The organism is Clostridium sp. C8 (assembly GCF_001010885.1).
Lineage (GTDB): Bacteria > Bacillota > Clostridia > Clostridiales > Clostridiaceae > Clostridium > Clostridium sartagoforme.
In genome coordinates this window covers 1-115,343 of sequence record NZ_LBMX01000042.1, presented here as the reverse complement: position 1 = coordinate 115,343, position 115,343 = coordinate 1, and the positions used below count along the sequence as shown (strand labels likewise).

The 115,343-nt window shown below is 28.8% G+C and carries 112 protein-coding genes, 1 riboswitch and 1 other annotated feature (1 of these 114 running past the window's edge); of the genes, 4 read left to right on the top strand and 108 right to left on the bottom strand.

Annotated features, from left to right (window positions below; all coding sequences use genetic code 11):
• The 23 genes from truB to AAT22_RS06345 form a co-directional block, all read right to left on the bottom strand.
• Window positions 1-316 carry the start of a tRNA pseudouridine(55) synthase TruB gene (gene truB / locus AAT22_RS06455; RefSeq protein ID WP_047000616.1) on the bottom strand. Its footprint begins 563 nt before the window's first position, so only the first 316 of its 879 coding nucleotides appear in the window; it begins with the start codon at window positions 314-316; the stop codon falls past the left edge of the window.
• Window positions 316-1,293, bottom strand: a complete 978-nt coding sequence (locus AAT22_RS06450; RefSeq protein ID WP_047000615.1) for a bifunctional oligoribonuclease/PAP phosphatase NrnA — start codon at window positions 1,291-1,293, stop codon at window positions 316-318. The genes truB and AAT22_RS06450 overlap by 1 nt, the downstream gene beginning before the upstream one ends.
• Window positions 1,294-1,644: a 30S ribosome-binding factor RbfA gene (gene rbfA, locus AAT22_RS06445; RefSeq protein WP_016206326.1), complete on the bottom strand. Its 351-nt coding sequence runs from the start codon at window positions 1,642-1,644 to the stop codon at window positions 1,294-1,296.
• 17 nt (window positions 1,645-1,661) lie between these two features.
• Complete coding sequence (infB, locus tag AAT22_RS06440; RefSeq protein WP_016206327.1) at window positions 1,662-3,707, bottom strand: translation initiation factor IF-2; 2,046 nt, start codon at window positions 3,705-3,707, stop codon at window positions 1,662-1,664.
• 15 nt (window positions 3,708-3,722) lie between these two features.
• Window positions 3,723-4,037, bottom strand: a complete 315-nt coding sequence (locus AAT22_RS06435) for a 50S ribosomal protein L7ae-like protein (protein WP_016206328.1) — start codon at window positions 4,035-4,037, stop codon at window positions 3,723-3,725.
• Window positions 4,030-4,296, bottom strand: a complete 267-nt coding sequence (locus AAT22_RS06430) for a YlxR family protein (RefSeq protein WP_016206329.1) — start codon at window positions 4,294-4,296, stop codon at window positions 4,030-4,032. The genes AAT22_RS06435 and AAT22_RS06430 overlap by 8 nt, the downstream gene beginning before the upstream one ends.
• 13 nt (window positions 4,297-4,309) lie before the next feature.
• Complete coding sequence (nusA, locus tag AAT22_RS06425; protein ID WP_016206330.1) at window positions 4,310-5,383, bottom strand: transcription termination factor NusA; 1,074 nt, start codon at window positions 5,381-5,383, stop codon at window positions 4,310-4,312.
• A 16-nt stretch (window positions 5,384-5,399) separates the two neighbouring features.
• On the bottom strand, window positions 5,400-5,858 hold the full coding sequence (gene rimP / locus AAT22_RS06420; protein ID WP_016206331.1) for a ribosome maturation factor RimP: 459 nt from the start codon (window positions 5,856-5,858) through the stop codon (window positions 5,400-5,402).
• A gap of 261 nt (window positions 5,859-6,119) precedes the next feature.
• Window positions 6,120-10,448 carry a PolC-type DNA polymerase III gene (locus AAT22_RS06415; protein ID WP_047000614.1) on the bottom strand — a complete coding sequence of 1,443 codons (4,329 nt, stop codon included), beginning with the start codon at window positions 10,446-10,448 and terminating at the stop codon, window positions 6,120-6,122.
• A gap of 169 nt (window positions 10,449-10,617) precedes the next feature.
• Window positions 10,618-11,667 (bottom strand): flavodoxin-dependent (E)-4-hydroxy-3-methylbut-2-enyl-diphosphate synthase, encoded by a 1,050-nt coding sequence (gene ispG / locus AAT22_RS06410; RefSeq protein WP_016206332.1) that lies wholly within the window; start codon window positions 11,665-11,667, stop codon window positions 10,618-10,620.
• 13 nt (window positions 11,668-11,680) lie between these two features.
• Complete coding sequence (rseP, locus tag AAT22_RS06405) at window positions 11,681-12,700, bottom strand: RIP metalloprotease RseP (RefSeq protein ID WP_016206333.1); 1,020 nt, start codon at window positions 12,698-12,700, stop codon at window positions 11,681-11,683.
• Between the two features lie 13 nt (window positions 12,701-12,713).
• A complete protein-coding gene (gene dxr, locus AAT22_RS06400) occupies window positions 12,714-13,874 on the bottom strand; it encodes a 1-deoxy-D-xylulose-5-phosphate reductoisomerase (RefSeq protein WP_016206334.1) in 1,161 nt (386 codons plus the stop codon).
• A 24-nt stretch (window positions 13,875-13,898) separates the two neighbouring features.
• A complete protein-coding gene (locus AAT22_RS06395) occupies window positions 13,899-14,855 on the bottom strand; it encodes an AI-2E family transporter (protein WP_047000613.1) in 957 nt (318 codons plus the stop codon).
• A 163-nt stretch (window positions 14,856-15,018) separates the two neighbouring features.
• On the bottom strand, window positions 15,019-15,813 hold the full coding sequence (locus tag AAT22_RS06390) for a phosphatidate cytidylyltransferase (RefSeq protein ID WP_016206335.1): 795 nt from the start codon (window positions 15,811-15,813) through the stop codon (window positions 15,019-15,021).
• A 16-nt stretch (window positions 15,814-15,829) separates the two neighbouring features.
• A complete protein-coding gene (locus AAT22_RS06385) occupies window positions 15,830-16,591 on the bottom strand; it encodes an isoprenyl transferase (protein ID WP_047000612.1) in 762 nt (253 codons plus the stop codon).
• Window positions 16,592-16,646: 55 nt separating this feature from the next.
• Complete coding sequence (gene frr, locus AAT22_RS06380; protein WP_016206337.1) at window positions 16,647-17,204, bottom strand: ribosome recycling factor; 558 nt, start codon at window positions 17,202-17,204, stop codon at window positions 16,647-16,649.
• Between the two features lie 9 nt (window positions 17,205-17,213).
• Entirely contained in the window at window positions 17,214-17,930 is a 717-nt protein-coding gene (gene pyrH / locus AAT22_RS06375) for a UMP kinase (RefSeq protein ID WP_016206338.1), read from the bottom strand.
• A 69-nt stretch (window positions 17,931-17,999) separates the two neighbouring features.
• Window positions 18,000-18,911: a translation elongation factor Ts gene (gene tsf / locus AAT22_RS06370; protein ID WP_016206339.1), complete on the bottom strand. Its 912-nt coding sequence runs from the start codon at window positions 18,909-18,911 to the stop codon at window positions 18,000-18,002.
• Between the two features lie 83 nt (window positions 18,912-18,994).
• A complete protein-coding gene (gene rpsB / locus AAT22_RS06365) occupies window positions 18,995-19,696 on the bottom strand; it encodes a 30S ribosomal protein S2 (RefSeq protein ID WP_016206340.1) in 702 nt (233 codons plus the stop codon).
• 336 nt (window positions 19,697-20,032) lie between these two features.
• The gene (gene codY, locus AAT22_RS06360; RefSeq protein WP_016206341.1) at window positions 20,033-20,809 is read right to left on the bottom strand and encodes a GTP-sensing pleiotropic transcriptional regulator CodY; all 777 of its coding nucleotides are present in this window, start codon (window positions 20,807-20,809) and stop codon (window positions 20,033-20,035) included.
• A 191-nt stretch (window positions 20,810-21,000) separates the two neighbouring features.
• Window positions 21,001-23,097 (bottom strand): type I DNA topoisomerase, encoded by a 2,097-nt coding sequence (topA, locus tag AAT22_RS06355; RefSeq protein WP_047000611.1) that lies wholly within the window; start codon window positions 23,095-23,097, stop codon window positions 21,001-21,003.
• 46 nt (window positions 23,098-23,143) lie between these two features.
• A complete protein-coding gene (dprA, locus tag AAT22_RS06350) occupies window positions 23,144-24,181 on the bottom strand; it encodes a DNA-processing protein DprA (RefSeq protein ID WP_016206343.1) in 1,038 nt (345 codons plus the stop codon).
• A 16-nt stretch (window positions 24,182-24,197) separates the two neighbouring features.
• Window positions 24,198-25,721 (bottom strand): YifB family Mg chelatase-like AAA ATPase, encoded by a 1,524-nt coding sequence (locus AAT22_RS06345; protein WP_047000610.1) that lies wholly within the window; start codon window positions 25,719-25,721, stop codon window positions 24,198-24,200.
• A gap of 141 nt (window positions 25,722-25,862) precedes the next feature.
• On the opposite strand from AAT22_RS06345, the gene AAT22_RS06340 reads away from it, so the two are divergent.
• Window positions 25,863-26,234, top strand: a complete 372-nt coding sequence (locus tag AAT22_RS06340) for a YraN family protein (RefSeq protein WP_047000609.1) — start codon at window positions 25,863-25,865, stop codon at window positions 26,232-26,234.
• A 35-nt stretch (window positions 26,235-26,269) separates the two neighbouring features.
• Here AAT22_RS06340 and AAT22_RS06335 read toward each other — a convergent pair whose 3' ends face one another.
• From AAT22_RS06335 to pta, 19 genes are all read right to left on the bottom strand, one after another.
• The gene (locus AAT22_RS06335; protein WP_047000608.1) at window positions 26,270-27,082 is read right to left on the bottom strand and encodes a ribonuclease HII; all 813 of its coding nucleotides are present in this window, start codon (window positions 27,080-27,082) and stop codon (window positions 26,270-26,272) included.
• 4 nt (window positions 27,083-27,086) lie between these two features.
• Window positions 27,087-27,953 carry a ribosome biogenesis GTPase YlqF gene (gene ylqF / locus AAT22_RS06330; RefSeq protein WP_047000607.1) on the bottom strand — a complete coding sequence of 289 codons (867 nt, stop codon included), beginning with the start codon at window positions 27,951-27,953 and terminating at the stop codon, window positions 27,087-27,089.
• A gap of 297 nt (window positions 27,954-28,250) precedes the next feature.
• Complete coding sequence (gene rplS, locus AAT22_RS06325) at window positions 28,251-28,601, bottom strand: 50S ribosomal protein L19 (RefSeq protein WP_016206392.1); 351 nt, start codon at window positions 28,599-28,601, stop codon at window positions 28,251-28,253.
• A gap of 113 nt (window positions 28,602-28,714) precedes the next feature.
• Window positions 28,715-29,428, bottom strand: a complete 714-nt coding sequence (gene trmD / locus AAT22_RS06320) for a tRNA (guanosine(37)-N1)-methyltransferase TrmD (protein WP_016206393.1) — start codon at window positions 29,426-29,428, stop codon at window positions 28,715-28,717.
• Window positions 29,418-29,915: a ribosome maturation factor RimM gene (rimM, locus tag AAT22_RS06315; RefSeq protein WP_016206394.1), complete on the bottom strand. Its 498-nt coding sequence runs from the start codon at window positions 29,913-29,915 to the stop codon at window positions 29,418-29,420. The genes trmD and rimM overlap by 11 nt, the downstream gene beginning before the upstream one ends.
• 220 nt (window positions 29,916-30,135) lie before the next feature.
• A complete protein-coding gene (locus tag AAT22_RS06310) occupies window positions 30,136-30,375 on the bottom strand; it encodes a KH domain-containing protein (RefSeq protein ID WP_016206395.1) in 240 nt (79 codons plus the stop codon).
• 44 nt (window positions 30,376-30,419) lie between these two features.
• Window positions 30,420-30,665, bottom strand: a complete 246-nt coding sequence (rpsP, locus tag AAT22_RS06305; RefSeq protein WP_008678375.1) for a 30S ribosomal protein S16 — start codon at window positions 30,663-30,665, stop codon at window positions 30,420-30,422.
• A gap of 35 nt (window positions 30,666-30,700) precedes the next feature.
• Window positions 30,701-32,053, bottom strand: a complete 1,353-nt coding sequence (ffh, locus tag AAT22_RS06300; RefSeq protein WP_016206396.1) for a signal recognition particle protein — start codon at window positions 32,051-32,053, stop codon at window positions 30,701-30,703.
• Between the two features lie 19 nt (window positions 32,054-32,072).
• Window positions 32,073-32,402, bottom strand: coding sequence for a putative DNA-binding protein (locus AAT22_RS06295; protein WP_016206397.1), 330 nt, complete (start codon window positions 32,400-32,402; stop codon window positions 32,073-32,075).
• 212 nt (window positions 32,403-32,614) lie between these two features.
• Window positions 32,615-33,532, bottom strand: a complete 918-nt coding sequence (gene ftsY, locus AAT22_RS06290; RefSeq protein WP_040436528.1) for a signal recognition particle-docking protein FtsY — start codon at window positions 33,530-33,532, stop codon at window positions 32,615-32,617.
• Between the two features lie 16 nt (window positions 33,533-33,548).
• Window positions 33,549-37,112 carry a chromosome segregation protein SMC gene (gene smc, locus AAT22_RS06285; protein ID WP_047000606.1) on the bottom strand — a complete coding sequence of 1,188 codons (3,564 nt, stop codon included), beginning with the start codon at window positions 37,110-37,112 and terminating at the stop codon, window positions 33,549-33,551.
• A 189-nt stretch (window positions 37,113-37,301) separates the two neighbouring features.
• A complete protein-coding gene (locus AAT22_RS06280; protein WP_047000605.1) occupies window positions 37,302-38,336 on the bottom strand; it encodes a radical SAM protein in 1,035 nt (344 codons plus the stop codon).
• Window positions 38,329-39,027: a ribonuclease III gene (gene rnc / locus AAT22_RS06275; RefSeq protein WP_016206400.1), complete on the bottom strand. Its 699-nt coding sequence runs from the start codon at window positions 39,025-39,027 to the stop codon at window positions 38,329-38,331. Before rnc ends, AAT22_RS06280 begins: the two co-directional genes overlap by 8 nt.
• A gap of 131 nt (window positions 39,028-39,158) precedes the next feature.
• Window positions 39,159-39,389 (bottom strand): acyl carrier protein, encoded by a 231-nt coding sequence (acpP, locus tag AAT22_RS06270; RefSeq protein WP_016206401.1) that lies wholly within the window; start codon window positions 39,387-39,389, stop codon window positions 39,159-39,161.
• Between the two features lie 75 nt (window positions 39,390-39,464).
• Complete coding sequence (plsX, locus tag AAT22_RS06265) at window positions 39,465-40,466, bottom strand: phosphate acyltransferase PlsX (protein ID WP_016206402.1); 1,002 nt, start codon at window positions 40,464-40,466, stop codon at window positions 39,465-39,467.
• Window positions 40,467-40,522: 56 nt separating this feature from the next.
• Complete coding sequence (gene rpmF / locus AAT22_RS06260) at window positions 40,523-40,708, bottom strand: 50S ribosomal protein L32 (protein ID WP_008678357.1); 186 nt, start codon at window positions 40,706-40,708, stop codon at window positions 40,523-40,525.
• A gap of 2 nt (window positions 40,709-40,710) precedes the next feature.
• Window positions 40,711-41,220 (bottom strand): DUF177 domain-containing protein, encoded by a 510-nt coding sequence (locus AAT22_RS06255; RefSeq protein ID WP_016206403.1) that lies wholly within the window; start codon window positions 41,218-41,220, stop codon window positions 40,711-40,713.
• Between the two features lie 226 nt (window positions 41,221-41,446).
• Complete coding sequence (locus AAT22_RS06250) at window positions 41,447-42,643, bottom strand: acetate kinase (RefSeq protein WP_016206404.1); 1,197 nt, start codon at window positions 42,641-42,643, stop codon at window positions 41,447-41,449.
• A 25-nt stretch (window positions 42,644-42,668) separates the two neighbouring features.
• Complete coding sequence (gene pta, locus AAT22_RS06245; RefSeq protein ID WP_016206405.1) at window positions 42,669-43,670, bottom strand: phosphate acetyltransferase; 1,002 nt, start codon at window positions 43,668-43,670, stop codon at window positions 42,669-42,671.
• Window positions 43,671-43,893: 223 nt separating this feature from the next.
• Between pta and AAT22_RS06240 the strand changes: the two genes are divergently transcribed.
• Together AAT22_RS06240 and ylbJ are read left to right on the top strand one after the other, a co-directional pair.
• Entirely contained in the window at window positions 43,894-45,099 is a 1,206-nt protein-coding gene (locus AAT22_RS06240) for a nucleotidyltransferase (protein ID WP_084820725.1), read from the top strand.
• 47 nt (window positions 45,100-45,146) lie between these two features.
• Complete coding sequence (gene ylbJ, locus AAT22_RS06235; RefSeq protein ID WP_047000603.1) at window positions 45,147-46,337, top strand: sporulation integral membrane protein YlbJ; 1,191 nt, start codon at window positions 45,147-45,149, stop codon at window positions 46,335-46,337.
• On the opposite strand, the gene AAT22_RS06230 is transcribed toward ylbJ, so the two are convergent.
• The 6 genes from AAT22_RS06230 to AAT22_RS06205 form a co-directional block, all read right to left on the bottom strand.
• On the bottom strand, window positions 46,323-46,859 hold the full coding sequence (locus AAT22_RS06230; protein WP_016206408.1) for a hypothetical protein: 537 nt from the start codon (window positions 46,857-46,859) through the stop codon (window positions 46,323-46,325). The genes ylbJ and AAT22_RS06230 overlap by 15 nt on opposite strands.
• Before the next feature lie 25 nt (window positions 46,860-46,884).
• Window positions 46,885-47,358 (bottom strand): pantetheine-phosphate adenylyltransferase, encoded by a 474-nt coding sequence (gene coaD, locus AAT22_RS06225; RefSeq protein WP_016206409.1) that lies wholly within the window; start codon window positions 47,356-47,358, stop codon window positions 46,885-46,887.
• A gap of 17 nt (window positions 47,359-47,375) precedes the next feature.
• A complete protein-coding gene (gene rsmD, locus AAT22_RS06220) occupies window positions 47,376-47,930 on the bottom strand; it encodes a 16S rRNA (guanine(966)-N(2))-methyltransferase RsmD (protein WP_016206410.1) in 555 nt (184 codons plus the stop codon).
• A 64-nt stretch (window positions 47,931-47,994) separates the two neighbouring features.
• Window positions 47,995-50,025: an ATP-dependent DNA helicase RecG gene (recG, locus tag AAT22_RS06215; RefSeq protein ID WP_047000602.1), complete on the bottom strand. Its 2,031-nt coding sequence runs from the start codon at window positions 50,023-50,025 to the stop codon at window positions 47,995-47,997.
• Between the two features lie 86 nt (window positions 50,026-50,111).
• On the bottom strand, window positions 50,112-51,782 hold the full coding sequence (locus AAT22_RS06210) for a DAK2 domain-containing protein (RefSeq protein ID WP_047000601.1): 1,671 nt from the start codon (window positions 51,780-51,782) through the stop codon (window positions 50,112-50,114).
• An 11-nt stretch (window positions 51,783-51,793) separates the two neighbouring features.
• A complete protein-coding gene (locus tag AAT22_RS06205) occupies window positions 51,794-52,141 on the bottom strand; it encodes an Asp23/Gls24 family envelope stress response protein (RefSeq protein ID WP_016206413.1) in 348 nt (115 codons plus the stop codon).
• Window positions 52,142-52,379: 238 nt separating this feature from the next.
• Here AAT22_RS06205 and rpmB point away from each other — a divergent pair, with 238 nt between their 5' ends.
• Complete coding sequence (gene rpmB / locus AAT22_RS06200) at window positions 52,380-52,571, top strand: 50S ribosomal protein L28 (RefSeq protein ID WP_008678335.1); 192 nt, start codon at window positions 52,380-52,382, stop codon at window positions 52,569-52,571.
• A 239-nt stretch (window positions 52,572-52,810) separates the two neighbouring features.
• Here rpmB and AAT22_RS06195 read toward each other — a convergent pair whose 3' ends face one another.
• From AAT22_RS06195 to adhE, 60 genes are all read right to left on the bottom strand, one after another.
• Window positions 52,811-53,446 (bottom strand): thiamine diphosphokinase, encoded by a 636-nt coding sequence (locus AAT22_RS06195; RefSeq protein ID WP_047000600.1) that lies wholly within the window; start codon window positions 53,444-53,446, stop codon window positions 52,811-52,813.
• 1 nt (window position 53,447) lies between these two features.
• A complete protein-coding gene (rpe, locus tag AAT22_RS06190; RefSeq protein WP_016206415.1) occupies window positions 53,448-54,095 on the bottom strand; it encodes a ribulose-phosphate 3-epimerase in 648 nt (215 codons plus the stop codon).
• Window positions 54,089-54,958, bottom strand: a complete 870-nt coding sequence (gene rsgA, locus AAT22_RS06185) for a ribosome small subunit-dependent GTPase A (RefSeq protein WP_016206416.1) — start codon at window positions 54,956-54,958, stop codon at window positions 54,089-54,091. The genes rpe and rsgA overlap by 7 nt, the downstream gene beginning before the upstream one ends.
• Window positions 54,959-55,089: 131 nt before the next feature.
• Window positions 55,090-57,024: a Stk1 family PASTA domain-containing Ser/Thr kinase gene (gene pknB, locus AAT22_RS06180; RefSeq protein WP_047000599.1), complete on the bottom strand. Its 1,935-nt coding sequence runs from the start codon at window positions 57,022-57,024 to the stop codon at window positions 55,090-55,092.
• Window position 57,025: 1 nt separating this feature from the next.
• Window positions 57,026-57,745, bottom strand: a complete 720-nt coding sequence (locus AAT22_RS06175) for a Stp1/IreP family PP2C-type Ser/Thr phosphatase (protein ID WP_016206418.1) — start codon at window positions 57,743-57,745, stop codon at window positions 57,026-57,028.
• Between the two features lie 15 nt (window positions 57,746-57,760).
• Entirely contained in the window at window positions 57,761-58,792 is a 1,032-nt protein-coding gene (gene rlmN / locus AAT22_RS06170) for a 23S rRNA (adenine(2503)-C(2))-methyltransferase RlmN (protein WP_047000598.1), read from the bottom strand.
• Window positions 58,793-58,799: 7 nt separating this feature from the next.
• Window positions 58,800-60,119, bottom strand: coding sequence for a 16S rRNA (cytosine(967)-C(5))-methyltransferase RsmB (gene rsmB / locus AAT22_RS06165; RefSeq protein ID WP_047000597.1), 1,320 nt, complete (start codon window positions 60,117-60,119; stop codon window positions 58,800-58,802).
• Between the two features lie 11 nt (window positions 60,120-60,130).
• Window positions 60,131-60,829 (bottom strand): zinc metallopeptidase, encoded by a 699-nt coding sequence (locus AAT22_RS06160; protein WP_047000596.1) that lies wholly within the window; start codon window positions 60,827-60,829, stop codon window positions 60,131-60,133.
• A 46-nt stretch (window positions 60,830-60,875) separates the two neighbouring features.
• Window positions 60,876-61,802 (bottom strand): methionyl-tRNA formyltransferase, encoded by a 927-nt coding sequence (gene fmt / locus AAT22_RS06155; RefSeq protein WP_047000595.1) that lies wholly within the window; start codon window positions 61,800-61,802, stop codon window positions 60,876-60,878.
• Between the two features lie 15 nt (window positions 61,803-61,817).
• The gene (def, locus tag AAT22_RS06150) at window positions 61,818-62,261 is read right to left on the bottom strand and encodes a peptide deformylase (protein ID WP_047000594.1); all 444 of its coding nucleotides are present in this window, start codon (window positions 62,259-62,261) and stop codon (window positions 61,818-61,820) included.
• An 11-nt stretch (window positions 62,262-62,272) separates the two neighbouring features.
• Window positions 62,273-64,471, bottom strand: coding sequence for a primosomal protein N' (priA, locus tag AAT22_RS06145; RefSeq protein WP_172655006.1), 2,199 nt, complete (start codon window positions 64,469-64,471; stop codon window positions 62,273-62,275).
• A 55-nt stretch (window positions 64,472-64,526) separates the two neighbouring features.
• The gene (gene coaBC / locus AAT22_RS06140) at window positions 64,527-65,726 is read right to left on the bottom strand and encodes a bifunctional phosphopantothenoylcysteine decarboxylase/phosphopantothenate--cysteine ligase CoaBC (RefSeq protein WP_016206425.1); all 1,200 of its coding nucleotides are present in this window, start codon (window positions 65,724-65,726) and stop codon (window positions 64,527-64,529) included.
• Window positions 65,727-65,728: 2 nt separating this feature from the next.
• Window positions 65,729-65,953, bottom strand: coding sequence for a DNA-directed RNA polymerase subunit omega (rpoZ, locus tag AAT22_RS06135; protein ID WP_016206426.1), 225 nt, complete (start codon window positions 65,951-65,953; stop codon window positions 65,729-65,731).
• Window positions 65,934-66,575, bottom strand: a complete 642-nt coding sequence (gmk, locus tag AAT22_RS06130) for a guanylate kinase (protein ID WP_016206427.1) — start codon at window positions 66,573-66,575, stop codon at window positions 65,934-65,936. Before gmk ends, rpoZ begins: the two co-directional genes overlap by 20 nt.
• Window positions 66,575-66,844 carry a DUF370 domain-containing protein gene (locus tag AAT22_RS06125; RefSeq protein WP_008678315.1) on the bottom strand — a complete coding sequence of 90 codons (270 nt, stop codon included), beginning with the start codon at window positions 66,842-66,844 and terminating at the stop codon, window positions 66,575-66,577. Before AAT22_RS06125 ends, gmk begins: the two co-directional genes overlap by 1 nt.
• A 14-nt stretch (window positions 66,845-66,858) precedes the next feature.
• Window positions 66,859-67,740 (bottom strand): YicC/YloC family endoribonuclease, encoded by an 882-nt coding sequence (locus tag AAT22_RS06120; RefSeq protein WP_016206428.1) that lies wholly within the window; start codon window positions 67,738-67,740, stop codon window positions 66,859-66,861.
• Window positions 67,741-67,940: 200 nt separating this feature from the next.
• Window positions 67,941-69,308 carry an NCS2 family permease gene (locus AAT22_RS06115; protein WP_047000592.1) on the bottom strand — a complete coding sequence of 456 codons (1,368 nt, stop codon included), beginning with the start codon at window positions 69,306-69,308 and terminating at the stop codon, window positions 67,941-67,943.
• A gap of 98 nt (window positions 69,309-69,406) precedes the next feature.
• A riboswitch (purine riboswitch) is annotated at window positions 69,407-69,508 on the bottom strand.
• Window positions 69,509-69,565: 57 nt separating this feature from the next.
• The gene (locus AAT22_RS06110) at window positions 69,566-70,552 is read right to left on the bottom strand and encodes an asparaginase (RefSeq protein WP_047000591.1); all 987 of its coding nucleotides are present in this window, start codon (window positions 70,550-70,552) and stop codon (window positions 69,566-69,568) included.
• A 217-nt stretch (window positions 70,553-70,769) separates the two neighbouring features.
• Window positions 70,770-71,234: a PBECR2 nuclease fold domain-containing protein gene (locus tag AAT22_RS06105; protein ID WP_242849792.1), complete on the bottom strand. Its 465-nt coding sequence runs from the start codon at window positions 71,232-71,234 to the stop codon at window positions 70,770-70,772.
• Between the two features lie 90 nt (window positions 71,235-71,324).
• Window positions 71,325-72,803 (bottom strand): stage IV sporulation protein A, encoded by a 1,479-nt coding sequence (spoIVA, locus tag AAT22_RS06100; protein WP_016206432.1) that lies wholly within the window; start codon window positions 72,801-72,803, stop codon window positions 71,325-71,327.
• 247 nt (window positions 72,804-73,050) lie between these two features.
• The gene (locus AAT22_RS06095) at window positions 73,051-74,046 is read right to left on the bottom strand and encodes an NAD(P)H-dependent glycerol-3-phosphate dehydrogenase (RefSeq protein WP_047000590.1); all 996 of its coding nucleotides are present in this window, start codon (window positions 74,044-74,046) and stop codon (window positions 73,051-73,053) included.
• A 2-nt stretch (window positions 74,047-74,048) separates the two neighbouring features.
• Window positions 74,049-75,365 (bottom strand): ribosome biogenesis GTPase Der, encoded by a 1,317-nt coding sequence (gene der / locus AAT22_RS06090; protein WP_047000589.1) that lies wholly within the window; start codon window positions 75,363-75,365, stop codon window positions 74,049-74,051.
• Window positions 75,365-76,699 (bottom strand): DUF512 domain-containing protein, encoded by a 1,335-nt coding sequence (locus tag AAT22_RS06085; RefSeq protein ID WP_047000588.1) that lies wholly within the window; start codon window positions 76,697-76,699, stop codon window positions 75,365-75,367. Before AAT22_RS06085 ends, der begins: the two co-directional genes overlap by 1 nt.
• A gap of 244 nt (window positions 76,700-76,943) precedes the next feature.
• Window positions 76,944-77,600: a phosphate signaling complex protein PhoU gene (gene phoU, locus AAT22_RS06080; protein ID WP_016206436.1), complete on the bottom strand. Its 657-nt coding sequence runs from the start codon at window positions 77,598-77,600 to the stop codon at window positions 76,944-76,946.
• A gap of 22 nt (window positions 77,601-77,622) precedes the next feature.
• Window positions 77,623-78,372, bottom strand: coding sequence for a phosphate ABC transporter ATP-binding protein PstB (gene pstB / locus AAT22_RS06075; RefSeq protein ID WP_016206437.1), 750 nt, complete (start codon window positions 78,370-78,372; stop codon window positions 77,623-77,625).
• A 34-nt stretch (window positions 78,373-78,406) separates the two neighbouring features.
• Window positions 78,407-79,231 carry a phosphate ABC transporter permease PstA gene (pstA, locus tag AAT22_RS06070; RefSeq protein ID WP_047000587.1) on the bottom strand — a complete coding sequence of 275 codons (825 nt, stop codon included), beginning with the start codon at window positions 79,229-79,231 and terminating at the stop codon, window positions 78,407-78,409.
• 2 nt (window positions 79,232-79,233) lie between these two features.
• Complete coding sequence (pstC, locus tag AAT22_RS06065; RefSeq protein WP_016206439.1) at window positions 79,234-80,121, bottom strand: phosphate ABC transporter permease subunit PstC; 888 nt, start codon at window positions 80,119-80,121, stop codon at window positions 79,234-79,236.
• 60 nt (window positions 80,122-80,181) lie between these two features.
• A complete protein-coding gene (locus tag AAT22_RS06060) occupies window positions 80,182-81,036 on the bottom strand; it encodes a phosphate ABC transporter substrate-binding protein (protein WP_016206440.1) in 855 nt (284 codons plus the stop codon).
• A gap of 198 nt (window positions 81,037-81,234) precedes the next feature.
• Window positions 81,235-82,932 (bottom strand): sensor histidine kinase, encoded by a 1,698-nt coding sequence (locus AAT22_RS06055; RefSeq protein ID WP_047000586.1) that lies wholly within the window; start codon window positions 82,930-82,932, stop codon window positions 81,235-81,237.
• Between the two features lie 5 nt (window positions 82,933-82,937).
• Window positions 82,938-83,636: a response regulator transcription factor gene (locus AAT22_RS06050; RefSeq protein ID WP_047000585.1), complete on the bottom strand. Its 699-nt coding sequence runs from the start codon at window positions 83,634-83,636 to the stop codon at window positions 82,938-82,940.
• Between the two features lie 12 nt (window positions 83,637-83,648).
• On the bottom strand, window positions 83,649-84,386 hold the full coding sequence (gene pgeF / locus AAT22_RS06045) for a peptidoglycan editing factor PgeF (RefSeq protein ID WP_047000584.1): 738 nt from the start codon (window positions 84,384-84,386) through the stop codon (window positions 83,649-83,651).
• A 154-nt stretch (window positions 84,387-84,540) separates the two neighbouring features.
• Complete coding sequence (nrdR, locus tag AAT22_RS06040; RefSeq protein ID WP_047000583.1) at window positions 84,541-84,996, bottom strand: transcriptional regulator NrdR; 456 nt, start codon at window positions 84,994-84,996, stop codon at window positions 84,541-84,543.
• Between the two features lie 83 nt (window positions 84,997-85,079).
• Window positions 85,080-85,349 (bottom strand): YlmC/YmxH family sporulation protein, encoded by a 270-nt coding sequence (locus tag AAT22_RS06035; RefSeq protein ID WP_040436535.1) that lies wholly within the window; start codon window positions 85,347-85,349, stop codon window positions 85,080-85,082.
• Between the two features lie 144 nt (window positions 85,350-85,493).
• Entirely contained in the window at window positions 85,494-86,267 is a 774-nt protein-coding gene (gene sigG / locus AAT22_RS06030; RefSeq protein WP_047000582.1) for an RNA polymerase sporulation sigma factor SigG, read from the bottom strand.
• Between the two features lie 81 nt (window positions 86,268-86,348).
• The gene (sigE, locus tag AAT22_RS06025; protein ID WP_016206447.1) at window positions 86,349-87,056 is read right to left on the bottom strand and encodes an RNA polymerase sporulation sigma factor SigE; all 708 of its coding nucleotides are present in this window, start codon (window positions 87,054-87,056) and stop codon (window positions 86,349-86,351) included.
• A gap of 8 nt (window positions 87,057-87,064) precedes the next feature.
• Window positions 87,065-87,862, bottom strand: a complete 798-nt coding sequence (locus AAT22_RS06020; RefSeq protein ID WP_016206448.1) for a sigma-E processing peptidase SpoIIGA — start codon at window positions 87,860-87,862, stop codon at window positions 87,065-87,067.
• A 248-nt stretch (window positions 87,863-88,110) separates the two neighbouring features.
• A complete protein-coding gene (gene ftsZ / locus AAT22_RS06015; protein ID WP_016206449.1) occupies window positions 88,111-89,232 on the bottom strand; it encodes a cell division protein FtsZ in 1,122 nt (373 codons plus the stop codon).
• 651 nt (window positions 89,233-89,883) lie between these two features.
• On the bottom strand, window positions 89,884-90,939 hold the full coding sequence (locus AAT22_RS06010; RefSeq protein ID WP_016206450.1) for a type IV pilus twitching motility protein PilT: 1,056 nt from the start codon (window positions 90,937-90,939) through the stop codon (window positions 89,884-89,886).
• Window positions 90,940-91,055: 116 nt separating this feature from the next.
• Complete coding sequence (sigK, locus tag AAT22_RS06005) at window positions 91,056-91,751, bottom strand: RNA polymerase sporulation sigma factor SigK (RefSeq protein ID WP_047000581.1); 696 nt, start codon at window positions 91,749-91,751, stop codon at window positions 91,056-91,058.
• A 211-nt stretch (window positions 91,752-91,962) separates the two neighbouring features.
• Window positions 91,963-93,531 carry a penicillin-binding transpeptidase domain-containing protein gene (locus tag AAT22_RS06000; RefSeq protein WP_047000629.1) on the bottom strand — a complete coding sequence of 523 codons (1,569 nt, stop codon included), beginning with the start codon at window positions 93,529-93,531 and terminating at the stop codon, window positions 91,963-91,965.
• A 107-nt stretch (window positions 93,532-93,638) separates the two neighbouring features.
• Complete coding sequence (gene udk, locus AAT22_RS05995; RefSeq protein ID WP_016206452.1) at window positions 93,639-94,256, bottom strand: uridine kinase; 618 nt, start codon at window positions 94,254-94,256, stop codon at window positions 93,639-93,641.
• A gap of 21 nt (window positions 94,257-94,277) precedes the next feature.
• A complete protein-coding gene (locus tag AAT22_RS05990; protein WP_047000580.1) occupies window positions 94,278-95,513 on the bottom strand; it encodes a U32 family peptidase in 1,236 nt (411 codons plus the stop codon).
• Window positions 95,514-95,517: 4 nt separating this feature from the next.
• The gene (locus AAT22_RS05985) at window positions 95,518-96,162 is read right to left on the bottom strand and encodes an O-methyltransferase (protein ID WP_047000579.1); all 645 of its coding nucleotides are present in this window, start codon (window positions 96,160-96,162) and stop codon (window positions 95,518-95,520) included.
• A gap of 27 nt (window positions 96,163-96,189) precedes the next feature.
• Window positions 96,190-97,197 (bottom strand): endolytic transglycosylase MltG, encoded by a 1,008-nt coding sequence (gene mltG / locus AAT22_RS05980; RefSeq protein ID WP_047000578.1) that lies wholly within the window; start codon window positions 97,195-97,197, stop codon window positions 96,190-96,192.
• 103 nt (window positions 97,198-97,300) lie between these two features.
• The gene (gene typA, locus AAT22_RS05975) at window positions 97,301-99,127 is read right to left on the bottom strand and encodes a translational GTPase TypA (protein WP_016206455.1); all 1,827 of its coding nucleotides are present in this window, start codon (window positions 99,125-99,127) and stop codon (window positions 97,301-97,303) included.
• A 166-nt stretch (window positions 99,128-99,293) separates the two neighbouring features.
• Window positions 99,294-100,961 carry a ribonuclease J gene (locus AAT22_RS05970; protein WP_016206456.1) on the bottom strand — a complete coding sequence of 556 codons (1,668 nt, stop codon included), beginning with the start codon at window positions 100,959-100,961 and terminating at the stop codon, window positions 99,294-99,296.
• A gap of 74 nt (window positions 100,962-101,035) precedes the next feature.
• Window positions 101,036-101,500 (bottom strand): Fur family transcriptional regulator, encoded by a 465-nt coding sequence (locus AAT22_RS05965; protein WP_016206457.1) that lies wholly within the window; start codon window positions 101,498-101,500, stop codon window positions 101,036-101,038.
• Window positions 101,501-101,532: 32 nt separating this feature from the next.
• Window positions 101,533-101,808 carry a DUF1292 domain-containing protein gene (locus AAT22_RS05960; RefSeq protein ID WP_016206458.1) on the bottom strand — a complete coding sequence of 92 codons (276 nt, stop codon included), beginning with the start codon at window positions 101,806-101,808 and terminating at the stop codon, window positions 101,533-101,535.
• A gap of 79 nt (window positions 101,809-101,887) precedes the next feature.
• Window positions 101,888-102,304 (bottom strand): Holliday junction resolvase RuvX, encoded by a 417-nt coding sequence (ruvX, locus tag AAT22_RS05955; protein WP_047000577.1) that lies wholly within the window; start codon window positions 102,302-102,304, stop codon window positions 101,888-101,890.
• Between the two features lie 48 nt (window positions 102,305-102,352).
• A complete protein-coding gene (locus AAT22_RS05950) occupies window positions 102,353-102,610 on the bottom strand; it encodes an IreB family regulatory phosphoprotein (protein ID WP_008678270.1) in 258 nt (85 codons plus the stop codon).
• Between the two features lie 158 nt (window positions 102,611-102,768).
• Entirely contained in the window at window positions 102,769-105,408 is a 2,640-nt protein-coding gene (gene alaS, locus AAT22_RS05945) for an alanine--tRNA ligase (protein WP_047000576.1), read from the bottom strand.
• Window positions 105,409-105,471: 63 nt separating this feature from the next.
• Window positions 105,472-105,645 (bottom strand) — a binding site (T-box leader).
• A gap of 63 nt (window positions 105,646-105,708) precedes the next feature.
• Window positions 105,709-106,740, bottom strand: coding sequence for an AI-2E family transporter (locus AAT22_RS05940; RefSeq protein WP_047000575.1), 1,032 nt, complete (start codon window positions 106,738-106,740; stop codon window positions 105,709-105,711).
• A complete protein-coding gene (locus AAT22_RS05935; protein WP_047000574.1) occupies window positions 106,727-107,215 on the bottom strand; it encodes a PRC-barrel domain-containing protein in 489 nt (162 codons plus the stop codon). The genes AAT22_RS05940 and AAT22_RS05935 overlap by 14 nt, the downstream gene beginning before the upstream one ends.
• A gap of 86 nt (window positions 107,216-107,301) precedes the next feature.
• Window positions 107,302-108,390, bottom strand: coding sequence for a tRNA 2-thiouridine(34) synthase MnmA (gene mnmA, locus AAT22_RS05930; RefSeq protein ID WP_172655008.1), 1,089 nt, complete (start codon window positions 108,388-108,390; stop codon window positions 107,302-107,304).
• Between the two features lie 2 nt (window positions 108,391-108,392).
• Entirely contained in the window at window positions 108,393-108,824 is a 432-nt protein-coding gene (gene nifU, locus AAT22_RS05925) for a Fe-S cluster assembly scaffold protein NifU (protein ID WP_040436539.1), read from the bottom strand.
• Window positions 108,808-110,007, bottom strand: a complete 1,200-nt coding sequence (nifS, locus tag AAT22_RS05920) for a cysteine desulfurase NifS (RefSeq protein WP_016206465.1) — start codon at window positions 110,005-110,007, stop codon at window positions 108,808-108,810. The genes nifU and nifS overlap by 17 nt, the downstream gene beginning before the upstream one ends.
• Window positions 110,008-110,009: 2 nt before the next feature.
• Entirely contained in the window at window positions 110,010-110,462 is a 453-nt protein-coding gene (locus AAT22_RS05915) for an Rrf2 family transcriptional regulator (RefSeq protein WP_016206466.1), read from the bottom strand.
• Between the two features lie 101 nt (window positions 110,463-110,563).
• Window positions 110,564-111,805 carry a replication-associated recombination protein A gene (locus tag AAT22_RS05910; RefSeq protein WP_047000573.1) on the bottom strand — a complete coding sequence of 414 codons (1,242 nt, stop codon included), beginning with the start codon at window positions 111,803-111,805 and terminating at the stop codon, window positions 110,564-110,566.
• A gap of 33 nt (window positions 111,806-111,838) precedes the next feature.
• Window positions 111,839-112,321 (bottom strand): hypothetical protein, encoded by a 483-nt coding sequence (locus AAT22_RS05905; RefSeq protein ID WP_047000572.1) that lies wholly within the window; start codon window positions 112,319-112,321, stop codon window positions 111,839-111,841.
• 146 nt (window positions 112,322-112,467) lie between these two features.
• Window positions 112,468-115,092, bottom strand: coding sequence for a bifunctional acetaldehyde-CoA/alcohol dehydrogenase (gene adhE, locus AAT22_RS05900; protein ID WP_016206469.1), 2,625 nt, complete (start codon window positions 115,090-115,092; stop codon window positions 112,468-112,470).
• Window positions 115,093-115,343 lie beyond the last annotated feature (251 nt).

The following is a 115,343-nucleotide window of genomic DNA, read 5'->3' as shown; positions in this document are numbered from 1 at the left end:
AAGAATAGATAGATTTTAATATTTCTTCATTTTCTATATTAGATGAATCCTTTTCTTGTATTACATCTCCTTCTAAATCATATGTAGTAGTTTTTATTCCAAGTTTAAATTCTACTTCATATATTTTATCACTGTTCATTATATAATCAATAATCTTTGTTCCCTTACCTATACACACAGGTAGGACTCCACAGGCTTCTGGATCTAACGTGCCTGTATGTCCAACCTTTCCTGTTCCTGCTACTTTTTTAATTTTCCTAACAACATCAAAGGAAGTCATTCCAGTATTCTTAAAAATATTAATTACACCATCCATTACAATAACTCTTTCTCTATTTGTTCTAGAATTTTATCTTTAGCTTCTTCTAACTTTATTCCTTTTAAAGTTATTCCTGCCGCCTTAACGTGACCCCCGCCACCTAATCTTTCAGCTATATTCCTAACATCAAATTTATCTTTTGATCTTAAACTTACTTTAGTTCCATTTTCTACTTCTTTAATTAATACAGCTACTTCTACACCCTTTATTTGTAATCCAAAAGATATTATATCCGAAGTATCACCTATTTCTATTCCAAGTTCATTGCCATAAGAAATTGGAATTTTAATTAATGATACTTTTCTATCAAGTAGAAGCTCCATACCATTTAAGGCTTTACCTATTAATCTAATTTTTTCAAAACTTTTGTTATCAAAGAGATTTTGATGTATATACGTATTATTTACTCCGATTTTTTTTAACCTTGCTGCTATAGTATGTGTTCTAAAAGTTACATTTGAATGCCTAAAAGCTCCAGTATCTGTAACTAATGATGTATAAAGACAAGTTCCTATATTTTTTATAGAATCAGTTTCTTCATTAAAATTTAAACCTAATTCTTCTAAAAGTTCAAAAACTATTTCTGCTGTCGCAGCCGCATCTGTATCTATATAATTTAATTCACCATAATTATCATTTGAAACATGATGATCTATATTTATTATGCTTCCTTTAAAAGTATCTAGGTCGGCAGATATTCTTTCATAATTTCCACAATCTAACACTACAACTATTGAAGTATCTTCTGTTGCAGATGTTAAATTTCCAGTAGCTTCCTTTGCTCCTTTAAGAAATTGAAGGTTTTCTGATATTATATCTTTTGAAATTAAATAAGCGTCTTTTTTTAATTTCTTTAAGGCATTTAATAGTGCAAGTGCACTACCTACTGCATCACCATCAGGTGATACATGATAGGTAATGCCTATTTTTTTACTATCTAAAATTATCCTGCTTATATCTTGTAAATTATTCATTTACTTTTCTTTAACTTTTTCTATAAGTTCTTCTATTTTCATACTATAGCTTATAGAATCATCAAGTTCAAATAGTATTTGAGGGGTATTTCTCAAATTCATTCTTTGACTTACTTCTTTTCTTATATATCCACTTGCACTTTTTAATGCTGCAAAAGTCTCATTTTTCTCTTCTTCACTTTTTCCATATATACTTACAAATACTTTTGCATATCTTAGATCCTTTGTAACTTTGACTTCTGTAATTGAAACCATAGCCGTCATTCTAGGATCTTTTATTTCATCTCTTATTATAACGCTTATTTCTCTTCTAACTTCTTCGTTAATTCTTCCGCCTCTGTAATTAGCCATTTAAATCACCTCTTTAATTAAAGCTGCTTTCTTTCAATTGCTTGCATGCTAAATGACTCTATTACGTCACCTTCTTTTATATCATTAAATTTCTCAACGCTTAGACCACACTCATAGCCTGCATTTACTTCTTTAACGTCATCTTTAAATCTCTTTAATGAAGCTAAAGTTGATTCAAATATTACTATTCCATCTCTTATAACTCTAACTTCTGAGTTTCTTAATATCTTACCATCTGTAACGTAACATCCAGCAATTGTTCCTACATTTGAAATTTTATATACTACTCTTGCTTCTGCTTTACCATTTACAACTTCTTTATATTCTGGATCAAGCATTCCAATCATTGCTGATTTAACATCTTCTATTGCATCATATATTATTCTATATGTTTTAATTTCGACTCCTTCTTTATCTGCAATTATTGTTGCATTTGAATCTGGTCTTACATTAAATCCTATAAGTAGTGCATTTGATGCAGTTGCAAGTGTCACATCTGTTTCTGTTATTGCACCGACTCCACCATGAATTACTCTTACCTTAACATCTTCTGTTGAAAGTTTTTCTAAAGACTGTTTTATAGCTTGAACTGATCCTTGAACATCAGCTTTAACTATTATACCAAGTTCTTTAACTGTTCCTTCTTGAATTTGGTTATATAAATCTTCAAGAGATACTCTATTAGCTGAATGGAAGCTCTCATCTTTGATTTTTTGCTTTCTAAGTTCAGCCATATTTCTAGCTGTTTTTTCATCTTTAACAACAGTAAATCTATCTCCTGCTGCTGGTACTTCTGAAAGTCCTAAAATCTCTACTGGTATTGATGGCCCAGCTTTTTTTATACTCTTTCCTTTATCATCAAACATTGCTCTAATTCTACCGTATGTAGACCCAACTAATATTGAATCTCCAACATGTAATGTACCATTTTGAATAAGTAGTGTTGCAACAGCTCCTCTACCTTTATCAAGTTTAGCTTCTATCACTGTACCCTTAGCTTTTCTCTTTGGATCAGCTTTAAATTCTGCCATCTCTGATGTTAATAAAACCATTTCTAATAATTGCTCTAAATTTTCACCTGTTTTAGCTGATACAGGAACACAAATAGTATCTCCACCCCAGTCTTCAGCTACTAATTCATATTCTGTTAATTCTTGTTTAACTCTTTCTATATTAGCTCCTGGTCTATCTATTTTATTTATAGCTACTATAATAGGAACTCCTGCTGCCTTACAATGACTTATAGCTTCCTTAGTTTGTGGCATTATTCCATCATCTGCTGCAACAACTAAAATAACTACATCTGTAACTTGAGCACCTCTTGCCCTCATTGCTGTAAAAGCTTCATGTCCTGGTGTATCTAAAAATGTTAACTTTTCTCCATTTAGGTTTACAGTATACGCACCAATATGTTGAGTTATTCCACCCGCTTCGTGTGCAGTAACATTTGCTTTTCTTATAGCATCTAATAATGAAGTTTTACCATGGTCAACGTGTCCCATAACAGTAACAATAGGAGGTCTCTTTACTAGATTTTCTTCAATTACATCTTCTTCTTCAACTATTTCTAGCTCTTCTTTTTCTTCTTTTTTTACAACTAAACATTCATATTTTTCACATACTTTTTCAGCTGTTGCAAAATCTATTTCTTGGTTAATAGCAGCCATAACTCCTGTAAAAATAAGAGTCTTTATAACATCTGCTGTTGGTTTTCCAAGCTTTTCTGAAAGTTCTTTAACAGTTATTGTCTCTCCTATTTCAACAACTCCAGATCCACCTTCTCCAATCACGTCTTCTTCTTCTTCTGATTTTTTCTTCTTTCTCTTTTTAGCTTGATTATTAACTTCTTCTGCTAATATCTCTTCATATTCATCAACTATAGTTTTGTTATCTGAAGAATTATTTTCTCCAATTAATTCTTTAATTAATTCTGCATCTTCATCTTCTATAACGCTCATATGATTTTTTACATCAACACTAAATTCACTCATTAATAATTCTATAAGCTCTTTTGAACTTATTTGCAGTTCTTTTGCCAATTCATATACTCTGATTTTTGACAATAAAATCACCCCCGGTTAAATTTTAACTTTTTCCTCTTCGTAAAGGGTATAAAGTTTTTTTGCCATATTTTCATCTGTTACAGCTATTATCTTCACTTCTTCTCTTCCAATTGAAAAACCTAATTCTTCCTTTGAAAAATCCTCTATTAGCCTTATATTTTTTGCTATACAATGGTTTTTAAACTTTTTTCTGGTACTATCAGATGCATCGTTAGATATTATAAACAAAAAAATGTTTTTTCTATTTCTTTGTTCATCGCATTTACTATACCCTTCAACTAAATTTCCTGATCTCTTTGCTAATCCTAGAAAATTAAAAAATTTATTCATTTCCTATTTCTTCCCTTAATCTATTATATATAGCCTCATTTATAGCTATATCTAAGTTTCTTGACAACCTTTTAGTTTTAAAAGCTTTTTCTAAGCATTCTTTATCTTTGCAGATATATGCACCTCTGCCTGATTTCTTTCCAGTCAAATCAACTGAAACTTCATTTTCCGGGCTTTTTACAACCCTTATAAGTTCTTTTTTAGGTTTCATTTCCATGCATCCTGTGCACATTCTTAAAGGAATTTTCTTTACCTTCATAAAAATCCTCCCCTTACTCTAAATTTTCTTCTGCTTTTAATGCTTCTGCTTGAGATTTACTTTTAATATCTATTTTCCAGTTAGTTAATTTTGCTGCAAGCCTAACATTTTGCCCTTCTTTTCCTATAGCTAATGATAATTGATTATCATCTACCACAACTTTCGCTGATTTTGAATCTTCAAAAGCTACAACTTCTAAAACTTTGGCAGGACTTAATGAAGCTGCTATAAATTCTTCTGGATTTTTGCTCCATTTTATTATATCTATTTTTTCGCCTTTAAGCTCATTTACTATATTTTGAACTCTAACTCCTTTTGGGCCAACACATGAACCCATTGGATCTACATTTTCATCATTTGAATAAACTGCTATTTTACTTCTTGATCCAGCTTCTCTTGATATACTCTTTATTTCTACAACACCTTCGTATATTTCAGGTACTTCTAATTCAAAAAGTCTTTTCACTAATCCAGGATGAGTTCTTGAAACTAATATTTGAGCTCCTTTTGAGCCATTTTTAACTTCTACAACATATAGCTTTACTCTTTCGTTAAATTTATATTCTTCACCTGGAATTTGTTCGTTTGGTCCAATAGAAGTTTCTATTCTCCCAAGATTTACAAATACATTACCTTTGTCTTTTCTTAGTACAGTTCCGGTAATTATATCATATTCTAATTCCTTATATTCTGAATATACTATGTTTCTTTCTGCTTCTCTTATTCTTTGAGTTACTACACCTTTAGCAAGTTGAGCTGCTACTCTTCCAAAATTCTTTGGAGTAACTTCTAAATCAACTATATCATCAAGATCATATCTTACACTTACGTCCTTAGCATCTTCTAAACTTATTTCAGTTACATCATCATATACGTCTTCAACTACAACCTTTTGAGCATATACATGAATTTCTCCTGTTTCTCTATTTATACTTACTTTAACATTTTGTGCTGAAGTTGTCGGACTAGCGTAATTTTTTTTATATGCTGCAACTAAAGCATCCTCTATAGTAGTAAAAATTAAATCTTCGCTAATCCCCTTATCTTTAACAATTTCTTTAAGAGCACTTATAAACTCTTGGTTCATTTTAATATCCTCCTTATTATATTTCCCCTTCTAAATTGGCTGATTTTATTTTATCCTTTGGAATTGTAACTAATTTGTCAGCTTCAACTACAATCGAATCATCATTTACTTCTTTTAATATGCCCTTTACATTTTTTCTTCCATCTAATGATTTTGTAAATCTAACCATTATTTCTTTTTCTATTTGTTTTTTAAAATGATCATCTGTAAATAATCCTCTATTTAATCCTGGTGATGATACTTCTAGAAAATATGCTTCTTTTATTGGATCTTTTTCATCCATGACATCGCTTACTCTTCTTGATAAAGCTTCACAGTCAGATAAAGTTATACCACCATCTTTATCTATATATATTCTTAAATAATATTCTCCATTTTCTTTTACATATTCAATGTGATAAATCTCATACTTTAATTCTTCTGCTATAGGTCTTACTAATTGATCAATAGTTTCCAATAATGCATCAACTTTCATATTACCCCTCCTTTGCTATATTCAGTTTTAATTTTAAAGATTTACTAAACTCTTAACTCCCTATAAAAAAAGCAACTATTTTAGTTGCAATTAAATAGAAAAAGCGGGCATTTATCACTCCCACTCACATTTTCTAGCTATTAGTAAATTACTTCTTTAATTATCCTATCATAATTTCCTAAATAATACAAGGGGTAGCAATAAATTATTACTTTTCTTATATTTATTACTTGCCCCATATATATTGTTTTTATACTTATTTTAAAATAATGATAATTGATTTGTTTCTGACATTCCCTCAAGACACCCATGGTTGCTTAAAGTTTCTATTACCGTCTTCGAAACCTTTGACCTTATTCTTAAATCTTCTTTAGATATAAATTCACCTTGTTTTCTAGCTTCAACTATACTTTTTGCAGCATTTTCTCCAACTCCCTGAAGCGCACTAATAGGAGGTCTTATTCCATCCTTTTCAATTGTAAATTTTGTTGCTTCCGATATATATAAATCTACTTTCAAAAAATTTAGCCCTCTTGCATAAAGCTCATAAGAAAGCTCAAGTACAGTAATTAATCCCTTATCTTTTGCAGTAATCTTATTTCCTAGTTCATAAAGCTCATCTAATTTTGCTTTTATAGCCCCTGGACCTTTACAAATAAGCTCTGCATCAAAATCATCCGCCCTTACAGTAAAATATGTAGCATAATAAGCTTCTGGATAATACACTTTAAAATATGCTATTCTTACAGCCATCATAACATAAGCAACTGCATGCCCTTTAGGGAACATATACTTAATTCTTTTACATGATTCTATATACCAATCAGGAACATTATTTTCTTTCATTGTTTTCTCAAACTCTTCCGTTAGCCCTTTACCTTTTCTTACACTTTCCATTATAGTAAAGGCCATTTTAGGTGGAACTCCTGCATACATTAAATAAACCATGATATCGTCTCTTGTAGATATACAATCTTTAAGAGTTGTATATCCTTCTTTAATAAAGTATTGTGCATTATTAAGCCATACATCTGTTCCATGTGAAAGTCCAGATATTCTAACTAAATCGGCAAAACTCTTAGGTTGAGTATCAACAAGCATCCCTCTAACAAATTTCGTTCCAAATTCCGGAAGTCCATAACTACCAACTTCACAGCCTAATTCTTCCTTAGTTACTCCTAATGCATCTGGAGAAGTAAATAATGAAATAACCTTTTTATCATTTAATGGTATGGTTTTGGGATCAACTCCTGTTAAATCTTGAAGCATCCTAATCATGGTAGGATCGTCGTGCCCAAGTATATCAAGCTTAAGTAATCTACCTGATATAGAATGATAATCAAAATGAGTAGTTGTAACATCTGAAGTTGGATCATCTGCTGGACGTTGTATTGGTGTAAAATTATAAATTTCATTATCACTTGGAACAACCATAATACCACCTGGATGTTGTCCTGTTGTTCTTTTTATTCCTGTACAGCCAATAGTCAATCGTTCAATTTCAGCAGTTGAAGTTCGTATTCCTCTCTCATCAAGATATTTTCTTACATATCCATAAGCTGTTTTTTCAGCAACTGTGCCTATTGTTCCTGCTTTAAAAACATATCCTTTTCCAAATAGAACTTCTGTATATTTATGAATTTCTCCTTGGTTATCACCCGAAAAGTTAAGATCTATATCCGGCTCTTTATCCCCTTCAAAACCTAAAAAGGTTTCAAAAGGTATATCATGACCATCCTTTATATATTTAACTCCACATTTAGGACAATCCTTATCTTCTAAATCAGCTCCTGAACTAACAGAACCATCTAAGAAAAATTCAGAATTTTTACAGCTAGGACAAACATAATGTGGAGGTAATCCATTAACCTCTGTTATATTTGACATCGTAGCAACAAAAGATGAGCCTACCGACCCTCTTGAACCAACCAAATATCCATCTGCCAAAGATTTTGCCACTAATTTTTGAGCTATTAGGTAAAGAACTGCATATCCATTACTTATAATAGAATTCAATTCCTTATCTAATCTTTTTTGAACTATTTCAGGTAAGGGATCTCCATATATTGAATGTACTTTTTTCATTGTCATTTCCCTTATTTCTTCATCTGCACCTTCAATTTTAGGTGGATATGTTTCATCTGGTATTGGCTTTAAAACATCTATTGAATCAGCAATTTCTCCTGGATTGGTTATGACAACTTCTTTTGCCCCATTTTCCCCTAAATATGAAAATTCTTTTAGCATCTCTTCGGTTGTTTTCAAATATAAAGGTGGTTGATTATCCGAATCTGAAAATCCTTGTCCTGCCATTATTATTCTTCTAAAAACTTCATCTTGTGGTTCTAAAAAATGAACATCTCCAGTTGCAACAACAGGCTTATTTAATTCTTTTCCCAAATTATATATTTTAGTATTTAGTGTTCTTAATTCATTTTCATCTTTTACATTTCCTTTTGCAATAAGATATGCATTATTTCCTATAGGCTGAATTTCTAGGTAATCATAAAATCTCATTATATCTTTTAACTCTTCATCTGACTTACCATCTAAAACTGCTCTATATACTTCACCAGCCTCACAAGCAGAACCTATAATAAGGCCTTCTCTCATTTCCATAAGCTTACTTTTTCGAATTCTTGGATTTTTATGAAAATTATCTATATGTGCTTCTGACACAAGTTTATAAAGATTTTTCATCCCTTCTTGAGTTTTAGCAAAGATTATTATATGATATGTTTTTTCTTTCTTAATATCCATTTTTTCTAAGAATTCTTTATTCAAGTCATTAAGTTTATTAATATTTAACTCTTCTATCATTTTCTTTATTGATATTAAAAAAATTTCTGCTGTCGCCTTTGCATCATCTACTGCTCTATGGTGATTTTGTAGTGAAACTCCTAAATGTTTTGCTACTAAATTTAACTTAACTCTTTTTAATTCTGGATATAAAAATCTTGCAAGCGGAACTGTATCAACTATAGTAGAATTAAACTCAAGACCTAAATCATTGCAGTTCTTTTTTATAAATCCTGTATCAAAAGCAGCATTATGAGCTACAACAGCCGAATCCTTTATAAATTCCATGAATTTAGGTAAAACAACTTCTATAGGGTCTGCATCTTTTACCATTTCATCTGTTATTCCTGTAAGTTCTGTTATATTATACGGAATTCTACATTTAGGATATATAAATTCACTAAAGGTATCTATTACTTCTTTTCCTTTAATTTTTACAGCACCTATTTCAATTATTTTATCATTTTTAGATGAAAATCCTGTAGTTTCTATATCAAATACTACATATGTATCATCAAAACTTTGTCCCTTATCATTTAATGCTATAGGTATTCCATCATTAACTAGATATCCTTCTACACCATATAATACTTTAATCTTATTTTTTTTAGCTGCAATTTGAGCATCTGGAAAAGCTTGAACGACACCATGATCTGTTATTGCAATAGCTTTATGCCCCCACTTAGCCGCTCTTTCTATTAATTTTGTAGCTGATGTAATTCCATCCATAGCACTCATAGCCGTATGACAATGAAGCTCAACTCTCTTTTCTTCAGATCCATCCATTCTCTCTATTTTGCCCATTTTTAAAATATCTCTTCCCATTATTACTACTTCTCTTGCATAAGTATCATAAATGGCTTCTCCTCTTACTTTACAGTAAAGTCCTTTTTTAACATTATCTAATACTTCTTCAGTTTCTTGTGGCTTTAAAAAGCATTTTACAGTTATTGAGCTTGTATAGTCTGTAACAAAGAAGGTAAGAATTATTTTGCCTGTTTTCGTTTCAACTATATCTGTCTTAAAAACTTCACCTATAACAGCAACAACTCCAGAAGTTTCATCAATTTCCTTTATTGAAATAGCTTCTTGACTTATACTTCTCCCTAAAATGCTATTTTCACTTTTAGGTTCTCTTTTGAATTCTCTTTTTTCATAAGTTTTCTTAGGTTTAGCATTTTGTTTTTCTTCATTTTGTTTATTGGTAGATTGTGCTGAAATATTTCTTCCACTAAATATTTCTTTTAAAACTTCTTTTTCTTTTTTAATTTTTTCATTATAATTGCTTTCTACTTCTAAGCTGCTATCATATTCTAAAGTTACTTTACTTTTAACTCCAAAAATATTTTCAATATTAAGAGCAATTTGTTTAGGAACTTCTTTAATATTTAAATGTTCATTTATTTTTTCATACCCACTTTTTATAGTTAAAATATTTCCTTTTGTAGTCTTTAAGCCTTTAGTTAAAACAACTTTTGACAGAGGAATTCTTTGCATAATGCCTTCTATTACTTCAGACCAATGCTTTTCAATTATTTCTTCTATCGTTAGGGTAGATATATCTCTATAAAATAATACCTCTATATCTATTTCTATTCCTAAGGTTTTTTTAATAGCTTTCTTTACATCAGCTTCTTCTTCATTATTTAGTCCATCTTTTCCTCGTAATACTACTTTAAGAAGATTACTTTTTTTCAAAAATTGGAATCTTACTATATTTATTTCTTTATCTTCTAAGGATTCATTTTTATTAATTTCCTTTTTTATAAGTTTTAAAGCATTTTCACTCAAATAAACAACACCTCCTATACAATCAATAATTAGTAATGGATAATGTTTAATTGATAACAGATAATTTAATATTTACCAATTAAAATTCAACGAAATAATTGACAATGTTAATGTTAACTAAGCATTTATTTAAACTTAATTTTTCATTACTCATTGTCAATTATTTTAATTACATATTTTCTATTTCTTTCATTAATTCTTCAATTAAATCTTCTTCTTTAACCTTTTTCACAATTATACCTTTTTTGAAGATTAAGCCTTCTCCTCTTCCACCTGCAATTCCAATATCTGCTTCTCTTGCTTCTCCTGGTCCATTAACAGCACATCCCATTACAGCAACTTTAATATTTTTATTTATACTTTCTAACTTTTTCTCAACTTCTTGTGCTATTTTAATAAGGTTTATTTGAGTTCTACCACAAGTAGGGCAAGATATAAATTGTAAGCCACTTTCTCTTAATTTTAAAGCTTTTAATATTTCTTTAGCTACTTTTATTTCTTCAATAGGATCACTAGTTAAAGATACTCTAACTGTATCCCCTATACCTTCAGCTAAAAGTGTGCCAAGTCCTATACTTGATTTTATAGTTCCTCTAAAAGGTGTTCCTGATTCAGTTACTCCTAAATGAAGAGGATAATTACAACTTTCGCTCATTAATCTATAAGCTTCTATCATCATTACAACATCTGATGATTTTATAGATATAACTATATCATAAAAATTTAATTCTTCTAATATTTTAACATGTCTTAAAGCTGACTCTACTAATCCCTTTGCAGTTGGTTTCCCGTCTCTTTCTAATATATCCTTTTCTAAAGAACCTGAATTTACGCCAATTCTAATTGGTAAACTTTTAGCTTTTGCAGCTTCTGCAACTATCTTAACTTTTTCTATACTTCCTATATTGCCTGGATTGATTCTTAAAGCAGATACTCCATTTTCAATAGCCGCCAAAGCTAATTTATAGTCAAAGTGTATATCAGCAACTACAGGGATAGGTGAATTTTCACATATATCTCTTAGAGCTTCCGCAGCTTTCATATCAGGAACTGCACATCTTATTATCTCGCATCCTGCTTTATATAAATAATCTATTTGTTTTAGCGTTGCTTCTGCATCTCTTGTATCTGTATTAGTCATTGATTGAATAGATACAGGAGCATCACCTCCTATATAACAACTTCCAACTTTAACTTTTCTTGTTTTTTTTCTTTCCATTTTATTTCCTCTCCTAAATTTGTATAGGGAATAATATATCCTTTATTGTAACTACTATCATAAGTCCAAAAAGTAGCATTAATCCAACGTAGTTCATTGCCCCAACTACCTTATCTGGAACTTTTCTTCTTGTAATAAGCTCTATTAATAATATTACAGTCCAACCACCATCTAATGCTGGGAATGGTAGCATATTAAATACAGCTAAGTTTATACTTATGAAAGCTACAAAATACATAAGATTCCATATACCATTTTTTGCGGCTTCACTTGACATTCTAATTATAGATACCGGTCCCCCTACATCAGTCTTAAAGTTTACATTTCCTGTAATCATCATTTTTAGACCTTTATAGGTTTGATTTACTACAGATGCTGTTTCCTTAAAACTTTGTTTAAAACTTTGAACAATTCCCGGTTTTTCTATTCTTTGAAATTCAAAGCCTATCATATATCTTTCTCTATCGCTTTCCTTTACTAGTTTAGGAACAACAGTAATTTCTTTTTTCTCCCCATTTCTTTCTATTAAAAAGTTAATTGGCTTATCTTTAGCCAAATTTATACCTATTGTTAGGTCATCAGCTGAAAAAACCTTACTTCCATTAACTTTTAAAAATTCATCACCTTTTTGTAATCCAGCTTCTATAGCAGGCATATTTTCAGATAAATTTTTTACTGTCGGTAAACTATAACCAAATTTATTTAAAAACACCGTAAATATTATTATAGCAAACAAAAAGTTCATCGTTGCTCCTGCTATAATTACACTTATCCTTCTAAGAGGTGACTTTGAAGAAAAACTTCTTTCATCTTGAACTTCTTCTTCTTCCCCCATCATTTTAACATATCCTCCAATAGGAAACAAACCTATTGAATATTTTGTTTCTTTTCCTTGAGTTGAAAATATTTTCGGGCCCATTCCAATAGCAAATTCTTCAACCTTTATTTTATTTAACTTTGCCATAGTAAAATGACCAAGTTCATGAACTATTATAAGTAAACTAAACCCTAATAACGCGTATATTATATACAATCTCTCTCTCCTCCTAACTCCATTTTAACCTTATATACTCTCTTACTTTTTTATCTAACTCAATTACATTTTCTAGAGTGACTTTTTTTAATTTTTCCTCTTTAAAGTATTCTAAAGATTCTTCAATTATTTCTGAAACTTGTAAAAATTTTATTTTCTCTTCTAGTAATAAAGCTACAGCTTCTTCGTTAGCACCATTTAATATACATGGAGCTAAGCCACCTTCTTTTCCAACTTTATAAGCAAGTTTCAAGCATTTAAAAGTTTCCAAATCAGGTTTCTCAAAAGTTAGCGTTCCAATTTCATAGAAATTAAGTTTTTCTGCTATAGCATGTTTTCTTTCTTTTTTATTAATTGCATATTGAATTGGTAACTTCATATCTGTTGAGCCTAATTGAGCAACCACACTTGCATCTTTATATTCTACCATAGAATGAATTATACTTTGAGGGTGAACTACAACTTCTATATTTTCATATGGACAATTGAATAAAAAATGTGCTTCAATAACTTCAAGACCTTTGTTCATAAGTGTTGCTGAATCAATAGATATCTTTTGCCCCATATTCCACTTTGGATGCTTAAGCGCCTCTTTAACGCTAACACTTTTTAAATATTCAGTATCCTTTCCTCTAAAAGGCCCTCCAGATGCTGTTAGAATAATTTTGCTCACATCCTTTTCAGTATACCCATTTAATGCTTGGAATATAGCACTATGTTCTGAATCTACTGGAAGTATATCAACTCCCATCTCTTTTGCTTTATTTATAACAAGTTCTCCAGCCACTACTAAAGTTTCCTTATTTGCTAAAGCTATATCTTTTTTAGCTTCAATAGCTTTCATTGTCGGTCTTAAACCAATCATTCCTACAACAGAAGTCACAACCATATCTATTTCATCTAAGGATGCAATTTTCTCAAGTCCTTCTATGCCTGAGAAAACTTCTATCATTAACTTATTTACTGAACAATAATCTTTAATTGATTTATAACTTTCTTCATCCATCATAGCTACGTATTTAGGACTAAATTCATTTATTATTTCCTTAATCTTTTCAACAGAAGAATTAGCACTTACTCCTATAAGTTTTATTTCTTTATTTGAGTTTCTTATTACTTCTAAAGTTTGTGTGCCTATAGAGCCTGTAGCTCCTAAAATTGAAATTTTTCTCATATTTACCTCCTAAGTACTCAGTATTTAACTGCCGTAAATCATATCTTTTGCAATTATGCTATAAATTGGTCCTGATATTATACCAATAAACCCAAACATTTTTACCCCTACATAAATCGATATTATTACTATTAAAGGATGAATGGCTAATTTATTACTTAAAAATTTAGCTTCAAGTATTTCTCTTGTCAAACGCTCTAATAAATATAATGCAATTAATCCAAATACTAATAAATATCTCTTCATTACAATATTGTATATTATAATTGGTATAAAAACAATTGTTGTCCCAACAAAAGGAAGTATATCTAAAACGGCACATAAAATTCCTAAAAAAATACTATTATGTATTTGAAGCACCTTAAAACCTAAAATTATTATACATGCACTTAATATTATCAATTTAAGTTCAACTTTGAATACTTCTTTTAAATTTTTTATTTTTTTAGAAAAATTAATTATTATTTCATTAGGAAATAAATTTTTTAATAAATCATAAATCTTATTTTTATCTACTAATATAAAATAATCTACTATATTTGCTATAAAATATGATACGATTCCGCCCCCTGTAACTATAGCACCTTGCATAATCATATTACTATTAAGAAAACCACTTAATGTTTGCAAAATTTTATTTAAATCGAAGTTTAAAAGTACTTTCATATTAGTAATGAAAGCATCTACCTCTTTCATATTATTTCTATAAAATTTATAGAACATTTCCAATATTGTATTGCCGAAATAAAATACTATCATGAATATTCCTAAGTTTACTATAAGCAAACTTAAAATCGCACATATTGATTTTGGTATATTAATTTTTAAGAAAAATTTATATATTGGTTGAGTTATTAATATCAGTATTAATATTATTAAAAAAGGTTGAAAATAGTTTTTTATTAAAATAGTTATTACAGAAACAATAATAAATGTAATAACTAAGTTTATTATTTTATTGTAATTTTCATATAATTTCATAGCACTACTCCTAATTATTTCATACTATGATTATATTAATTATAATAATAATACATACCTTTTATCTATTTATATAAGTATATTTATTTAAAAATAAGGTAGAGAAGTTTCTCTACCTTATTTTTAGCTAATATATTAAATTCCATTTTATACTTATGTTCTTCTAAATTCCTACAATAAAGGTTAAGTAATAAAAGACTACTACCGCATTAAATAATATTGAGTCAAATCTATCTAAAATTCCACCATGACCAGGTATTAAATTACTATAATCCTTTATTCCAACATATCTTTTTACAGATGATGCTACTAAATCTCCAAGTTGCCCCATTATGCCACATAATCCACCTATTAAGAAGAAATGGATTGTTTGAACTTCTGGTACATTAATTCCTATTATTATACCATAAATTCCACATCCAATAGTACTTCCTAAAAATCCCCCTACCGATCCTGCAATTGTTTTTTTAGGGCTAATCTCTGGACATAACTTTCTTTTTCCTAAATACTTTCCACAATAATAGGCTGTAGTATCTGCAATCCAAGACCCAAGGAAAATTAACCAAACCAAGTATTGTCCTCCAACTTTATTATTAACTATCGGAATAAAACTAAATAATATTGCTACATATAAGAATCCTAATAAAGTTAGTGAAACATCAATAAAATTATATTTTAAATTTACAACTGGTATTATTAATAATAAAATAGTTGATAATATTAAAATATACATAGCTTCTTCAAAATTATTTCCTCTTAAATAAAAAATAATTAAAAGTGCATATCCTCCTATAGATATTGGGTTAAATTTTTTTTCTTTTAAAGCATTGTAAAATTCATATAATCCAAATATTGAAATCACTATTGTAAAAGCCTTAAGCCATATTCCGCCTAAAAAAATAAACAATATAAATGGCGCTATCATAGCGGCTCCTAAATATCTACTATTTAACTTCATTACTCCACCTCAACTACTATACTCCACCATATCGTCTATCTCTGTGCTGATAATCATATATGGCTTTATGTAAGTGTTCTTCTTTAAAATCAGGCCAGCATACATTAGAATACCAAAATTCTGAATAAGCACATTGCCATAATAAAAAATTACTAATTCTTTGTTCCCCTGATGGTCTTATTATCAAATCCGGGTCTGGTATATTATAAGTATATAAATATTTTTCAAATATATCTTCGCTTATGCTATCTTCATTTATATTTCCCTTTTTAACTTCTTCTAATACCAAATTAACCGCCCTTAATATTTCATCCCTTCCACCATAATTGAAAGCTATATTTAAAGAAATTCCAATATTATCTTTAGTTGTCACAATGGCTTTTCTTATTTCTCTTTGAGCATCACTAGGCAACTTATCAATATCACCTAAAATATTTATAACAACTTGATTTTTATTTAACTCTTCTAACTCATTTTTCAAATACTCAACTAGTAGTTTCATAAGAGCCGAAACTTCATCATTTGGTCTCTTCCAATTCTCAGTTGAAAATGCATATAAAGTTAAATATTTTATCCCTAACTTATTAGATTCCTTTATTACCTTTCTTATAGTTTCCACTCCTGCTTTATGTCCCATAGTTCTTGGAAGATTTCTTTGCTTAGCCCATCTTCCGTTTCCATCCATAATTATAGCTATATGTTTAGGTATATTTTCTTTATCTAAAACTATTTGTTCTTTATTCTTTCTACTTTTATTAGTTTTAAAAATATCTAACATATTTTTATTCCCTCCGCCACTTCTAATATGGAAAAAAACCTGCTAAAGGCAGGTTTTAAATTGACATAATCTCTTTTTCTTTTGCCAAAATTATTGTATCTACTTCTTTAACGAAAGAATCTATTATTTTTTGAACTTTTTCTTCTGAATTTTTAAGTTCATCTTCAGTGATCTCTCCATCTTTCTTTAACACTTTAATTTTATCATTAGCTTCTCTTCTTATTGATCTTAAAGCAACTTTTGCTTCTTCGCCAGTTTTCTTAACATTTTTAACAAGATTTTTTCTTGTTTCTTCTGTTAACTCTGGAACAACTAATCTAATCACACTTCCATCATTGGATGGATTAATTCCTAAGTCTGATATAAGAATAGCTTTTTCTATTTCTTTTATTAAACTTCTTTCCCAAGGTGAAATCACTAAAACCCTTGGTTCTGGAGCTGATATATTAGCCACTTGATTTAGCGGACATTGACTGCCATAATAATCAATGTGAATTCTATCAAGCATAGTTGGGTTGGCTCTTCCGGCTCTCATTGTCGAAAGATCTGATTTTAATACAGAAATAGTTTTCTTCATTTTCTCTTCTGCTTTTTGAATAATATCCTTAATCATAAAAACCTCCTATTTTTTAGATGAAACTAAAGTTCCTATTTTTTCACCAGAAATAGCTTTTTTTATATTTCCTGGCTCATCTAATCCAAATACTAAGATTGGAATATTGTTATCCATACATAAAGAAGTTGCAGTTGAATCCATTACTTGTAATCCTTTTTCAAGTACTTCTATATAATTAAGTTTATCATATTTTTTAGCATCTGAATACTTATATGGATCTTTATCATAAACTCCATCAACTTTTTTAGCTAGAAGTATAACATCAGCTTCTATTTCTGCTGCTCTTAAAGCTGCTGTAGTATCAGTTGAGAAGTATGGATTTCCTGTTCCTGCTGCAAATATTACTACTCTACCTTTTTCTAAATGTCTTACAGCTCTTCTTCTTATAAATGGCTCGGCAATTTCTTTCATTTCTATAGCTGTTTGTACTCTCGTCATAACTCCATTTTGTTCAAGTGAATCTTGAAGAGCTAGTGCATTTATACATGTAGCTAGCATACCCATATGGTCTGCTTGTGACCTATCCATGCCCTCTCCACTTCTTCCTCTCCAGATATTTCCTCCACCTACAACTAATCCAACTTCTACTCCCATTTCAACTAAATCTTTTACTTCTAAAGTAATTCTTTTTACTATATCAAAATCAAATCCAAATCCATTTACTCCTGCTAAAGCTTCCCCCGAAACCTTTAGTATTACTCTCTTATATTTGCTTTTTTCCATTCTTAGTACCTCCATATATTATTTGACTATTTCCTAAAAAAAGAGAACACCTATGTGTCCTCCTTTGTATTACTTAGTCATCTTAGCTACTTCTTCAGCGAAGTTATCTTCTGCTTTTTCGATACCTTCTCCTCTTTCGAATCTTACAAATTTGTTTATAGTTATTGGAGAACCAACTTCCTTTGATTTTTCTTGAAGGTACTTGCTTATACTCTTATCTCCATCTTTTACCCATGCTTGATCTAAAAGACATACTTCTTTATAGTATTTTTGAATTCTTCCCATTACCATTTTTTCTACTATGTTTTCTGGTTTTCCTTCATTTAAAGCTTGAACTCTGTAGATTTCTTTTTCTTTTTCTAAAGAGTCTGTATCTACGTATTCTCTACTTAAGAATGTTGGATTTGCAGCAGCTACTTGCATACAAACATCTTTTGCAACTTCACTTAAAACAGCAGTATTATCAGCATCGCATCCTAATTCAACAACAACACCAATTCTTCCGCCACCGTGAATGTAGCTTTCAACTACACCATTTGCTACAACAAATTTTTCAAATCTTCTTACAGTCATGTTTTCACCTAACTTAGCTATTAATGCAGTTAGTGCTTCTGAAACTGTATTTTCAGCATCAAATTTTTCAGCAACAAATCCTTCTAAAGTTGTAGTAGAAGTTGTTGATGCCATTTCTGCTAATCTATTTGCGAAATTCACAAATTCTTCATTAGCAGCAACAAAGTCTGTTTCACAGTTTAATTCAACTATACCTGCTGTTTTTTTGTCTTCTGATATGTAAGTTTTAACTATACCTTCAGCAGCAACTCTTCCTGCTTTCTTAGCAGCAGCAGCCAAACCTTTTTCTCTTAATATTTCAATAGCTTTTTCCATATCTCCTTGAGATTCTGTTAAAGCTTTTTTGCAGTCCATCATTCCTGCACCAGTTTTTTCTCTTAATTCTTTAACTGATTGAGCAGTTATCATAATGTAAATTCCTCCTAACTTAATGTAAACCTTATTATTTAGGTTAAAAGGTAAATGAGAATTCTCACCTACCTTTAATTTTATTATTCAGCTAATTGTTCGCCTTGTCTTCCTTCGATTATACCATCAGCAATTTTTGCAGTTATTAATTTAACAGCTCTTATTGCATCATCATTTCCTGGAATTACGTAATCAACTTCTTCTGGATCACAGTTAGTATCAACTATACCTACTACTGGTATTCCTAAAATCTTAGCTTCTGAAATAGCATTCTTTTCTTTTCTTGGGTCAACTACAAATATAGCGCCTATATTAGTAGCATCTAAGTTCTTAATTCCACCTAAGTTCTTTTCTAGCTTTTCCATTTCGCCTTTTAATTTTATAACTTCTTTCTTAGGTAAAACTTCAAAAGTTCCATCTTCTTCCATAGTCTTTAAAGCTTCTAATCTATTAATTCTAGTTTTGATAGTTTTGAAGTTTGTTAACATACCACCTAACCATCTGCTATTAACAAAGTGCATATTTGATCTTATTGCTTCTTCTTCGATAGCTTCTTGAGCTTGTTTCTTAGTTCCTACAAATAAGATATCTTTTCCTTCTGTTGCAACTTCTTTTATAAAGTTATAAGCTTCATCTACTTTTTTAACTGTTTTTTGAAGATCTATTATATATATTCCATTTCTTTCTGTGAATATATAAGGAGCCATCTTAGGGTTCCATCTTCTTGTTTGGTGTCCAAAGTGTACACCTGCTTCTAATAATTGTTTCATTGATATAACTGACATTTTTCTACCTCCTGGTTATTTCCTCCATTATCTTCTTATAAAGTTTCCTCAAAATAAGGCACCATCTCTATAAATCTGATAATGTGTGTATTTATTTACCTTTGTTAGTATAACATAACCTAATTATAGTGGCAAGATTTTTTTCATTTAAAAATCATTAAATGTAAATTTTTATAGTTTTACATTTTTTCTAATATTCAAATTTTTATGGATAATATAAAACATTTTTATAGTTTTTATATTCTATTTGTTTTATAAATTCTTTCAATTTCAAAATATATTTTTTAAAATTTAAAAGCGCCATATTACATTAGTAATTGACGCTTTTATTTTATGTTAATTTATCTTTTTTAATTCGTCTAATAGCTTTTCATTTAAGATTTTTATATGTGTTCCCTTCATCCCAAGTGATCTAGACTCTATTACCCCTGCACTTTCAAATTTTCTAAGTGCATTAACTATAACACTTCTTGTTATTCCAACTTTATCAGCTATCTTAGATGCAACTAGTAATCCTTCATTTCCTTCTAGCTCTCCAAAAATATGCTCTACAGCTTCTAGTTCTGAATATGATAAAGTTCCTATTGCTAATTGTACTACTGCTTTTTTTCTTGCTTCTTCTTCTATTTCAACTTGTTTAGATCTTAGTATTTCCATGCCAACTATAGTGGCACTATATTCAGCTAATACTAAATCTTCATCTGTAAATTTCTCTCCAAATCTTGCAAGCATTAAAGTGCCTAATCTTTCTCTATTACCTATTATAGGAACTATTGTAGTTATTTTATCTTTCATAATACAATTTCCTTGATCTTCAAATACACATAGACCTTTATTTGCTAAATTAGCAATACTTTCATGAATATTTAGTAAATTATCGTTATAATCTTTTGGAAATCTCTTTTCATCTATGACTTGATTTTTCATAACATCACATTCAAAATTTTTCGAAAATGCATATCCAAGTATTTTACCTTTCCTACTTGTTACATAAACATTACATAATAAAACTTCACTTAATAATGCGCATATATCTTCAAAAGCTACAGGATCTGTACCGGATTTTTGTAATATTTTATTCAACATTCTTGTTTTGTTTAATAATGACGACATCCCATCTTCCTCCTATAAATACAATAATAAATTTTTTGAAAATTTAAAATTTTTAAAATTTTCTCAAAATATCTTTATTACTTATTTATACTATCATAGAAGATTTCTATTTTCAACAAATTTCTTGCTATTTTCGACATTTCTGTTGAAAAAGCATTTATTTTAATATTTTATTAATTTGTAATTGATTTCTATTCCTTATTTTCATTATTTTCTTTATTTATTATAATAACTTTATTACAATCAGAATTTGAACACTGAGCATAATTTCCCTTAGTTTTACTATATTTCAAAACCATATAAGAACTACAATCTGGGCATTTATCTTTTAATGGTTCGTTCCAACTTACGAAGTCACATTGTGGATAATTAGAACATCCAAAAAATTTTTTCCCCTTTTTACTTTTCTTTGCTAGAATCTTCCCACCACATTTTGGACAAGGAGCTTCAATTTCTTCCACAATAGGTTTGGCATTTTTACATTCTGGATATCCAGGACATGCTAAGAAATTTCCATATCTTCCACGTTTTATAACCATCATTCGACCACATTTATCACAAGGAACATCGCTTACCTTATCTTCTATAACAACTTTAGAAACTTCTTTTTCAGCTTTATCTATTGCTACTTTTAATGGTTGAAAAAATTCTGCTACAACTTTTCTCCACTCTTCTTCGCCTTCTTCTATGTGATCTAAGTTCTTTTCCATTTCTGCTGTAAAATCTACATCTACTATTTGTTTAAAATATTCACTAAGCATATTATTAACTATAAATCCAAGATCAGTTGGAATTAAGTTTTTCTTTTCTCTCTTAACATAATCTCTACTTAATAATGTAGTTATTGTCGGCACATAAGTACTTGGTCTTCCTATGCCTTTTTCTTCTAATAACTTTACAAACGAAGCTTCACTATATCGTGCTGGTGGTTGAGTAAAATGTTGTTTTCCTTCTATGTCAACTTTATTTAAATCATCATTTTCTTCTAACTTAGGTAATAAAACATCCTCATTATCTTCTTCAGTTGCATATTCATACAACTTCATAAATCCATCAAATTTTATTGTGGATCCGCTTGCTTTGAATTTATAATCACCGTTTCTAATTTCTATACTATTAGTGTTTAATTCACATGAAGCCATTTGGCTCGCCATAAATCTATTCCATATTAAAGAATATAATTTAAACTGTTCTGATGTTAAAGAATTTTTTGCAATTTCCGGCGTTATTTCAATTATTGATGGTCTTATTGCTTCATGAGCATCTTGAATATTTTTCTTTCCTTTATATATTCTAGGTGACTTTGGTGCATAGTCCTTTCCATAATTTAAATTAATAAATTCTAACGCTTTACCTTGTGCCTCATCAGAAATTCTTACTGAATCAGTTCTCATATAAGTTATTAACCCAACTGTACCATAACCCTTAACTTCTACTCCTTCATATAATACTTGAGCTATTGACATAGTTCTTTTAGTCATAAAATTTAGTTTTTTTGATGCTTCTTGTTGAAGTGTACTAGTTGTAAAGGGAGGTAATGGATTTTTCGCCTTAGTACCTTTTTTTACTTTAGTAACTATAAATTTGTCTTTTTTTAGTTCTTCTATTATCTTATCGCTTTCTTCTTTAGTATTTATCTCAATTTTCTTGTTTTTATACTGAACTAATTTTATAGGAAACTTTTTTCTATCTTTAGTTGCTACACAGTCAACAGTCCAATATTCCTTAGGCTCAAATTTATTAATTTCCTCTTCTCTATCACAAATAAGCTTTAAGGCTGCTGATTGAACTCTTCCAGCACTTAATCCCCATTTTATATTTTTCCACAAGATTGGGCTTATTTCATAACCAACTAACCTATCCAATACTCTTCTAGCTTGTTGTGCATCTACTAAGTTGATATTTATTTTTCTAGCCTCTTTTATTGATGATTTTACTGCATTTTTTGTTATTTCATTGAAAACTATTCTACATTTTTCATCTTCTGAAATATTTAATATATTAGCTAAATGCCATGATATTGCTTCTCCCTCACGATCAGGGTCAGTTGCAAGATATACTTTATCAACTTTTTTAGCAGCTTTCTTAAGCTTAGTTATAAGATCGCCTTTTCCTCTTATTGTTATATATTTCGGATTAAAATTATCTTCTATATCAACGCCTAGCTTACTTTTTGGCAAATCTCTCACATGCCCCATGGATGCTTCTACTATATAATTCTTACCAAGATATTTTCCTATAGTCTTAGCCTTTGCAGGTGATTCTACTATTACAAGATTTTGTCCCATACATAAAAACTCCAGTAAATTTTATGGAGTCTACACCCCCTTAAATTCATAATGATTTTGCATAATAATTGCCAGGAAGGCAAATTATTTCATTTCTGTTTTGCATTTCAAATAATAACTCAAACAATACCTTTCTGTCAACATTTACCGATTCTATTATATCATCCAAATGCTTCGGTTCATTATTTATAACATTTAACAAGCAACTTTTCAAACCATTTTTTACCGTTTTTTCATTGTTTTCTTTTTTTATATTAAAAAAATCATATAAATCCTGTAGTTCAGTAAATGGTCTTGCTCCATCTCTTATTAATTTATTACACCCTTCACTATTACCATTTATAATAGGTCCCGGAACAGCCATTATATCTTTTCCCATTTCTAATGCATAATCAACTGTTATTAATGAGCCACTTTTTTTAGTTGCTTCTACTATTATTACTTTTTCACTTATTCCACTTATTATTCTATTTCTTCTTGGAAAATTATACGGCATAGGTGGTGTATTAGGTAAAAATTCTGAAAGTAATAATCCTTCCCTTATAACCTTTTCATAAAGATATCTATTACTTTTAGGATATATAACATCTATTCCACAACCTAATATGCCTATTGTTTTACCTCTAAATTCTAATGAACTTCTTTGTGCAGCTGAATCTATTCCCGATGCTAATCCACTTACAACCGTTACGTTATTTTCACTTAATTCTCTTCCTATAATCTTAGCTACTTCCATACCGTATTGAGTACATTTTCTAGCACCTACTACAGCTCCCAATTTTCCTTTTAATAAATCTATATTTCCTTTATAAAACAATACATATGGAGGATCTATGCTATTTTTTAAACTTTCTGGATAGTCTTTTGACTTAATTGTAATATATCCTATTCCATTATTATTCATGTAATTAATAAAATCTTTAATCATATCCTCTGAAATTACTTTATCTTTTATCTTTTGTAATTCTTTAATATTGTTTTTATATTTCCTAATGTTACTCTCATTTTCATATTCTTGCAATAGTGTATTTTTCTTTTCATTGGATATATTGGTTAAAATAAACCATATTTCATCATTTTTCATGGTAACCACCCTCATACTAAACTATTTCTCCATCCACATTTTTTCTATATCCTAAAGCTTCAAAAATATGATAATCTTGAATTTTTTCTGAGCCTTCTAAATCAGCTATAGTCCTTGAAACTTTTATAATTTTATCATATCCTCTCATAGTTAAATTAAGTTTTTCATAGTGTATTTTTAGTATTTTTTTGGCTTCTTCTGATAAATTAAATAAATTTTCTATATCCCTGCCTTTTACCTCCGAATTATAATTATACTCACTTTTTTTATACCTATCTCTTTGTATTTCTCTTGCTTTTAGCACTCTTTTCTTCATTTTTTCAGAACTTAAACTATCTTTTCTTTTAGAAATATCTTCATATTTTAAACGTGGTACATAATTCAACAAATCTATTCGATCTAATAAGGCTCTAGATAATCTATTTAAATATCTTTTTCTATCACTTTCTGAACAAGTACATCTATTTTCATCAATTCCATTTAAAAATAACCCACATGGACAAGGATTAAAGGCCCCTACAAGCAAAAAATTAGATGGAAGCTTGTATGTTCCATTAATTCTATTTATATTTATTACTTTTTCTTCTAGAGGCTCTCTTAAAACTTCTAAAACATCCCTTTTAAATTCTAATATTTCATCTAAAAATAATATTCCATTATGAGCTAAAGTTATTTCTCCTGCTTTTATTTCTTTTCCTCCTCCAACTAAAGCTATTTTTGTTATTGTATGATGAGGATTTCTAAAAGGTCTAATAACTCCCTCATCCCCTGAAAATATGCCAGATGCACTATATATTTTAGCAATTTCCATTTCTTCTTTATATGTAAGAGGAGGTAAGATAGATGGTAGTGCTTTAGCAAGCATTGTTTTCCCCGCTCCCGGCGACCCATAAAGTAATATATTATGTTTTCCAGCAGCTGCTATCTCCATTGCTCTTTTTGATGTTTTTTGTCCTATAATATCTGAATAATCTAAATAAGTTTTATTATATTTTTTAGCTTCTTCTTCAAATGTAAATGGTAATAAATCTCCGTTATTAATAAAAGAAACAACTTCTTTTAATGTTTTAAAAGGATAAAAATTTCCTATATTAAATGATCTTAATTCTTTTAAATTATTTAACGGAAAAATAAAGTTATTTTTTTTATTACTTTCTCCCTCAAAAATTATTGGTAATATTCCCTTTATTTCTTTTAATTCTCCACCTAGAGAAAGTTCTCCAAATACTATAAAATCTCTGAGATCTTTATTACATATTTGATTTGATTTCATAAGTATTCCAAGGGCAATTGGTAAATCAAGTAATGATCCTATTTTTTTTATATCTGCTGGAGCTAAATTTATAGTTATTCTTCCTAATGGAAAATCAAATCCACTATTTACTATTGCAGAACGTACTCTTTCTTTTGATTCCTTTATCGAAGCATCAGGAAGACCAACGATACTAAAACTTGGCATTCCTTTGTTTATATCTACTTCAACATTTATAAGTATCCCATCAAGTCCATTGTGAGTAGCACTTATTATCTCTATTGACATCATTATCACCTCTTAAACATTATTGACACTATAATTTAATTATTAAACATTTATTTCATATGATTTAATATATTATTTTTGTCAATATTATAAGATGGTTATATTTTTATACAATTTTTAAAATTCTTATGGTGGTGTATTATGAGTAAATATAATAAGAGTATAGGCTGTTATGGTGAAGACTTAGCTTCTTCTTACTTAATATCTAAAGGCTATTATTTATTAAGTAAAAATTTTAAAAATAAATATGGAGAAATTGATTTGATATTCAGATATGAGGGAATGATTATTTTTGTAGAAGTAAAAAGTAGGTACAATTACTCCTATGGGTTACCATTAGAAGCTGTTACCTACTACAAACAAAAACAAATAATTAATTTATGCAAATTTTATATCCTTACAAAAAAACTTTTTAATTATAATTGTAGATTTGATGTTGTTGAAGTTTATTTTAATAAAGATAATGAGTCATACTTTTTAAATCATATAGAAGATGCTTTTAGAGGATATTAAATATATACATATCAAAACAAAACTAAATATTTATATTAAAGAATATTTTTCAAAAATGATCTTCTATGTATTCTACACGGGCCAAAATTCTTCAAACCTTCTATGTGCTTACTAGTACCATATCCAGCATTTTCTTCAAATGCATAATATGGATAGTCCTTTGCATATTCTTTCATTAAATCATCTCTATATACCTTTGCTAAAATAGATGCTGCTGCTATAGATGCTGACTTTGCATCACCCTTTATTACAGATTTATTAGGAATATTAATTCCTTTTATTAAATAACCATCTGATAAAATAAGATTAGGCTTTATTTTCATAGATGTGCAAGCTTCTAAAAATATCTTATTATTACAATAAGATATTCCTTTTTTATCTATTTCTTCATTTGAGCTTTCCGATATATGATATGCCAATGCTTTTTCCTTTATAAGTTCTGCTAATTCTTCTCTTTTCTTTTCTGATAATTTTTTAGAGTCATTTAACCAAAGTATAAGCTCATCATCAATTATATTTAAATCTAATATAACTGCGCAAGATACTATAGGACCTGCAAGTGGACCTCTTCCAACTTCATCAACTCCTGCTATAAACTGATAATTTCCAAATCCTTTATCAAAGTTATACATATTTTTTACTCTTTGAATTTCTTTGATTATTTTTTCCTTTTGCTTAAATAATTTATCCGCTAAAGATTTAACATTTTTTCTCTCATCCAAGTAAAGTTTATCTATTAAATATCTTATTTCATCATTGTTTTTTTCTTCAAATATATTAATATCATCTATATAAGATTTTATTTCTTTATAACTTAATGATTTAATATCATTGTTTAATAAATTCATTAACTTACTCTCCCATTACTTCTTCATTTGGCAGTTCAAGTGAGATATTACCTATTTTACCACCTCTAAATTCATCTAAAAGAATTACAGCTATTCTATTATAATCTATTTCTCCACCTTTAATTAAACAACCTCTTCTTCTTGCTATGCTATTTAAGGTCTCAAGAGGGTCTTCATTTATTTCATCAATCTTATATCTATCTTTTAATTTATTTCCATAAAAGACTTGAAGTCTTTTTACCAAATTATATGCAAGCTCTTCTACATCCATTATTTCATCTTTAATAGCACCTGTAAATGCTAAGTTAAGAGCAGTTTTTTCATCCTCAAATTTAGGCCATAAAACTCCGGGCGTATCTAACATCTCAATATCCATTTTGGTTTTTATCCATTGTTTACTCTTTGTAACTCCAGGTCTATCTCCAGTCTTTGCTATATTATTTTTGGCCATCTTATTTATAAAAGTAGATTTACCTACATTTGGTATCCCTACTACCATGACTCTCATTTGTATCTTTACTAAACCTTTAGACTTTAACCTATCATGCTTTTCTTTAAGTAATAAATCTAAAGTTGGTTTAATTTGATTTAATCCCTTTCCATTTAAACAATTTACTTCTATTACTTTTACATTTTCTGAGGATAAATAGTTCATCCACATTTTTGTCACTTTAGCTTCTGATAAATCACTCTTATTTAAAAGTATTACCCTTGGTTTTCCTTCGCAAAGCTTATCTATATCTGGATTGGCAGAACTTCTTGGTATTCTAGCATCTCTTATTTCAATTATTGCATCTACTAACTTTAAATTTTCTTTTATTTCTCTTTGAGTTTTTTTCATATGTCCTGGAAACCAATTTATTGTAGGCATATTAAAATTCCTCCCTATCTATTTTACTATTTGTATTATATCCATTTGTATTATCTATATATCTATCTTTAAAAGTTTAATTTCTATAAACTCTTTTCACTTTAAAGTAAAAGAGTTGACATATATAAATTTTCTTATTTCCTAACTTCACTTCAAATTAATATAAACTTATATATACCTTGACAATTAAACGCAGGAAATTATAAAAAGTTGTTAAAAGAATAGACCTTTTATAATTTCTTAAAAATAAGAAAAAGGGACTTATAAAAGTCCCTTACTTAATCATTAGATAATATATTATCTAACGTTTAATTCTTTAACTTTAGCAGCTTTACCTACTCTATCTCTTAAGTAGAATAACTTAGCTCTTCTAACTTTACCTTTTCTTGAAACTTCCATTCTATCAATGATTGGAGAGTTCATTGGGAAAGTTCTTTCTACTCCAGTTCCGTAAGCAACTCTTCTTACAGTGAAAGTTTCTCTTAATCCACCGTTTTGCTTCTTAATAACTGTTCCTTCAAACATTTGTATTCTTTCTCTTGTACCTTCTTTAATTTTAACGTAAACTTTAACAGTATCTCCTACGTTGAAATTTGGAAGATCACTTCTCATTTGTTCTGCTTCAATAGCTCTTATTATTTCATTCATTGTGTAGTCCCTCCTTAAATTTATATTAGACGTTCTTAACAAATACTTGACAGAGGACCGCCCGTACTAACACAAAGGTTATTTTAACATAAGTTATGTTATATTTCAATAATTTATTTGTATTTTTCTAGTATTTTTTTATCTTCTTTAGTCAGAAGTATTTTATCATATAAATCTTTTCTTTTTCTTTTAGTTATTATTAGAGCTTGAGCTCTTCTCCATTTTCTTATATTTTCATGATGACCCGAAAGTAGTACTTCTGGTACTTTATCTCCTTCAAATTCTTCTGGTCTTGTATATTGTGGATACTCAAGTAATCCATCTGAAAATGATTCATCCATATAACTTTCTTCTTTACCTAAAACACCATTTTTTAACCTTAAAATTGAATCTATCACAGGAACAGCTGCCATTTCACCACCAGTTAATATAAAATCTCCTAATGATATTTCTAAATCTATATGTTTATATACTCTTTCATCAATTCCTTCATAATGACCACATATAAATATTAGTTCATCTTCTTTAGATAACTCTTTAGCAATATCTTGATTAAAAGTTTTACCTCTAGGGCCTAAAAAAATAACTTTCCCTTTATTATTTTTTTTACAATATCTTATAGAATCTACTAATGGTTGAGGAGTCATTACCATTCCAGCTCCTCCACCATAAGGATAATCATCTACTTTTTTATGCCTACTCAATGTAAAATCCCTTATATTTATTGCATCTATTTCTACAAGTTTTTTTTCTTTAGCTTTCCCTATTATACTGTGATTAAATATATCAAACATTTCAGGAAATAATGTAAGAATATTAATCCTCATCTTGCCATTCTCCTACTGGTTTAATTATTATTTTTCTATTATCTATATTTATATCTGTAACAATTTCTAATAATACAGGAATTAATAATTCTTTAGGTTTTCTTATCCAATAAACATCATTATTCTTTGTTTGTATTACATCATAAACTTCCCCCAAAGATTTACCACTTGTATCATAAACATTACATCCTATTATATCTGCAATATAATATGTATCTTCTTCTAATGGAACTGCATATTCTCTTGGAATTTCCATATATTTATTTTTATATTTTTCTGCTTCTTCTATAGAATCAATTCCTTCTATTTTCACTATTACCCTATCTTTTTGAAATTTACAACCTTGAATTTTTCTTTCTACTCCATCTATTAATACAAAATCTAAATCATTATATCTTTTGGGATCATCAGTTAAAGCTATAACTTTTACTTCTCCTTTTAATCCATGAGTATTTACTATTTTTCCAACTCTTAAAATATCCCTCATTTTTTGCACCTCTTTTTATTAAATTATTTATTTTAATTTATCTATTTAGCTTAGTATTGTCCATATATACTAAAGTTAAAACACTACTTTAAACTCAGTATATTTAATATTTCTAATATTTCTATAATCCTTAGTAGATACATTAGAAATACTACAATTAATTTATTTATCTATGTCTTTATTTATAGTAATTGTATGTTTAAAAAGAGTTAGGATTACCCTAACTCTTTACATCAATAATTTCAACTACTACTTTTTTGTCTTCTTTCATTGCTGCTGCTTTTATAACAGTTCTAATAGCTTTAGCTATTCTTCCCTGCTTACCAATTACTTTTCCCATATCTGCAGGAGCAACCTTTAGTTCCAGAATAATTGATTGCTCTCCTTGGATTTCATTTACATGAACTTCATTTGGATTCTCTACAAGAGATTTAGCTATAATTTCAATTAATTCCTTCATAAACACCTGTAATTACATTAATTACAGAGTTCACCTCCTAAAAATTACTTATTTAATCCTGCTTGAGCAAAAAGTCTCTTAACTACATCTGTAGGTTGAGCTCCATTTTGTACCCATTTAGTAGCTTTTTCTTCATTGATTTTAACTTCAGCTGGTTCAGTTAAAGGATTGTAATATCCTATTTCTTCGATGAATCTACCATCTCTTGGTGCTCTTGAATCAGCAACTACTATTCTATAGAAAGGAGCTTTTTTAGCACCCATTCTTCTTAATCTGATTTTTACTGCCATGTATTTCACCTCCTTTTAAAGTGTGTATTTTTATATTAACTCATAAAAGGTAATTTACCAAAAAAACCTTTTTTAGATTTCTTTTGAAATGATTTCATTTGTTTCATTTGCTTTCTCATCATATCAAAGCCCTTAATGAGTTTATTAACTTCTTGCAATGATGTTCCTGAACCCTTAGCAATTCTCTTTTTTCTTGAAGATGATCCAGCTATTAGCTTTGGATTTCTTCTTTCTTTTGGAGTCATTGAGTGGATTATAGCTTTTACTCTACCTAATTGTTTTTCACCAGCATCAAAATCTATATCCTTCATTTCCTTTGGCATTCCAGGAAGCATTTCCATTATTTTGCTTAAAGACCCAAGCTTTTTCATTTGTTCCATAGCTGTCAAATAATCTTCATAAGTAAAATCATTTTCCATCATTTTTGAACTTAATTCTTGTGCTTCTTTATCGTCAAAGGCTTGCTGAGCTTTTTCTATTAGCGAAAGAACATCTCCCATTCCTAATATTCTTGAAGCCATTCTATCTGGATAGAAAACTTCAAAATCACTCATTTTTTCACCTACACCAATAAACTTAATTGGTTTTTCAGTAATATGTCTAATTGATAAAGCGGCTCCACCTCTTGTATCACCATCTAGCTTTGTTAATATAACTCCTGATACATCTAAGGAATCATTAAAACTTTCTGCAACATTTACAGCATCTTGGCCTGTCATTGCATCTACTACAAGTAATATTTCTTGAGGTTTTACTTCTTCCTTTATAGATTTAAGTTCTCCCATAAGATTTTCATCTATATGAAGTCTACCAGCTGTATCTATTATTATTACATTATTCCCATTTTCCCTAGCATGAACTATACCGGCTTTAGCAATATCAACAGGATTAACTTTATCTCCCATTTGGAAAACCGGAATATCTATTTGCTTTCCAACTACCTCTAATTGTTTAATAGCTGCTGGTCTATATATATCACATGCTACTAGAAGAGGTCTCTTATTTTGTTTTCTAAGTTGTAATGCAAGCTTTCCACTCATAGTAGTTTTACCTGCTCCTTGCAAGCCAACCATCATTATTATTGTTGGACCTACAGAGTTAAATTCTAATTTGCTTTCACTACCTCCCATAAGATCAGTAAGTTCATCGTTAACAATTTTTATAACTTGTTGAGCTGGAGTTAAGCTTTCTAAAACCTCATTTCCAACACACTTTTCACTGACACTTGAAATAAACTTTTTAACAACTTTAAAGTTAACATCAGCTTCAAGTAACGCAAGTTTTACTTCTCTCATGGCCTCTTTTATATCTTTTTCAGTTAGCTTTCCTTTGCCCTTAAGCTTTTTGAAAGCTTCCTGCAATTTATCTGATAAACCTTCAAAAGCCACGTTAAACCCTCCTATGATTTTATAAATCTTTTAATATACTTTTATATTTATTATAGTCCTCTTCAGAAATTGAATATTTATCTTTTATTTCTTCAAGAAAACTTATAATTATCTTTTCTTGACTAAAACTTTTTTTAAGTAAATTAAGTTTACTTTCATAGGATAGAAACTGTTTATAACATCTCTTTATTAAATCATGGATCGCTTGACGACTTGTGTTATTCAATTCAGCAATTTCAGCTAAGGATAAATCCTCATTATAATAAAGCTCCATAATTTTATACTGTTTTTCTGTTAGTAATGAACCGTATAAATCCATTAATAATGAAATCTCAACCCTATCTTCCATTTCATCACCTTACCCACAAAAGAGATTTTAACAAAACAATTCTATGCTGTCAAGTATTTTTACTTAACACCCTACAAAAAATTTAAAATTGAAAATGTAGAATGTAGAATTAAGGAAATAACTTAACTTTGCTAAGTTATAGATTTTAATGAAATTCAGCAAAAGCTGAATTTCCGCCTTAATTTTACACTTTTCATTTTACATTCTTCTTTCTAGAACAGTGCTTCTGCAAATCCTTCTGCATCAAATTCTTGAAGATCTTCTATTCCTTCTCCTACGCCTATATATCTAACAGGTATATTTAATGTATTTTTAATAGAAATTACAACTCCACCCTTTGCAGTTCCATCTAATTTAGTTAATATTATACCATCTATAGGGCAAGCCTCCATAAATTGTTTTGCTTGAACTACTGCATTTTGTCCTGTTGTTGCATCTAAAACCAATAAGGTTTCTTTGTGCGCATTACTAAATTCTCTATCTATTATTCTACCTATTTTTGATAACTCATCCATAAGATTTTTCTTGTTATGAAGTCTTCCTGCTGTATCGCATATTAATAAATCTATATTTCTTGACTTTGCTGCATTTACAGCATCAAAAACTACCGCCGCTGGATCAGAACCTTCCATATGTTTTATTATATCAACTCCTGCCCTTTGGCTCCATACTTCCAATTGATCTATAGCAGCTGCTCTAAATGTATCTGCCGCTGCAAGTAACACTTTTTTACCTTCTTGCTTGTTTTTTGCTGCAAGTTTTCCTATTGAAGTAGTCTTACCTACTCCGTTTACACCTATAACTAATAATATTTCTTTATCACTAGTTTTACTTTCTTCTTTTTCTTCTGTACCTTCTAAAAGAATATCTCTTATTACAGATTTTAATGCTGGATAAACTTCATTTGGGTCATTAATTTTTTCTTTTCTTATCTTTGCTTTTAATCTATCTATAATTTCTATTGTTGTATCCATTCCTATATCAGACATAACTAAAATTTCTTCTAGTTCTTCATATAAGTCCTCGTCTATAGTAATAGCTAATTTTAATGTTTCATTTATTTTATCAGTTAAAGCATTTTTAGTCTTTGAAAGTCCTGATTTTAAATTATCAAATATTTTTCCAAATATATCCATAATTTACCTCCTAATTATCTTTACTTAAGTCAACTGAAACTACCTTTGATACTCCTTTTTCCTCCATAGTTACTCCATACATAATATCACTTGCTTCCATAGTTCCTTTTCTATGAGTAATTACTATGAATTGAATATTTTCAGAGAATTGTTTCAAGAATTCTGCATACCTATATACATTTGCATCATCTAAAGCTGCTTCAATTTCATCTAATATACAAAATGGTGTTGGCTTCATTTTCAATATCGCAAATAATAATGCAATTGCTGAAAGTACTTTTTCTCCACCTGACATTAGATTTATATTTTGAAGTTTTTTACCTGGTGGCTGAACATTTATTTCTATATTAGCTGTAAGTTCATCACCTTCACCTAAAATAAGTTCTGCTGTTCCTCCTTTAAATAAATCTTTAAAAGTTTCGTTAAAGTTTGCATTAAGTACTTTAAAATTTTTTCTAAAAAGCTCTTGCATTTTTGTAGTCATTTCATTAATAACTGTCGTAAGTTCATCTTTTGCTTTATTTAAATCTTCTTCTTGCGATGACATAAATTCATATTTTTCACAAACTTCTTCATATTCTACAATTGCCGCTAGATTTACGGTTCCAAGAGCTGTGATTTGAGACTTTAATTTAAATATTTCATCTCTAACTTTTGAAACATTCTCTATCTCTAATGCAATTTCTATAGCTTCTGCTAAAGTTAAACTTAGCTCTTCATTTAACCTCTTATAATTATTTTCTCTTTCACTTTCTATTTTAGCATATGATATTTCTCTTTTACTTAATTCATTTTCTAATACTCTTAATATTTCTATTAACTCATTAGCTTCCCCATCTCTTATTTTTAACTTATCTTTTAAAGTTATTCTTTTAATATCGTCAGATTTAAATATATTCTCAAGATTATTTAATCTATTATTAATTTCATTAATTAAATTTATATCTTTATCTATTTGATTTCTTAAAGAAATTATAGTACTTTCTCTTTCTTTGTTTTCTAATTTAAACTTCAATATTTTTTCTTCTTTTTCTCTCTCTTCTTTTTCTTTTCTTTTAAGCTCAGATTCTTTTCCATAAACAACTTCATCTAATGCTGCCTTGTTTATTTTAATTTGTATAGATTCATCTTTTAATTTATCAAACTTCTCTTTCTTTTCTTTTAATAAATCTTCATAAGATAAAATATTATCTCTATTTTTTTTATTATTTATCTCTAGATTTTTTAATGATTCCTCTTTATTTTTTATTTCTTCTTTTAATTTATTTAAATTTTCATTGTTTAAAGAAATTTCTTTTTTTGAAACTTCAAAAGAATTTCTAAGTTTAACTCCTTCATTTTCCAAGGACTTTATTTCACTTTCAAATCTTGTTATATCAATTGTCTTCCCATGAACTTCATCACTTTTATTTAAATTTTCCTCATCTATTAATTTTGCTTCTTCTTTTATCTTATTTAAATAATCATATTCTAAAGAGTATCTATCTTTACTTTCCATTATACTTTTTTGCAACTCTTGAAGTTCTCTTCTTCTTCCTAATATACTTGAATTGTTTTTCTTATAAATACTTCCTCCCGTAAGAGCTCCACCAGGGCTAATTACCTCTCCATCTAATGTAACTATCTTAAGCTTATAATTACCAATCCTTGATATCTTTAAAGCAGATTCCATATCTTTAGCAATTATTGTTTTACCTAATGAATAATCAATTACTTCTTTAAATTTACTATCAAAACTAATCAAATCAGATGCTAGTCCTAAAAAACCTGAAATGTCTTTTATATTATTAGATATATTTAATCTATTTCCCTTAATAATATTTAAAGGTAAAAAAGTTGCTCGTCCTAAAGAATTTTTCTTGAGATACTCTATTAACAGCTTTGCAGTATTTTCATCATCAGTTATTATATTTGAAATAGCTCCCCCTAAAGATATCTCTATAGCAGTTTCATATTCCTTGTTGACACTAAATACTTCACCCAACACCTTAGTACCTTTTCCATATGCTATTTGTCCATTTTCTATTCTTTCCATTAATCTTTTTACAGAGAGTTGATAACCTTCATAGCTTTTTTCTAAGTCTTTTAAAGTGGTTAATTTCCCTTCTAAAGTATTTATGTTTTTAGATATTTCCCTTATAATATTTTCTTTTTTTGTTATATCGCCAATTAAACTTGAAAGCCTTTTCTTATTTTCAATTATAATATTTCTTAAATTTTCTCTTTCTTTTTGAGTTTCTTCTATATTTTTTCTTAATCCTATAATTGTGGCTAAGTTAATACTTATATTTCCTTCTAAAGTCTTTAAAGTATTCTCACCATTTAATCCTAACTCTTCTTTATTTAGTATTTCTTTATTTAATAAAGAAATACTATTATTGGTTTCTGAAATCTTTCTTAATAACTCAAATTCTTCATTTTTGAAATACTCTATTTCTCTTTCTATTCTTTGAATTTCTTTTTTTAAATCATATATTTCATTTTCCAACCTCTTAATATCATTTTCTTTTTGAAGTTGCTCCTGTATTTTTTCCTCAAGTTCTTTAGCTATATTCTCTTTTTCTTTTCTAGAATCTTCTAAATTATCTTCTAAATTCTTTATTTCCTCTAAATCTTTTTCTATTATTTCTTCTAGATTTTTAATTCTTTCTTTAAGTATTTCTATATTATTTAGACTTTGATTTACTTCCTCCTTTTTAATATAATATTCACTTTTTTCTTGACTATTTTTATTCTCTAATTCTTCTATTTTTACTTCTAAATCTAAAACTTCTTCTTTATATATTTTTAATTTATTTCTTTTAGTTTCTATGTCACATTTTTTATTACTTATTTCTTCACTTATGTTATTAATATCTTTATCTATTCTTTTTATATTATCAACTAAAACAGAAACTTCTTTAACTTTAAGATCTTCTGCTAGAAGTTTGTACTTTAAAGCCTTTTCTCTTTCTACTTTTAATGGCTCAATTCTTTCTTCATAAGTTGAGATTATATCTCTTATCCTAATTAAATTATTTTCTGTATTGGCTAGTTTTCTTTCTGCTTCCTCTTTTCTTGACTTAAATTTAACTATACCTGCTGCTTCTTCTAGTAAGGCTCTCCTATCTTCTGCTTTTCCACTTAATATAGCTTCTATTTTACCTTGTCCAATAAGCGAGTATCCTTCCTTGCCTATTCCTGTATCCATAAACAAGCTATTAATATCTTTTAATCTACACTTTTGATTATTTATTAAATATTCGGTTTCTCCAGATCTAAATATTCTCCTTGTTACTGTTACTTCAGAGTAATCAGTATCTAATGAATTATCTGAGTTATCTAACGTAAGTGAAACCTGAGCTAGTCCAACCGGTTTTCTAAATTGAGTTCCTGCAAAAATGACATCTTCCATTTTCCCACCCCTAAGGGTTTTTACACTTTGTTCTCCAAGAACCCAACGAACTGAATCAGATATATTACTTTTCCCACTACCATTTGGTCCTACTACTGCTGTTACTCCCTTTTTAAACTTTAATTGGGTCTTGTCTGCAAAAGATTTAAACCCTCTTATTTCTATGGATTTTAAAAACATAGATGCACTCCTTATCTATATCAATGATACTAATAGACTCATTGAAAACATGATTGCTAAAATTATAGTAATTATATATATCATTTTTTGTCTCGTTTGTTTTTTCATAATTACCACTCCTATTCTTATTTAAGTTTATAGTAAAGATAGTAAAATATCAATAATAAGGTAGGCAAAATCTTGCCTACCTTATATACTAACCTTTTCTATTCTTTTTAGTACGATAATATTAACATTCCCTCTGTTTATCTTATCTTTGGTAGTAACTGCTAGTTTCCCATTATGATTATATTTTAAGTTATTAAAATACACTTTCTTATTTGCGTAAAGCTTGCTTAAATCCTTTGAATTTATTTCTATTATAATATCTTCATCTCTATTTATAGATGATTTTATTTTATCACAAAGCAAGCTGCCTTCCACTAACTCTCTAAAAGCTGGATGGAAAGGTCCATCTATAATATCTTTGCCCCAAGTAATATTTTCTGTTGGTTGAAGACCAATCCTAATTATATTAACATTTGCCTCTTTATATAATTTGTATAATTCTTTAGATACACAAACAGCTTCTTCTAAGGAATATGGAGTATACTCTCCTCTTTTATACATTTCTTCCATAGGTGTATCTTTTATCACTAATGATGGGTATATTCTACATATATCTGGTTCCATTTCTATTGATTTTTTTACAGTTTCAATATCCTTTTCAAAATTATCTCCTGGTAATCCTGGCATTATTTGATGCCCTAATGTAATTTTATATTCTTTTATAAGCCTAGAAGCTCTTTTCACATCTTCTGAACTATGACCTCTTCCAGATAACCTTAATACTTCATCATTCAATGATTGAACTCCTAGCTCAATTATATCTACTTTATATTCTTTTAAGTAATCTAATATGTATTTATTTATTGCATCAGGTCTTGTAGACATTCTAATTTTATCTATATAACCTTTTTCCTTATATTCTTTTGCAACAGATAATAATTCCTTTTGTTTATTTATATCTATTGCTGTAAATGTTCCTCCAAAAAAAGATATTTCAATAGTTGAATTATTATGGTCTATTGTTTTAATATACTCTTCTACTGTCTTTCTTACATCTTCATCTGTCACTTCTTTATTAACAGCTCTAGCTATTTTATCTTGATTACAAAATACACATTGATGGGGACAGCCCTGATGAGATACAAATATAGGTATTATATAATGCTTTTTACTCATTAGATTCCTCCAAAGCTCGTAGTGCCTCTTTAGCTGCATTTTGTTCTGATTCTTTTTTACTATATCCTTCACCTTTACCATATTCCTTATCTTCTATTATAACTGAAGTAAAGAATTTTCTTCTATGAGGAGGTCCTTCATACTTAAGCAATTCATATACTATTGATACTTCGCCTGATTTTTGCATTTCTTCTTGAAGTTTTGTTTTATAGTCTAACACTATACTATTATTAATTGCTTTATCTATTATTTCTTTAAAATGACCTATTATATAATCCTTAACAAATTCAAGGCCCTTATCTAAATAAATTCCTGCAATTAAAGCTTCTACGGCATCTGCTATTATAGATACTCTTTCTCTTCCCCCCGTTAGCTCTTCTCCTCTACTTATCCTTATAAAATATCCTAAATTTAATTTTTTACCAATTTCATAAAGTGAATTTTCACAAACTATTAAGCTTCTTATTTTTGTTAATTCACCTTCACTTTTGTTTTTATAATTTAAAAATAAATATTCAGTAATACATAACTGTAGTATTGAATCTCCTAGAAATTCAAACCTTTCATTATATTCTTGATCTTTATGTTGATTAGCATAAGAACTATGAGTTAATGCAACCTTTAAAAGAGTAGGCTCATTAAAGGTTAGTCCTATATTTTCCTCAACTTCTTTTATATTAAACTTCGCCATTTTATACACTCCTTGAAGTTTATTCTTCAATTTGCTTTTTAACAAAATATCTTTAATAGAGCAAATTCAAGAATAAACCAAATTATATCATAATTTTTAAATATAAAATCCCGCATTAAAGCGGGATTATACTACTCTTCAACATGATTCTTTAAATACTTAACTACATCTCCAACAGTTTTAAAGTTTTCTGCTTCTTCATCTGGGATTTCTGTGTCTAATTCATCTTCTAAAGCCATCATAAGTTCAACTAAATCTAATGAATCTGCATTTAAATCTTCAACGAATGAAGAGTCCATTGTTATATCATCTTCGTTAATGCTTAATTTCTCAGCTATTATTTCTCTAACTTTTTCAAACATCTAATTCACCTCCTACATACATCATTTAGATAATATTATATATTATTTATCTAGTCAATATGCATATTGGTATAATTATATATTATTTTGAAGTTCTTCTTTTATTTTTTCTAATACTTTATTCTCATAAAAAGTTTTTGTTTGTCTTATAGCATTTTTAAAAGCCTTTCCATCTGAGCTTCCATGAGCTTTTATACAAATACCTTCAACGCCTAAAAATGGTGCTCCACCATATTCTTTATAATCAAATTTTGTTTTTAATGCTTTAAAAACAGGACTTAAAAGACCTGCACCAACTTTTCTCATTATTCCTCCAGATAAAATCTCTTCTTTTATCATTCCTAATAATGTTGAAGCTACACCTTCATACATTTTTAACAAAGTATTTCCTACAAAACCATCGCAAACTAAAACATTTACATCACCTTTTGATGTATCTCTTGGTTCTACGTTGCCAACAAAATTCAAACTAATTTCTTCTTTTAATAGCTTGTGAGCATTTTTAGTTAACTCATTACCCTTTTCTTCTTCTGCTCCTATATTAACTAGCCCTATTGAAGGTTCTGCTTTGCCCAATACTCCTTGATAATACACCTTGCCCATCTTAGCAAATTGTAATAAATAGTTAGGCTTACAATCTACATTTGCCCCAGCATCTACTATCATAAAGCTACCATTTCTACCTGGCATAATTGGAGCAAGTGCTGGTCTTTCTACGCCCTTTATTCTTCCAACTATAAGTGTACAGCCAGCCAAAAATGCCCCTGTACTACCTCCTGATATAATTGCATCACATTCCTTTTCTTTTACAAGTCTTAATGCTTTGCATATACTTGAATCTTTTTTCTTCTTTAAAGCCATTACTGGATGTTCATTTGGAGAAATAACTTCTCTTGCATCAACTATATTAATTAGCTTTTCATCATATTGGTATTTCTTTAGCTCTTCTTCTATTTGCTCTTTAGGCCCAGTTATATAATATTCTATTCCTTTGTATTCCTTTAAAGCCTGTATAACACCTTCTATTACAGCCTTAGGTGCATTATCTCCGCCCATGCCATCTATAGCTATCTTCATAATACCATTCGCCCCTTTTCTTTATATATAAAGAAAAGAAAGTCATTAGACTTTCTTTATTCTTCTACTGAAGCAACTACTTCTTTACCTTTATAGAAGCCACAATTCTTGCAAACTCTGTGAGCTAGCTTCATTTCGTGACATTGTGGACACTCAACTATTCCAGGTAAGCTCGCCTTAAAAGTTTGAGCTCTTCTTGAATTTCTCTTTGCTCTATATGTTTTTCTAGCAGGATTTCCCATTACTACACCTCCTTATTTCCAAACAACTCTTGTAACTTTGCCAGTCTTAAGTCTACATCATTTGTCTCACATTGACAAGAACCTTCATTAAGATTTTTACCGCATTGGTAGCAAAGTCCCTTACAGTCATCTGTGCAAAGTCTCTTAATAGGTAAGGTTGAAATAATAACATTTTCAACTATTTTAGTAATATCTAAAGTATCACTATCTACAAAAATAATTTCCTCATTTTCTTGAAGTTCCTTATTATTTGTAAACCTTTCTTCTATATCAATATCTATTGGATAGATAAAGGCCTCTAGGCATCTTGAACAGTTTAATTTTAATTTTGTCTTTATTGAAGCTTTTAAAGTTAAAACATCTCCAATAGAAATTAGATCTCCAACTAAATTTATAGCTTCTATAGCTTCTATTTGATCTCCATCAAAAGAAAGTGGAGCTAATTCATATGTTACATTTATTTCTTTTTTTCTTTTCTTAGATGAAATTAAGTCTGAAAATTGTATAATCATATGTATTTGCTCTAGACTAAGTCCTCATATCCTTTAGGATACATTATACACATTATGTGTATAGCTTGAGCAAAGCTTCATTTCACTCCTTAGATAAATATTTGCCGAATAAACACAATTTATTATATAAAGTGCACCATTAAAAGTCAAGTAATTTATTGTAAATTACTTAACTAATAATTATGCACTCAAAAATATATCTATTGAATATTACAATTTCTATAAATTACTTAATTAATTCAAGAGTATCTCTTGCAATAACTAATTCTTCATTAGTTGGTATAACAAAAGCTTTTACCTTACAATCAGCTTTTGATATTTCTCTTAATTTTCCTCTAACATTATTTTTCTCAGTATCTATTTCTACACCTAAGAATTCTAATCCTTTTAAGATTGATTCTCTAGTTTCTGGTCCATTTTCTCCAACTCCAGCAGTAAATACAATAGCATCAACTCCACCCATAATAGCAGCGTATGATCCAATTGTAGCTCTTACCTTATATTCAAATATAGAAAGTGCTAATTTAGCTCTATGTATGCCTTCTTTAAAAGCAGCATCTTCAATATCTCTAAAATCTGAACTGATTCCTGATATTCCAAGAACTCCTGATTTTTTATTTAGTAAATCATTAACCTCATCTATTGATAAACCTTCTTCTTTCATTAAGAAAGTTACTATAGCAGGATCTATATTTCCACTTCTTGTTCCCATAGCAACACCTTCAAGTGGTGTAAAGCCCATTGATGTATCAATAGAAACACCATCTTTAACAGCACATAAACTTGCACCATTTCCTAAATGACATGTAACTATCTTTAAGTCTTTTATATCTCTTCCCATAACTTCTGCCACCTTTTGAGAAACATATTTATGAGAAGTCCCATGGAATCCATATTTTCTTATGCCATGCTTTTTATATAAATCATATGGAAGTGCATATAAATATGATTCTTCTGGCATTGTTCCATGAAACGCAGTGTCAAATACTACTACCATTGGAGTATTTGGCATTAGTTCTTCACAAGCTTCTATTCCTATCATATTTGCAGGATTGTGAAGTGGTGCTAATTTAAAGCATTGTTTTATATACTCTTTAACTTCTTCATTAACAATTACTGAGTTTTTATACTTTTCTCCACCATGAACAACTCTGTGTCCAACTGCTGATATTTCATCCATTGATGAAATTACTCCATGCTCACTATCTACTAAAGTATCTAAAACTAGCTTTATAGCAACTTTATGATCCTCCATTGGTTGTTTAACTATATACTTATCTCTGCCTTCAACCTTTTGAGTTAAAACTGAACCTTCAATTCCTATTCTTTCCACTAACCCTTGAGCTAATGCCTCTTCAGTAGTCATATCTATTAATTGGTATTTAAGCGATGAACTACCGCAATTAATTACTAATACTTTCATTTGTTATACTCCTTCCTAACAGTTATTATTTTTGAGATTGTGCTTGAACTGCAGTTAATGCAACAACATTAACTATATCATCAGAACTACATCCTCTTGATAAATCATTTATTGGTTTTGCAAAACCTTGGCACATAGGTCCTATAGCCTCTGCATTTGCAAATCTTTGAACTAACTTATATCCTATATTTCCACTTTGTAAATCTGGGAATATTAATACATTAGCTTTACCTGCCACATCACTATTTGGAGCTTTCTGAGATGCTACCTTGTCAACTATAGCCGCATCTAATTGCAACTCACCATCTATTAATAAATCTGGTCTTAATTCCTTTGCAAGTTCTGTAGCCTTTCTAACTTTATCAACCATTTCGTGATCTGCGCTTCCCATTGTTGAAAATGATAACATAGCTACTCTTGGTTCTATCTTACAAAGATTTTTAGCTGTATCTGCTGTAGCTATTGCTATTGCTGCTAACTGCTCATAAGTTGGGTTCGGATTAACTGCACAGTCTGAGAATAAAAGCATCCCTTCTTCTCCATATTTTGAGCCTGGTACCATCATTATGAAGAAACTTGATACAACAGATACTCCTGGTGCAGTTTTTATTATTTGTAGTCCCGGTCTAAGTAAATCTCCTGTAGTATGTATAGCACCAGAAACCATTCCATCAGCATCATCTAATTTAACCATCATAGTTCCAAAATACAATGGATCTCTTACTATTTTTTCAGATTTTTCTAAAGTCATTCCTTTACTTTTTCTTAATTCATAAAACTCATTAACATAAGTTTGTAATCTTTCTGAAGTGTTTGGATCGACTATTTCGATTCCTTCTAAGTTCACTCCTAGTTCTTTTGCTTTTTCATTTATTTTGTTTTTATCTCCAACTAGAACTGGATAAGCTAAACCAAGTTCTTCGATCCTTTGTGCAGCAACTAGTGTTCTTTCCTCATCACCTTCTGGAAGAACTATTCTTCTTTTATCAGCCTTTGCTGCATCCCATAATTTATTCATAAGTTCCATAATAATTACTCCTTTCAAAAAGATACGGACTCATCTTCATATATTAATATACTCCTAAATAACTATAACTTTCAACATAAAAATATACGAAAGATTTAATTCTTTATATTATAAATATTCTGAATACTTTTGCTTGTCCGTAATCCTTCTCCTTTATATTAGTCTTTTATTAAATTTTTATTATGTTATAATGATTTTATATTTCCCATTAAGGAGTGTATTTATGAATATAACAGGAATAATAACGGAGTATAATCCTTTTCACAATGGTCATCTTTACCATTTAGATTCTGCAAAAAGAGAAACAAATTGTGATGGTATAGTTTGTATAATGAGTGGTAACTTCGTTCAAAGAGGTGAGCCAGCATTAATAGATAAATGGAAAAGAGCTGAAATGGCTATTTTAAATGGAGTTGATTTAGTTTTAGAATTACCAACTTTTTATGCTTTATCTTCTGCTGAATTTTTTGCAAGAGGTTCAGTATATATTCTTGATTCAATTAATGTAATCAAGAACATTTTTTTTGGAAGTGAATGTGGAGATATCAACTTATTAACTAAAATTGCTAAAATATTAACAGATGAATCTAATGAATTAAAGTTAGAGATTAAAGAAAATCTAAAAAAAGGAATGACTTATGCTAAGGCTCGAGAACTTTCTTTAATAAAAATTTTAGAAGATGACTCTTTGAAAGAAATTTTATCAAATTCAAATAATATCTTAGGAATAGAATATATAAAGGCTTTAATTCTTTTGAATAGTTCAATTAAACCTTTAACTTTAAAAAGAGAAGGCGCTAAATATAATGATAAAGAACTAAATAGTCTCTTTTCTTCCGCTACTAGTATAAGAGAAAGTCTTAAAAACAATTTATCTTTAGATAATTTAAAAAATTATATTCCAAGTGTTTCATTAAATATGTTATACACTTTAAAAGATAAAAACTATCCTTTTGTCTTTGAAAAAGATATGTATGAATATATTAAATATAAACTCATTACAAATTGTATAGATTTTAACAATCTTTTTGAAATAAAAGAAGGCTTAGATAATAAATTCTTAAAAGAAATATATTACAGCACATCTTATGAAGATTTAATATTTAGAGTAAAAAGTAAAAGATATACTTATACCAAAATTTCTAGATTAATGTCTCAGATATTTTTATCTTTAGATAGATATTCTTTTAAAGATTTAATAAATCCAGATAATCTTTACGCTAAAGTTCTTGGATTTAATGATAACGGTCGTCTTATATTAAAGGAAATGAAGAAAAAATCAAAAATCCCCATTATAACAAAGGTTTCCAAAAACATAAATAATCCTCTTTTAAATCTAGATATTCAAGCTACTAAAGCATATTCAATATTAAATAATAAAGTGAATCCACTAAATGATTATTTAATGTTACCTATAATAAAAAGTTAATATTAGAAAGCCATAGGCATATAAATACTATATAGGAGGTAAATTTTATGTTTAGTATTTTTATTTTATGGCTTTTAATTTTTTTTCTAGTAGCATTACTTTTAAAACTTTTAGATATTAAGAAAAATTATCTTATTTGTTTCGCAATTACTATATTTATAATTATATTTGTAATAAATCTAGAGGTTAGTATTTCAGCTGCTATAAATGGTACAAAACTTGTTATCACAGCAATATTACCAACAATTTTTCCATTTAGTGTCATATGCAACTTATTAATCTACTATGATGGAATAACCCTTTATTCTAAAATTCTTGGGCCTTTAATTTGTAAACCTCTAGGTCTCTCTAGAAATTGCTCTTTTCCCTTGGCTGCAAGTTTTATATGTGGTTATCCATTAGGAGCAAAATACTCTTCTGACATTTATGAGCTTGGATATATACATAAAAGTGAATATGAAAGACTTTTAAATATAGCATCTAATGCAGGGCCAATTTTTATTTTAGGAGCAGTTGCAACTGCTATGTTATATGATGTAAAACTCGGGTATATTTTATTGATAGCTAATTATTTTTCTATAATTATTGTAGGTTTTTTAACAAGAAGAAACTTAAAACTTAAAGTTTCTTATTCAAATTTAAATAATACTTATAAAGAGCTTCCCTTTGGTATTAATCTAAAAAATTCCATTGAAAATGCAGTTGCTACAACTATAAATGTAGGAGCTTTTGTTATAATATTTTCAGTACTAATAAGTATAATAAAAAGCAACACTTATATAAGCATTGCTTTTAAATATTTAGAAGACTTAATTAACTTGCCTGTTGGAACGCTATATAATCTTTTTTTAGGAAGTATTGAATTTACAAATGGATGTAAATTAATCTCTAATTCTAATATATCTATGAGTTTAAAATTAAGCATGATGAGCTTTATTTTATCATTTTCAAGCTTATCTGTTATAGCTCAAGTAAGCTCTATAGTAAGTAAAAGTAGTCCTAATATGAAGAAATATATATTTTATAAGTTTATACAAGGATTACTAAGTTTTATAATAACTTTTATTTCAAGTAATATACTTTTAACCTCAGTTCCAACTTCAAATATTATTACAAATGAAAATTACAATATTTATACACTTTATAAATATTTTATTCCTATACTATTGTTTTTTCTATTAACACTATTAATATCTATAACTCTAAAAAGTTTTAAGAAGAAATTACATTCCTCTTAACTCTGAAATATTTTCCTTTATTTTTGACCCTGTGCTACTTAGTTTTTCATCTATCTCTTTTGCTGCTATTTCAAAGGATTTTTGCATATTTTCAATTAGAATATTTCTTTTTTCTTCAATTTCTCGATCTAATTGAGATAAAATTTCTGTTGAATACTCTCTAGATCCAATTCTAATTGCCTTAGCATCTCTTTGTGCTAGGGCAATTATTTCATTAGCTCTTATTTTAGCTTCCTTCACTACATCATGATTTTCAACTTTTTGTTTCATCATTTCTAAAATTTCACTTTTAGTTGATTCATACTCTTTTTGAGCATCTCCAAGTATTCTATCTTTTTCAGTCATTACCCATTGTGCTTTTTTTAATTGATCTGGAAGATAATTTATTACTTGATCTATTACTTCTAAAAATTCCTTTTTATCTACTACACTTTTACCTGTTATAGGTACCTTAGGTGCTGTTTCTATAAGCTCTTCCAAATATTCCAAAAGTTCTATTATATTAACTTCTGTCTTCTCCATACCTTTTCCCCCTCGATAAAACAATTTAAAACTTATCTATAATTTCTGATATTAATTCGTTAGGTACAAGCCCTTCAATATTTCCACCAAATTTAGCAACTTGCTTTACTGAAGATGAACTCACATAAGAATACGCTGAGGAAGTCATCATAAAAACCGTCTCTATATCTGGATTTAATTTCGAATTCATAAGTGCCATTTGAAATTCATATTCAAAATCTGATATTGTTCTAAGGCCCTTTAATATAACCTTTGAATTATGTATCTTTGCAAAATCCACTAATAATCCTTCAAAACTTAATACTTCTACGTTTTTTAAATTCTTAGTAACTTTTTTAATTAACTCAACTCTCTCTTCAATATTAAATAAACACTTTTTATCTACATTTACTAATACTGCAACTATAAGTTTATCATAAATCTTAGAACCTCTAGTTATAATATCTAAATGTCCTTTAGTAATAGGATCGAAACTCCCTGGATATACTGCTATATTCATATCTATCACCTTTTTATTTACTCCTCATATTTATAAAAACATACTGTTGTATTTCCATATTTTCTACTTTGTAATAATTTTATATCTTTATATCCTTCGTATATTTCCTCTATAGAATCTATTTTTGTAACTATTATTCCATTTTCCTTCAGCATATTATTTTCTTTTACTATTTTGATTGCTTCTGGAATCATTTCCTTACAATAAGGTGGATCTATAAATATAATATCAAAAGTTATTCCTTTATTGCTTAACATCTTTAAAGCATCATATGAATCCATATTTAATGGAACACAGAAATCTTCAAACTTTAAACTCTTAACATTTTGCTTTAACAAAGGAAATGTAGTATTACTTTTGTCAATTAAATAAACTTCCTTTGCCCCTCTGCTTGCTGCTTCTAAACCAAGACTTCCTGTTCCTGCAAACACATCTATAGCCACAGCATCCGGTATGTATCCTTGAATTATACTAAACATAGCTTCTTTTACTCTGTCTAAAGTTGGTCTAGTTTCCATGGTAGCTGGAGGTATTAATTTTTTCCCTCTTGCTTTACCTGCTATTATTCTCATTTAGTTTCCTCCTTAGGTACTATCATTTCAATTTTATCACAATATTTATTCATATACAATTTTTTTAATTAAAACAAATATATCGACTATATCTTTCAATAGAATTTGATATTTCTCTACACAATTTTACATGTTCTATTTCATTAGAACTAATTAAATTATTAGCTTCATATCTTGCACATTTTAATATATCTATATCTTCATATATATCTGCAAGAACAAGACCTATATCTCCACTTTGTCTTATACCAAACATCTCACCTGCTCCTCTGAGCTTTAAATCTTGCTCAGATATATAAAATCCATCTGTTGATTCTACCATTATTTCCATTCTTTTTTTTGTTTTTTGATTTTTTGCATTTCCAATAAGAATACAATAAGATTCATACTCTCCTCTTCCTACCCTTCCTCTTAGCTGATGAAGCTGTGCTAAACCAAATCTCTCCGAATTTTCTATTATCATCATTGAAGCATTTGGTACATTTACTCCAACTTCAATTACAGTAGTTGAGATAATAACTTTAATTTTATCTTCCTTAAACAAATTTATAAGTTCGTCTTTTTCTTTCGGCTTCATTTTGCCATGTAATATTTCTATACTTACATTTTTAAATACATCGTCTTTTAATTCTTCATAAAGTTTTTCAACTGAATTCAATTCCATTTTTTCATTTTCTTCGATTAATGGACAAACTATATAAACTTGCCTTCCTTTTCTTATTTCATCTAAGGCTAATTTATAAGCTAACATTCTATCATTTTCAGAATAGAATTTTGTAGCTATCTTTTTTCTTCCTGGAGGTAGCTTATCAATAATTGAAACATCTAAGTCTGAGTACATATATAAAGCTAAAGTTCTAGGGATAGGGGTTGCTGTCATAACTAAAACATCTGGTCGTCTTCCTTTGTTTATAAGTTTATTTCTTTGCTCAACGCCAAATCTATGTTGCTCATCTGTAATAACAAGGCCTAAATTAGTAAAATCTACATCCTCTTGTATTAATGCATGTGTTCCTATTACTATAATCGGTTCGCCTGTGGAAATTCTCTCTTTTATTCGTTTCTTTTCTTTTAAGCTAGTACTCCCAGTTAATAATTCAACTTCTACATCAAAAGCTTCTAATATTTTCAAAGTTTCTTTATAATGTTGATTTGCAAGTATTTCTGTTGGAGCCATTAGAGATGCTTGAAATCCATTTTTTATAACATTAAACATTGCTATTATTGCAACTATAGTTTTACCACTACCAACATCACCTTGAACAAGTCTATTCATTGGATAATTACTTTTTTGATCTCTTAATATTTCTCTAACAACTTTAGTCTGTGCCTCTGTTAACTTAAATGGTAATGCTTCTTTTAAATTCGTCAATTGCTTATGCCAATAAAATGAAATCCCATTTTTGTTTCTAAGATTATTTTTTAGTAATAAAAGTTTCATTGAATATGTAAATAGCTCTTGAAACTTTAATCTTACTAGTGCTTTATCTAATTCATTTTTATCTTTTGGAAAATGAATTTCTCTTATTGCTCTATCCAATCCTATCATATTATACTTTTCTAGCATTATTTCTGGTAAATTGTCTGTTATAACTATCTCATCTAATATTTGATTTATAAGCTTAGTAATTATTTTATCACTTAAATCACCTTTCAAAGGATATTTAGGTATTATTTCACTTTTCTTCGCATCTCTACATCCGATAATAGGGTTTATAACTTCTAATAAGTTACCTACTTTTTTAAATTTCCCAACTAACTCATAAGATTCATTTAATCTATAAGAATTTTTTATATATCTTTGATTGAACCATTTTCCAACAACAATGTGTCCTTTATAATCAAACTTTATTGTTGTTATAATTTTCCCTGTTTTGGTTTTTATATCTCTATCATACCCTATTACTCTACAGCTTAAAATTTGTTTTTCTTCACCATCTATTTCATTAAAATCTATATCACTTCTTATAAATTCATAATCTCTTGGGAAATATAGCAGTAAATCATATATAGTAAAAATTCCGCATCTATTAAGCTTTTCACTAAGCTTTGGTCCTACTCCTTTTAGAGTAGATATTTCCATGGATATATTCATTTGCTCACCCTCAAAATTTTAATTCACTAAATATTAAAGCACAAGTTTCTACTTATGTAAATAAAGTAAAAACTTGCGCTTTTTTATTATTCTACTGATACTAAGAAATAATAAAGAGGCTGTGCTCCTTTATAGCATTGAACATCTAACTCTTCATACTTTTCTTCTATTTTCTCTGCAAATTCTTCTGCTTCTTCTTCTGTTACATCTGCACCATAGAAAATTGTTATAAGTTCACTGTCTTCGTCAATCATATCAGAAAGTATTTCTTCTGTAATATCAAAATAAGATTCTCCAACTCTCTTTATTTTACCTTCAATCAAACCAAGAATATTTCCTTCTTTTATTTCTATTCCATCCATTTCTGTATCTCTTACTGCATAAGTTACAGAACCTGTCTTAACCATTTCTCTTGCTTCCTTAAGATTTTCTACATTTTCATCAACTTCTAGTTCTGGATTAAACATTGTAACACATGTTATTCCTTGAGGTATTGTAGTTGTTGGTATTACCCTGACATCTTTATCTGCAATTTCAGCTGCTTGATTTGCTGACATTATTATATTTTTATTATTTGGTAAAACAAAAATATGTTCAGCATTTAATTTAGATACACATTCCATTATATCTTGAGTTGAAGGGTTCATTGTTTGGCCACCTTCTATAACATAGTCAACACCTAAATCCTTGAATATATTAGTTATACCTTCACCCATTGCAACTGCCACAAATGCATATTTCTTCTTTTCCTGTTCTAACTCTTCAACTGCTGCTTCACCTTCAAAGTGAGCTGAATCATCTATGTTAGCTTCTTTATATTCTTCTTTGCTTAAAAGTACTTCCCTATGCTCTTCCCTCATATTATCTATTTTTATTTTTGATAATTCTCCTAATTTAACAGCCTTTGCTAAAACAGCTCCTGGGTCATTTGTATGAATATGTACCTTTATAACATCTTCATATCCAACTACAACTTGTGAGTCTCCCATAGGAGTTATATCATCTCTAAATTTTTCAGCTTTACTAGCATCTGCTAAAATTATAAATTCAGTACAATAACCAAATTTAATATCTATATCTTCTGTACCTTGAGCACCTTGCATTTTAGCAGTTGCTGGTTTAATATCCTTTATTTCAGCCTTAATATCATCTCTTAAGGCATCATACATTCCTTTAAGAATAATATATAGTCCCATTCCACCTGAATCTACAACCTTAGCTTTCTTTAATGCTGGTAATAAATCTGGTGTTTTATCTAACATTATTTTAGCTTCTGTTACTATAACGTCCATAATATCTACTATATCTTTTACATCTGTATCTATCGCTGCATCAGCGGCAGCTCTTATAACAGAAAGTATAGTTCCTTCTGTTGGTCTCATAACAGCCTTATATGCGGCGTTACTACCTTCCTTAAAAGCTATAGCAAGTTCTATAGCGTCTACTTCATTTTTTCCTTCTAGGCCCTTAGAAATACCTCTTAATATTTGAGAAAGAATTACTCCTGAGTTTCCTCTTGCTCCCATTAAAGCCCCTTTAGCAAGCTTTTTTGAAGTTTCAGCAATTGACATAGAATTTAATCCTTCTATCTCTTTAACTGCAGCCTTAAAAGTAGCTGACATATTGGTTCCTGTATCTCCATCTGGAACAGGGAATACATTTAAAGCATTAACGTATTCGCTTTCTTCTAACAATCTGTTGCTAGCATTAACAACCATGTTATAAAAATCATGGCCATTTATTTTCTGATATTTCATCTTTTTACCTCCTAGACTCTAACTGCTTGAACATTTACTGTAACAGATGAAACTTTTAATCCAGTAAAGTTTTCCACGCTATAACGTACCTTTTGTATTATGTTATTAGCTATTACAGAAATCTTTGTTCCATATTCAACCATAACATATAATTCTATAACTAATTTATCTTCATTAAATTTCAGCTTAACACCCTTGCTTAAATTTTCTATTCTCATTAATTCCCATAATCCCTCAGTTGCATTCTTAGAAACCATACCAACTACTCCATAGCACTCCATAGTTGAAAGTCCAACTATTTTTGCAAGCACTTCGTCTGAATAATGTATATTTCCAAGTTCATTTGAATATCCTACCATATAGAATCCTCCTTATAAATATCCTTATACTATATTTTATATTACTTATATTTATTATTCAAGTAAATCTTACATAGCTTATTATATGAAGATAACATTATATATATAAATATTTTTTAATTTAAAAGTTTTTTCATTTTTTTCTCATTTTCTATTGCTTTTCTAAGGCTTACTATGTTAAAATTTAATCTGTCCTATTGAAGAGAAATTATCTTCACAAATAAGGAGGTGTTTTCAAGTGGCAAGAAGATGCGAAGTTTGTAATAAAGGGGTTGTATCTGGAACTCAATACTCCCACTCACATCGTCAATCAAAGAGAACTTGGGCTCCTAACATAAAGAGAGTAAAGGCTTTAGTTAACGGAACACCAAAAACAGTTCATGTATGTACAAGATGCCTTAGATCTGGTAAGGTTCAAAGAGCAATATAAGTTCAAATAGAAAATGCAATTGGTTTTAACAATTGCATTTTTTATTTTATATTTAATTATTTTGTCATACATTTTTCATATGTAGTTATCTTTTCCTTTTAAAAAATCTAATAAAATTTGAAATAAATCTTGGTAATTTTATAGCTATTATCTTCATAAATTCTCCCTCCATAAAAAATCACTCATCTCTTTATATACATTGTATGCAAATAAACAAAATGAGTGATTATTTTTTTTATTTAATCTTTAGAATAAATAACCATTATAATTCCACTATCAAAAGTTATTTTTATGTCTTTTCCTACAAATTCATTAGAAGTAGTTAAACCATCACCCAAAGATAGATCATAATTTAATAAATCATATTTAGAATTTTTTATAGTAAAATTTTTTACTATTTCACAATATGCATGAAAAGATATAATATCCCCTTTATTTCCTCTTAATATCATACTTTTATCACATAAAAAAATTCTATTATTATCATCTACTATTTCAACATGAATAGATTTCTTTAGTCCTTTTAACATAAGTCCAATATTACTTAATGAATGATCATATCTAGTTCCAGTTGCTCCTAAAAGTATTATTTCTGTTGCTCCTTCTTCAAGAGCTAAGTTAAATGCAATTTCTGTATCTGTAAAATCCTTTTCCTTTTTGTATTTTATTTTTTTACAGCCATTGGCTTCCATACAAGCTATTATCTTATTATCCGCCGAATCAAAATCACCCAGTATGTATTTTGGAGATATATTATATTGGTATAGTACCTCACAACCTTTATCCGCACCTATTATAATATCTGCTTTTTTATATGATTCTAACAACAGATGCTTAGATGGTGCTTTTCCTCCTGATACTATTAAAGCCTTCATTTTATTTTCCTCTTATTACTTCTATATTTTCTTTAAGTTTTCCATCTCCAAATACTGCTGAACCAGCAACTAAAACATTTGCTCCTGCATTAATTATATCTTTTGCATTTGTTTTATCTACTCCTCCATCTACTTCTATTAATAAGTTTTCATTTAACTTTGAGCTCATTTCTTTAACTTCTCTAATTTTATCTAAAGAATATGGTATAAACTTTTGTCCTCCAAAGCCTGGGTTAACTGACATTATTAATACTAAATCTAATTTACTTATTATATCTTTCAAAACAAAGGTTGGAGTTCCTGGATTTAATGATATACCAGCTTTAATTCCCTTTGACTTTATATATTCTATTGCTCTATCTATGTGTTTTTCCGCTTCATAATGTATTGTAATTATATCTGCTCCTGCATTTACGAAATCATCTATATACCTTGAAGGGTTTTCTATCATTAAATGAACATCGAATATCTTAGTTGTTTTATTTCTTATTGATTTTATTACTGGTAATCCTATACTGATGTTAGGTACGAAATTTCCATCCATAACATCTATATGAATAAAATCTGCTCCTGCTTTATCTACGTTTATAATTTCCTCACCTAATTTTGAAAAGTCTGCTGATAATATTGATGGTGATATCTTTACCATTTGTATTTTTCCCCCTCTAATAATTCTTCTAATATTCTTATATAAAAATTATATCTTATTTCATTGATTTTATTTTCTTGTAATGCCTTCTTTACTGAGCATTCAGGTTCCTTATTGTGAAGACATCCTCTAAACTTACAATTATGATTATATTCCTCAAACTCAGGAAAGCAATATCTAAGTTCATCTTTATTCATAAAGCTAATATCTATATTGGAAAATCCCGGGCTATCAACTAAATAACCCCCTTCTATTTCTATAAGTTCACTGTGTCTTGTAGTATGTTTACCCCTACCTATTTTCTTTGATACAACTCCTGTTTCCATATGAGTTCTATTTATAAGAGTATTTATTAAAGTAGATTTTCCTGCACCTGATGGCCCACATAAAACAGTTTCATTATTTTTTAACCTTTCCTTAAGAAGAGTAATCCCCTCCCCTTTTTTAGCATTTATGAATAATACATCATAACCAATATCATTAATCTTCTTTTTAATTTCTTCCTTTTCTTCTGTACTTGCTAAATCTACCTTGTTTAAGCATACTATTGCCTTTATATTATTATATTCGCATAGTATCAAAAATCTATTTAAAAGGTCAAAATTAATATCTGGATTTTTTACTGCAAATACTACAAAAGCTTGAGTAACATTTGCTACGGTAGGTCTTATTAATTCCGAGGATCTATCATATATATCTTCAATTACCCCTTTTCCATTAGAGATATTTATATCTACATTATCTCCAACCATAGGCTTCATATCCTTATGCCTAAACTTTCCTCTCGCTTTACATTCTATTATATCATCTTTAGTTTTAACATAGTAAAACCCACCAATTCCTTTTATAATTTTTCCTTCCATACTTCCTCCAAAAAATTTAATCTTTATATTTTATAATAAACAGATTTCACCAAAAAATGCAAATAAATTTTATAAAAATAAAAATCAGCTTAAATGCTGATTTTTATTTTTATAAATAATTTCCATTATTACTATTGTTGATTTTCAGTATTCTCTGGCTTTTCTGATTTTTTTGCTTTTATTTCTACTGTTTGACCTTCTTTTATTTCTTTAGTAAAGCTTTCAACTATATCTCCACTACCAATTATCTTATAAGATATATTATTTCTAAGAAGTATTTTTATTGCATCATCTACCTTCATTCCTGCTTCAAGGCCTAATCCTGCAATATCTATAATTTTTTCCTCAAACTTTCCTACTGTTAAAGTTATTGGGGTTCCTTCGGTTCGTTGAGAATCAGAATCAGATTGTTTTAATATTACACCATCTTGGCTTTTATCATTGGTAACTTCATAATTAATAGTTACTACAAGCTTAAGCTTTTCTAGCGTCTCTTTTCCCTTAGCTTCCTTTTCTCCTACTACATTAGGTACATTAACAAGTTTAACTTCTGGTCCTTTACTTATAATTATTTCTATTTCAGTTTTTTTACTAATTTTAGTACCAGCAGATGGGCTTTGTTTAATTAAATACCCATTTTCTACTTTATCATTATATTCTTCCTTAATAGTATAATTAGTAAATCCTTGAGTTTGTAATGTTTTCTCAATATTTGTTTTTTCATAATCTCTAAAATCAGGCATATCTACTTGTTCTTCTCCTGCTGAAACTACAACATTAATTATTGAATCTTTCTTTACCTTTGTTCCTGATTTAGGGTCTGTTTGTAATATAGTATTTTCTGGTTTATCACTTTTTTCAGTGCTTTTAACTTTTATCTGTAATCCTAAAGCTTCAACTTCTGATTTAACTTCATTCACAGTTTTTCCAACTATATTAGGGACTTCAACTTCTTTATTACTATTTCCATTTGCTAGGAAGTATCCTATAGATCCTAAAATTAATACTAAAATTATTGCTCCGACTACAATTAAAGCCTTTTTAACACCATTTTTGTTTTTCTTTTTTTTCTTAACAGTTTCTTTATCGTCTTCGTCATATTCTTCATCATATTCTTCGTCTTCATCATCATAATAATCATCTTCTAACTTAGAAATATGAGTTGTCTTTTGACTTTGACTATTAATCGGACTCATTATTATAGTATGATCACTATTATCTACAACTTGAGAGCCTATTACTACATCAGGATTTTCTTGTATCTTTTGTAAGTCCTGAATTATTTCTTTAGCATTTTGATACCTCTTTATTGGTTCTTTTTCTATAGCTTTAAGTATTAACTTATTTAAACTATCCGGAATAGCAGAATTTATATTTTTAGGAGGAATAGGCTCTTCTTGCAAATGCTTTAATGCAACTGTAACTGGCGAATCACCTTCAAATGGTAATCTTCCTGTTACCATCTCATATAAAACTATTCCAAAAGAATATATATCTGATCTAAAATCAATATAAGTTCCTTTTGCTTGTTCTGGTGAAAGATAATGAGCTGATCCAATAATACTTGTAGTATTTGTTATTGTTTGTGAGTCTGTAGATTTTGCTATACCAAAATCAGTAACCTTAACTTCGCCAGATTCAGTAACTAATATATTTTGTGGCTTTATATCTCTATGGATTATATTATTCTTATGTGCACAATCCAGAGCTTTAGCTATTTGAAGAGCTATTTTTATAGCTGTATTATAACTAAGCTTTCCACTATAATTAATTAACTCCTTCAAAGTTTTTCCGCTTATATATTCCATTACTATATAATCTATATCATCTTGAGTACCTACATCTAAAACATTAACTATATTAGTATCTGATAAATTTGCAATGGCAGTTGCTTCTCTTTTAAATTTTTGGGATATTTCCTTATTGTCTGCAAATTGCTTTTTTAATATTTTTACTGCTACAAATCTATTAAGCTTATTACATTTAGCTTTATAAACTTCAGACATTCCGCCTTCCCCTACTTTTTCAAGAAGTTCATATCTGCCACCTAGTATAATTCCATTCATATTACACCTCTCCTCCAAATAACATTACAGTTATATTGTCTCTTCCACCTTTAAATTTAGCTAGATTAACAAGTTCCTCACAAATATCCTGTAATTCTTTTTCTTCTAATTTAAATGATAAAATCTCTTCTAAGCCTATTTCATTTGTTAAACCATCACTACACATAAGGAAATAATCAAATTTATTTTTTTCTATGCTAAATAGATCTATATTTACAACTTCTTCTGTTCCTATTGCTCTAGTTATAACATTTTTTTGAGGATGATTTATAGCTTGTTCCTTTGAGATGCTACCACAATCTAAAAGTTCTTGAACTAAAGAATGATCTTTTGTTATCTTGGTTATTTCCTTTGATTTTATTCCAAAGCAAGAACTATCGCCAACATTTGCAACTTGAGTTATATTTTTAGTTATTAAACATGCAACTAAAGTTGTTCCCATTCCATTATAGGTTTCATTGCAGTGTGCTAAATTATACACCTTTGAATTTGCATGTTGAATAGCTTTTTCTAATATATTTCTACTATTCTCATCTTTAAAATTATCTTTTATGTATTTTATTAATGACTTTGAGGCAGTTTTGCTTGCAACTTCACCAGCATTATGCCCTCCCATTCCATCTGCTACTACATAAATTTTAAATTCTTCATTTTCATAAAATTCTGCATAATCTTCATTTAGGTTTCTTAAGTTACCCACGTCACTTTTTATACCAATCACCAATACCCACTCCCTCTAAATTTGAGACTTTAAGAAATTTCTCCTTAATTGACCGCAAGCAGCATTTATATCATTACCCATTTCTCTTCTTACTGTAACTTCAATTCCACTTTCTGATAATACTTTTTCAAAATCTTCTATAATTTTTTTTGAAGGCCTTTTCAAAGTATTTTCTTTTATTTCATTGACAGGTATAAGATTAACATGACATTGTCTTCCCCTTAACAATTTTGAAAGAGATTTCGCATCTTCTTTACCATCATTTATACCTGATACTAATGAATATTCAAAGGTTATTCTTCTGCCCGTTTTATTAAAGTAATAATCACAAGCTTCTAATATTTCCTTTATTGAATATTTATTAGCAATTGGCATTATTTCTCTTCTTTTTTCATCACTAAATGCATGTAATGATATAGCTAGTGTTATAGCATATCCTTTATCTGCCAGTTCATAAATTTTAGGTACTAACCCACAAGTAGACAGAGTTATGTGTCTTTGACCTATATTTAATCCATAATCAGAATTTACTAAATCTAAAAATTTAGTAACATTTTCATAATTATCTAAAGGCTCTCCACTTCCCATTAATACTATATTAGAAATTCTTTCACCTAATACCTTTTGAGCTAATATAACTTCTGATAATATCTCCCCAGCCGTTAAGTTCCTAACTCTTCCTTCTAAAGTTGACGCACAGAATTTACATCCCATTCTACATCCAATTTGAGTAGAAATACATATTGAATTACCATGCTTATATTTCATTATTACACTTTCGATGATGTTTCCATCATCGAAAGCTAATAATAACTTTTGAGTACCATCTAAAGTTGATTCATATTTCTCTACTACTTCTGGAATTCCTATATAAAAATTTTTACTAAGTTTATCAATTAAACTTTTAGGTAAATTCTTCATTTCTTCAAAATTCCAAGTATATTTATATATCCACGAAAAAATTTGTTTTGCCCTAAAGGCACTTTCTTCATTTTCCTTCATCCATAAGGAAACTTCTTCTAAACTGTAATCTAAAATGTTTTTCATATTTCACCTATTTTATTTTCTTTATTTTTCCCATAAAGAAACCATCCATAGAATCATTTGGCAATATAGTTAAGCTTCCATCTGCATTGTATATAAAGTTACTATTATTTCCTATATATACTTTTTCTACAGCTGCATCTTTATGCTTTGATAAGAACCATTGTAAATTTTCTTCATTTTCTTCTTTATTTAATGTACATGTAGAATATACAAGTGTTCCACCAGGTTTTAAATATTGCCATGCATTTTCCATTATTTCTCTTTGTATTGGAACTAAATCTTTTAATTGTTGTCTTGTTTTATTCCATTTTATTTCTGGTTTCTTTCTTATTATACCAAGTCCTGAACAAGGTACATCTATTAATACTTTATCTCCATAGCTTATATAATCACTATTTAGCTTAGTTGCATCCATAGCCTTACACACTATATTATTTAGTCCTAATCTCTTTGCATTTTCTTCTATAAGAGAAAGTTTATTTTCATGTAAATCAAAAGCTAAAACTTCACCAGTATTGCCTAATAATTCAGCAATATGTGTTGTTTTGCCACCTGGCGCAGCACAAAGATCTAAAACTTTATCTCCTTCTTTTAAATCTAATAAAGGTGCTACAAGCATTGCACTTTCATCTTGAACTGTAATAAGTCCTTCTTTAAAAAGTGCATTATCTTCAATTCCTTTTCCACCCTTTATTGCTATTCCTTCTGGGCAAGCATATCCTTCCTCAATATTATATCCAATCTCTTCCAATTTTTCGTAAACTTCATCATATTCTGCCTTAAATTCATTCACTCTAACAGTAACTTTTGGCGTCTCATTTAGGCCTGACATTAATTTCATAGTCTTTTCTTCACCATATTGTTTTATAAAAAGCCTTATCATCCAAGGTTGAAAAGAAAACTTATAAGCAAGTTCATCTATTCTGTTTCCTGGAACAACAATTTCTTTTTCATCTTTTATATAGTTTCTTAAAATTCCATTTACAAGTTTAGATGCTTCTAAAGAAACTTCTTTTGCTTCTTCAACAGCTTCATTACATGCCGCATATTCAGGTATTTTATCTAAAAAATACATTTGATAAATAGCTACTCTTAATATATTTAATACGGTTGTATCAATTAAATTAATATCTTTAACAAAATTTCCTATTAACACATCTAAAGTTCTTTTTCTTCTTAAAGTTCCATAAACAATTTCTGTTATAAGTCCTTTATCTTTATCTTCTATATCTCTTGTATTGAGTTCATTTGAAAGAACTAGGTTTGAATACGCTCCTTCTTCTAAAACTCTCTGTACTATTTGTCTTGCAAGTTTTCTACTGTTCATCCTTCTACCTCTTAATTATCATTATATCTATTATTTATAGCTATTAATCTTATTAGTTGAGAAATAGCCATAAGAGTTGCTGCTACATATGTCATTGCAGCTGCATCTAAAACCTTTTGCGCTCCTTTTAATTCCTCTCCATATAAGAAAGTTCTTGTTTTTAATATATTTAATGCTCTTGTCGAAGCATTAAATTCTACTGGAAGAGTTATAATTTGATAAATTACAGCTCCACTAAAAAATATTATACCTACCTTTGCAAATAATGGATTTCCTAAAAATATACCTATCATAAATAAGTATATTGATATTGAGCTCCCTATATTAACAACTGGAGCTATTTTCGTCCTTAAAGCTAAAGGAGCATAATGAGTTTGATGTTGAATTGCATGCCCACATTCATGAGCTGCTATTCCAGCAGCTGCTACAGTTGCACTATCATATACTTCCGGTGAAAGCCTTATTACTCTTAATGAAGGATCATAATGATCACCAAGGTGCTTACTATATCTTTCAACTTTTACATCAAAAAGTCCTGCACCATCTAATATATTTCTTGCAACCTCACTACCAGTAACACCACTTAAAGTTCTAACAGTTTTATATTTTTTATATGCACTGTCTATTTTAAATTGTGCCCAAAAAGCTATTATCATAGCTGGTATCAAAATTAAATAAGTTGAATCAAATAAAAATCCTGGATAAAACATAAATTTCTCTCCTTTATATATAGATTTATATTATTTATGGTAAAATCTAAATAAGTTTTTTATTTATTTCTAGTTCATTACCATTTGTATATTGTTCTATAGTTAAAGGCTTTCCATTTGGAAATTGAATTTTCTTAATTAACAATACCCCTAAATTTGTTGAAACTTTCATTCCTTCCTTAGATACATTTATTATAGTTCCTGGCTCTTTATTACTACTTTCTACTAAAACTTCACTTTCATATATCTTCATTGATTTATCATCATAAGTAGTATGTGCAATTGGCCATGGATTAAGTCCTCTAATTAAGTTATGAATATTTTTAGCAGAATTATTCCAATCTATCCTCCCCAAATCTTTATTTAGCATCTTTGCATAAAAGGTTTCCTCACACTGTCTTTCTGGAATTATGGTTCCTTTTGATAAACCATCTATAGTATTTAACAAAAGGTCTGCTCCTCTATACATTAATAAATCATGCAATTCTCCAGCTGTCATATTATCAGTTATCTCAATCTCATCTTTAAGAAGCATATCTCCTGTATCAAGTCCTACATCCATTAACATTGTTGTATTTCCTGATTTTTTTTCACCATTTATTATAGCCCAATTTAATGGGGCTGCTCCTCTATACATAGGTAATAAAGAAGCGTGTAAATTTATACAACCATACTTTGGAATATCTAAAACTTCTTTTGTCAATATTTGCCCAAAAGCTACAACTATTATAAAATCTGGTTTTAAATTTTTTAGATACTCTAAAGCTTCTTTATCAGCTTTTAGTTTAGTAGGTTGAAAAATTTTAATATTATTTTCTAATGCAACTTCCTTAACTGGTGAATATGATATTTTTTTACCTCTACCTTTTGGTTTATCAGGTTGAGTAAATACACTTTCAACTCCATAAACATCAATTATTTTTTTTAATGAAGGTACTGCAAAGTCTGGGGTTCCCATAAATACTATCTTCATGCTAATCCTCCTTAGTTATTTTAAATAATCTATAAATAAAGTACCATTTAGATGATCATTCTCGTGAAGTATAGCTCTTGCTAAAAGCTCTGTTGCTTCTAAGATGAACTCTTCTCCTTTTTCGTTTAGTGCTTTTACTTTTACATAGTTAGGTCTCTCAACATCTGCAGCTTCTCCAGGCACACTTAAACATCCTTCTTCACCAATTTGAGTCCCCGAAACCTCTAATATTTCTGGATTTATAAATACTCTTAATCCATAGTCATCATAAACATCTATAACAAATATTTTTTGAAGTATACCAACTTGAGGTGCTGCCAGCCCAACTCCATCAGCTTCATACATAGTATCCGCCATATCTTCAATTAATTTTATTGTTCTAGGTGTTATTTTAGTAACAGCCTTACATTTCTTTCTTAATGCTTCATCTCCATTTTGTCTTATATTTCTAATCGCCATTTTTCTACCTCCTAAGTCAAATTATTTGGATTAATATCAATAGTTGCTTTTACTTCATTATATACATTCTTATTTAATTGATAAAGTTTATCTTTAATTTTTTTACAAAAATCTAAAGATAATTCACCTTTAAACAAAATTTGCCATCTATAATTATCTTTAATCTTAGAAATGATACACGAAACTGGTCCTAACATTTCTACATTATTATATTCATCCTTTATTTTTTCAAAATTATCTTTTAATAACGCCATAAAATCCATTAATATTTTTTCATTTTTAGAAGAAGCATTTATTAATAGTATTTTACCAAAAGGAGGATAATACATCAAACCTCTTGCTGTAAATTCTTCATTATAAAATCCTTCATAATTATAACTTTTAGCATAATTTAAACTATAATGATCTGGATTATATGTTTGAACAATAACTTTCCCCTCTTTAGCTCCTCTCCCTGCTCTTCCTGCAACCTGTGTAACTATTTGAAATGTTCTCTCAGCAGATCTATAATCTGGTATGTTTATAGACATATCTGCAGCTAATATTCCAACTAATGTTACATTTTCAAAATCTAATCCTTTCGATATCATTTGGGTTCCTATAAGGATATCTCCCTTTCTATTTTTAAATAAATTATATATATCCTCATGGGCATTTTTACTTCTTGTAGTATCTACATCCATCCTTAGAACTCTAGCATCTTTAAAGTATTTTTTTACTTCTTCTTCAACACGTTCTGTTCCAGCTCCAAAATGCTTAACATATTTACTTTTACATTTTGGACAGATTTTTTGTTGCCTTTCAGTATACCCACAATAATGGCATATAAGATATCCATTTTTATGATACGTCATTGATATGTCACATTTGTGACATTTAAATACATACCCGCAACTTCTACAGGATACAAAAGTAGAAAAGCCTCTTCTATTCAAGAATAAAATTATTTGCTCTTTTCTGTATAAAGCTTCCTTAATTTCTGTAAAAAGCTTTCTGCTAAACATGGATATGTTTCCACTATTCAATTCTTCTCTCATATCTACTATATCCATTATAGGCATAGGCTTATTATCTACCCTATTATTAAGTTCTAATAATTCTATTTCACCTGTAATAGCTCTATAATAAGTTTCTATAGATGGTGTTGCTGAACCTAATATAACTTTACAGTCTTTAACTTCACTTAAAAATTCTGCTATTTCTCTTGTTACATATCTAGGATTTTGTTCTGATTTGTAAGTATTTTCATGTTCCTCATCTATTATTATTACACCTAGATTGGAAACTGGTAAAAATAATGCACTTCTCGCACCAATTATAACCTTCGCTTTACATTCTTTAACTCTATACCATTCATCATATCGCTCTCCATCTGATAGCTTACTATGAAATACTGCAACTTCTCTTCCAAATCTTCCTTTAAATCTTTCTATCATTTGTGGAGTTAGAGATATTTCTGGTACTAAAATTATTGCAGATTTTTCTTTTGAAATAGCTTCACTTACAAGCTTCATATAAATTTCTGTCTTTCCAGAACCAGTTACTCCCTTTAGTAAGAATATTTTTTTATTAGAATCTTTTATTTGGTTTAAAACCTTAATTTGATCTTCTGTAAGTTTTCTTTCACTGTATTCGATATATTTTTTATTATTATATCTATATACTATTTCTTCTTCTATTTTTAAATATCCATCACTTACTAATTTATTAATTTTATATAATGAGAATTTATATAAATTCACAAGTTCACTTTTATTAAATTTTCCATTATTATTTTTTATAAAGCTTATTATATCTTCATATTTATTTAAAATATCACTATCAATAAATTTATCTCCAATAGCTACAACCATTTTATACTTGTTCTTAGTTCCCTTTAATATTCCTTGTGGAATAAGAAGCTTTATAGCATCTATATACTTGCATAAATAACTTTCTCTTATAAAATGAATAAGCTTTAAATCATTTTCACTTAAAAGTGACTCTGCTGCTCCTATAGCTTTTATTTTCTTTATTCTAATCCCCTTTATTTCTTCCTCTTTTATAGACAATATAAATCCATCTACAAGAGAATTTTTAACTCCAAAAGGTACTTTTACCCATTGTCCTATCTTTATTTCATGTTTAAGTTCTTCTGGTATTTCATAAGTAAAGGGTTTATCTATATCTAAAGCATCACTATTTATAATGATTTCTGCATATTTTTTCAAATTCATCACCCTTTTATTAGGTTATATTAACTCTATAAATAGAAGAAAGCGCCCTTTAGCGCTTTCTTAATATAGTTTCAAAGATTTTAGATGCAACTTCTTTTTTACTCATCTTATCTAAATATATTTCTTCTCCATCTTTAGAAATAATGATAACTTTATTATCTTCACTTCCAAATCCGGTGTCAGCACTTGTAATATCATTTGCCACTATATAATCTAAATTCTTTTTTTGTAATTTATTCTTAGCATTCTCTATTATATTGTTACTTTCTGCTGCAAATCCAACAAGAACTTGATTATTTTTCTGTTCTCCTAATATCTTTAAAATATCGTTATCTCTTACAAAAGTTAAAACTAAATCCTCTTCGCTTTTCTTTATTTTTTCATTGCTATAGTTTTTAGCTTTATAATCTGCAACTGCTGCTGATTTAATAACAATATCGCTATTTTTAAAATTATCTAACATTGCATTTTTCATTTCTTCATTTGTAGTTACATTTATTACATTTATACCTGTAGGAGGGTTTATATTAGTTGGACCTGACACTAAAGTAACATTAGCTCCTCTAGCTTTAGCCTCCTCTGCAATATAATATCCCATTTTTCCTGTTGATCTATTTGTAATAAATCTAACTGGATCTATTTTGGAATGAGTTGGTCCCGCACTTATTAAAACATTTTTCCCTTGTAATTCCTTAGATTTATCTTGATTGTTAAGTACTTCTAAAACTCTTTCTACAATTGTATTTACATCTGCCAGCTTCCCTGTACCTATATCTCCACAAGCAAGTCTACCAGAAGCTGGTTCTATAAATTCATATCCATATTTTTTTAATTTTTCTATATTATCTTGAACGATCATGTTTTCATACATGTTAGTATTCATCGCTGGAGCAAAGATAACCTTTGCTCTAGTTGCCATAATAGTTGTAGATAACATATCATCAGATATTCCATTTGCAACTTTTCCAATTATATTTGCAGTAGCTGGTGCTACTAAAAAAACATCTGCTCTTTTAGCTAGTGATATATGTTGTATTTCAAAGGCTTTTGGTTCTGCAAACATATCTGTTACAACCATATTTTGACTTAATGATTGAAATGATAATGGAGTTACAAATTTAGTTGCAGATTCAGTCATAATAACTCTTACATCAATATCTTTCTTCTTTAAAGCACTTATGATATCTAAAGCTTTATAAACTGCAATTCCTCCACTTACGCCTATGCATACACACTTTTTATTATTCATAATTATTTTAAACCTTCTTTTGTAGGTATAGCTTCATATCCTACTTCACCTTCATTAACTTCATTAATAGCAATAGTTAAAGGTTTTTTAGATTTAGTTGCAACTAATGGTTCGCTTCCATCTATTATTTGTCTTGCTCTTTTTGAAGTAACTATTACTAGTGAATATCTGTCATCTACCTTTTTAAGTAAATCCATTATTGATGGATTAATCATAGAGTTGTTCATGAATTAAGCCCTCCTTGGAATCTAAAATTGTATTTTCTTTTATTCTATCAACTCTGCATTTTTCTGCTGCTATAATTGATTCTACTTTTGATACAGCTAGATCTAAAGTATCATTTACTACAGCATAATTATATTTTGAAACATAATTAATTTCTTTATATGCATTTTTAAATCTAGTCATTAATGATTCTTCTGTTTCGCTGCCTCTTTTTATAATTCTTTGTTTTAATTCTTCCATTGATGGTGGAAGAATAAATATAAATACTCCTTCACTAAAGTTTTCTTTTACTTGTAGAGCTCCTTGAATATCTATTTCTAGAATAACATCCTTTCCTTCTTCAAGCATTTTTTCCACATTTACTTTTGGAGTACCATAAAAATTTCCATGGACATTAGCATATTCTAAAAATCCATTTTTTTCAACTTTTTCTTTAAATACTTCTTTGGATAAAAAGTAATAATTTACGCCATCTACTTCTCCATTTCTTGGAGATCTTGTTGTAGCTGAAACTGAAATATATATATTTTTATGCTTTTCTAATAAAGCCTTACAAATAGTACCTTTTCCAGCTCCCGAAGGTCCTGAAATAACTATTAAAACACCTCTATTATTACTCTGCATTATTCATCTACCTCATCTACAGCTTCATCTTTTGCTACAAGCCTATGAGCTACGGTTTCTGGTTGAACTGCTGATAATATGACATGATCACTATCTGTTATTATAACAGCTCTTGTTCTTCTTCCATAAGTTGCATCTATAAGCATACCTCTATCTCTAGCTTCTTGTATTATTCTCTTTATAGGTGCTGACTCTGGACTTACAATAGCAACAAGTCTATTTGCAGAAACTATATTACCAAATCCAATATTAATTAACTTTATACCCATTGTTCTCCTCCTATTTACTCTATATTTTGTGATTGTTCTCTTATTTTTTCTATTAAGTTTTTTATGTTAATGACATAATTTGTCATATTCATATCGTTAGATTTAGAAGCAATTGTATTAGCTTCTCTATTCATCTCTTGAATTATAAAATCAAGTTTTCTTCCAATTTGTCCGTCTTCTTTAAAAGTTTTTCTCATTTGATTTAAATGACTTTTAAGTCTTGTAATTTCCTCATCTACCGCTGACTTATCTGCAATTATAGCTATCTCTTGTGCTATTCTCACTTCATCTATTTCTATTCCTTCAAGTAAATCTTTAAGCTTAACCTCTAATTTCTTTTTATATGCAATTGGAACAGTATATGCTATATTTTCTATATTGTGTACTAAACTTTCTATTTCAATTAATTTTTGAAGAATATCTTCCTTAAGCTTTTCTCCTTCAATTATTCTCATATTATTCATCATTTCTAATGATGAATTTATAAGAGGTTTAATAACTTTCCAAATTTCGTCTATTGAATCTTCTTCTTCTATAATCGTTATGACATCAGGAAATCTAGCAATTTGAGTTGCTGTTATATCATTTTTTATATTTAGATTTTCTTCTATTTCTCTTAAACAGTTATAATAACTTTCTGCAAGTCTTAAATTTAATTTAGCTATTCCATCTCCGCTACTATAACTTTTTTGATTAATAAATACATCTACTTTTCCTCTTGATAGTTTTGAATTTATTAATCTTCTAATTTCTTCTTCTAAAGAAATTATACTTTTGGGTAATCTTACATTTAAATCTAAATACCTGCTATTTACACTTTTCATTTCCACTGAAAATAAAAATTTATTTCCTTCTTCACTACTAGCTCTGCCAAAGCTAGTCATACTTTTAACCATATATGCCTCCAAAGTTTATATTATATTAAAAATACAAGAACATTTTAATATTAATTTATATTTTACTTAATTGTCAATAATTTGTTTACAAATTATTAACATTTGTTTTTTTATTAATTTATAATTTAAAAAAAGAAGTAGAATATTCTACTTCCTTCTTAGGATTTACTAATACGAAAAGAGTTACCTTTCTGTATAATTTATATAAATGCTAACTTAATTATAAATAATATTGCAAGTAATATCATAACTATAGATACATTAGTCCTATCTTTTTTCTCTTTACAGAATAGATTATATACTAAATTAATTACTACATATGATAATATTCCAATAGTTAAACCATCACCAATACTATATGTTAAAGCCATAGTTGTTATTGTTAAAAATGCTGGTACACCTTCTGTTATATTATCAAATTTAATATCCTTTACAGCTCCAAGCATTAAATATCCTACATAAATTAATGCTGGTGCAGTTGCACATGATGGTATTGCTATGAATATTGGTGAAAAGAACATTGCTACTAAGAATAATATTCCTGTTGTAATTGCTGTATATCCTGTTCTTCCCCCGGCTGCAACACCAGTTGAACTTTCTACATATGTTGTAACAGTTGAAACACCTAATATTGCTCCTATAGTAGTCCCAATCGCATCTACTAATAAAGCTTTTCCCGCATTTGGTACATTGCCATTTTCATCTAACATATTTGCTCTTGAGCAAACTCCTACTAAAGTTCCAACTGTATCAAAGAAATCTACAAACAAGAAAGTACAAACAACAACTATTAAATTACGCGCACTATCCATATTTAAGAACTGACTGAAGTCTAATTTACCTGCTATTGGAGTAATACTTTCAAATTTAAATAATCCTTCTGGCAAATAAATACCTAAATTAGTTGCTGCTTCTGGATTTATTAATGCATATCCCCAAGCCAATAAAGTGCTAGTTAATATACCAAATAATATAGATCCTTTTATTTTCCTCTTGTCTAATACTGCTATTATAACAACTCCAACTAATGCAATAATAACTGTTGGTGAAAAATGGCCCATTTTAACTAGTGTTGCATCATCCTTTATTACTAATCCTGCTCCTACCATACCTATAAATGCTATAAAAATACCAATACCTGCAGTAACCGCATGTTTCATTGTCATTGGTATTGCATTTACAACAGCTTCTCTTACCTTAAATAATGATAATAATATAAATATAATACCTTCTATAAATACTGCTGTTAAAGCTGTTTCCCATGATACTCCCATTCCTATAACAACTGAAAAAGCGAAAAATGCGTTAAGTCCCATACCTGAAGCTAATGCAAAAGGTAAATTTGCAAGTACCCCCATCAATATACAAGCTATTGCTGCTGCTAGACATGTAGATGTAACTAAAGCTCCAGCTGGCATTCCTGTTGCTGATAATATATTAGGATTTACTGCAATTATATAAGCCATAGTTAAAAAAGTAGTAATCCCAGCCACTATCTCTCTTTTAAGATTTACATTTTTGTTTCCTAGTATCGGTAATAGTCCTTGTCCTTGTGATAAGCTTTTCATTTTTAAACCCCCTAATTTTTTATAAAAAAAAGCTGCATGAATTATTAAGCAGATAACTCATAGCAGCTTTTTAATAAATACTAACAATTATATAGTAAATTAATTAGTATTAAACTCATAGTCAAGATGTTTACGGTATCCTGGTAGAAACTTATGACCCTTATTGTCAATATTATATGAGCTACTTATCTTACGAACATTATTATACATTTTAAAATATAGTTTGTCAATATAAACGTATTAAATTGTTTGTAAGTCTACATAATATTCGTATTGTTTTTAAAAGATTCCCTTATATCAATTCTTTTACTGCTTGAAAGTGCTACTATTAATTTAATCCTTGCTTTTTGTCCTGGCATACTTTCCTCAAAAAATACACCTAAGTCTTTAAGCATTTTCCCTCCACCTTCATATCCATAAGATTCATATACCCTTCCCTCAAAGCATCTAGAAACGATGACAACAGGTATATTATTATTTAAAGCTCTTTTTATTCCAGCTACCATAGAAGGTGGAACATTTCCTCTTCCTAAAGCTTCTATAACAATTCCTTTATAACCTTTATCTATAAAATAATTTATGTAATCCGAACTCATTCCTACCACACATTTTATTAATGCAACCTCATCATTTATACTTTCTACATAATAAACCTTATGTTTTTTAGTCTTTCTATAAAATAACACCTTATTATTATCTACTATTCCTATTGGGCCAAAGTTTGGAGTTTTAAAAGCATTAAGTGCCATTGAATTTGCTTTAGTAACATCTGCTGCTGAATTTAATTCCCCATTAAAACAAACTAATACACCTCTACCTTTAGCTTCTTCTGAAATTGCCGTACATATTGAAGTTGCTAAATTAAATGGACCATCATATCCAAGTTCTGAACTGCTTCTCATAGCACCTGTTACAACTATTACCTTTTCTGTATCTATAGTTAAATCTAAGAAGTACGCCGTTTCTTCTAAGGTATCTGTCCCATGAGTTAATACAACTCCATCTATATCTTCTCTATCTACTAAAGATTTTATAAATTTACTAAGTTCTAGCATGTTTTGTATTGTAATATGTGGAGATGGTTTACTAGAAAAGCTATGAGATTCTATCTCTGCAAATTCTTCTATTCCAGTTACCATTGACATTATTTCTTCTCCAGTTAAACTTGGAACAGCTGCTTTTATTCTTTCATCTACTTTCATAGAAATTGTTCCTCCATTAAAGACTACTGCTACCTTTTTCATATTTTCCCTCCTAAAATTAATTAAAAAATAAAAACCCTTGGATAAACCAAAAGTTTAAAAAATTTAAATCTAAATTAGATTATTGGTAGGTCGGCGTATCCTACATCTCTTATTACTGAAATTCAGCGTATGAGGAGCCCTTTCTCACCTCAATAATCTATTAATTTTATGCCAATATACATATTATAGCTTTTATACAAAAATGTTTCAACTTTTATTATTTCCATTTTATTAATTTTCCTCTATATAGTCTATTGTTTATTTTACCTTCACTTATAGGATACATTGTTGAAACATATATATAATCCCTTTTGCTATCTATATCTATACCTATTAGTATATTCGTCTCTGCCTTTTTTATTAATTCGATATGAATCCCTTTTTCAGTTAGCTTATATACCCCTATATAGTCTGGATCTTCAATTATATTTCTCATATATTCTATTAGATTCCCAACTATTTTTTTACTCAACTGTTTTCCATGTCTTTTTTTAATATGCTTTAATACCCCTGGGGAGGCATAGATGGTACCTGTAAATTTTACCCCTAAGTTTTCTGCCATTCTTTCTTTAAAATATCCTACTCTCTTATAGGTACAAAATCTGTCTTCCATAATATCCCTCAATTCTGTATAGTGTATATGAGCTTTATTTTTAAAAGATCTTACTAATATATTATTCATTAGTATTGTTTTAATTTACAAATATAATGTAAATGTACTATTTATTTTATAAAGAAAAAGGTCAGTCTACAATAAGACTAACCTCTTTCTTTATAAGATAATGCAGATTAACCCTCCACTACCTTCATTTATTATCTTTTGAAGTGTTTTCTGAATTTTAACTTGTACATCATCAGGCATTTTATATAATTTATTTTGTAATCCTTCTTTTATCAACACTTCCAAAGGTTTACCAAACATATTACTTTGCCATAAAGATGCTGGATCCTTATCAAATTGCTCCATTAGTGATTTTACTAATTCTTCACTTTCTTTTTCTGATCCCATTATAGGACTTATTTCAGTTTTTATATTAGCTTTTATAAAGTGAAGTGATGGGGCAGATGCTTTTAGCTTCACACCAAACTTGGTTCCTTGCTTAACCATTTCAGGCTCTTCAAATTTCATTTCTGATAACTGTGGTGCAACTAATCCGTAACCAGTTTCTCTTACATCAATTAGTGCATCCTTTACTTTATCATATTCTTTTTTGGCAAAATTTAATTCTTTTATTAAAGATAATAAATCACTTTCTGATTGAACATCTAAATCACAAATTTCACTTAGTATGTTATAGAAAATTCCATCTTTAGGTTTCATAGTAATAATTGCCTTACCTTCTCCCAAATCCACTGAACTCATTTCTGTTGGAGATAAATTTTCTTCTTCTTTTAATAAATTTAATGTAGTTTTAATATCTCTAACCTTACTTATGTTTTCGCACATTCCTTTTATTATATTAAAGAAATTCTTTTTTAACCAATGTTCAGTCTCTAATTTTTCAACCCAACTTGGCATATTTATATTAATTTCTTTTACTGGGAATTCTTTAAGTACATGTTTAAATATATTTTCTACATCACTTTCATTCATATTAGCCACATCCATAACTTGAACTGTAACATCATATTTTTCTTCTAAATTTTTTTTCATCGCTCTTGTTTCTGGAGCATTAACATATTTCGTATTAAGTACAACTATGAAAGGCTTATTTATAGCCTTTAATTCATCTATTACTCTTTCTTCTGCTTCTAAGTACTCATCTCTTTCTATCCCTGTAATACTTCCATCTGTTGTAACTACAAGGCCTATGGTAGAATGATCCGTTATAACTTTTCTAGTTCCTATTTCTGCTGCATCTTCAAAAGGTATTTCGTAATCGTACCATGGAGTATTTACCATTTTAGCTTCTTCTCCATCCATATATCCTACTGCACCTTTTACAATATAACCAACACAATCAACCATTCTAACCTTAAATTTTATGTCTTCATCGATAGTTATTTCTACAGCTTCATTTGGAACAAACTTAGGCTCTGTTGTGTGAATACTTTTTCCTGATCCACTTTGAGGTAATTCATCTTTTGCTCTTTCCTTTTTATAATTATTATCAATCTTTGGTATTACCATAAGGTCCATAAACTTCTTTATAAATGTTGATTTACCTGTTCTAACTGGTCCAACAACACCTACATATATGTCCCCTTGTGTTCTTTCAGCTATATCCTTGTATATATTAAAGCTGTCCACGGTGTACCCTCCTATTTATTTTTAACACTATATATATATTCAAGGATATAAAAAAATATACAGTTTTTTAAAATTTTTAAAGATTCCTCGAAGTACATATATAATAATATATTAATTTCATTTTAATAATATTACTATATATAGTTAAAATGATAAAAGGATCGGTGCTAAAATGAAAATTTAATTAATAAAAAAAGAAAAAAGCTCCCTTAGGAGCTTTTAAAATAAATTAAATCAATACTTATTTTTAGTATATTTCACTTTTTCTTTCTCTTTCCATTAAATCTATTACTGCATCTTTAGGATTCTTTTCTTCAAATAATATTTTATACAAAACATCTGTTATAGGCATTTCAATATTTAATTTTTCTTTTAACTCATAGAAGGCTCTACATGCTTTAATTCCTTCTACTACCATTCCTACTTCTTTTATAGCTTCGTCAGTTGTTTTTCCTGTACCTATTAAATAACCTGCTTTTCTATTTCTAGAATGAAGACTAGTACAAGTAACTATTAAATCTCCCATACCAGTAAGTCCAAGGAAAGTTTCAGCTTTACCACCAAGCTTAACTCCTATCCTAACGATTTCAGCCATACCTCTTGTCATAAGTGCTGCTTTTGAATTATCCCCATATCCAATTCCATCACAAACTCCTGCTGCCAATGCAATTATATTTTTAACTGCACCACCAATTTCAACGCCTATCAAATCTTCATTAGTATAAACCCTAAAATTGATACTTATAAATAAATCTTGAACTTTTTTAGCTGCATCTAAATGATGTGAAGCTACTACTACAGTTGTTGGAATATCAAAAGCTACTTCTTCAGCATGACTAGGCCCGGATAAAATTACCACTTTATTATTTGGTAATTCCTCTTCTATAACTTGAGATAATCTTAAATTGCTTCCTTCTTCAATTCCTTTAGCTATACTTATAATTATAACATCTTTTTTTATCTTATTTTTTAATGATTTTGCTACTACTCTTATAGCATGTGAAGGTACAGCTAAAACTATAAACTCTGTATTTTCTATAGCTTCATCTAAATTAATATAAGCAGTGACATTTTCAGGTATATGTAAATCTTTAATATATCTATCATTTCTTCTATTTATATTAATATCATTAACTGTATTTTTTTCTCTATCATATATACCAACCTTATTACCTTTATTAGCCAACAGTATTCCTAGCGCAGTACCAAAACTACCTCCTCCTAAAAAGGTCACATTACTCATTATTATTCCTTCCTTTCTCTATATTCTATTTGGATACCAGTTCCACTAAAATCAAAACTTTCCCTTAATTGATTTTCAAGATATCTTTCGTAAGAAAAATGTGATGCACTTGAATCATTAACAAAGAATATAAACTTCGGTGGTTTTGATGCAACTTGAGTTGCATAATAAATCTTCATCCTTTTAAGACCTACTATTGGTGGTTCTTTCATAAGAACAGCTTTATTTATAACTTCATTTAATATTCCAGTAGGTATTCTCTTTGAATAATTATCATAACATTCTCTTGCTATTTCTAAAACCTTATGTGCTCTTTGACCAGTTTTTGCAGATATAAATAAGTATTTTGCATACTTTAAAAACTTAAGACTCATTTGTAAATCTTCTTTATATCTTTGCATAGTTTTATCATCTTTTTCGATCAAGTCCCACTTGTTAACTATAACCATAATAGCTTTGTTCATTTCATGAGCATAACCTATTATTTTTTCGTCTTGTTCAGTTACTCCTTCAGTAGCATCAATCATTAATATACATACATCTGCTCTTTCTATTGCAGTATATGTTCTGATTACAGAGTATCTTTCTATTTCTTCCTTAACTTTACTTTTTCTCCTAAGTCCTGCTGTATCTACTAAAATAAATTTTCCATGTTCAGTTTCTAATGTACTATCTATGGAATCCCTTGTTGTTCCAGGTATATCCGAAACTATTAATCTTTCTTCTCCAAGCAGTCTATTTATTAATGATGATTTACCAACATTAGGTTTTCCTATCATTGCTATTCTAATAAAATCATCTTCTTCATCTTCTTCATTATACTTATCAAAATTTTCAACTATTCTATCTAGCATATCTCCTAGTCCTAATCCTTGAGATGCTGATATCGTTACTGGATCTCCAATTCCTAAATTATAAAATTCCCAAGCATTTTCTTCTTCTTTCAAAGAATCAACTTTATTAACAACTAAAACAACTTCTTTTTTACTTTTTCTAAGCATACTTGCAACTTCATGGTCAGCAGGAGTTAATCCTTCTTTTCCATCAACAACAAACACTATAACATCAGCTGTTTCAATAGCTATATTTGCTTGTCTTCTCATTTGCTTAACTATTATGTCTTCTCTTTCAGGTTCTATACCACCAGTATCTATCATTGTAAAGTTGTACTTAAGCCATTCAGCTTGAGCATATACTCTATCTCTTGTAACTCCTGGTGTATCCTGAACTATAGATATTCTATGTCCTGCCAATCTATTGAATAAAGTGGATTTACCTACATTTGGTCTTCCAACTATAGCAACTATCGGTTTACCCATTATTTTTCCTCCTCACAATTTTCATTTATTATATCAATAAGGTCATCTCCTGTATAATCACAAACTATAACCTTAATTCCAAGGGCTTTTTCTAAATCTTCTATTCTTAAATCATCCAACATAATCATATCTGCTGGGCCAAGTTCATATCCTTTTCTAAACATATTACTTGGCATAATTAAATAATCTGTTTCTATTTTTCCTTTTAATTGATCTATTATATCAGTCCCAGTTAAAAGTCCTGCTACTGTTATAGTATTTCCAAAGAAATTATTAATAATTTTATATACATCAATCTTGATATTTGGGTTATGTCTTTTTATATTGTTTGCACATTTTTTTATTTCTTCATATGCAAGTTCCCCAGTAACCATTGAAAAACTACCCTTACAGTTTTTATCTAGGAATTCTAAGGAGTTTTGAGTAACTTCCCTAAAATATCTTATCATTCCTACACCATCTTCTAGTTGTTCATATTCTGAGTAAAATTCATCATTTGGAACATCTAAACCTGCTACTAAATAAAATTCATCAGATAATCTCACAAAAGGAGTACCTGTTTCTTCTACAAATCTTCTTTGAAGATCTTGTACCATCATAATTTCATTTTTTGCAGTTTCATTTGTAAATGTATCTACATGTGGAAGATTTTCTCTAAACTTAGTTATGCCTATAGGTACAACTGCTATATTCTTTACATATGGATGCAGTTCATATAAATCAATAATAGTTTTTCTTAATTCTTCACCATTATTTACATTAGGTATGCATACTATTTGTGCATGCATTACAATTTCTGCATCTCTTAACTTTTTAAGTCTTTCCATTATGCTTCCTGCAAATCTATTTTTTAGCATTTTTACTCTTAATTCTGGATTAGTAGTATGTACAGAAATGTTTATAGGACTTATTTTATATCTTATTATTCTATCGATATCTTCGTCCTTCATATTTGTTAACGTAACAAAGTTTCCTTGTAAAAAGGATAATCTTGAATCATCATCTTTGAAATATAATGTATTTCTCATACCTTTTGGAAGTTGATCAATAAAGCAAAACATACAATTATTTGAACATCTTTTAGCTTTATCCATTATTCCACCATCAAATTCAATACCTAAATCTTCTCCATATTCCTTTTCAATTTCATATTCCCAAACTTCTCCATCAGGTTTTTCAATTTCTAGAAGTACTTCTTCATCTGCTGCTAAAAATTTATAATCTATGATATCATCTATGGGTGTACCATTAATTGATATTAATACATCATTAACCTCTATTCCAACCTCTTCTGCAATACTTCCAAGGTCTACCTTTTTAATTAGATTTTTCATTTTTTCACCTCAATATTTTAAAAAGTATCTTTATATTATGTCATTTTATATAATAATTTTCCCCATATATAAACGAAATTATCTAAGATTCTTATTTATTAAGTTCTTTATATTTAAGTTGTTACCTTTTTTACATTAAATCGCAATTCACCTAATTATAATCATCACTTGATGTTATATTACATTAATAATAATATCTAGTCAATAAAAAACATCCCTATCATTAGGGATGTTTTTTATTTATTTATTCATTTAAGTCAACATAATTACCCTCTTTTGAAAAAATTATCCATTCACATATATTAGTTACATGATCTCCAATTCTCTCTAAATACTTTGATGCAAATAATATTTGTGTCCCTTGATTTATCATTGATTCATCTTTACCCATTTTCTTTAGTACTATTTCAAACATTCCTTGATAAATTTCATCTACTCTATCATCCATATCACAAATTTCATATGCTGCCTTCTCGTCTCCATTTACATATGCTTCAATTGAAAGTTTTATCATATTTGTAACTATGTCTACTATTTGCCAAACTGGTGCTATTTCATTTGAAAAATTAACACCTTTAACTCTTGGAACTATCTTGCAAATATCTACTGCATAATCTGCCATTCTTTCAAGATCTGTAACTATTTTAGTTGTAGTATATATACTTCTTAAATCCCTTGCAAGCGGCGACTCAGTAGCCATGAACTTAATACATTTTTCTTCTATTTCTTTTTGAAGATTATCTACTTTATCATCATCTTTCATAACTTTTTTTGATAATTCTAAATTTTGATCCTTAAGTGCCGTCATGCTATCATATATTTGTTTTTCAACCAGGCTTGCCATTTCAATAAGTTCAGAATTTAAAAGCTTTATCTTGTTGCTCATTACTTCTCTCATCATTTCAAATCACCTCTTATATATTTTAACCAAATCTTCCAGTAATATAATCTTCTGTTCTTTTGTCTTTAGGTTTATAGAATATATCTTCAGTATCTCCGTATTCTACTATTTCACCATTTAAGAAAAATGCTGTCTTATCAGCAATTCTTCCTGCTTGCTGCATATTATGAGTTACAATAATAACTGTGTACTTCTTTTTTAGTTCCTCCATCAATTCCTCCATTTTATTTGTGGATATAGGATCTAGGGCAGAGGTCGGTTCATCCATTAATATGATTTCTGGTGAAACTGCTATAGTTCTAGCTATACATAATCTTTGTTGCTGTCCTCCTGATAAACCTAAAGCACTTTTTTTAAGTCTATCTTTGACTTCATCCCAAAGAGCTGAACCTTTTAAACTCTTTTCCACTATCATGTCTAATGTTTTTTTATCTTTTATTCCGTGAAGTCTAGGTCCATAGGCTATGTTATCATAAATCGACATAGGGAATGGATTGGGTTTTTGGAATACCATTCCTATTTTTGTTCTTAATGCAATAACATCCTTACTCTTATATATATCTTCTCCATCTACAGATATTTCTCCATCTATTTTTACATTATCTATTAAATCATTCATTCTATTTAATGTTCTTAAAAAAGTTGATTTTCCGCATCCAGAAGGGCCTATAAATGCAGTAACTTTATTGGCTTCTAAATCTATACTTATATTTTTTAATGCTTGGTTATCACCATAATATAAATTTAAATTTCTAACTTTAATTTTAGGCATTATTTCATTTGACATACTTACACCTCTTAGTTTTTTAATAATTTGCCTTGCTAAACTTTTTGGTTATAATCTTAGCTATAATATTTAAAATCAATATAATAATTATTAAAACTATTCCAACAGCTGCTGCTTGTTCTATATTACCAGCTTCTTGAGTTACTAAATATGATTGCACCGTCAGTGTTCTGGCACTAGACATGATTCCCTTAGGCATTTTTGCAACAGTTCCTGCAGTTAAAAGTATTGCAGCTGATTCTCCAACCACACGTCCTACTGAAAGTATAACTCCAACTAATATTCCTGGAATAGCACTTGGTACTATAACTTTATACAGTGTTTGAAACCTTGTTGCTCCAAGTCCTAGTGAAGCCTCTTTATATGAAGATGGAACTGATTTTAAAGCTTCTTCTGTTGTTCTTATTATTACTGGTAATATTATTATTGCAACAGTTAAGGATCCCGCTAATAAAGAATATCCAAATTTTAATGTTACAACAAAAAATATTGATCCAAATAATCCATATACAATAGATGGAATTCCAGATAAGCTTTCAGTTGCAAACCTTATTATCTTTACAATTTTTCCTTGTTTTGCATACTCTGTTAAATAAATTGCTGCTAATACTCCTATTGGAGTAGCTACTAATATGGATATAAACACAGTATACAAAGTGGCTACTATCATGGGCAATATTCCCCCATCGCCTGATGCTGAATAATTTTTTGTTATAAAGTCTATGCTTATATGTCTATATCCCTTAACAAATATAAATCCTAATATAAATATTAATACTCCAACTGTAATTCCAGCTGAAATCCATAATAATAACTTTAGAATATTTTCTCTAAATTTTCTCATATCTATTTACCTTCCTTATTAGAAAGTTTACTTAATATTAAATTTAATAATAATATAAATAAAAATAATATAACTCCTGTTGCAAATAACATTTCTTGATGTGTTCCAAATGCATAACCCATTTCTAAGGCAATATTAGTTGTTAAAGGTCTTACAGAATCCATTATAGATTTTGGAATTATAGCCGAGTTTCCTGCTACTAATATTATTGCCATAGTTTCACCAATTGCTCTTCCTATTCCAAGAACAACTGCTGCTAAAATACCAGACCTTGCAGCTGGAACAACAACTTTAAAAGTTGTTTCTATATGTGATGCACCAAGTGCTAATGATCCCTCTTTATATGATTTAGGAACTGACCTAATTGCAGTTTCCGAAACTGTTATTATAGTTGGTAACATCATAACTGATAAAACAATTATAATTGCTAAAAGACTTTGGCCCTTTGGAAGATTAAAAGTATTCATAATCCATGGCACTACTACTGCTAATCCAAATACTCCATATAAAACCGATGGAATTCCTGCTAAAAGTTCAACTGCTCCTGATATTATCTTACCTACTTTTTTGGGTGCGATCTCTGCTATAAATATAGCTGTTAGTATTCCAATAGGTACTCCTATAACAAGTGATCCCAATGTTCCAAATATAGATGCAAGTACCATCGGTAAGACTCCAAACTTATCTGAACCTGGTACCCATACTGATCCAAATATAAAATTCTTAAATGAATATCCCTTACTTATAAAAGGATTTAACCCTTTAAAAAACACAAATCCTATAATTAACAATAAACTTATTACTGCAATAAGAGCACTTCCAAAAAATATAGCTTTTGATACATTTTCTATTACATACTTGCTATTGTTATTTTTTTTTACGTTTAACATGATTACCCTCTCCTATGAAAGTAAGAATGCCCAATAATGAGCATTCTTAATAACTCAAAGTTATTTAACTGGAATTAACTTATTTTCTTTAACTATTGTTTGACCTACATCACTTAAGATAAAATCAATTAATTTTTGACCATTATCTGTTAACTTTCCTTCCTTTGTTGCTAATAAAAACGGCCTAGATATTTTATATTCTCCTGATTTCACTAAATCTGCTTTCGGCTCTATATTTTCAACATTCACAATATTTACCTTATCATCTAAGTATTCAAAAGAGACAAATCCTATTGCATTTTCATTTCCTGCTACTGTTTCTTTTAAACCACCATTACCATTAGAAATCATTGCATCTGCTTTTAATTCTTCTGATTTGTATCCAACTATTTCTTGGAAAGCATCTCTTGTTCCTGATCCTTCTTCTCTTGAGGCAACAACTATAGGTGCATCCTTTCCACCCTCAATTTCTTTCCAGTTAGTTATCTTCCCTGTATATATTCCTTTTATTTGCTCTAATGTTATATTTTTAATTACGTTATTCTTATTTGTTATTATTGCTATACCATCATATGCTATAATTGTTGGTTTTACTTCTTTTTCTTCTTCTGATTTTAATTCTCTTGAAGACATTCCTATTTCTGATACTCCGTTTATAGCATCTTTAATCCCAGCTGAAGATCCTACTTGATTTATTTCTATAGATACATTGTTATTGTCTATTTCATACTTCTCTGCAATTTTTTCCATTAATGGTCCAACTGACGTTGAGCCTGAAACTGATATTGTTACTGACTTTTCTGAAGAGTTATTATTTGTATTTGAGTCTCCTTCTTTTCCACATCCCATAAATACTCCTGATGCCATAGAAACTAATAAAGCTGTACATATTATCTTTAAACTTTTTCTTTTCATAAATTTCCCCTCCAAATTAATAATTTAAATTTATTATTTTTTATTAATTTTCCTTACATATTTATATTAGTCCCTAAAAGTTAAGTAAATATTAGCTTAATGTTAAGAAAAGTTATGAAATTGTTAAATGAAATTTAAACAAGCTTATTTTAATGTATAAAAAAAGAAAAGACTTACAACATCTTTTCTTTTTTATATTTAATCATTCAATTTTATAGGTCTTCTTAACCTAATTGTAAATTTAGTTCCTTTATTTAATGTAGAATTAACAAAAATTTCTCCATTAAACATTTTAACTATATGCTTGACTATAGCTAATCCTAACCCCGTACCGCCTTTTGCTCTTGATTTATCAACTCTATAAAATCTTTCAAATATTCTTGGTAAATCCTCTTTTGGTATTCCTATTCCATTATCTTCTACTTCTATGTATGTATAATCATTTACATTATAAATTTTTATCTTTATATTTGTTTCATTATTTGAGTATTTAATAGCATTCTCCACTAGATTTAATATCATTTGGAAAAATTTATCCCTATCTCCAATTAAATTCTTAGTTGCCTTATTTATAAATTCTATTTCTATATTTTTATTATTCATTTGAGGAGTAACCATATTTATTACATCTTCTATAACTTCTTTTGGATTAAATGTTTCTTCCTTCATTCTATGATTGTTTTCAATATTAGAAAGAATTAAAATATCATTTATTAAATTTGTTAATCTTTCTGCTTCTTTGTCTATTATATCCAAAAATTTATTTTTAGTATCTATATCTTCAACAAATTTTAAAGTTTCTGCAAAACCTTTTATTGAAGTTAATGGAGTTTTTAGTTCGTGAGAAACATTAGCTACAAACTGACTCCTAATATTCTCTAATCTTTTAATATCTGTTATATCTAATACTGTTATAACTACACCTATTGGTATTTTTTTATCATTTATTATCGGTGCCTTTTTAATTCTCAGCTCCCTTGGTATAGGATGTATTAATTTTATTTCCTTCATTTCTATAAACGGTACATTTTTCATAAATGTTAGTATATCATAATCTATTATATACTCCGATATCTTTTCTCCTATAATATCCTTTTTTATTCCAAATAAATTTTTAGCATATGGATTTATTAAAATTACGTTTTGTTTATTATCTACTGCTATTACTCCACTTTCCATACTTTCTAAAATAGCTTCTAATTTATTTCGTTTATCTAGAGAATCACTTATTTTAGCTTGAAGTTGATCTGCCATATTATTAAAAGTACTTGCTAATGATCCAATTTCATCATTTGTAAATATACTTACTCTTCTTCCATAATCACCATTAGCAATTTTATTAGTTACTATTTCTAGTTCTTTAACTGGATAAATTACAGCTCTTACTAATTTTAATGATAGCCCTAAAGATAATAAAATGACAAATACTATTACAATAGAATAGTACTTAATATAATCTTCAGAAAATAACTTTATTGTATATAATGAAACTGAAGATCTTATTACTGTATTATCATCAATTCTCGTTGCATAATAAATTACATTTGTATTTTCTGTATTACTATATCTTGTTGAAGAAGCTTCTCCATTTTTAAATGCTCCTATTACTTCTTCTCTGTTTAAATGATTTTCAAGATTTTTATTATCCGTATCTTTTACTACAGTTCCTTCCTTATCTACAAAAGTGAATCTTACTTTTGAATTGTTTATAGTAAAGTTTTTTAAATTATTTTCATCAAAGTTATTTGATTTTATAACCAAATTATTATAAACAGCTAGAATCTCTTTAGTTCTATCTATTTCTTTAAAGTTTACTAGTGCTATAAAAGAGCAAGTCACAATAATTAAAGCAAAAATTACAGTTATCAATGATGATGCTAATATTCTTTTTCTCATAATTCTTAGTTATTAGGATTAAATCTATACCCTACTCCTCTTATAGTTTCTATTAGTTTTGGATTTTTATCATCTTCTTCTACCTTTTTTCTTAGATATCTTATGTGCACATCTACTGTTCTTGTTTCTCCAACATACTCATATCCCCAAATTTTATCTAGAAGAGTTTCTCTTGTTAATATTTTCCCTCTATTCTTAACCAATATTTCTAACAACTCAAATTCTTTTAATGTTAAATCTATTTTTTTATCAAATATAAAGACATCTCTTCTATCAAAATTTATTAAAATTCCATTTGATTTATATACTTCTTCACTTCCTTCTACCGATTTTATTCTTCTTAAGACAGCCTTTATTCTCGCTAATAATTCTCTTATTGAAAATGGCTTTGTAATATAATCGTCAGCACCAAGCTCTAACCCTAGTATTTTATCTAATTCTTCACCCTTTGCAGTTAACATTATAACTGAGATATCTTTGGTTTCATTGTCATTTCTAATTGATTTACATACGTCAAATCCATCTAATCCTGGAATCATTAAATCAAGTAGCATAAGATTTGGTTTTTCTTCCCTAGCGATTCTTATAGCGTCTATTCCATTATTGGCAGTTATAACCTTATACCCTGAATTTGTCAAATTATAGCTTATAAGCTCTACTATATGATCTTCATCATCTACAACTAATATTTTTTCTTTTGACATTAATATCCCTCCCTACTTTATAAAAGTAAATGAAAATAATCTTCCATAAGTACCTTCTGATTTTCTATATGAATATAATTTTGTATCTCTTTCGCAATGAGTGCATAAATTAAGTGAATATATATTGTCTTCATTAATTCCAAACTTTCTTATATCATTTAATATACATTCTTGCATACTTAATTTTCTTCCATCAAATAGTTTATATTCATCAATCTTTGTCTTTAAAAGAAATTTTTCTTTTAATTCTTCAGAAACTTCATAACAGCATTTTCTTATATGTGGTCCTATAAATACTTTTGTTTCATTTTTATTTATATTGAACCCCTCTTCAATTTTTGATAATGTTTTTAAAACTATTGAATTATATGTTCCTTTCCAACCACTATGAATAGCCGCTATAACATTACTTTTTTCATCAGCTATAATAATTGGAACACAATCTGCTGTAAACACTCCAATTGCTACATTTAATTCATTCGTAATTAAGGAATCCCCTTCTTCTTCTTTAATATTTGTATAACTTTCATCATATATATAAGCTTTATCACTATGAATTTGGTTAAGATAAATAACATCTTGTAACCTGAATTCATTTTTTATACTATTTAAATTATCTATTCCATAACTGGTATTTCTATTAAAACTTCTATCTTTTTCAGCTGTTGAAAATGCTAAAGTTATTTTTCCAAGATTATAAGTCAAAAAGTCTTTTCTTTTCTCAAAATCACATATAGATAAGTTAACCATATAGTCACCTCTTTACTTCATTTTAATACATTTTACCATTTATTAATTATATTTTCTATTTCTTTTGCTAACCAAACTTATATTTTAACTTACTTTTAACTAAAAAAATTAACTTAAAATAGAAAATGAAGAATTCCTATTTTAAGTTAATTTTTTATTTTGTAGAAACTAAACTTTTTATTTCTTCTAAAAAAGTGTTTATATCTTTAAATTGTCTATAAACGGATGCAAATCTCACATAAGATATTTCATCTATTTCTTTAAGTCTTTCCATAACCATTTCGCCTATACTTTTAGACTCTACCTCAGTTATCATCTTATTAGAAATAGCTTTTTCTATATCCTCGGCTAATTCTTCAATTTGTTTCCTTGATATAGGTCTTTTTTGACAAGCTATTATAAGTCCATTTACTATTTTTTCTTTATTAAAATTCTCTCTCGTTGAATCTCTTTTAATAACTAGTATTGGAATATCTTCAACTTTTTCATACGTTGTATATCTTTTATTACATCGTAAGCATTCTCTTCTTCTTCTAATAGTAGTATTATCATCTGTTGATCTTGAATCTACTACTTTACTTTCTTCAAATGAGCAAAAGGGACATCTCATCTTCTTATTCACGCCTTTCCTAAGTATTATCTTAAGTATATATAGATTATACAGATTTTTTTTTACTATTACTAGATGTTATTTTATAAATTAAATTTATCTATATCTGTACTATCAACTAATATGACCTCTATTCCTGCTTTTTTAACTTTGCTCCATGGTATTTCTAAATCTTCTTCTTTACTGAACCAGCCTTTAGCAGTCCCTGGTAATATAATAGATATTACCTTACTTTCTGAAATATCTATAACAAAATCTTTAATATATCCCATCTTTGATCCTGTTTTAATATCTATTACTTCCATAGTTCTAAGCGCATTTAATGAGTGTAATAAAAAGTCTTCTTCTTCCATTTGTGAATATTCTTCATTTTCAATTTTCATACCATCAAATAATCCCATAAAATATCCTCCCTTAATAAGTTATAACTATTTTAATATTTATATTATAGCTTGTACATTGTGTAGCTATTTTAAAAGAGCTCTTATAAAAGAGCTCTATACATATTTCCTCATATGTTTTAAAGCGGTTTTTTCTAATCTTGATACTTGTGCTTGAGATATTCCTATTTCATCTGCAACTTCCATTTGAGTTCTTCCATTAAAAAACCTTAAGGTTAATATTAATTTTTCTCTATCATTTAATTTTTTCATTGCTTCTTTAATAGATATGTTTTCAAGCCAATTTTCATCACTATTTTTAGAATCGCTTATTTGATCCATAACATATATTGCATCCCCACTATCATGATATATTGGTTCAAATAATGATACTGGATCTTGAATAGCATCTAATGCAAATACTACTTCTTCTCTTGGCAAATTAAGTTCTTTCGCTATTTGTGATACTGTTGGTTCTTTATTATTATCTTTTACCAACCTATCTCTAACTAATAACGCCTTATAAGCTATATCTCTTAAAGATCTACTTACCCTTATTGAATTATTGTCTCTTAAATATCTTCTTATTTCACCTATTATCATCGGTACTGCATAAGTTGAAAATTTAACATTTTGACCTAAATCAAAATTATCTATAGCTTTCATTAATCCTATGCATCCAACCTGAAATAGATCATCAACATTTTCACCTCTATTATTAAATCTTTGTATAACACTTAAAACTAATCTTAAATTGCCCTTAATAAATATTTCTCTAGCGCTTTTATCCCCATCTCTCATTCTTAAAAGTAATTCTCTCTTTTCTTTTTCTTTTAAGATAGCTAGTTTGGATGTATTTACTCCACATATTTCTACTTTATTAATAATCAAGCTCATCAACCCCTTCAGAAGTAATAACATACTGCATTAAAAAGTATCTCCGAGAGTGATGTGTTTTATACTAAAGACAACCTAAATCATTTTATTGATTTCTTTTTTTAATCTATTTATTATTTTTTTTTCTAATCTTGAAATATACGATTGTGATATTCCAAGCATATCTGCTACTTCTTTTTGTGTTTTTTCTCTAGTTCCATTTAAACCAAATCGTAATTTCACAATTTCCTTTTCCCTATCATTTAGATTTTTTAAAGCTAGAAATAATAACTGTCTATCTACTTCATCTTCAATTAAGTTATAAACAGTATCATTTTCTGTTCCTAATATATCAGATAATAAGAGTTCATTACCATCCCAATCTATATTTAACGGTTCATAAAATGATATTTCTGCTTTTACCTTACTATTTCTTCTTAAATACATTAATATTTCATTTTCAATACATCTTGAAGCATATGTCGCCAATTTTATTTTCTTTTCAGGATTAAATGTATTTACAGCTTTTATTAATCCAATAGTCCCAACAGAAATTAAATCTTCTACGCATACTCCTGTATTTTCAAACTTCCTTGCTATATAAACAACTAATCTTAAGTTTCTTTCAATTAAAATATCCCTTATTGATTCATCTCCATGTATAAGCTTTTCAACAAGTTCTTCTTCCTCTTCTTTCTTTAATGGTGGAGGAAGAGCATCATTCCCTCCTACATAATGAACCTCTGGTTTGAAAATTTTTAATTTTTGTAAAATCCTATTTATTAATATTTTTAAACTCATCATATTCTCACCTATATTACTCCTCTTGATAATAATGCATTAAACTCATTTTCTTTACTTAATTTATTTTTACAACTGCAAATTATAACCTCTACAGTTTTCCATTCTTTACCTTCCCCTTTTATTCTCACCTTTTCGCTTTTGAATCCCTTTAAATTTCCTTCTTCCCCTATTGTGCTATATGGAATGTAAAATAATTCATTACTTGGTACTTTTAATCCACTTAAAAGATCATTTTCTATTATTATACATGGTAGATTAGTTACTGGTTCCCTTAAGGCATTTCCTGTATCTAGTAGCCCTTTAATAGACAAAGTATTTTTTTCATCAAAAATTTCTATCTCGTATATAAAGTTTTTTATTAGTGCTCTTTCTCTTAAGTAATCTGTTATCCTAACCACAACTATATATAGTATCATTATTGAAATTAGTAAATATTTTATAGAATAATTATTAATTTCAAAAGATTTGAATATACTGTATTGGTTGTCCATTATTGAAAAAGCAAAACAAAATCCACATAATGTAAATGATATTATAATAAATGTTACCGAAGATTTTATTAAGTTTTGTAATTTAAAACTTTTTGTAGATATTAAATTCATTAGTAATACTACCAAAAGCTTAATTGGCAGAGAAGTTAAAATACTGCTTTGTAAAAATAGAACTACTGTATAAAACGCTCCTACAATAGCTGCAAAGTAAATAGATTTACCATACTTGTACCTAAGAACCTTCATAGTAACTAATAGTAGAAATAAGTTTACAAAAAAATTTTCTATTATAAGTATATCTATGTAAACTACCATATTTTTCTCCCCCTTTGTACTTAAATTATAAACTGTTAGCTTTCAAAATTTTGTCATAAAAACTCTTTGTAAAATATATTTTCATCTCTTATTTATTACATATAATTACAGTTATTTAACTATTTAAATAAAAACTAACAAAGAAAACTATAATTATTAATATATATATTCGAATAAAAAAAGAAGATGTTAAAAACATCTCCTTTTTTAAAAGTAAACTTTTAAATTATAATATAAATCATTTTGAACTATCTTCTTGATCTTAAAAAGCTTGGAATATTTACGCTATCAGTCTCAATATCTAAAAGAGGATCTACCTTCTTAGTTGGTTCTGATATATCCGCTTCAACTTTTATTGGTTGTTCTTTCACTGCTCTTTTTTCAAATATTGGTTCGTGATTTAATATTTTTTTATTGTCTTCCTCAAAACCTGTAGCTATAACAGTAATTCTTATTTCATCACTTAACGTTTCATCAATAACTGCACCAAATATTATATTTGCATCTGGATCTGCTGCTTCTCTAACTATATCTGCTGCTTCATATACTTCTATAGCTCCTAAATCAACTCCACCTGTAAAGTTAATAATAACTCCAGTAGCTCCATCTATTGATGTTTCTAGTAAAGGTGATGAAATTGCTTGTTTTACTGCATCCTGTGCTTTATTATCTCCTGTACCATGTCCAACTCCCATATGTGCAAGTCCTTTATTTAACATAACTGTTTCTATGTCTGCAAAATCAGCATTAACTACTCCTGGGATTGTAATAAGGTCAGAAATCGCTTGTACACCTTGTCTTAAAACGTCATCTGCTAACTTAAATGAATCTAAAAGAGTTGTCTTCTTATCAGCCATACTTAATAATCTTTCATTTGGGATTATAACTAATGTATCTACTGCTTTCATGAGATTTTCAATACCCATTTCTGCATGTCTCATTCTTCTTTTCCCTTCAAATGGAAATGGCTTTGTAACTACCCCTACTGTTAGTATATTCATAGATTTAGCTATTTCTGCAACTACAGGTGCTGCACCAGTACCAGTTCCACCACCCATACCAGCGGTTATAAATACCATATTTGCACCTTTTATAGCTTCTGCTATTTCTTCTCTACTTTCTTCAGCCGCCTTCTTGCCAATCTCAGGATTAGCTCCAGCTCCAAGACCCTTTGTTAACTTTTCTCCAATTTGAATTTTAACATTAGCATGGGATAGCATTAAAGCTTGTTTATCTGTATTAACGGCAATAAACTCAACGTTTTTTAGCCCTTCTGTAATCATTCTATTAACGGCATTTCCGCCGCCGCCTCCACAACCAATTACTTTAATATTGGTTAACTCTTGCATATCTACTTCGAAATCTAACAAAATAACTCCTCCTTTAGAAAATATCTACTAGTAATTTTTCTACTTTGTCTCTTCTCTTAACAATTTCATCTTCATTTAATAATTCATTTTTTACTTAAATAATATATTTTTATATATTAATTTTACATCATACTGTACCTTTTTAACAATACTTTAATAATGTAAATAACAAAGATTTTGCTATTTCATCACAATAAATATATATTTTTCAATATTTTTTTACATTTTTTTACTTATTTTGTTTCAAATTATTATTATAATTTGGGAACTAATATAAAATTTATTTGCTTTTATAAAAATACCCATAATTTTTATAATTAAATTTAATGAAATTCAATTATTATTTTATCATTTAAACTGAAATAACTCAACCTTTTAGTTTCTATTATAATAATTTTCAACTAAATCATATGTATTAATCTAAATAACACTCCCTTTATATTTTATAATATAAATATATCTTATTATTAATTATTAAATCTATTTAAAAAATATTTATAAATCTTATATTCAACAGAGATTTTAAATTTCCTCTCTTAACTTATATTATTTTATAAATTTTAATAAAAAAAAGAAAAGTTTTTTATTAAATAAGTTTTTATAATTTTTTAAAGAATAAAAAACAGAGATTAACTCTGTTTTTATTCTTTCTTATAACATCATAATTCTTTTTATAGTTTCTCTATCAACTGAATATGTTAATGCAGTCTCTCCACTTATTATTCTTCTTTTATATAATTCTGCCAATGCCATATCCATAGTCTTCATACCATACTTCCCACCAGTTTGAATAGCTGATTCTATTTGATGTGTTTTACCTTCTCTAATTAGATTTTGTATTCCTGGAGTTGTGGTCATTATTTCTAAGGCTGCAACTCTACCGTTGTTATCTTCATTAGGTACTAATTGTTGTGATATAACACCTTGTAATACAGCTGCTAATTGTATTCTTATTTGTTGCTGTTGATGTGGTGGAAAAACATCTATTACTCTATCTATGGTTTTAGCAGCTCCTATTGTATGTAGTGTGGAGAATACTAAATGACCAGTTTCTGCCGCAGTTATCGCAATAGAAATAGTTTCAAGGTCTCTCATCTCCCCTACAAGTATAACATCCGGATCTTCTCTTAAAATAGCTTTTAGTGCACTTTGATAGCTATTGCTATCCTTTCCTATTTCTCTTTGATTGATTATACAATTATTATGCTTATGAAGATACTCTATAGGATCCTCTAATGTTATAATATGCGCTTCTCTTGTATTATTAATTTCATTTATCATTGCAGCTAACGTTGTGCTTTTCCCACTTCCAGTAGGTCCAGTAACTAGTACTAATCCTCTTTGCTTTTGGATTATATCCTTTATTACTTTAGGATGTTTTAATTCGTCTAAAGTAGGTATTTTTAATGCAATTACTCTTATTGCAATAGCATCACTATTTCTTTGCTTGAATACATTAACTCTAAATCTTCCTGTTCCTGATATAGAATAAGATGTATCCATTTCGCCTGTTTTATTATATAATTCAAAATTATCTCCTAATATTTCTTTTGCGAAATCTCTTAATGCATTTGGCATTAATTTTTCTGTTCCTAATTTTATTAATTTTCCATTAACCCTTATCGTTGGCGCTAATCCAACTGTTAAATGTAAATCCGATGCGCCTTTCTCTATTGTCTCATTTAATAAATCATTCAATACATACATTACTCTATATCCTCCATGTTGCTAAACTGTATACATTTTAACATATTCGATAAAACTTTTCATATTCCTTCTTTATATTGCATAATATTTCAACATGAAGCATATTTATATATTTTTTATTTGGATGATAGCTCTTTTTTTAATTTTTTTAAAGCTTTTTTCTCTATCCTTGAAACATACGATCTTGAAATTCCAAGTAATGCAGCTATTTCTCTTTGAGTCCTACATCTTCCATCTATAAGACCATATCTCATCTTCAATATTTCACCTTCTCTTTCACTTAATGAAACACCTATCTTATTATATAGTTGTTTTATTTGAAGATTACTTTCAACTTTTTCTAAAACAGAATCTTTTTCGCTACTTAAAACATCTATTAAACATATTTCATTTCCTTCCTTATCCATTCCAATTGGATCTTGTAAATAAACTTCATTTTTTTGTTTTTTATTGTTTCTAAAAAGCATTAATATTTCATTTTCTATACATCTTGATGCATAAGTAGCTAATCTAGTTCCCTTTGATGAGTCAAAAGAATCTATTGCTTTTATAAGTCCAACTGTTCCTATTGATATTAATTCATCTATATCTTTATTTGGAAAATTGTACTTTTTAACTATATGTGCTACTAATCTAAGATTTCTTTCTATTAAAATACTTTTTGCCTCTTTGTCTCCATTTTTTAAAAGTTTTAAATATTGCTCTTCTTCTTCTTCATCAAGTGGTTTTGGAAATGTATTATTGCCTGTTATGTATCCAGTTAAAAACACAGAATTACATAACAGCTCTATAATATTAGATAAAAAAAACACAGAACTTCCTCCTAGTAGTGCTTATTATATAATATGAAGAAATTCAAAAATATTGCTTGTGTTTTTTAAAATAAAGTTGGAATATTTTTATTAATATAACTAAAACTGTTTTATTTATATAACTTGATTTATCTATTATATTAAAAAGTGTTATAAATTATATAATCTATAACACTTTTATCTTCATAATCAATTTCACATTTATAGCATTCTATTTAACTAATTCAGTAACTATTTCTCTAAAGATAGGTGCTCCAGTATTTCCTCCACCAAGTTCTCTTCCATCAGGGTGCTTTTCCCCTATATTAGGTGCGATAACAACTATAGTATATTTCTTACCATCTTTTTCAAAATATCCTGCAAACCATCCATGATTCGTACCTCCATTACCTGTTGAAGTACCTGTTTTCCCACCAATATTAACGCCTTCTACCTTTGCTTCAAATCCAGAACCTTCCCATATTACTTTGGACATTGTCTCTTGAGCTATTTTAGCTGAAGTTTGACTAAATACTCTTATTTGTTCTTGAGAGAATTCTTTTACTATATTATCTTTATTATCTATTATAGCTTCAACTATTGAAGGTTTTACATAAATTCCATCATTAACCACTGTATTATATAATCCTGCCATTTGTACAGGAGTAACCATTATTGTTTGACCAATAGATATATTATTCATGCTATTTTCTATAGTTGGTTTTACTCCTGGAGCTTCATTTCTATTTTCTCCCTTTATATTTAATACGCTTTGAAACATTCCCATTTTTTCTAGGTATTTCATCATTTCTTCATACCCAACTTTCGTTCCTACTTTAGCAAATACATCGTTGCATGATATCTTTAGTGCATCTTCTACAGACAAATATCCATGTGCATATGGCTTTCCATCTTTTTGACATATTTCTCCTGTACAAGCAAAAATATCATCATGGCTTATTAACCCTTTATCTAAAGCTATAGTTTCTGTTATAACTTTAAAAATTGATCCTGGTTCATATCCCAATTGTTCTATTCCTAAATTAACATTTGCTTGAGTTTCATCTTTTTGAACCATAGCTCTTATTTTCCCTGTTTCTGCTTCAGATACTACAACTCCTACATTTTTTAAGAAAGAATAACTTTCTTTTTTCAGTATTTCTCTTATTTTATCTTCCCATTCTTCATTTACTGTTAATTTTATATTATTATTTTCTTCTAAAGTTACTTCTCCATCTCCATATGTAGCCTTATCATCTAAATAAAATTTTGCTTGTGGATAACTATTTTCTTTTAAATAATCATATAGATTTTCTTCTAAAGAATTTTCTATAACAGTATCTTCATTTATATTAGCTAAAAAATTACTTGTTTTCCAAGCTTCTTTTGTATCAACTTCATCATAAGTATAAGTATATATTCCCTTTATATTTTTTAATTTATTAACCTTATTATAAGTTTCTTCACTTACAGTATAATATATTTTACCATCATCCTTCATTATTTCTGAATAATTAAAATTCTTGTCCTCAGACTTCATTATAAAATTTAAAGCCATTAAATCTTCCAATGTCTCTTCATAATTATTCAGCATAAATGGTTTAGTATCTAATATAACAATATATTTTTTATTATAATCCATCATATCTTTTCCGTTAGTATCAAAGATTCTATACTTCATCTGAGATAAATTTTCAGATTGATAATTATTCATTTCTCCTGAAACTTTTGATGATGGATGTATTTGAAGAATATATAATCTTATTGATAATAAAGAAATAATCAGAAAGTAAATCCCCATTATTATTAACACCCTTTTTAAATCTATCTTATTTCTCCCTCTAATCAAAAAAACACCTCCCTAGGCTTAATTCTAGCCTAGGGAGGTGTTTTCTATACACTTTTTTTCTATTTTAATATATCTTTTATTTTAGTTACAAGTATATCTATTGCTACTTTATTTTGTCCACCTTCTGGAACTATAATGTCTGCATATCTCTTTGTTGGCTCTGTAAACTGCATATGCATAGGTCTTACAACATCTAAATATTGACTAATAACTGAATCTACAGTTCTGCCTCTTTCATTTATATCTCTTACTAATCTTCTTAAAATTCTTATATCTGCATCAGTATCAACATAAACTTTTATGTCTAACAATTCTCTAAGTCTTTCATCTTCTAACACCAATATACCTTCAACAATTATAATATCCTTTGGCTCAACTCTAACCGTTTCTTTAGCTCTATTATGATTTGAAAAATCATAAATAGGCTTATCAATAGCTATTCCATTAATTAAATCACTTAAGTGTTTAATTAATAAATCATTATCAAAAGCTCTTGGATGATCATAATTGGTTTTCACTCTTTCTTCCATAGATAAATAACTCTGATCTTTATAATACATATCTTGCTGTATCATTGCAATACATTCATTTGAAAAGCTTGAATAAATAGCATCTGCAATACTGCTTTTTCCCGATCCTGTTCCGCCAGTTATTCCAATTAAAATTGGCTTATTCATTATAGTTCCTCCTTCTTATGTCTACAGCTCTAAAACTTTTTTTCCTTTAATTAACATATCCTTTTCTTTTAAGGGAGTTTCAACCTTAACCTTAAATATCATATGTGCTCTATTTGCAACATCGGTTTTAACTTCCTTTTCTATATCAAACATTTCACTAAGTTTCACATTAAAATTAGGAGTATGAGCTCTTAAAACTTCAACTTTATCATCTTCAAACACTCTATTTTTTTGAAGAATTATTGCTTCCTTAGTGTCAGGATCATAGCTTTGAACTATTCCTACTATATCATAATCTCTTACATAAGAAGACACATCGTAATTTTGTTCTCCAGTTTTCCCCAGGAAAAATCCTGTATGATATTGTCTATGACTTATTTTTAATAATATATCCATCCATTCTTGCTTAAACTCATAATTTGCAGGATCTTCAAAATAAGAATCTATAGCTTCTCTATATGCTTTTACAGTAGATGCTACATAAAATTCACTTTTCATTCTACCTTCAATTTTAAGAGAATGAACTCCACTTTTCACAAGTTCAGGTATGTGTTTTATCATACATAAATCCTTTGAATTCATTATATATGTACCATTATCATCTTCTACTACCGGATAATATTCACCTGGTCTAGTTTCTTCTACTAAATAATATTTATATCTACATGCATTTGAGCATATTCCCTTATTTGCATCTCTTCCCAACATATAATTTGAAATAAGACATCTTCCTGAATATGCTATACACATTGAACCGTGTATAAATACTTCTAATTCACAGCCTTCTGGAATATTTTCTTTTATACCATTGATTTCGTTAAATGTTAACTCTCTAGCTAAAACAACTCTTTTAACACCTTGCTCATACCAAAATTTAGTTGCCATCCAGTTAACTGTGTTAGCTTGAGTACTTAAATGAATTTCTAACTCTGGTGCCGCTATTTTAGCCGCCATTACTATGGACGGATCCGCAACTATAATTGCATCTACACCTAAATCATATAAACCTTTAATATATTCTTCTACACCTTTTAAATCATGATTCCTTGGAAATACATTCATAGTTACATATAACTTTTTTCCTCTTTCATGGCAGTACTTTATACCTTCAGCCATTTCTTCATTAGTGAAGTTGTCTGAAAATGCTCTTAGGTTAAGTCTTCCTCCACCTATATATACAGCATCTGCTCCAAAGTCTATTGCTATTTTTAATTTCTCTAGGCTACCTGCTGGTGCTAAAATCTCTGGTTTATTCATAAATTTACCTCCTTTTAGTCACTGCAATTCCATCCCCCATTGGTATTACAGAAGTAATTAAGTTTTCATCCTTAGATACTAACTCTAAATATTCTCTCATTCTTTTTACTATTGTTATCTTTCTTCTTTTCACTAATTCATCGCATGCAACCATACCCCTGAATAAAACATTATCCGCTACTATGATTCCATCATCCTTTAATAATCTTAAACAATGTGGTAAAAAATGATTATAATGACCTTTTCCTGCATCCATAAATATTAAATCATAAGGTTCTATTAAATTTTCCAAAACTTCTAAACAATCCCCTTCTTTAATATCTATTTTTTCAGTAAGATTATATCTTTTAAAATTTTCTCTAGCATATTTTATCATATTTTCATCACGTTCTATAGTAGTAATACTTGGTTTTGTTCCCGAAGCTTCATACATTAAAATTGCTGAATATCCTATAGCTGTTCCTAATTCTAAAATTTTTAATGGTTTTTTCATACTAACTATAAACTCTAAAAATTTTGCAGTTTCTTTCTGAGCTATAGGCACTTTATTTTCTTTTGCAAAATCTTCTAATTCCTTATACTTATCATAAGCTTCTGGTATTAGATTTCTTATATAATCTTCCATGTAATCATGGGTTACTCCACTCATGTAAATCCTCCAAATATAAGTTTATTATTAATACCCAAGTTCCTTTAACTTATCCATAAAGTCAACATCACTATTAGTAAAATAATGAGTTTTATCATCTTGAAGTACGTAAAATAAATAATCTGTTTTTTCTGGTTTCAATGCAGCTTTAATAGATTCTAAGCCTGGATTAGATATAGGTCCTACAGGTAATCCATAGTTTTTATATGTATTATATGGAGAATCTGTTTCTAAATGCTTATCTAATACAGTAGTTACATGTTCTCCTAGTGCATAAATAACAGTAGCATCTATTTGTAGCATCATTCCATCATTTAATCTATTTTCTATAACTGATGAAATTAAAACTCTCTCTTCATCAATTCTCGCTTCTTTTTCTATCATAGACGCTATGCTTACAACGGTTTCTATATCTTCATTTGTAATACTAGTATTGGTCTCACTAAGTGCAATATCAAGTACTTCCTTAAATCTTGAAACCATCTTAGTGATTATTTCTTTTGGTGTTTCTCCAACTTTTATTAAATATGTATCCGGAAATAAGTATCCTTCTAAATTATATTTTTTTTCACTATTTATTCTAGCAAATTGTGGTAATTCATACTCTTTTATGGCATCAATAAAATCCTCTTTACTGCAAATACCTTCTTTTTCTAATTTTTCACTAATATCGTTTATTGTGTAACCTTCAGGAACTGTAAATTTTACAGTGTTCAATGAAGATTCACTTGTTAACTTATTTATTAATTCGTTAACAGTTAAATCTTTTTCTAGGACATACTCACCTTGTTTAACTTCTATATTTTTTCTTGAAATCTTAACATATAGTTTTATAAAATGTACGCCTTTAATTTTATTCTCATTTGACAAAGCATTTATTATACTATAAAAGCTGTCTCCATCTTTAACATTTATAACTATGTCCTCTGTTGTGTCTAAAGGTCTATTTATTACTTTCTTAAATGAAACTAAAAAACTTATAACCAATACTAAAATTATTATTATGGGAATCATTTTCGACTTAAATTTTTTCATAAAAACCCCCTGGATATAAAGTAAATAGCCTATTTTAGGCTATTTACCTTATTATAATACTTTTTTTTTAACTTATAAAGATATTTTATTTCATTTATAATTATTACTTTTTACTTCTACTTGTTATTCTTCTTCTTTCAGCTGAATCTAAAACTCTTTTTCTCATTCTTATACTTTCAGGAGTAACTTCAACTAACTCGTCTCCATTTATAAATTCAAGACATTGTTCCAAAGTCATTTGTCTTGGAGGTGTTAGCTTTAAAGAATCATCTGATCCAGATGCTCTAGTATTAGTTAACTTTTTACCCTTGCATACATTTATATCTATATCTTCGGCTCTTGAACTTTCTCCAACTATCATACCTTGATACACAGGTATTCCTGCATTTATAAATAACGTACCTCTTTCTTGTGCATTAAACAATCCGTATGTTATTGCATCTCCATCTTCAAATGAACATATTGATCCTCTACTTCTTCCTGGTATTTCTCCTTTGTATGAATCATATCCATGGAATACATGATTCATTATACCATTACCCTTAGTATCAGTCATAAATTCATTTCTAAATCCTATTAAACCTCTTGCAGGAACTATAAACTCTAATCTTGTATAACCATTTACAGCCGATGTCATATTTACCATCTCAGCTTTTCTTGGTCCTAACTTTTCCATAACAGGTCCCATAAATTCTTCAGGAACATCTATTGTTAAATACTCCATAGGTTCTAATTTCTTACCATTTTCTTCTTTGTATATAACATTTGCCTTAGAAACTTGGAATTCATAGCCTTCTCTTCTCATAGTTTCAATAAGAATTGATAAATGTAGTTCCCCTCTTCCTGAAACTTCAAAACAATCTGAAGAAATTTCATTAACTCTTAAACTAACATTTGTCTCTAACTCTTTTAATAGTCTATCTCTTAAATGTCTTGAAGTTACAAAATCACCTTCTCTGCCTGCAAAAGGAGAATCATTAACCATAAAGTTCATGCTTAATGTAGGTTCATCTATTTCAACAAATGGCAGTGCTTCCGGTTCTTGTGCATCAGCTACAGTTTCTCCAATATTACAATCTGGAATACCACTTAAAGCTATTATATCACCTAAAGAAGCTTCTTGTGCTTCTTCTCTATTTAATCCATTATATGTAAATATACTTGAAACTCTATAACTTGATGTAGTCCCATCTTTTCTTACTAAAGCAACTTGCTGATTCTTTTTCACAGACCCTCTATGTATTTTTCCTACTGCTATTCTACCTACATATTCATTTGTATCTAATGTAGTTACAAGCATTTGGAATGGTCCATCTATATATCCCTTTGGAGCTTCAACATTCTCTAATATAGTTTCAAATAAAGGAACCATATCAGTATTAGTATCTTCAACATTATATCTCGCAAAACCTTCTCTTGCTGATGCATAGATTATTGGAAAATCTAATTGATCATCATCTGCACCAAGCTCTAAGAATAATTCAAATACTTCATCAATTACTTCTTCTGGTCTTGCATTTGGTTTGTCTATTTTATTTATAACAACTATAGGTTGTAATCCTAATTCTAATGCCTTCTTTAAAACAAATTTAGTTTGAGGCATTGGACCTTCATAAGAGTCAACTACTAATAAAACAGAGTCAACCATCTTAAGTACACGTTCAACTTCTCCACCAAAATCAGCATGTCCTGGAGTATCTACAACATTAATTTTTATATCATTATACATAATAGCTGTATTTTTTGAAAGAATTGTTATTCCTCTTTCTTTTTCTAAATCATTAGAATCCATAACTCTTTCTTCTACCTTTTCATTGCTTCTAAATACGTGACTTTCTTTTAGTAAAGCATCTACTAGTGTAGTCTTACCATGGTCAACATGGGCTATTATAGCTATATTTCTTATATCATCTCTACTTATTAAATTCATTTAATTTCCTCCAATATTTGATTTTATCTACATGTTTTTATAATGTAAACCTATAACTTATTTTTCCCAAAATAAAATTGGATACACCAGTATCCAATTTTTTTAAGATTTATTTTCAACTATAATACATTCTAAGATTATTATTTCAAAATGTCAACCTTACAGATTATATTTCCATTATTATTGGTAATATCATAGGCTTTCTTTTTGTTTTTTCGTACAGATAACTTCTTAATTCATCTCTTACCTTAGATTTTAAAGTTGCCCAATCAGTTATATTATTTTCTTCGCATTCTCTTAAGGCATTTTTTACTATTTCTTTAGCCTCGTCCATTAATCCTTCTGATTCTCTTACATAAACAAATCCTCTGGATATTATATCCGGTCCTGCTATAACTGAATTATTTTCTTTTGATAAAGTTACTACAACTGTCAATATACCGTCTTGAGATAAATGCTTTCTATCTCTTAAAACTATATTTCCAACATCTCCAACACCTAATCCGTCAACAAAAACTTGCCCTGCTATAACTGAACCATTTTTTCTTATGCTATTTCTATTTACTTCTATAACTCCACCATTTTCAGGAATTATAACATTCTGTTCTGGCATTCCTAAAGATATTGCTAATTCTCCATGTTGTTTTAAATGTCTATATTCACCATGAACTGGAATAAAAAATTTAGGCTTTACTAAACATTGCATAAGCTTTAATTCTTCCTGACAAGCATGACCAGATACGTGAATTTCTGCTAGTGATTTGTATATTACCTCAGCTCCTTTTTGGAACAATTGGTTTATAACCTTAGAAACTAGTTTTTCATTTCCTGGTATTGGCGTTGCTGAAATTATTACAGTATCACCTTCAACAATATTTACCTTTCTATGCTCTGAGCTTGCCATTCTTGCAAGAGCTGACATCGGTTCGCCTTGACTACCTGTAGTTATGATAACAACCTTATCATTTGTATATTTATTAATTTGATCTATACTTACTAAGATATCTTTTTCAAATTCTAAATATCCAAGTTCTGCAGCTACAGCAACTATATTTTCCATACTTCGTCCTGATACTGCAACCTTCCTTCCATGCATACTTGCTGCATCAACTATTTGTTGTATTCTGTGCACATTTGAAGCAAAAGTTGCAACTATTATTCTGCCTTTTGCCTTTGAAAACAACCTTGAAAAACTTTCTCCAACTACTTTTTCTGACATAGTATAGCCTGGTTTTTCAACATTAGTTGAATCTGCCATCATAGCCAATACCCCTCTTTTACCTATCTCTGCAAATCTTGCGAAGTCCATAGGTTCTCCATCTATTGGAGTATAGTCTATTTTAAAATCTCCTGTATGAAGTACTACTCCTAATGGTGTGTGTATTGCTATTGCAACTGAATCAGCAATAGAGTGGTTTGTTTTAATAAACTCTACTGATACTGAGTTTAATTTAATTACGTCTCTTGGTTTAACTCTTATTAGTTCTGTTGAACTTAACAATCCGTGCTCCTTTAGCTTAGTTTCAACAATTCCAAGAGTCAGCTTCGTTCCATATACAGGTACATCTAATTGTTTCAAAACATAAGGTAATGCACCTATATGGTCCTCGTGTCCATGAGTTAAAAATATTCCTCTTATCTTATCTTTGTTTTTTAATAAATAACTAATATCTGGTATTACTAAATCTATACCGAACATATCTTCTTCTGGGAATTTTAAGCCACAATCTATAACTACTATATCATTTTTATACTCTATTGCAGTTATATTTTTACCGATTTCATTTATCCCACCTAAAGGAATAATTTTAACTTTTGCTTTCTCATTTTTCAATATGTCTCCTCCTTCTTCCTAAAATATGTATTACAAAGGTTGTCATCTCCTGAGAGAGGAGTTCCCTTATTTATCTATTTGTTATCTGATTTATTTTGACATTTTCGACAAAGACCAAAAAATTTAACACTATGATCTAAAATTTTAAACCCATATGATCTTTCTACTTCTTCTTCAAGTTCATCTAATAAATCATCTTGAACTTCAATAACATCTTTACATTCATTACAAACTAAATGATGATGTCTATGCCCTTCATCTTTACGTACCATTTCATATCTACTACATCCATCATTTAAATCTAGTTTACATATAACTCCTAGTTCTTCTAATAAAATTATAGTTCTATAAACAGTAGCTAACCCTATTTCTGGGCAATTCTTTTTAACCTCATCATAAATTTCTTCTGCAGTTAAGTGTTCTCCTTCTTTTTCTATAATTGAGTCAACTATAGCTCTTCTTTGAGGCGTTAATTTATACCCTTTTTGTTTTAATTCTTCTTTTAGAACATTAAAATCTATACTATTTGATTGTTCCACAGACAACACCTCTTTCTTTTTTTAGTTAGATTTTATTCTTCATCAGCAAAAATAGTATCATAAGCTTCTTGTACTGCTGCTAATTCTACTTCATCATCTATAGGTATTAATAGATCATCTCCATCTTCATCTACTCCTACCTTTAACGCAAATATATCATCTTCAGTATATTCATCATCATATACTATTACATATTCGCTCTTCTCTTCTGTATCTGGGTTTACCATATCAAAAAATGCAACAACATTTAGTTTTACTAAATTACCATCTTCATCATACAGCTCTATTTGTTTTAAATCTTTATCCATTAAAATATCTCCTTTTTTTATAATTGTAATTTTTACCTTACTAGTTGTCAATAATAATTTTCAATTGGAAATCAAATAATTATTTCATGCTTAGTCTATCTAAATATCCTTGAAGTATATATGTAGCAGCAATCTTATCTACTATTTTCTTCCTCTTACCTCTTGATAAATCTGCCTCTAACATCGCTTTATGTGCAGCTACTGTAGTTAGTCTCTCATCCCACATCTCAATCTTTAACCCAGTAGCTTCTTTTATAATTTCCGAAAGCTCTAATACTCTTTCACCAGCTTCTCCTATAGTATTGTTCATATTTTTTGGTAATCCTATAACTATAGTTTCAACAGAATATTCTCTACATATTTTTTTAATTTCTTCTATGTCTTGTTCTTTTTTACTTCTTCTTATAGTAGTTATCCCTTGGGCAGTCCAGCCTAAAGGATCACTTATTGCTACTCCTATTGTTCTAGACCCAACATCTAAACCAAGTATTCTCATAATTGTCTCCTTAAATATTAAAGAGTGCCCGATTTTAACGGGCACTCTTTATTTTATTTCTAAATAAGATTTTATAACTTCCTCAAGAATTTCATCTCTTTCAAGTTTTCTTAGTAAAGCTCTTGCTCCGTTGTAGCTTGTAATGTAAGAAGGGTCCCCTGAAATAAGATATCCTACTAATTGGTTTATAGGATTATAACCTTTCTCCTGTAACGCATTGTAAACATCTGTTAATATTGATTTTGTTAAATCCTCTTTATTGATGTTTAAGTTAAATTGCATTGTTTGATCTAAGTTATTATTCATACAACCGCTGCTAATGCAGCTCACCCCCTTACTAATATTTAGTTTAATAGTATCCCTAATGATATTATTTCATTTTTTTAGAATTCTATTCACAGGTTTTACTTAATTAATTATATTATAAACTATATAATTATAAAAGTACACTATTTTACTAAAGATTATTTCACTAAAGATTCTACTACTGAGTATGTTTTTTCTATAGCAGATTTGATATTTTCAGGATTTTTACCACCAGCTTGAGCCATATCCGGTCTTCCGCCGCCGCCGCCGCCAACTACTGCTGCCACTTCCTTAATTATTTTTCCACAATGAATTCCCATTTCTATTACATCCTTTGTAGCCATAGATATTACATTAACTTTTCCACCTACATTACTTAATAAAACAACTACTCCAGTTGAAAGTTTACTTCTCATTTTATCGCCTAGATCTCTTAGTGCATTTCCGTCTATGCCTTCAAGTCCATATGCTACAACTCTTACTCCTTTTATATCCTTAACTGACGCTAAAATATCATCCTCAATTCCTGATGTTAATTTACTCTTAAGTTCTGATATTTCTTTTTCTTTTTCTTTAATTTCAGCACCTTGTGAAGCTATCTTCTTTAATACGTCTTTTTCAGTACATTTCAATGCATTGCATGCTTCTTTTAAAAGTCTTTGCTTTTCTTCCATGTATTTTATTGCATTTAACCCTGTTACAGCTTCTATTCTTCTTATTCCTGCTGCAACACCTGTCTCTGATACTATTTTAAATAATCCAATTTCTCCTGAATTATTAACATGAGTACCTCCACAAAGCTCCTTTGAGAACTCTCCAACACTTACAACTCTAACTTTATCACCATATTTATCATCAAATAAAGCCATTGCTCCTGACTCTTTTGCTTCATCTAAAGTCATAAGATTTGTATCAACTTCAAATACTTCCATTATTTTTTTATTAACTAACTCTTCAATACTTTGTATTTCATCCTCTGTTAATCCTTGGAAGTGAGCAAAGTCAAATCTTAATCTTTCATCATCAACATAAGAACCTGCTTGATTTACATGCTTTCCTACAATTTGCTTTAAAGCTTCATGCAGCATATGTGTAGCTGTATGATTTTTTGCAATGCTGCTTCTTCTTAAAATATCCACCCTAAGATTTGCTTCATCATTTACTTTTATTGTTCCATCTAAAACTTTAACATAATGAATAGTTTTTCCACCAACATTTTTCTTTGTATCATAAATATAAGCTTCACCTAAAGCTGTTTTTATAGTTCCTTTATCTCCTACTTGACCACCCATTTCTGCATAGAAAGGTGTTTTTTCAGTAACTATATATCCCTTTTGTCCTTTTGACAATTCTTCAACAAAACTATTATCATCTGCTAAAACTAATATATTGGATTTTACTTCAAGATTGTTATATCCCATAAATTCAGTATTTACAGATGCATCTATTTTATTAATCGGACTTTCATCACTTCCCATATATGATGATTCTCCTCTTGCATTTCTTGCCCTTTGTCTTTGTTCATCCATTTCTTTTCTAAAAGCTTCATGATCAACCTTCATGCCTTTTTCTTCTAAAATTTCTTCTGTTAACTCTATTGGAAAACCATAAGTATCGTATAGTTTGAATGCTTTTTCCCCTTTTAATGTTTTTTCCTTAGAAGCTTTTATTTCTTCTATATAGTCATTTAAAATATTCATTCCTGAGTCTATAGTTTCATTAAATCTTTCTTCCTCTAATAAAACTATTTTTTCTATATATTCTTTATTTTCTATAAGCATAGGATAAGCACTACCATAGTTTTCAACTACTGATTCAACTATTTCAGTTAAGAATAAATCTTTTATTCCAAGTAATCTTCCATGTCTTGCTGCTCTTCTAAGTAATCTTCTTAAAACATATCCTCTACCTTCATTACTTGGTTGTACTCCATCGCAAATAAGCATAGTTACTGACTTAACATGATCTGTAATTATTCTTAAAGAAATATCCTTTATTTTATCAACTCCATATTTTACCCCTGATAAATCTGATACCTTATGAAGTATATTCTTAACTGTATCTATTTCAAAAATATTATTAACACCTTGCATTATAGTTGCTATTCTTTCAAGTCCCATGCCTGTATCAATATTAGGATTTGCTAATTTATTATAATTTCCTTCTTCATCTTTATCAAATTGTGTAAACACAAGGTTCCAAAACTCAACTACTCTATCTTCATCACTTGCTTTTACAAAATCATCCACGTTTGTAATAACGCCTTCGCCTCTATCATAATGAATTTCTGTACATGGTCCACATGGCCCCACACCTATTTCCCAGAAGTTATCATCTTTTCCAAGTCTAAATATCCTTTTTGGATCTACATCAGTTTTATTACACCAAATATCAAAAGCTTCATCATCTTCTAAGTATATTGTCACGTATAACTTATCTTTTGGAATTTGAAGAGTTTCTGTTATAAACTCCCAAGCCCAAGGAATTATTTCTTCTTTAAAATAATCTCCAAATGAGAAATTCCCAAGCATTTCAAAGAAAGTACCATGTCTTGATGTTTTACCTACATTTTCTATATCTCCTGTTCTTATACATTTTTGACAAGTAGTTATTCTTTTTCTTGGCGGTTCTTGTAACCCTGTAAAATATGGCTTAAGCGGTGCCATACCAGCATTTATTAATAATAGTGATTTATCATTTTTAGGTACTAGAGGAAAGCTCTCTAACCTTAAGTGATTCTTTGATTCAAAAAAGCTTAAATAAGCTTCTCTAAGTTCATTTGTTCCCATGAATTTCATATATATTGCCTCCAAACTTTACTTTATATTCTTATATAATAAAAAAAGTTTCCATCCCTATAAAAAAGGGACGAAAACATAAATTCCGCGGTACCACCCTAATTATGTATTTAACAATACATCACTTAGATAATATAGCTCCAAGATAGCTTCAATATATAGTGTAAGAAGTTTTCAGCAAACACTCCCTCTCTGAATACACAATCTATATTTACTCATTCTCTTCAATGCCAAATATTAAATTTTCTAATATTTCAATGAAATTATAGTTTATTTATTAAATTATGTCAATTATTTTATTTAGAATAAATAATCATTGATATCTTCATATATAACTTTAACTATTACTCCTATCGGTACTGCAATCACCATTCCTATAAGACCACCCAACTTTTCTCCTACTAATAATAAGATTATGATTATAATAGGATGCATATTAGTACTATCTCCAGTTATTTTGGGCGATAGAATATTTCCTTCTATTTGCTGAATCAAAAACACAGCAATTATTGTATATAACGCCTTATTAGGTGAATCCATAAGAGCTATAAATATAGCAGGCACCCCTCCTATTATTGGCCCAAAATAAGGTACGATATTTAATATTCCATTAAATATACCTAGTATTAAGGCAAATTTTACATCTAAAATAAGAAGTACTATAAAAGTTAAAACCCCTATAATTAAAGACAATAATAATTGACTTATTATATATCTGGATAACACCTTATCTAAGTTATTAAGAACTTTTTTAGCTATTATTCTTTTTTCTGTTGGTAATATTAGTAAAAGCTTATTATAAATTAAATCTCCATCTACTAGAAAATAATATGTAACTATAGGTATAATTGCTAGCGAAACTAAGCTTTCAAAACAAAGAAATAAATTTTCTAAAAAATTATCAGAAATTTTAGCAAAGAACATATTTGCTTCTTCACTTATTTGCTCATATATTCCTTGAAAAAAAGATAAATCATTCAAATTCATTTTTTTTGCAATATTTTTTATGTAAATGTCTATATTATCTAATATTGATCCAAAATTATAACTTTCTCTTAATATTGATGGGATTATTATATAAGACAATAATATTAAGCTAAAAACAATCACGATTATTATAGAAATAGATGCAACTCTTTTATTTAATTTAAATTTTTCACTTAAACCATCTCTAAAAGGTTTTAAAGTATACGCAAATATAAATCCAATAAAAATTATATTTACTATACTATTTAGTGTTTTTATTTTTATGTATAAAGCCAAAATTATTAAAGCTACTATTATTATTAAAATAGGATTAATTATTTTTTTGTATTTTTTATAAACTAACATATTTTTTCTTACGAGGTAAACTTTGTAACCTTACCTCATCACTTCCATAATATAAAATAAAATCTTCCCCTAAAAGGCATTGTTTTAAAAGTAATATTTCTTTTCCTTTTATCATTCTATCAAATATACCAGAACTCATAACTAATCCCTTTATTGATAAATCCCTTTTTTCTATAATTAAATCTTCTAAAATCCCTCTCATAACATTATTTTTATCTTTTATATCCATATCTTTTATAGATTTAAATGATAATCCAGCTTTCTTACTTAATTCTTTTACAATAATAACCTCTTCTAAAGAAATAATATCTTTAGTCTTAACGAAATTTTTTTTACTGAATAGTAGATAGTTAGAGATAAAAAAGCCTTCAATAGTTCCTTGGTGAAAATTAATGTAAATATCATCTACTATCCCTAAATACTTCCCCCTTATGTCATATACTTTTAATAAATAGAAATCCTTAGTTTTTAGCATAACTTTTCCCCTTTCTATCCATATTACCTATATTATCCCCAAAAGATAAAAAAAAATTCTCATACAAAAATATGAGAATTTTAAAATTATATAATTTTTTCTATTATTCCTCCACCAACAACAACATTTCCATCATAAAATACAACAGATTGCCCTTTGGTAATGGCCCTTTGTTTATCTTTAAATGACACTTTAACTTTTCCATTTTCAAGGGGATAAATTATTGCTTCAGAAGGTTTTGCCGAATACCTTACCTTAGCTGTAACAGACATTGCTTCCTTCAAATTTTCAAAAGGAATAAAGTTAATATCCTTTGCTACTAAATCAGTTTTAAATATATCCTCTTCCGGTCCAAGAACTACTTCATTAGTATTAGGAATAATATCAGTAACAAAAACCGGTCTCCCTAAAGCTATACCTAATCCTTTTCTTTGACCTATTGTGTAATATACTATTCCTTTATGCTTTCCTAGTATATTCCCATTTTTATCAATAAAGTTTCCTGTATTTACTTCATTAGGCTTAACTAAAGAAATATATTTACCATGATTATTATCTGGGATAAAACATATTTCCTCACTATCCTTTTTATTATGAACTGCAAGACCAATTTCTTTAGCTATTTCTCTTATCTTATCTTTAGTATAATCTCCACAAGGCATTAAGGTTTGACTTAATTGCTCCTGTGTAAAATTATATAAAGCATAGGTTTGGTCTTTTTTATCATCATCTGCTTTTATTAAAAGATATCTTCCATCTTCATTTTTCTCTATTTTAGCATAATGACCTGTAGCTACATAATCTGCTCCAATTCCCTTTGATCTTCTTAAAAATTCATCAAATTTTATATGCTTATTACATGCAATACATGGATTTGGAGTTTTTCCTTCCATATATTCCTGTACAAAATAATCTATTACTTTTTCTTTAAATGACTCCTTAAAGTTAAGAACATAAAATGGTATTTCTAACTTATCAGCAACTCTTCTTGCATCTTCTACTGATGAAAGAGAGCAACACCCGCCTTCTCTTTCCATATAGCTTTCATCTTCATCATCAAAATGTTTCATAGTTACGCCTATTACTTCGTAACCTTGTTTTTTTAAAAGGTATGCAGCAACGGAGCTATCAACTCCACCACTCATACCTACTACTACTTTTTTCTTCATATTAATTCCTACTCATCGCCATGAACATGATCATGTATATCATCATGTTCTTCGAAGTCCCAAAGCTCTAAACCTGTATTTTTTCTATAATCATTAATTGCTTTGTGAATAGCTTCTTCAGCTAAAACAGAACAGTGCATTTTTACAGGTGGAAGGCCATCTAAAGCTTCTGCAACTGCTTTATTTGATAACTCCCAAGCTTCTTCTACAGTTTTTCCTTTTATTAATTCTGTTGCCATTGATGATGAAGCAATAGCAGATCCACATCCAAAAGTCTTGAATTTTACATCTTTAACTATATTATCTTCAATTTTTAAATAAACCTTCATTATATCTCCGCATTTGGCGTTTCCAACTTCTCCCACCCCATTTGCATCTTCTATTTCCCCTACATTTCTTGGATTTCTAAAATGATCCATAACCTTATCGCTGTACATCATAATATTTTTCTCCCTTCTTTAAAAAGTCTTCCCATAATGGAGACATATTTCTAAGTCTTTCTATAATAGGTGGAACAACTTCTAGTACATAATCTACATCTTCATCAGTTGAACCATCACCTAATGTCAATCTTAAAGATCCGTGTGCTAATTCATGAGGTAACCCTATTGCTAATAATACATGTGATGGATCAAGAGATCCAGAAGTACATGCACTACCACTTGAAGCACATACACCCTCAAAATCTAAAGATAAAAGTATAGACTCACCTTCTATAAATTCAAATGTTATGTTGGAATTTCCTGGTAATCTTCTTTCACCTCTAGGACCATTCAATCTTGTATGAGGTACTTTTAATAGTCCTTCAATCAATCTATCTCTAAGCATAATAAGTTTCTTGCTGTGTTCCTCTAAATTATCTGTTGCAAGTTCTATAGCTTTTCCAAGTCCAACTATTGATGCTGTATTTTCAGTACCTGCTCTTCTAGCTCTTTCTTGCCCACCGCCATGAATTAGATTATCTATTCTCACGCCTTTTCTTATGTAAAGCGCTCCAATTCCTTTAGGTCCATATATTTTATGTCCTGCTAAAGATAATAGGTCTATATTCATTTCCTTTACATCTACTGTAACATTTCCAATTGCTTGAACTGCATCTGTATGAAATATAACTTTTCTTTCTCTACAAATTTCACCTATTTCCTTAATTGGTTGAATAGTCCCTATTTCATTATTTGCAAACATAATAGAAACTAATATAGTTTTATCAGTTATAGAATTTTTTAATTCTTCTAAATCAATAAATCCTTCTTTATCAACATTTAAATAAGTTACTTCAAAACCATTTTTTTCTAAATATTCACAAGTATGAAGTACTGCATGGTGCTCTATTTTAGTAGTTATAATGTGATTACCTTTTTTTCTGTGAGCTGATGCTATCCCCTTAATAGCCCAGTTATCAGCTTCAGATCCACCACCTGTAAAATAAACTTCACTTTGATCACAATTTAAAGCTTTAGCAACTCTACTTCTAGCTTTATCAATAGCCATTTTAGTTTCTCTAGAAATTCCATAAAAGGATGATGGATTTCCATATCTTTCTGTAAAGAATGGTATCATTTCTTCTAAAACTTCAGGTTTAACATAAGTTGTTGCTGCATAATCCATATATACATTTCTCATATCTATTTACTCCTTTTAACAATCTTAATAGATTGGTTTTCATCCTTCATTCTTACATAGTCATCAACTATATCTTGAAGTGTTATACTCTTCATTACTTCATCAATGCTATTTTTTATTTTTTCCCATAACAATCTAGTAGCACAAAAATCAATGTTATCGCAATCAGTTCCTTCAATACACTCTGCTATTTCAACAGGTCCTTCAAGCACATTCATTACATCTGCCACTGTTATATCCTCTGGAGCTCTATTTAATACATATCCTCCTTGAGCACCTCTTATACTTTTGATAAGATTTGCTTTCCTGAGTGGTGAAAATAGTTGCTCTAAATAATATTCAGATATATTTTGTCTTTGGGAGATTGTTTTTATTGAAACAGGGGTATCTCCATAATGCATCGCAAGGTCTACCATAGCCTTAACCCCGTATCTACCTTTAGTAGAAAGCTTCATAATACTTCCCCCTTTTAATGTTGACTATTTTACTAGTATTTACTTTATATATCTTACCAAAACACTCTGGTATTGTCAATAATATCACTTTTACTCCTCTATTATTTTACTTCTTTCCAATACCTATTTATACTTTCTTCATACTTGTTTTTTTGCGTAAAATAGTATTTAGTATTTTTCAAGTTTTCAGGCATATATTGTTGATTTACATAATTATTTTCATAGTCATGAGGATATTTATAACCAAAAGCTCCTAAGCTTTCTGCTCCTGAATAATGAGTATCTTTAAGGTGATTAGGTATATCTCCCATATTTTTATTTTCTAAATCACTCATAGCACTAGCTATTGCTAAATATGCACTATTTGATTTTGGAAGTGTTGCTAAATATATAACCATTTCTGATAATATAATTTGTGCTTCTGGAAGTCCTACTTTTAATGCTAATTCTATCCCTGAATTTATTACAGTTAATGCATTAGGATGTGCAAGACCTATATCTTCAGCTGCTATTACAGAAATTCTTCTTATTATTGCAGTTAAATTTCCGGATTTAATAAGTCTTGCCAAATAATGAATAGCAGCATCAGCATCACTACCTCTTATACTTTTTTGTAGTGCACTTAGCAAATTATAATATTCATCTCCATTTGCATCAGCCCTCATATGGGATTGATTTAAACTTTCTATATACTCTATAGAAAGTTCTTTTACTTTTTTAAGTTGTGAATTTATAGCAAGTTCTAGTATATTATAGGCTTTTCTATAATCTCCTTGAGAAATTTCACTGATATATTTTATAGCTTCTAATGAATATTCTACTTCTACTCCTTCATTTATTATTCTTTTTATTGCTATTTCTAACCCTTCTGCTATTTCTTTTATGCTAAGAGCTTCAAATTGAAATATGTTACACCTACTTAATATAGCTTTATGAATTGCAAAGTATGGATTTTCCGTAGTACTTGCTATTAATGTAACTCTTCCATTTTCAATAAACTCTAAAAGTGCTTGTTGTTGTTTTTTACTAAAATGTTGCAATTCATCAATGTATATTACCACTCCATTATAATTAAGTAAGCTATCTAAACTTTCAGTTATTTGTTGTATATCCTTCACCGATGCTGTAGTTGCATTTAACCTATAAAACTTTTTATCAACATAATTAGCCATTATATTAGCTAAAGTTGTTTTCCCTGTTCCTGGAGGTCCATACAGTATGCAATTGGGAATCATTTTATTTATAATTAGATTATATAAAGGTTTCCCCTTAGATAGTATCTTCTTTTGACCTATAAAATCCTCTAGCTTTTGTGGTCTCATTACTTCTGCTAATGGTTTCATTTATTTCACCTTTTCTTAAATTTATTTTAGTTCTTAGTTAAATCCTGAATTTAATTCTTTAGCCTTTTCTAAGTTTTCATATTCTGTAAATCCCTCTATATAATACTCTCCATTTTTTTCTTTAACCACTACCTCAACTGGAACATCTTCTCCTATAGCTTCATCACTTGATTCTTCATCTCCATGTGTTTCAAGTGCCTTAGCTTCCATATTAAGAACCATATACACTTTATACTTTTCATTTTCTTTATTTATGTTTTTAATTGAACTTTCATATTTCTCAAGATTTAATTCACCTATATATAGTGAATAAAACTCTACATAATTACATATATAAAAATTATCTTCACTTATATGTTTTTTCATATTATCATCATATCCATTTTTATAAGATAAAACTAAATCAATTGTTTCTTTTATCTCTTTTTCACTTTCTTTGCTTACCTCCTTTGAACATCCAATCATAAATATCTGTGCAAAAACTAATATCAAAACTGCTAAAATTAATTTTTTCATAAAATTCCTCCAAACATCACATCATCCTTGTAATCTCTTAATAATTCTCTCTATAAATAATATCATATTTTTATAAAATGTATGATTAATATAAAAATAAAAAAATAGAGAATACCTATCATATTCTCTATTTTTTATTTGAAATATTATTTTTTCTTAGTTTCTTTTTTAACTTCCTTTGGTTTTACTCCTTCATAAGCATTTATATACATTTGCTTAATTTCACTCATTAATGGATATCTAGGATTAGCTCCTGTACATTGATCATCAAATGCTTGCTCAACCATTTCATCTATTGTAGCATAGAAGCTTTCCTTTAACACGCCTGCGTCTGAAATTGATTTTGGCATTCCAACCTTATTCTTTAAATCATCTATAGCTTTTGTTAATAATTCAACTTTTTCAGCTTCTGTATTTCCACCTAATTGTAGATAATCTGCTATTCTAGCATATCTCCATGCTGCATTAGGATACTTGTATTGAGCAAATGCTGCTTGTTTAGTTGGAGCATCTGCTGCATTAAATTTAATTGATTCATTTATTAGTAATGCATTAGCCATACCATGTGGTAAGTGATGGAACGCACCTAACTTATGAGCCATTGAGTGACAAATTCCAAGGAAAGCATTGGCAAAAGCTAATCCTGCTATTGAAGCCGCATGCGCCATTTTTTCTCTTGCTTTTACATTTGTACTTCCTTCATTATAAGCAACTGGTAAATACTTAAATACTAATCTTATTGCTTCTAAAGCTAATCCATTAGTATATTCTGAGGCTAATACTGAAACATATGCTTCAATCGCATGAACTAAAACATCAATACCTGAAGCTGCTGTTAATCCTCTTGGCATACTCATCATAAGCTCTGCATCAACTATTGCCATATCTGGAGTTAATTCATAATCTGCAAGTGGATATTTAACACCTGTTTTTTCATCAGTTATAACAGCAAATGGTGTAACTTCTGATCCAGTACCTGCTGATGTTGGAATAGCAACCATCATTGCTTTTTCACCCATAGTAGGGAATTTGTAAACTCTCTTTCTTATATCCATAAATCTCATTGCTAAATCTTCAAATCTAACTTCTGGATGTTCATACATTACCCACATAATCTTAGCTGCATCCATAGGTGAGCCTCCACCTAAAGAAATTATAACATCTGGATTAAATGCAAGCATTGCTTCTGCACCTTTTTTAGCTGCTGATAAAGTAGGATCTGGTTCAACCTCTGAAAATATTCTAAAGTCTATTCCGTATCTTTCTAAAACATCTGTTATTCTAGCTGTGTATCCAAGTTCAGCTAACATTTTATCTGTAACTATAAATACTTTCTTTTTACCCATTTCATGCAGTTCTTGCAACGCAATTGGTAAACATCCATATTTAAAATAAGTTTTTTCTGGAACTCTAAACCAAAGCATATTTTCTCTCCTTTCAGCAACACTTTTTACATTTATTAAATGCTTAGGTCCTACATTTTCTGAAACTGAGTTTCCACCCCAAGATCCACAACCTAGTGTTAATGAGGGTGCTAGTCTAAAGTTAAATATATCTCCTATAGCTCCTTGTGAAGCAGGCATATTTATTAATGTTCTTGCAGTTTTCATTGCCGCCCCAAATCTAGCAATTCTTTCTGTTGACTTTATTTGATCCGTATAGAATACTGACGTATGTCCCATACCTCCTAATTCTATTAATCGGCATGCCTTTGTTAAAGCTTCATCAAATGTTTTTACTCTATACATAGCTAGTACTGGTGATAATTTTTCATGTGAAAATGGTTCTTCTAATTCTACTGATTCAACTTCTCCAACTAAAACTTTTGCATCTTCTGGAACCTTTACTCCAGCCATTTCAGCTATTTTGTATGCTGGCTGCCCAACCATATTAGCATTTAAGCCACCCTTTTCATTTAATATTATCTTTCTTACTTTATCTATTTCTTCACCCTTTAAGATGTATGCTCCTCTTGCAGATAATTCTTTTCTAACTTCATCATAAATTTCATCCATTACTAAGATGCTTTGCTCTGATGCACAAATAACTCCATTATCAAAAGTTTTTGAAAGAAGTATTGAGTTTACAGCCATCTTTATATGTGCAGTTTCATCTATAATAGCTGGAGTATTTCCTGCTCCAACTCCTAAAGCCGGTCTTCCTGATGAATAAGCTGACTTAACCATTGCAGGACCACCTGTAGCTAAGATAATATCTGATTCCCTCATAACATTTTGTGATAATTCAACTGATGGTTCATCTATCCAAGCTATTATTCCTTCCGGAGCTCCAGCTTTAACAGCCGCATTTAATACTATTCTTGCTGCCTCAATTGTAGCTTTTTTAGCTCTTGGATGTGGTGATATAATTATTGCATTTCTTGTTTTTAACGCTATTAATGTTTTAAATATTGCTGTTGATGTTGGATTAGTAGTCGGAACTATAGCTGCTACAACACCTATCGGCTCTGCAATTTTAGTTATTCCAAAAGTATGATCTTCTTCTATAACTCCACATGTTTTCATGTCCTTGTATTGATTATATATATATTCAGCAGCAAAGTGATTTTTTATTACTTTATCTTCTACTATTCCCATTCCACTTTCTTCAACTGCCATTCTTGCTAATTTAATTCGGTTATCATTTGCTGCCATAGCTGCTTGTCTGAAAATCTCATCTACCTGCTCTTGTGTATAGGTAGCAAATATTTTTTGCGCTTCTCTTAATTCTTTAATTCTTTGAGTTAATTCTTGTGCATTTGTTACAGCCATTTTTTATTCCTCCTAATATTTATAAGATAAATTTTCTTTTTCACATTTTTAATTTACTTTAATTTTGATTACAAATTTATTTTATTGCATTGTTTATTTTTTGTCAATGTTTTTTTGTTAAAAAATTATCAAATTTATTTTTTTAACCATTAAATCTAATTTTTAATAAAAATTGTATCATTAATTAGCGTTTTTCTATATTAATACAATTTATCCATATAATTAAATTTAATTACATTGTTATATATATA

Bases quoted from the DNA above. Each gene is read 5' to 3' on its own strand.
- AAT22_RS06450 (WP_047000615.1), bottom strand. From the start codon at position 1,293: ATGAATAATTTACAAGATATAAGCAGGATAATTTTAGATAGTAAAAAA.
- rbfA (WP_016206326.1), bottom strand. From the start codon at position 1,644: ATGGCTAATTACAGAGGCGGAAGAATTAACGAAGAAGTTAGAAGAGAA.
- AAT22_RS06435 (WP_016206328.1), bottom strand. From the start codon at position 4,037: ATGAATAAATTTTTTAATTTTCTAGGATTAGCAAAGAGATCAGGAAAT.
- AAT22_RS06430 (WP_016206329.1), bottom strand. From the start codon at position 4,296: ATGAAGGTAAAGAAAATTCCTTTAAGAATGTGCACAGGATGCATGGAA.
- nusA (WP_016206330.1), bottom strand. From the start codon at position 5,383: ATGAACCAAGAGTTTATAAGTGCTCTTAAAGAAATTGTTAAAGATAAG.
- rimP (WP_016206331.1), bottom strand. From the start codon at position 5,858: ATGAAAGTTGATGCATTATTGGAAACTATTGATCAATTAGTAAGACCT.
- ispG (WP_016206332.1), bottom strand. From the start codon at position 11,667: ATGGAAAGAAAAAAAACAAGAAAAGTTAAAGTTGGAAGTTGTTATATA.
- dxr (WP_016206334.1), bottom strand. From the start codon at position 13,874: ATGAGAAAAATTTCAATTTTAGGAGCTACAGGCTCTATAGGCACACAA.
- AAT22_RS06395 (WP_047000613.1), bottom strand. From the start codon at position 14,855: ATGAAATTATATGAAAATTACAATAAAATAATAAACTTAGTTATTACA.
- AAT22_RS06390 (WP_016206335.1), bottom strand. From the start codon at position 15,813: ATGAAGTTAAATAGTAGATATTTAGGAGCCGCTATGATAGCGCCATTT.
- AAT22_RS06385 (WP_047000612.1), bottom strand. From the start codon at position 16,591: ATGTTAGATATTTTTAAAACTAATAAAAGTAGAAAGAATAAAGAACAA.
- frr (WP_016206337.1), bottom strand. From the start codon at position 17,204: ATGATTAAGGATATTATTCAAAAAGCAGAAGAGAAAATGAAGAAAACT.
- pyrH (WP_016206338.1), bottom strand. From the start codon at position 17,930: ATGGAAAAAAGCAAATATAAGAGAGTAATACTAAAGGTTTCGGGGGAA.
- tsf (WP_016206339.1), bottom strand. From the start codon at position 18,911: ATGATAACTGCTCAATCAGTTAAAGAATTAAGAGAAAAAACTGGTGCA.
- rpsB (WP_016206340.1), bottom strand. From the start codon at position 19,696: ATGTCAGTTATATCAATGAAACAATTATTAGAAGCAGGTGTACACTTT.
- codY (WP_016206341.1), bottom strand. From the start codon at position 20,809: ATGTCGTCATTATTAAACAAAACAAGAATGTTGAATAAAATATTACAA.
- topA (WP_047000611.1), bottom strand. From the start codon at position 23,097: ATGGGACAAAATCTTGTAATAGTAGAATCACCTGCAAAGGCTAAGACT.
- dprA (WP_016206343.1), bottom strand. From the start codon at position 24,181: ATGAAAAATGATGAAATATGGTTTATTTTAACCAATATATCCAATGAA.
- AAT22_RS06345 (WP_047000610.1), bottom strand. From the start codon at position 25,721: ATGTCAATAGAGATAATAAGTGCTACTCACAATGGACTTGATGGGATA.
- AAT22_RS06340 (WP_047000609.1), top strand. From the start codon at position 25,863: ATGAGTAAATATAATAAGAGTATAGGCTGTTATGGTGAAGACTTAGCT.
- AAT22_RS06335 (WP_047000608.1), bottom strand. From the start codon at position 27,082: ATGAATTTATTAAACAATGATATTAAATCATTAAGTTATAAAGAAATA.
- ylqF (WP_047000607.1), bottom strand. From the start codon at position 27,953: ATGCCTACAATAAATTGGTTTCCAGGACATATGAAAAAAACTCAAAGA.
- rplS (WP_016206392.1), bottom strand. From the start codon at position 28,601: ATGAATGAAATAATAAGAGCTATTGAAGCAGAACAAATGAGAAGTGAT.
- trmD (WP_016206393.1), bottom strand. From the start codon at position 29,428: ATGAGGATTAATATTCTTACATTATTTCCTGAAATGTTTGATATATTT.
- rimM (WP_016206394.1), bottom strand. From the start codon at position 29,915: ATGAGGGATATTTTAAGAGTTGGAAAAATAGTAAATACTCATGGATTA.
- AAT22_RS06310 (WP_016206395.1), bottom strand. From the start codon at position 30,375: ATGAAGGAATTAATTGAAATTATAGCTAAATCTCTTGTAGAGAATCCA.
- rpsP (WP_008678375.1), bottom strand. From the start codon at position 30,665: ATGGCAGTAAAAATCAGATTAAGAAGAATGGGTGCTAAAAAAGCTCCT.
- AAT22_RS06295 (WP_016206397.1), bottom strand. From the start codon at position 32,402: ATGGAAGATAGGGTTGAGATTTCATTATTAATGGATTTATACGGTTCA.
- smc (WP_047000606.1), bottom strand. From the start codon at position 37,112: ATGTTTTTAAAATCCATAGAAATAAGAGGGTTTAAATCTTTTGCAGAC.
- AAT22_RS06280 (WP_047000605.1), bottom strand. From the start codon at position 38,336: ATGAGTAAAAAGCATTATATAATACCTATATTTGTATCTCATCAGGGC.
- rnc (WP_016206400.1), bottom strand. From the start codon at position 39,027: ATGGCGAAGTTTAATATAAAAGAAGTTGAGGAAAATATAGGACTAACC.
- acpP (WP_016206401.1), bottom strand. From the start codon at position 39,389: ATGTTTGAAAAAGTTAGAGAAATAATAGCTGAGAAATTAAGCATTAAC.
- plsX (WP_016206402.1), bottom strand. From the start codon at position 40,466: ATGAAGATAGCTATAGATGGCATGGGCGGAGATAATGCACCTAAGGCT.
- rpmF (WP_008678357.1), bottom strand. From the start codon at position 40,708: ATGGGAAATCCTGCTAGAAAAACATATAGAGCAAAGAGAAATTCAAGA.
- AAT22_RS06255 (WP_016206403.1), bottom strand. From the start codon at position 41,220: ATGATTATACAATTTTCAGACTTAATTTCATCTAAGAAAAGAAAAAAA.
- AAT22_RS06250 (WP_016206404.1), bottom strand. From the start codon at position 42,643: ATGAAAGTATTAGTAATTAATTGCGGTAGTTCATCGCTTAAATACCAA.
- pta (WP_016206405.1), bottom strand. From the start codon at position 43,670: ATGGAACTTATGAATAAATTATGGGATGCAGCAAAGGCTGATAAAAGA.
- AAT22_RS06240 (WP_084820725.1), top strand. From the start codon at position 43,894: ATGAATATAACAGGAATAATAACGGAGTATAATCCTTTTCACAATGGT.
- ylbJ (WP_047000603.1), top strand. From the start codon at position 45,147: ATGTTTAGTATTTTTATTTTATGGCTTTTAATTTTTTTTCTAGTAGCA.
- AAT22_RS06230 (WP_016206408.1), bottom strand. From the start codon at position 46,859: ATGGAGAAGACAGAAGTTAATATAATAGAACTTTTGGAATATTTGGAA.
- coaD (WP_016206409.1), bottom strand. From the start codon at position 47,358: ATGAATATAGCAGTATATCCAGGGAGTTTCGATCCTATTACTAAAGGA.
- rsmD (WP_016206410.1), bottom strand. From the start codon at position 47,930: ATGAGAATAATAGCAGGTAAAGCAAGAGGGAAAAAATTAATACCTCCA.
- recG (WP_047000602.1), bottom strand. From the start codon at position 50,025: ATGAATATATCCATGGAAATATCTACTCTAAAAGGAGTAGGACCAAAG.
- AAT22_RS06210 (WP_047000601.1), bottom strand. From the start codon at position 51,782: ATGAAATATCAGAAAATAAATGGCCATGATTTTTATAACATGGTTGTT.
- AAT22_RS06205 (WP_016206413.1), bottom strand. From the start codon at position 52,141: ATGGTAGGATATTCAAATGAACTTGGAAATATACATTATTCAGACGAA.
- AAT22_RS06195 (WP_047000600.1), bottom strand. From the start codon at position 53,446: ATGAAGGCTTTAATAGTATCAGGAGGAAAAGCACCATCTAAGCATCTG.
- rpe (WP_016206415.1), bottom strand. From the start codon at position 54,095: ATGGTAAAGATATCACCATCAATATTATCAGCAGACTTTTCAAAATTA.
- rsgA (WP_016206416.1), bottom strand. From the start codon at position 54,958: ATGGAAGGAAAAATTATAAAAGGAATTGGTGGGTTTTACTATGTTAAA.
- pknB (WP_047000599.1), bottom strand. From the start codon at position 57,024: ATGAATGGAATTATACTAGGTGGCAGATATGAACTTCTTGAAAAAGTA.
- rlmN (WP_047000598.1), bottom strand. From the start codon at position 58,792: ATGAAAAACATTTTAGATTACAGTTTAGAAGAAGTTTCCTTATGGATG.
- rsmB (WP_047000597.1), bottom strand. From the start codon at position 60,119: ATGAACAGTAGAAAACTTGCAAGACAAATAGTACAGAGAGTTTTAGAA.
- AAT22_RS06160 (WP_047000596.1), bottom strand. From the start codon at position 60,829: ATGTTTTATCCAGGATTTTTATTTGATTCAACTTATTTAATTTTGATA.
- fmt (WP_047000595.1), bottom strand. From the start codon at position 61,802: ATGAAGATAGTATTTATGGGAACCCCAGACTTTGCAGTACCTTCATTA.
- def (WP_047000594.1), bottom strand. From the start codon at position 62,261: ATGGCGATTAGAAATATAAGACAAAATGGAGATGAAGCATTAAGAAAG.
- coaBC (WP_016206425.1), bottom strand. From the start codon at position 65,726: ATGAATAATAAAAAGTGTGTATGCATAGGCGTAAGTGGAGGAATTGCA.
- rpoZ (WP_016206426.1), bottom strand. From the start codon at position 65,953: ATGAACAACTCTATGATTAATCCATCAATAATGGATTTACTTAAAAAG.
- gmk (WP_016206427.1), bottom strand. From the start codon at position 66,575: ATGCAGAGTAATAATAGAGGTGTTTTAATAGTTATTTCAGGACCTTCG.
- AAT22_RS06125 (WP_008678315.1), bottom strand. From the start codon at position 66,844: ATGGGTATAAAGTTAATTAATATTGGATTTGGTAATATAGTTTCTGCA.
- AAT22_RS06120 (WP_016206428.1), bottom strand. From the start codon at position 67,740: ATGGTTAAAAGTATGACTAGCTTTGGCAGAGCTAGTAGTGAAGAAGGA.
- AAT22_RS06115 (WP_047000592.1), bottom strand. From the start codon at position 69,308: ATGAAAAGCTTATCACAAGGACAAGGACTATTACCGATACTAGGAAAC.
- AAT22_RS06110 (WP_047000591.1), bottom strand. From the start codon at position 70,552: ATGAAAAAGGTAGCAGTAGTCTTTAATGGAGGAACAATTTCTATGAAA.
- AAT22_RS06105 (WP_242849792.1), bottom strand. From the start codon at position 71,234: ATGAATAATATATTAGTAAGATCTTTTAAAAATAAAGCTCATATACAC.
- AAT22_RS06095 (WP_047000590.1), bottom strand. From the start codon at position 74,046: ATGAGTAATGTGACCTTTTTAGGAGGAGGTAGTTTTGGTACTGCGCTA.
- der (WP_047000589.1), bottom strand. From the start codon at position 75,365: ATGGGTAAACCGATAGTTGCTATAGTTGGAAGACCAAATGTAGGTAAA.
- AAT22_RS06085 (WP_047000588.1), bottom strand. From the start codon at position 76,699: ATGAAAAATCTAATTAAAAAGGTAGACCTTGGAAGTATTGCAGAAGAG.
- phoU (WP_016206436.1), bottom strand. From the start codon at position 77,600: ATGATGAGAGAAGTAATGAGCAACAAGATAAAGCTTTTAAATTCTGAA.
- pstB (WP_016206437.1), bottom strand. From the start codon at position 78,372: ATGCCTAAAATTAAAGTTAGAAATTTAAATTTATATTATGGTGATAAC.
- pstA (WP_047000587.1), bottom strand. From the start codon at position 79,231: ATGAGAAAATTTAGAGAAAATATTCTAAAGTTATTATTATGGATTTCA.
- pstC (WP_016206439.1), bottom strand. From the start codon at position 80,121: ATGTTAAACGTAAAAAAAAATAACAATAGCAAGTATGTAATAGAAAAT.
- AAT22_RS06060 (WP_016206440.1), bottom strand. From the start codon at position 81,036: ATGAAAAGAAAAAGTTTAAAGATAATATGTACAGCTTTATTAGTTTCT.
- AAT22_RS06055 (WP_047000586.1), bottom strand. From the start codon at position 82,932: ATGAGAAAAAGAATATTAGCATCATCATTGATAACTGTAATTTTTGCT.
- AAT22_RS06050 (WP_047000585.1), bottom strand. From the start codon at position 83,636: ATGTCAAAAGAAAAAATATTAGTTGTAGATGATGAAGATCATATAGTA.
- pgeF (WP_047000584.1), bottom strand. From the start codon at position 84,386: ATGGTTAACTTATCTATATGTGATTTTGAGAAAAGAAAAGACTTTTTG.
- nrdR (WP_047000583.1), bottom strand. From the start codon at position 84,996: ATGAGATGTCCCTTTTGCTCATTTGAAGAAAGTAAAGTAGTAGATTCA.
- AAT22_RS06035 (WP_040436535.1), bottom strand. From the start codon at position 85,349: ATGGAAGAAGAAGACTTTTTATTACACTCATTAAATGCGCTTAGAACT.
- sigE (WP_016206447.1), bottom strand. From the start codon at position 87,056: ATGATGAGTTTAAAAATATTAATAAATAGGATTTTACAAAAATTAAAA.
- AAT22_RS06020 (WP_016206448.1), bottom strand. From the start codon at position 87,862: ATGGTAGTTTACATAGATATACTTATAATAGAAAATTTTTTTGTAAAC.
- AAT22_RS06010 (WP_016206450.1), bottom strand. From the start codon at position 90,939: ATGTATGTATTGAATGATTTATTAAATGAGACAATAGAGAAAGGCGCA.
- AAT22_RS06000 (WP_047000629.1), bottom strand. From the start codon at position 93,531: ATGGGGATTTACTTTCTGATTATTTCTTTATTATCAATAAGATTATAT.
- udk (WP_016206452.1), bottom strand. From the start codon at position 94,256: ATGAATAAGCCAATTTTAATTGGAATAACTGGCGGAACAGGATCGGGA.
- AAT22_RS05990 (WP_047000580.1), bottom strand. From the start codon at position 95,513: ATGAATAAACCAGAGATTTTAGCACCAGCAGGTAGCCTAGAGAAATTA.
- AAT22_RS05985 (WP_047000579.1), bottom strand. From the start codon at position 96,162: ATGAGTGGAGTAACCCATGATTACATGGAAGATTATATAAGAAATCTA.
- mltG (WP_047000578.1), bottom strand. From the start codon at position 97,197: ATGAAAAAATTTAAGTCGAAAATGATTCCCATAATAATAATTTTAGTA.
- typA (WP_016206455.1), bottom strand. From the start codon at position 99,127: ATGAATTTAATAAGTAGAGATGATATAAGAAATATAGCTATAATAGCC.
- AAT22_RS05960 (WP_016206458.1), bottom strand. From the start codon at position 101,808: ATGGATAAAGATTTAAAACAAATAGAGCTGTATGATGAAGATGGTAAT.
- ruvX (WP_047000577.1), bottom strand. From the start codon at position 102,304: ATGAGAATACTTGGTTTAGATGTTGGGTCTAGAACAATAGGAGTAGCA.
- AAT22_RS05950 (WP_008678270.1), bottom strand. From the start codon at position 102,610: ATGAATAATAACTTAGATCAAACAATGCAATTTAACTTAAACATCAAT.
- alaS (WP_047000576.1), bottom strand. From the start codon at position 105,408: ATGAAATTCATGGGAACAAATGAACTTAGAGAAGCTTATTTAAGCTTT.
- AAT22_RS05940 (WP_047000575.1), bottom strand. From the start codon at position 106,740: ATGTTAGTTTATAAAAAATACAAAAAAATAATTAATCCTATTTTAATA.
- AAT22_RS05935 (WP_047000574.1), bottom strand. From the start codon at position 107,215: ATGCTAAAAACTAAGGATTTCTATTTATTAAAAGTATATGACATAAGG.
- nifU (WP_040436539.1), bottom strand. From the start codon at position 108,824: ATGATGTACAGCGATAAGGTTATGGATCATTTTAGAAATCCAAGAAAT.
- nifS (WP_016206465.1), bottom strand. From the start codon at position 110,007: ATGAGAAATGTATATATGGATTATGCAGCAACAACTTATGTTAAACCT.
- AAT22_RS05915 (WP_016206466.1), bottom strand. From the start codon at position 110,462: ATGAAGCTTTCTACTAAAGGTAGATACGGGGTTAAGGCTATGGTAGAC.
- AAT22_RS05910 (WP_047000573.1), bottom strand. From the start codon at position 111,805: ATGAAACCATTAGCAGAAGTAATGAGACCACAAAAGCTAGAGGATTTT.
- AAT22_RS05905 (WP_047000572.1), bottom strand. From the start codon at position 112,321: ATGAAAAAATTAATTTTAGCAGTTTTGATATTAGTTTTTGCACAGATA.
- adhE (WP_016206469.1), bottom strand. From the start codon at position 115,092: ATGGCTGTAACAAATGCACAAGAATTAACTCAAAGAATTAAAGAATTA.